General features: G+C 56.7%; 105 protein-coding genes, 1 tRNA gene, 1 other RNA gene and 2 pseudogenes (1 of these 109 running past the window's edge). 39 read left to right on the top strand and 70 right to left on the bottom strand.

Translation table 11 applies throughout. The features are described 5' to 3' along the window. The 9 genes from recC to rppH form a co-directional block, all read right to left on the bottom strand. Positions 1-3,323, bottom strand: partial view of an exodeoxyribonuclease V subunit gamma gene (gene recC, locus NYE85_RS09145; protein WP_259004426.1) — the 5' portion only. Its footprint begins 49 nt before the window's first position; 3,323 of the gene's 3,372 nt are visible here — the first part of the coding sequence; it begins with the start codon at positions 3,321-3,323; the stop codon falls past the left edge of the window. A gap of 132 nt (positions 3,324-3,455) precedes the next feature. After that, positions 3,456-3,812 carry a prepilin-type N-terminal cleavage/methylation domain-containing protein gene (locus NYE85_RS09140; protein ID WP_259004425.1) on the bottom strand — a complete coding sequence of 119 codons (357 nt, stop codon included), beginning with the start codon at positions 3,810-3,812 and terminating at the stop codon, positions 3,456-3,458. Further along, positions 3,802-4,242, bottom strand: a complete 441-nt coding sequence (locus NYE85_RS09135) for a YgdB family protein (protein WP_259004424.1) — start codon at positions 4,240-4,242, stop codon at positions 3,802-3,804. Before NYE85_RS09135 ends, NYE85_RS09140 begins: the two co-directional genes overlap by 11 nt. Further along, positions 4,239-4,814 (bottom strand): prepilin peptidase-dependent protein, encoded by a 576-nt coding sequence (locus NYE85_RS09130; RefSeq protein ID WP_259004423.1) that lies wholly within the window; start codon positions 4,812-4,814, stop codon positions 4,239-4,241. The genes NYE85_RS09135 and NYE85_RS09130 overlap by 4 nt, the downstream gene beginning before the upstream one ends. Further along, positions 4,808-5,308, bottom strand: coding sequence for a prepilin peptidase-dependent protein (locus NYE85_RS09125; RefSeq protein ID WP_259004422.1), 501 nt, complete (start codon positions 5,306-5,308; stop codon positions 4,808-4,810). Before NYE85_RS09125 ends, NYE85_RS09130 begins: the two co-directional genes overlap by 7 nt. Before the next feature lie 199 nt (positions 5,309-5,507). Continuing rightward, positions 5,508-6,302, bottom strand: coding sequence for a thymidylate synthase (thyA, locus tag NYE85_RS09120; protein ID WP_259004421.1), 795 nt, complete (start codon positions 6,300-6,302; stop codon positions 5,508-5,510). Positions 6,303-6,308: 6 nt separating this feature from the next. After that, positions 6,309-7,181, bottom strand: coding sequence for a prolipoprotein diacylglyceryl transferase (gene lgt / locus NYE85_RS09115; RefSeq protein ID WP_259004420.1), 873 nt, complete (start codon positions 7,179-7,181; stop codon positions 6,309-6,311). 185 nt (positions 7,182-7,366) lie between these two features. Next, positions 7,367-9,613, bottom strand: a complete 2,247-nt coding sequence (gene ptsP / locus NYE85_RS09110) for a phosphoenolpyruvate--protein phosphotransferase (RefSeq protein ID WP_259004419.1) — start codon at positions 9,611-9,613, stop codon at positions 7,367-7,369. Positions 9,614-9,625: 12 nt separating this feature from the next. After that, complete coding sequence (rppH, locus tag NYE85_RS09105) at positions 9,626-10,153, bottom strand: RNA pyrophosphohydrolase (protein WP_004959157.1); 528 nt, start codon at positions 10,151-10,153, stop codon at positions 9,626-9,628. Between the two features lie 695 nt (positions 10,154-10,848). Between rppH and mutH the strand changes: the two genes are divergently transcribed. The 4 genes from mutH (at position 10,849) to NYE85_RS09085 (ending at position 13,948) form a co-directional block, all read left to right on the top strand. Next, positions 10,849-11,535 carry a DNA mismatch repair endonuclease MutH gene (gene mutH / locus NYE85_RS09100; protein WP_259004418.1) on the top strand — a complete coding sequence of 229 codons (687 nt, stop codon included), beginning with the start codon at positions 10,849-10,851 and terminating at the stop codon, positions 11,533-11,535. A 91-nt stretch (positions 11,536-11,626) separates the two neighbouring features. Continuing rightward, positions 11,627-12,343: a TerC family protein gene (locus tag NYE85_RS09095; protein ID WP_259004417.1), complete on the top strand. Its 717-nt coding sequence runs from the start codon at positions 11,627-11,629 to the stop codon at positions 12,341-12,343. A gap of 143 nt (positions 12,344-12,486) precedes the next feature. Next, entirely contained in the window at positions 12,487-12,705 is a 219-nt protein-coding gene (locus NYE85_RS09090; RefSeq protein ID WP_259004416.1) for a YgdI/YgdR family lipoprotein, read from the top strand. 202 nt (positions 12,706-12,907) lie between these two features. Next, positions 12,908-13,948: an NADP(H)-dependent aldo-keto reductase gene (locus NYE85_RS09085; protein WP_259004415.1), complete on the top strand. Its 1,041-nt coding sequence runs from the start codon at positions 12,908-12,910 to the stop codon at positions 13,946-13,948. Positions 13,949-13,978: 30 nt separating this feature from the next. Here the strand turns inward: NYE85_RS09085 and lplT are convergent, their stop codons facing one another. The 3 genes from lplT to NYE85_RS09070 all read right to left on the bottom strand — a co-directional run bounded on the left by lplT (position 13,979) and on the right by NYE85_RS09070 (position 20,033). After that, positions 13,979-15,184: a lysophospholipid transporter LplT gene (gene lplT / locus NYE85_RS09080; protein ID WP_259004414.1), complete on the bottom strand. Its 1,206-nt coding sequence runs from the start codon at positions 15,182-15,184 to the stop codon at positions 13,979-13,981. Then, entirely contained in the window at positions 15,184-17,337 is a 2,154-nt protein-coding gene (gene aas, locus NYE85_RS09075; RefSeq protein ID WP_259004413.1) for a bifunctional acyl-ACP--phospholipid O-acyltransferase/long-chain-fatty-acid--ACP ligase, read from the bottom strand. The genes lplT and aas overlap by 1 nt, the downstream gene beginning before the upstream one ends. Positions 17,338-17,756: 419 nt before the next feature. Beyond that, positions 17,757-20,033 (bottom strand): molybdopterin guanine dinucleotide-containing S/N-oxide reductase, encoded by a 2,277-nt coding sequence (locus NYE85_RS09070; RefSeq protein WP_259004412.1) that lies wholly within the window; start codon positions 20,031-20,033, stop codon positions 17,757-17,759. A gap of 246 nt (positions 20,034-20,279) precedes the next feature. On the opposite strand from NYE85_RS09070, the gene galR reads away from it, so the two are divergent. Then, entirely contained in the window at positions 20,280-21,299 is a 1,020-nt protein-coding gene (galR, locus tag NYE85_RS09065; protein WP_259004411.1) for an HTH-type transcriptional regulator GalR, read from the top strand. A 6-nt stretch (positions 21,300-21,305) separates the two neighbouring features. Here the strand turns inward: galR and NYE85_RS09060 are convergent, their stop codons facing one another. The 4 genes from NYE85_RS09060 to NYE85_RS09045 all read right to left on the bottom strand — a co-directional run bounded on the left by NYE85_RS09060 (position 21,306) and on the right by NYE85_RS09045 (position 25,300). Continuing rightward, positions 21,306-22,079, bottom strand: a complete 774-nt coding sequence (locus tag NYE85_RS09060) for an FCD domain-containing protein (RefSeq protein WP_259004410.1) — start codon at positions 22,077-22,079, stop codon at positions 21,306-21,308. A 134-nt stretch (positions 22,080-22,213) separates the two neighbouring features. Continuing rightward, a complete protein-coding gene (locus NYE85_RS09055; RefSeq protein WP_259004409.1) occupies positions 22,214-22,531 on the bottom strand; it encodes a PTS sugar transporter subunit IIB in 318 nt (105 codons plus the stop codon). A 10-nt stretch (positions 22,532-22,541) separates the two neighbouring features. Then, positions 22,542-23,969, bottom strand: a complete 1,428-nt coding sequence (locus tag NYE85_RS09050) for a glycoside hydrolase family 1 protein (protein WP_259004408.1) — start codon at positions 23,967-23,969, stop codon at positions 22,542-22,544. A gap of 8 nt (positions 23,970-23,977) precedes the next feature. Beyond that, entirely contained in the window at positions 23,978-25,300 is a 1,323-nt protein-coding gene (locus tag NYE85_RS09045) for a PTS sugar transporter subunit IIC (RefSeq protein ID WP_259004407.1), read from the bottom strand. Between the two features lie 182 nt (positions 25,301-25,482). On the opposite strand from NYE85_RS09045, the gene NYE85_RS09040 reads away from it, so the two are divergent. Continuing rightward, positions 25,483-25,806 (top strand): PTS lactose/cellobiose transporter subunit IIA, encoded by a 324-nt coding sequence (locus NYE85_RS09040; protein ID WP_259004479.1) that lies wholly within the window; start codon positions 25,483-25,485, stop codon positions 25,804-25,806. An 86-nt stretch (positions 25,807-25,892) separates the two neighbouring features. After that, entirely contained in the window at positions 25,893-26,903 is a 1,011-nt protein-coding gene (locus tag NYE85_RS09035) for a LacI family DNA-binding transcriptional regulator (protein WP_259004406.1), read from the top strand. A 100-nt stretch (positions 26,904-27,003) separates the two neighbouring features. On the opposite strand, the gene lysA is transcribed toward NYE85_RS09035, so the two are convergent. Continuing rightward, positions 27,004-28,260, bottom strand: coding sequence for a diaminopimelate decarboxylase (gene lysA, locus NYE85_RS09030; protein WP_259004405.1), 1,257 nt, complete (start codon positions 28,258-28,260; stop codon positions 27,004-27,006). A gap of 132 nt (positions 28,261-28,392) precedes the next feature. Between lysA and NYE85_RS09025 the strand changes: the two genes are divergently transcribed. Continuing rightward, the gene (locus NYE85_RS09025; protein ID WP_259004404.1) at positions 28,393-29,316 is read left to right on the top strand and encodes a LysR family transcriptional regulator; all 924 of its coding nucleotides are present in this window, start codon (positions 28,393-28,395) and stop codon (positions 29,314-29,316) included. Here the strand turns inward: NYE85_RS09025 and NYE85_RS09020 are convergent. Next, a complete protein-coding gene (locus NYE85_RS09020) occupies positions 29,303-30,460 on the bottom strand; it encodes an MFS transporter (protein ID WP_259004403.1) in 1,158 nt (385 codons plus the stop codon). The genes NYE85_RS09025 and NYE85_RS09020 overlap by 14 nt on opposite strands. A 304-nt stretch (positions 30,461-30,764) precedes the next feature. Further along, positions 30,765-31,676, bottom strand: coding sequence for a LysR family transcriptional regulator (locus NYE85_RS09015; protein WP_259004402.1), 912 nt, complete (start codon positions 31,674-31,676; stop codon positions 30,765-30,767). 109 nt (positions 31,677-31,785) lie between these two features. Between NYE85_RS09015 and NYE85_RS09010 the strand changes: the two genes are divergently transcribed. Both NYE85_RS09010 and NYE85_RS09005 read left to right on the top strand, forming a co-directional pair. Continuing rightward, entirely contained in the window at positions 31,786-32,670 is an 885-nt protein-coding gene (locus NYE85_RS09010) for an MBL fold metallo-hydrolase (RefSeq protein ID WP_259004401.1), read from the top strand. Positions 32,671-32,694: 24 nt separating this feature from the next. Beyond that, the gene (locus tag NYE85_RS09005) at positions 32,695-33,345 is read left to right on the top strand and encodes a DsbA family protein (RefSeq protein ID WP_259004400.1); all 651 of its coding nucleotides are present in this window, start codon (positions 32,695-32,697) and stop codon (positions 33,343-33,345) included. Between the two features lie 39 nt (positions 33,346-33,384). Here NYE85_RS09005 and NYE85_RS09000 read toward each other — a convergent pair whose 3' ends face one another. Then, on the bottom strand, positions 33,385-34,092 hold the full coding sequence (locus NYE85_RS09000; RefSeq protein WP_259004399.1) for a tetratricopeptide repeat protein: 708 nt from the start codon (positions 34,090-34,092) through the stop codon (positions 33,385-33,387). A 199-nt stretch (positions 34,093-34,291) separates the two neighbouring features. Here NYE85_RS09000 and NYE85_RS08995 point away from each other — a divergent pair, with 199 nt between their 5' ends. Both NYE85_RS08995 and NYE85_RS08990 read left to right on the top strand, forming a co-directional pair. Then, positions 34,292-36,025, top strand: coding sequence for an ABC transporter ATP-binding protein/permease (locus NYE85_RS08995; RefSeq protein WP_259004398.1), 1,734 nt, complete (start codon positions 34,292-34,294; stop codon positions 36,023-36,025). Between the two features lie 209 nt (positions 36,026-36,234). Further along, positions 36,235-37,464 (top strand): annotated as a pseudogene (locus NYE85_RS08990) (CynX/NimT family MFS transporter). Here NYE85_RS08990 and NYE85_RS08985 read toward each other — a convergent pair. The 3 genes from NYE85_RS08985 to NYE85_RS08975 all read right to left on the bottom strand — a co-directional run bounded on the left by NYE85_RS08985 (position 37,461) and on the right by NYE85_RS08975 (position 39,782). Further along, positions 37,461-37,631: a hypothetical protein gene (locus tag NYE85_RS08985; protein WP_259004397.1), complete on the bottom strand. Its 171-nt coding sequence runs from the start codon at positions 37,629-37,631 to the stop codon at positions 37,461-37,463. The pseudogene NYE85_RS08990 and the gene NYE85_RS08985 overlap by 4 nt on opposite strands. A 12-nt stretch (positions 37,632-37,643) precedes the next feature. Then, positions 37,644-37,760, bottom strand: a complete 117-nt coding sequence (locus NYE85_RS08980) for a YmiA family putative membrane protein (protein WP_259004396.1) — start codon at positions 37,758-37,760, stop codon at positions 37,644-37,646. 369 nt (positions 37,761-38,129) lie between these two features. Then, the gene (locus NYE85_RS08975) at positions 38,130-39,782 is read right to left on the bottom strand and encodes a multidrug ABC transporter permease/ATP-binding protein (RefSeq protein ID WP_259004395.1); all 1,653 of its coding nucleotides are present in this window, start codon (positions 39,780-39,782) and stop codon (positions 38,130-38,132) included. Positions 39,783-39,989: 207 nt separating this feature from the next. On the opposite strand from NYE85_RS08975, the gene NYE85_RS08970 reads away from it, so the two are divergent. The 3 genes from NYE85_RS08970 (at position 39,990) to lldD (ending at position 44,001) form a co-directional block, all read left to right on the top strand. Next, positions 39,990-40,910, top strand: coding sequence for a LysR family transcriptional regulator (locus NYE85_RS08970; protein WP_259004394.1), 921 nt, complete (start codon positions 39,990-39,992; stop codon positions 40,908-40,910). Between the two features lie 333 nt (positions 40,911-41,243). Then, a complete protein-coding gene (locus NYE85_RS08965) occupies positions 41,244-42,824 on the top strand; it encodes an L-lactate permease (RefSeq protein ID WP_259004393.1) in 1,581 nt (526 codons plus the stop codon). 37 nt (positions 42,825-42,861) lie between these two features. Next, on the top strand, positions 42,862-44,001 hold the full coding sequence (gene lldD, locus NYE85_RS08960) for an FMN-dependent L-lactate dehydrogenase LldD (protein WP_259004392.1): 1,140 nt from the start codon (positions 42,862-42,864) through the stop codon (positions 43,999-44,001). Positions 44,002-44,036: 35 nt separating this feature from the next. Here the strand turns inward: lldD and actS are convergent, their stop codons facing one another. The 3 genes from actS to NYE85_RS08945 form a co-directional block, all read right to left on the bottom strand. Continuing rightward, positions 44,037-44,819: an amidase activator ActS gene (actS, locus tag NYE85_RS08955; protein WP_259004391.1), complete on the bottom strand. Its 783-nt coding sequence runs from the start codon at positions 44,817-44,819 to the stop codon at positions 44,037-44,039. Positions 44,820-44,892: 73 nt separating this feature from the next. Further along, on the bottom strand, positions 44,893-45,237 hold the full coding sequence (locus NYE85_RS08950; protein WP_259004390.1) for a helix-turn-helix domain-containing protein: 345 nt from the start codon (positions 45,235-45,237) through the stop codon (positions 44,893-44,895). Positions 45,238-45,423: 186 nt separating this feature from the next. Further along, entirely contained in the window at positions 45,424-46,914 is a 1,491-nt protein-coding gene (locus tag NYE85_RS08945; protein WP_259004389.1) for a YadA-like family protein, read from the bottom strand. A 620-nt stretch (positions 46,915-47,534) separates the two neighbouring features. Here NYE85_RS08945 and fimA point away from each other — a divergent pair. The 7 genes and pseudogenes from fimA to NYE85_RS08910 all read left to right on the top strand — a co-directional run. Next, positions 47,535-48,092, top strand: coding sequence for a type 1 fimbrial major subunit FimA (gene fimA, locus NYE85_RS08940; protein WP_259004388.1), 558 nt, complete (start codon positions 47,535-47,537; stop codon positions 48,090-48,092). 55 nt (positions 48,093-48,147) lie between these two features. Next, entirely contained in the window at positions 48,148-48,690 is a 543-nt protein-coding gene (locus NYE85_RS08935) for a fimbrial protein (protein ID WP_259004387.1), read from the top strand. Positions 48,691-48,716: 26 nt separating this feature from the next. Further along, positions 48,717-49,421 (top strand): fimbria/pilus periplasmic chaperone, encoded by a 705-nt coding sequence (locus NYE85_RS08930; RefSeq protein WP_405050658.1) that lies wholly within the window; start codon positions 48,717-48,719, stop codon positions 49,419-49,421. A gap of 79 nt (positions 49,422-49,500) precedes the next feature. Next, complete coding sequence (locus NYE85_RS08925; protein ID WP_259004386.1) at positions 49,501-52,140, top strand: fimbrial biogenesis usher protein; 2,640 nt, start codon at positions 49,501-49,503, stop codon at positions 52,138-52,140. Further along, a complete protein-coding gene (locus NYE85_RS08920; RefSeq protein WP_259004385.1) occupies positions 52,140-53,144 on the top strand; it encodes a fimbrial protein in 1,005 nt (334 codons plus the stop codon). Before NYE85_RS08925 ends, NYE85_RS08920 begins: the two co-directional genes overlap by 1 nt. A 10-nt stretch (positions 53,145-53,154) precedes the next feature. Continuing rightward, on the top strand, positions 53,155-53,670 hold the full coding sequence (locus NYE85_RS08915; protein ID WP_259004384.1) for a fimbrial protein: 516 nt from the start codon (positions 53,155-53,157) through the stop codon (positions 53,668-53,670). Positions 53,671-53,767: 97 nt separating this feature from the next. After that, positions 53,768-54,011, top strand: a pseudogene (locus tag NYE85_RS08910) (transposase); the annotation flags it as partial. A gap of 23 nt (positions 54,012-54,034) precedes the next feature. Here NYE85_RS08910 and NYE85_RS08905 read toward each other — a convergent pair. Continuing rightward, positions 54,035-54,469, bottom strand: a complete 435-nt coding sequence (locus NYE85_RS08905; RefSeq protein WP_259004383.1) for a hypothetical protein — start codon at positions 54,467-54,469, stop codon at positions 54,035-54,037. A 4-nt stretch (positions 54,470-54,473) separates the two neighbouring features. Further along, positions 54,474-55,316 carry a hypothetical protein gene (locus tag NYE85_RS08900; RefSeq protein ID WP_259004382.1) on the bottom strand — a complete coding sequence of 281 codons (843 nt, stop codon included), beginning with the start codon at positions 55,314-55,316 and terminating at the stop codon, positions 54,474-54,476. A 355-nt stretch (positions 55,317-55,671) separates the two neighbouring features. Here NYE85_RS08900 and NYE85_RS08895 point away from each other — a divergent pair, with 355 nt between their 5' ends. The 6 genes from NYE85_RS08895 (at position 55,672) to NYE85_RS08870 (ending at position 62,517) form a co-directional block, all read left to right on the top strand. Further along, positions 55,672-56,223, top strand: a complete 552-nt coding sequence (locus tag NYE85_RS08895; protein ID WP_259004381.1) for a hypothetical protein — start codon at positions 55,672-55,674, stop codon at positions 56,221-56,223. Between the two features lie 298 nt (positions 56,224-56,521). Then, entirely contained in the window at positions 56,522-57,079 is a 558-nt protein-coding gene (locus NYE85_RS08890) for a fimbrial protein (protein WP_259004380.1), read from the top strand. An 83-nt stretch (positions 57,080-57,162) separates the two neighbouring features. Beyond that, a complete protein-coding gene (locus tag NYE85_RS08885; RefSeq protein WP_259004379.1) occupies positions 57,163-57,864 on the top strand; it encodes a molecular chaperone in 702 nt (233 codons plus the stop codon). Continuing rightward, positions 57,861-60,443 (top strand): fimbria/pilus outer membrane usher protein, encoded by a 2,583-nt coding sequence (locus NYE85_RS08880; RefSeq protein ID WP_405050657.1) that lies wholly within the window; start codon positions 57,861-57,863, stop codon positions 60,441-60,443. Before NYE85_RS08885 ends, NYE85_RS08880 begins: the two co-directional genes overlap by 4 nt. 5 nt (positions 60,444-60,448) lie before the next feature. Next, on the top strand, positions 60,449-61,798 hold the full coding sequence (locus NYE85_RS08875; RefSeq protein WP_259004378.1) for a fimbrial protein: 1,350 nt from the start codon (positions 60,449-60,451) through the stop codon (positions 61,796-61,798). After that, a complete protein-coding gene (locus NYE85_RS08870) occupies positions 61,795-62,517 on the top strand; it encodes a molecular chaperone (protein ID WP_259004377.1) in 723 nt (240 codons plus the stop codon). Before NYE85_RS08875 ends, NYE85_RS08870 begins: the two co-directional genes overlap by 4 nt. 368 nt (positions 62,518-62,885) lie before the next feature. Here the strand turns inward: NYE85_RS08870 and NYE85_RS08865 are convergent, their stop codons facing one another. The 8 genes from NYE85_RS08865 to xerD all read right to left on the bottom strand — a co-directional run bounded on the left by NYE85_RS08865 (position 62,886) and on the right by xerD (position 71,925). Next, positions 62,886-63,647 (bottom strand): hypothetical protein, encoded by a 762-nt coding sequence (locus NYE85_RS08865; RefSeq protein WP_259004376.1) that lies wholly within the window; start codon positions 63,645-63,647, stop codon positions 62,886-62,888. A gap of 544 nt (positions 63,648-64,191) precedes the next feature. Continuing rightward, a complete protein-coding gene (locus NYE85_RS08860; RefSeq protein ID WP_259004375.1) occupies positions 64,192-65,031 on the bottom strand; it encodes a DUF2971 domain-containing protein in 840 nt (279 codons plus the stop codon). Positions 65,032-65,538: 507 nt separating this feature from the next. Then, a tRNA-Gly gene (locus tag NYE85_RS08855) sits at positions 65,539-65,612 on the bottom strand. A 153-nt stretch (positions 65,613-65,765) separates the two neighbouring features. Beyond that, complete coding sequence (gene lysS / locus NYE85_RS08850; protein ID WP_259004374.1) at positions 65,766-67,283, bottom strand: lysine--tRNA ligase; 1,518 nt, start codon at positions 67,281-67,283, stop codon at positions 65,766-65,768. A 9-nt stretch (positions 67,284-67,292) separates the two neighbouring features. Further along, a protein-coding gene (prfB, locus tag NYE85_RS08845) for a peptide chain release factor 2 (protein ID WP_259004373.1) occupies positions 67,293-68,391 on the bottom strand; the annotation gives its coding sequence in 2 pieces (ribosomal slippage) (positions 67,293-68,315 and positions 68,317-68,391; 1,098 coding nt in all). Between the two features lie 151 nt (positions 68,392-68,542). Then, a complete protein-coding gene (gene recJ, locus NYE85_RS08840) occupies positions 68,543-70,276 on the bottom strand; it encodes a single-stranded-DNA-specific exonuclease RecJ (protein ID WP_259004372.1) in 1,734 nt (577 codons plus the stop codon). Positions 70,277-70,282: 6 nt separating this feature from the next. Then, complete coding sequence (gene dsbC / locus NYE85_RS08835) at positions 70,283-70,999, bottom strand: bifunctional protein-disulfide isomerase/oxidoreductase DsbC (protein WP_259004371.1); 717 nt, start codon at positions 70,997-70,999, stop codon at positions 70,283-70,285. A gap of 26 nt (positions 71,000-71,025) precedes the next feature. Continuing rightward, positions 71,026-71,925: a site-specific tyrosine recombinase XerD gene (xerD, locus tag NYE85_RS08830; RefSeq protein WP_259004370.1), complete on the bottom strand. Its 900-nt coding sequence runs from the start codon at positions 71,923-71,925 to the stop codon at positions 71,026-71,028. A gap of 114 nt (positions 71,926-72,039) precedes the next feature. On the opposite strand from xerD, the gene fldB reads away from it, so the two are divergent. Continuing rightward, positions 72,040-72,558, top strand: coding sequence for a flavodoxin FldB (gene fldB, locus NYE85_RS08825; RefSeq protein WP_259004369.1), 519 nt, complete (start codon positions 72,040-72,042; stop codon positions 72,556-72,558). Between the two features lie 7 nt (positions 72,559-72,565). Here fldB and NYE85_RS08820 read toward each other — a convergent pair whose 3' ends face one another. From NYE85_RS08820 to sdhE, 3 genes are read right to left on the bottom strand one after another with little or no spacing between them, the layout of a single operon-like run. Beyond that, on the bottom strand, positions 72,566-72,700 hold the full coding sequence (locus tag NYE85_RS08820; protein ID WP_259004368.1) for a hypothetical protein: 135 nt from the start codon (positions 72,698-72,700) through the stop codon (positions 72,566-72,568). Further along, complete coding sequence (locus tag NYE85_RS08815) at positions 72,700-73,125, bottom strand: protein YgfX (RefSeq protein WP_259004367.1); 426 nt, start codon at positions 73,123-73,125, stop codon at positions 72,700-72,702. Before NYE85_RS08815 ends, NYE85_RS08820 begins: the two co-directional genes overlap by 1 nt. After that, positions 73,106-73,372: an FAD assembly factor SdhE gene (gene sdhE / locus NYE85_RS08810; RefSeq protein WP_259004366.1), complete on the bottom strand. Its 267-nt coding sequence runs from the start codon at positions 73,370-73,372 to the stop codon at positions 73,106-73,108. The genes NYE85_RS08815 and sdhE overlap by 20 nt, the downstream gene beginning before the upstream one ends. A 323-nt stretch (positions 73,373-73,695) precedes the next feature. Between sdhE and ygfZ the strand changes: the two genes are divergently transcribed. Then, positions 73,696-74,685 carry a tRNA-modifying protein YgfZ gene (ygfZ, locus tag NYE85_RS08805; protein WP_259004365.1) on the top strand — a complete coding sequence of 330 codons (990 nt, stop codon included), beginning with the start codon at positions 73,696-73,698 and terminating at the stop codon, positions 74,683-74,685. Between the two features lie 55 nt (positions 74,686-74,740). Here ygfZ and NYE85_RS08800 read toward each other — a convergent pair whose 3' ends face one another. Together NYE85_RS08800 and NYE85_RS08795 are read right to left on the bottom strand one after the other, a co-directional pair. Continuing rightward, a complete protein-coding gene (locus tag NYE85_RS08800) occupies positions 74,741-75,241 on the bottom strand; it encodes a DUF2165 family protein (RefSeq protein ID WP_259004364.1) in 501 nt (166 codons plus the stop codon). Between the two features lie 155 nt (positions 75,242-75,396). Continuing rightward, entirely contained in the window at positions 75,397-76,071 is a 675-nt protein-coding gene (locus NYE85_RS08795) for a hemolysin III family protein (RefSeq protein ID WP_259004363.1), read from the bottom strand. Positions 76,072-76,265: 194 nt separating this feature from the next. Between NYE85_RS08795 and NYE85_RS08790 the strand changes: the two genes are divergently transcribed. Next, the gene (locus tag NYE85_RS08790) at positions 76,266-76,874 is read left to right on the top strand and encodes an HD family hydrolase (protein ID WP_259004362.1); all 609 of its coding nucleotides are present in this window, start codon (positions 76,266-76,268) and stop codon (positions 76,872-76,874) included. A gap of 37 nt (positions 76,875-76,911) precedes the next feature. On the opposite strand, the gene rbsK is transcribed toward NYE85_RS08790, so the two are convergent. From rbsK to NYE85_RS08730, 12 genes are all read right to left on the bottom strand, one after another. Beyond that, entirely contained in the window at positions 76,912-77,841 is a 930-nt protein-coding gene (rbsK, locus tag NYE85_RS08785; RefSeq protein WP_259004361.1) for a ribokinase, read from the bottom strand. Beyond that, the gene (gene alsK, locus NYE85_RS08780) at positions 77,838-78,746 is read right to left on the bottom strand and encodes an allose kinase (protein ID WP_259004360.1); all 909 of its coding nucleotides are present in this window, start codon (positions 78,744-78,746) and stop codon (positions 77,838-77,840) included. The genes rbsK and alsK overlap by 4 nt, the downstream gene beginning before the upstream one ends. 10 nt (positions 78,747-78,756) lie before the next feature. After that, complete coding sequence (alsE, locus tag NYE85_RS08775) at positions 78,757-79,428, bottom strand: D-allulose 6-phosphate 3-epimerase (RefSeq protein ID WP_259004359.1); 672 nt, start codon at positions 79,426-79,428, stop codon at positions 78,757-78,759. A gap of 26 nt (positions 79,429-79,454) precedes the next feature. Then, positions 79,455-80,489 (bottom strand): ABC transporter permease, encoded by a 1,035-nt coding sequence (locus NYE85_RS08770; protein ID WP_259004358.1) that lies wholly within the window; start codon positions 80,487-80,489, stop codon positions 79,455-79,457. Positions 80,490-80,499: 10 nt separating this feature from the next. Continuing rightward, a complete protein-coding gene (locus NYE85_RS08765; RefSeq protein WP_259004357.1) occupies positions 80,500-81,486 on the bottom strand; it encodes an ABC transporter permease in 987 nt (328 codons plus the stop codon). Next, the gene (locus NYE85_RS08760) at positions 81,479-82,996 is read right to left on the bottom strand and encodes a sugar ABC transporter ATP-binding protein (protein ID WP_259004356.1); all 1,518 of its coding nucleotides are present in this window, start codon (positions 82,994-82,996) and stop codon (positions 81,479-81,481) included. Before NYE85_RS08760 ends, NYE85_RS08765 begins: the two co-directional genes overlap by 8 nt. A 2-nt stretch (positions 82,997-82,998) precedes the next feature. Then, positions 82,999-83,982, bottom strand: coding sequence for a substrate-binding domain-containing protein (locus NYE85_RS08755; protein ID WP_259004355.1), 984 nt, complete (start codon positions 83,980-83,982; stop codon positions 82,999-83,001). 52 nt (positions 83,983-84,034) lie between these two features. After that, the gene (locus NYE85_RS08750; RefSeq protein WP_259004354.1) at positions 84,035-84,853 is read right to left on the bottom strand and encodes a DeoR/GlpR family DNA-binding transcription regulator; all 819 of its coding nucleotides are present in this window, start codon (positions 84,851-84,853) and stop codon (positions 84,035-84,037) included. 311 nt (positions 84,854-85,164) lie between these two features. Continuing rightward, the gene (locus tag NYE85_RS08745) at positions 85,165-86,484 is read right to left on the bottom strand and encodes an MFS transporter (RefSeq protein ID WP_259004353.1); all 1,320 of its coding nucleotides are present in this window, start codon (positions 86,482-86,484) and stop codon (positions 85,165-85,167) included. Then, positions 86,481-87,134 carry a DUF4286 family protein gene (locus NYE85_RS08740; RefSeq protein ID WP_259004352.1) on the bottom strand — a complete coding sequence of 218 codons (654 nt, stop codon included), beginning with the start codon at positions 87,132-87,134 and terminating at the stop codon, positions 86,481-86,483. The genes NYE85_RS08745 and NYE85_RS08740 overlap by 4 nt, the downstream gene beginning before the upstream one ends. Positions 87,135-87,181: 47 nt before the next feature. Continuing rightward, positions 87,182-88,531 (bottom strand): amidase, encoded by a 1,350-nt coding sequence (locus NYE85_RS08735; protein ID WP_259004351.1) that lies wholly within the window; start codon positions 88,529-88,531, stop codon positions 87,182-87,184. Continuing rightward, a complete protein-coding gene (locus tag NYE85_RS08730; protein ID WP_259004350.1) occupies positions 88,531-89,244 on the bottom strand; it encodes a DUF2848 domain-containing protein in 714 nt (237 codons plus the stop codon). The genes NYE85_RS08735 and NYE85_RS08730 overlap by 1 nt, the downstream gene beginning before the upstream one ends. A 90-nt stretch (positions 89,245-89,334) precedes the next feature. On the opposite strand from NYE85_RS08730, the gene NYE85_RS08725 reads away from it, so the two are divergent. Next, complete coding sequence (locus tag NYE85_RS08725) at positions 89,335-90,051, top strand: GntR family transcriptional regulator (RefSeq protein WP_259004349.1); 717 nt, start codon at positions 89,335-89,337, stop codon at positions 90,049-90,051. Between the two features lie 4 nt (positions 90,052-90,055). On the opposite strand, the gene NYE85_RS08720 is transcribed toward NYE85_RS08725, so the two are convergent. After that, positions 90,056-90,802, bottom strand: coding sequence for an SDR family oxidoreductase (locus tag NYE85_RS08720; RefSeq protein WP_259004348.1), 747 nt, complete (start codon positions 90,800-90,802; stop codon positions 90,056-90,058). A gap of 183 nt (positions 90,803-90,985) precedes the next feature. Between NYE85_RS08720 and NYE85_RS08715 the strand changes: the two genes are divergently transcribed. Next, complete coding sequence (locus tag NYE85_RS08715) at positions 90,986-91,522, top strand: GNAT family N-acetyltransferase (protein WP_259004347.1); 537 nt, start codon at positions 90,986-90,988, stop codon at positions 91,520-91,522. 55 nt (positions 91,523-91,577) lie between these two features. Here NYE85_RS08715 and gcvP read toward each other — a convergent pair whose 3' ends face one another. The 7 genes from gcvP to NYE85_RS08680 all read right to left on the bottom strand — a co-directional run bounded on the left by gcvP (position 91,578) and on the right by NYE85_RS08680 (position 100,964). Then, positions 91,578-94,457 (bottom strand): aminomethyl-transferring glycine dehydrogenase, encoded by a 2,880-nt coding sequence (gcvP, locus tag NYE85_RS08710; protein ID WP_259004346.1) that lies wholly within the window; start codon positions 94,455-94,457, stop codon positions 91,578-91,580. 86 nt (positions 94,458-94,543) lie between these two features. Continuing rightward, entirely contained in the window at positions 94,544-94,930 is a 387-nt protein-coding gene (gene gcvH / locus NYE85_RS08705) for a glycine cleavage system protein GcvH (RefSeq protein WP_259004345.1), read from the bottom strand. Between the two features lie 93 nt (positions 94,931-95,023). Beyond that, positions 95,024-96,121, bottom strand: a complete 1,098-nt coding sequence (gcvT, locus tag NYE85_RS08700; protein ID WP_259004344.1) for a glycine cleavage system aminomethyltransferase GcvT — start codon at positions 96,119-96,121, stop codon at positions 95,024-95,026. Positions 96,122-96,601: 480 nt separating this feature from the next. Further along, positions 96,602-97,804, bottom strand: a complete 1,203-nt coding sequence (ubiI, locus tag NYE85_RS08695) for an FAD-dependent 2-octaprenylphenol hydroxylase (RefSeq protein ID WP_259004343.1) — start codon at positions 97,802-97,804, stop codon at positions 96,602-96,604. A 31-nt stretch (positions 97,805-97,835) separates the two neighbouring features. Continuing rightward, positions 97,836-99,014: a 2-octaprenyl-6-methoxyphenyl hydroxylase gene (ubiH, locus tag NYE85_RS08690; RefSeq protein ID WP_259004342.1), complete on the bottom strand. Its 1,179-nt coding sequence runs from the start codon at positions 99,012-99,014 to the stop codon at positions 97,836-97,838. 1 nt (position 99,015) lies between these two features. Continuing rightward, positions 99,016-100,329, bottom strand: a complete 1,314-nt coding sequence (gene pepP / locus NYE85_RS08685; protein WP_259004341.1) for a Xaa-Pro aminopeptidase — start codon at positions 100,327-100,329, stop codon at positions 99,016-99,018. Positions 100,330-100,385: 56 nt separating this feature from the next. After that, the gene (locus NYE85_RS08680) at positions 100,386-100,964 is read right to left on the bottom strand and encodes a YecA family protein (protein ID WP_259004340.1); all 579 of its coding nucleotides are present in this window, start codon (positions 100,962-100,964) and stop codon (positions 100,386-100,388) included. A 308-nt stretch (positions 100,965-101,272) separates the two neighbouring features. On the opposite strand from NYE85_RS08680, the gene zapA reads away from it, so the two are divergent. The 3 genes from zapA to NYE85_RS08665 all read left to right on the top strand — a co-directional run bounded on the left by zapA (position 101,273) and on the right by NYE85_RS08665 (position 102,480). Continuing rightward, entirely contained in the window at positions 101,273-101,602 is a 330-nt protein-coding gene (zapA, locus tag NYE85_RS08675) for a cell division protein ZapA (protein ID WP_004958986.1), read from the top strand. Positions 101,603-101,642: 40 nt separating this feature from the next. Continuing rightward, a non-coding RNA gene (gene ssrS, locus NYE85_RS08670) (6S RNA) lies at positions 101,643-101,824 on the top strand. Positions 101,825-101,871: 47 nt separating this feature from the next. Then, positions 101,872-102,480, top strand: a complete 609-nt coding sequence (locus tag NYE85_RS08665; RefSeq protein ID WP_259004339.1) for a 5-formyltetrahydrofolate cyclo-ligase — start codon at positions 101,872-101,874, stop codon at positions 102,478-102,480. Positions 102,481-102,534: 54 nt separating this feature from the next. Here NYE85_RS08665 and serA read toward each other — a convergent pair whose 3' ends face one another. Together serA and rpiA are read right to left on the bottom strand one after the other, a co-directional pair. Further along, entirely contained in the window at positions 102,535-103,773 is a 1,239-nt protein-coding gene (serA, locus tag NYE85_RS08660; RefSeq protein ID WP_259004338.1) for a phosphoglycerate dehydrogenase, read from the bottom strand. 461 nt (positions 103,774-104,234) lie between these two features. Then, the gene (rpiA, locus tag NYE85_RS08655; protein ID WP_259004337.1) at positions 104,235-104,891 is read right to left on the bottom strand and encodes a ribose-5-phosphate isomerase RpiA; all 657 of its coding nucleotides are present in this window, start codon (positions 104,889-104,891) and stop codon (positions 104,235-104,237) included. A 127-nt stretch (positions 104,892-105,018) separates the two neighbouring features. On the opposite strand from rpiA, the gene NYE85_RS08650 reads away from it, so the two are divergent. Next, entirely contained in the window at positions 105,019-105,912 is an 894-nt protein-coding gene (locus tag NYE85_RS08650) for a LysR family transcriptional regulator ArgP (protein ID WP_004958979.1), read from the top strand. Positions 105,913-105,964: 52 nt separating this feature from the next. Here the strand turns inward: NYE85_RS08650 and NYE85_RS08645 are convergent, their stop codons facing one another. The 6 genes from NYE85_RS08645 to epd form a co-directional block, all read right to left on the bottom strand. After that, complete coding sequence (locus NYE85_RS08645) at positions 105,965-106,696, bottom strand: oxidative stress defense protein (protein ID WP_259004336.1); 732 nt, start codon at positions 106,694-106,696, stop codon at positions 105,965-105,967. Positions 106,697-106,878: 182 nt separating this feature from the next. Next, positions 106,879-107,493, bottom strand: coding sequence for an arginine exporter ArgO (gene argO / locus NYE85_RS08640; protein WP_259004335.1), 615 nt, complete (start codon positions 107,491-107,493; stop codon positions 106,879-106,881). A 183-nt stretch (positions 107,494-107,676) separates the two neighbouring features. After that, a complete protein-coding gene (gene mscS / locus NYE85_RS08635; RefSeq protein ID WP_259004334.1) occupies positions 107,677-108,546 on the bottom strand; it encodes a small-conductance mechanosensitive channel MscS in 870 nt (289 codons plus the stop codon). Positions 108,547-108,770: 224 nt separating this feature from the next. Next, complete coding sequence (gene fbaA, locus NYE85_RS08630; RefSeq protein WP_259004333.1) at positions 108,771-109,850, bottom strand: class II fructose-bisphosphate aldolase; 1,080 nt, start codon at positions 109,848-109,850, stop codon at positions 108,771-108,773. Between the two features lie 241 nt (positions 109,851-110,091). Then, positions 110,092-111,255 (bottom strand): phosphoglycerate kinase, encoded by a 1,164-nt coding sequence (gene pgk / locus NYE85_RS08625; protein ID WP_259004332.1) that lies wholly within the window; start codon positions 111,253-111,255, stop codon positions 110,092-110,094. 74 nt (positions 111,256-111,329) lie between these two features. After that, positions 111,330-112,346: an erythrose-4-phosphate dehydrogenase gene (gene epd, locus NYE85_RS08620; RefSeq protein WP_259004331.1), complete on the bottom strand. Its 1,017-nt coding sequence runs from the start codon at positions 112,344-112,346 to the stop codon at positions 111,330-111,332. Positions 112,347-112,706: 360 nt separating this feature from the next. Here epd and NYE85_RS08615 point away from each other — a divergent pair, with 360 nt between their 5' ends. Next, positions 112,707-113,033: a putative quinol monooxygenase gene (locus NYE85_RS08615; protein WP_259004330.1), complete on the top strand. Its 327-nt coding sequence runs from the start codon at positions 112,707-112,709 to the stop codon at positions 113,031-113,033. A 37-nt stretch (positions 113,034-113,070) separates the two neighbouring features. On the opposite strand, the gene NYE85_RS08610 is transcribed toward NYE85_RS08615, so the two are convergent. Beyond that, entirely contained in the window at positions 113,071-114,012 is a 942-nt protein-coding gene (locus NYE85_RS08610; RefSeq protein ID WP_259004329.1) for a LysR family transcriptional regulator, read from the bottom strand. A 102-nt stretch (positions 114,013-114,114) separates the two neighbouring features. Between NYE85_RS08610 and NYE85_RS08605 the strand changes: the two genes are divergently transcribed. Beyond that, the gene (locus NYE85_RS08605; RefSeq protein ID WP_259004328.1) at positions 114,115-115,197 is read left to right on the top strand and encodes a tartrate dehydrogenase; all 1,083 of its coding nucleotides are present in this window, start codon (positions 114,115-114,117) and stop codon (positions 115,195-115,197) included. Positions 115,198-115,343: the final 146 nt, after the last annotated feature.

Below are 115,343 nucleotides of genomic sequence, written 5' to 3'. Positions count from 1 at the left end.
GCCACAATTTGTGCCAGTGTGGCATTGTCCAACTGACGGAAAACCCGCTGAATATACGGATCCTCGCCTTCACCGGGAATGCGCTGATCGCCCTGCCATGCCAGCAGCAGTTTGGCCCGTGCCCTGGCCTGCGCCTCCTCGCCCCAGTCAATCTGCTGTGAGTCCTGCTGATAGCACTGGCTTAACCACGCCCAGCCGCTTTTGTTCAGTAACATCAGCGGTTCACACAGCCCACGCTGATAACCGGCGATCAGCTCGGCCAACTGGGCACGCGCGGCCTCTGGCGGCAATGCGGCAAAACGCCAGGCGGCGTTCTTGCGCCCGAACATCCGGCTTTCCCCCTCACCGCCGGCAGAGCAATATGCCAGATGCTCCAACCACAGCAAGATACCGTCGACCGCCGACAGCGTCGCTGGCCGCCAACGCAACAGACCGTCGTGCTGCACCTGATGCAGCCAGCCGCCAAGACGCACGCCGGCGATGTCGAGGTCCAGCTCCAGACTACTGCTTTCCCGCCGTTCATCACGTACCTGCGCTGCCAGTTCGCTCATTTCTTCTTGCTGTTTTTGCCAGTAGATCTCGCCAAACGGGCCGTACGGTAAACCTCCGCAAGCGCGTATCCGCTGATACAGCCGCGTCGCGTCCTGATCTTCAATCAACGCGTTCAGCAGTTGATTGTTGAATTGATAGCGGCTGAGGTTGTCCAGCGTGAACGGCTCCTCATCCGCCAGTTCGGTTTCTTCCAGAATGAAGTTGACTCCCAGACGTAATTGGAAGAAGGCGCGGATCGGATGGCGATAGAAACGCAGCAGATCGTCAAGTGATAGCTGCGGTTGCGGCTCTGGCGACAGCGGCTGATTGAACACCGGGTGTGCTTCACCGCGTCGGTCGGCAGCCGGTAGCCATTCGGCAGCGTAGCTCTGCGCTTCGGCCCCCGGCAGAAAGTTCTCTGCGGCGAACGGCATGCGGGCATGCCAGCGCAGCAAATGCTCACCGACCCGCTGCGCACTGCCGTCGGCGTCCAGGTGCTCATCGCCCGGCAAACAGTAGCTTTGTTGCAGATACTCCAGCAACTCGGTCACCAGCACCGAGGGATAACGTTCGCTATTATCCTGGATCGACCGTCCGATAAAGCTGATATACAGCTGCTGCTGCGCCGACAGGATGGCCTCAAGGAACAGGTAGCGGTCATCGTCGCGCCGGCTGCGATCGCCGCGCTTCACCTGCTGAGCCATCAGGTCAAAACCCAGCGGCGGCAGGGTGCGCGGGTAAACGCCGTCGTTCATGCCCAGCAGGCATACCACCTTGAACGGGATGGAACGCATTGGCATCAAGGTGCAGAAATTGATTTGCCCAGCCAGAAAACGCTGGCTGATGCGCTCCTGATCGAGACGTGCCGCCAGTTCGTCTCGCAGCAGCGTCAGGGGCACCGCATCGGGATAACGCGCCCCCTGCCCGAACTCGATTACCTGCTGCCACTGCTGTTCGATCAGCGCCAATATCACTTCCGTGTCGGCGTCGGCGGCAAAGAAACTGTCCAGCAACCGGCGGCATAGCGGCAGCCACTCCGCCAACGTGCGTGGTTCACCTAACCGTTGCCGCCAGTCGGCAAGCTGCGCCAGCAGTTCTGCCAACTGCCCGGCCAGCTCCGCCGCCAACCCGCTGGACTCGTCATACGGCAAGACGCCTTGCCAGTCCCCGATATTGCTGTCCATTGCATACCCGAGCAGCATGCGTGTGATGCCGAACTGCCAGGTGTGCTGGCCGGTAACCGGCAGCGCCAGTTGGCGCACGTTGTCATCATCCAGCCCCCAACGCACGCCGGATTCGCCGACCCAGCGGCGCAACAGACGCAGCCCCTCTTCATCAATGGCGAAACGCGCCGCTAGCGCCGGAACCTCCAGCAATGCCAGCACCTGTTCAGCAGAAAAGCGACTCTGCGGCAAATCCAGCAACGAAATAAACGCCTGCAAGGCCGGATGAGCCTGCCGCGCTTTACGGTCGGAAATGGCGAACGGCAAATAGCGCTCCGGCGGCGCATTACCAAATACCGCCTGAATGTACGGCGTATAGCTGTCAATGTCGGCCACCATCACGATGATGTCACGCGGCGTCAGCTGTGGGTCCTCCGCCAGCATCGCCAACAGCCTGTCGTGCAGCACCTCCACCTCGCGCTGCGGGCTATGACAGGCGTGCAGGCTGATGGAACGGTCGGCAGGATCGAGCATGCGCTTGTTGTCGCTACGTTCCAGCGTTTGCGCCGTGGTGCCGATGATCGCATGATCTTCCAGCTCCAGCATGTCGTGCTGAATGGCATGCAGCAAGTTGTCCGGCGCAATGTCCACAAAGGCATCAACCTCTTGCAACGACTCCATCTGCGCCAGCAGATATAAATGGTCGCGCCCCAACTTGCCCCAGGAGGCCAGCAGCGGATTACTCAAGCGCTGTTCGCCGTCGGTATCGAACAGCTGTGCGGCCTGCTCTGGCTGGCGGAACAGCCCCTGTTCGAGCGCCTGCTGGTGATGACGGCGCTTACGGCTTTGCAGCCGTGCCAGGAACGCATAATCCTGAATATCACCCCAGTAGTAACGGCACGGGTTGGTAAACATCAGATGTATATCGATGTGTTTGCCCAACGCCTGCAGAGCCTCAAGGTAGATCGGCGGCAATGCCGAAATGCCACAGATAAATACCCGTGGTGGCAGGCCCGCCGGGCAGGTTTGCGCCTGTTCCAGGGTGGCGATGAAACGCCGATACAGATTGGCACGGTGCCACTCAGGCTGTCCAAGCTGCCGGGTGTACTCCACCAGGCGCGCCCATAGCGGTGCCTGCCATTGCTGCGCCTCTGGCAGGGCGTCGATACGCTCGCCACGTTGCCAGCTTTCCAGCCACTGCGGTCGATACACCAGATATTGGTCAAACAGATCGGCCACTCGCCCGGCCAGCTGATGAATTTTGCGCTTGTCGCCGTCGTCGGCCAGATAGTGCTGCAACGGCGCAAACTCCGGCTCGGTCAGCATATCCGGCAGCAGCCACATCAGTTTCCAGGTCATGGCATCCTTACTGAAGGCGCTCTCCTGCGGGATGCCGGGCAACACGCGGGTGAACATCTCCCAGATAAACGATGCCGGTAGCGGGAAGGCAATATTGGCGGCAATGCCAAACTGTTCGGCCAGTTGCATCTGCAACCACTGCGCCATGCCGGGGCTCTGAACCAGTATGACCTCCGCTTGAAAAGGGTCGCCCAACGGTTCTCTGGCGATCAACGCACTGGTCAGCGTTTTCAGCAAATCCAACTGATTGGAATGGTAAACCGTGAACATGAGGCTCCTTTAAACGCGTCATACTGCAAAAAATAGCGCGACTCTGGCGCCGCATCACTGTTGCACGCCAGCGTGGCGCAACGGTACAACAGTCGCTGACCACCCTGGCCATCGTCTGCCAATGCCGCCAGGCTAATCGCCGTCGCAATACCAGCGGCCAAGCTGGATCCGTTGTCGTTGCGGGGTTTGTATCGTGACCGTCAGCCGATGGCAAGCATCATCTTCGCGACTGTGCTGTACTTCACGCCGCCAGCCGGGGGGGAGCGTCTCTACGCCCTCAATGCCGGCGGCATGACGCTCCAATTGTTGATGCGCCAATGCCCAGGCCTGGCGAGATTGCCATTGACGCTGGAACCCCTGTAACAATGCCTGATGGTACTGCAACAGGCCGAGTAACGACACCGAGAACAACAGTGCCGCAATTAATACCTCAGGCAGGCTGAAGCCGCGTTGACGCGCAACATTGGCCGGTATCGGGTCAGTCCGCACAGTCGGCCTCGTTCTTTTCCGGGCAAAAATCCAGACGCCCGCCGGTGACCGCGGCCAGTTTCCCCTTGTCGTCCGGCATTGCCAACTGGTAGAGCCACAGCGGCCGATCGCCAGCCAGTGTTCCCTGGCCGCGCAGCACTACGATCCCGGCCCGAACCGACATTTTGCCGCATACCTGCAACTCGGCCAGGTGACGCAGACAATGCCAGCGTTGCACTGTCAGCCGAGCGACGGGCCATGGCTGCACCATCCCCCAATTAAGCGCCGACGCCGCCTGATTATACGCCACCAGATAACGCTGTTGATCGGCTGCCAGCAGCAGGGCGTTATCCAGTTGTCGCTGCTGGGCGGTTAACAGCATCAACCCCATCGCCAGCAGTAACATCACCGCAGCCAACGCACTACCGCCTCGTTGCCCGTGCCGGTTCATCGCATCTCCAGGCTGACAGACACGCTCAACGTACGCTGGATATGCGGCCGCACTGCTGCATGCCCCGTCAGCGACAGACTCACCGCCTGACGGCGATGCCGACCGGACTGCATGTCGATCCTGAAGGTATCGATATGAATTTGCTGATGATCGATCAATCGTTCCCAACCGCTGCCATTACAGTGGCTTACGCCGCGCTGGTGCTCCAGCGCTCCCTGGCGTAGCCGATAGGCAAATTGCTCGGCGTCGCTGCCGCTACTTTCCCAGCGGCCGTTGCGGTTCAGATCGTAACGGACGATCACACAGCTGGAGCTTGCTTCTCCTCGGTGTTGGCTAATGATTAGCGGCTGGCCGTGACAACCACCGGCACAAAACCCGGCGCGGCGAAGATCCTTTTCTATAGCGAATGCCAGTTGGCGTAACGCCAGTTCCAGCCGATAATACTGGCCGAGAGCCACGCTCTGCTGACGCAGAACTGGGTACGTTTGCGCTGCTGCCAACGCAACCAGGCTGCCGAAAGCCATCGCCAGCAGCGCTTCAGGCAGGGTAAAACCTCGCGACGAGGCTAACACCGGCCGATCCCGCCAAGCACCACCTCGACGCTGCATAGCCGCAACCGCCCTTTTGCCGACAGTATCACCCGCAGACTGCCGACACCGTTGCTTAATTGGATATGCCCGGCCTGCGCACCGTTGCGTAGACCATAAAACCCGATCTCCTTGCGGGTATAATCACTCAACTGCACGCCGTCAGACGGCGCAACAAACACCCAGTCTTCGGCCGCGCTACAGGTCAGCGGTTCGCTGCCACTGCCAATGCACCAATGCTCCCCCGGCTTGAACCACAGCAGCGCGGCACGATTGCGCCAGTTGGCATCAGCCTGCAGGCGGGTGAGAAACGCCAGCAATTGCAGCGCGGTATGTTCCAACCGTAACGCCTGGCGATGCTGATGCCAGTGGCTGACACCCCAACTGCTCAGCAACGCGGCCAGAGCGATCACCACCAGCAGTTCTATCAGCGTCATGCCGCGCTGGCTGCGGGCGTGACGCATGCATCTGTTTTTCATGACGGCGAGTGTAACCCGCTGAATAAAGATGAACAGCGGGCGGTGTGAGGGTTGGAAAACGTTACGCAATTTAATGATGCACAGGCTGAAACTACCCATCCAAATGCGAGGCGCTACGCAGAATAACCTACAGCGCCACATCGACAGGCGAAAAAAAGGCGCAAACTGGTTGCGCCCTGGAGAGTAGCCTGGTTGGTGGTCAGATGGCGACCGGTGCCTTGATGGCAGGATGCGGATCGTAACCTTCGATCTCGAAGTCGTCGAAGCGGTAATCAAACAGCGACGCCGGTTTGCGCTTGATTATCAGCTTCGGCAATGGCCGCGGCTCACGGGTCAACTGCAACGCCGTCTGTTCCATATGGTTGCTGTAAAGATGGGTGTCGCCGCCGGTCCAGACAAAATCGCCGACCTGCAGATCGCACTGCTGCGCCATCATATGCACCAGCAGCGCGTAACTGGCAATATTGAACGGCAGACCGAGGAACACGTCGCATGACCGCTGGTACAGCTGGCAAGACAGTTTGCCGTCGGCTACGTAGAACTGGAAGAAGGCGTGGCATGGTGCCAACGCCATCTGGTCCAGTTCGCCGACGTTCCAGGCGGAAACAATGATACGACGGGAGTCCGGATCCTGTTTCAACTGTTGCAACACGTTGCTCAACTGGTCGATCTGACGCCCATCCGCCGCGCCCCAGGCGCGCCACTGCTTGCCATACACCGGGCCAAGATCGCCGTTTTCATCCGCCCATTCATCCCAGATGGTGACCTTGTTGTCACGCAAATAGGCAGTATTGGTATCACCGTTCAGGAACCACAGCAGTTCATGAATAATCGAGCGCAGGTGACATTTTTTGGTGGTCACCAACGGAAAGCCGTCCTGCAAATTGAAACGCATCTGGTGGCCGAAAATGGACAACGTGCCAGTGCCGGTACGATCGGCTTTAGGGGTGCCCTCGGCGAGCACTTTCTTCATCAAATCCAGATACTGTTTCATTTTTCCTCACGAAGTTTGTTGCTGTGGACGACGACGATACGCCCAAATCATCATAATGATACCGGCCAATACCATCGGAATCGACAGGATCTGGCCCATACTGATCACACCGTCGAACAGGCCGAGCTGCGCGTCCGGCTGGCGGAAGGCTTCGACAATGATGCGAAACGCCCCGTAGCCAATCAGGAACAGGCCGGAAACCGCGCCCATCGGACGCGATTTGCGAATAAACAGGTTCAGAATGATAAACAGCACTACGCCTTCAAGCAGCAGTTCATACAGCTGCGAGGGGTGGCGCGGTAGCACGCCGTACTGGTTCAGCAACGGCAGCCATTGCGGATCGGCTGCGGCAATGGCGATATCTTCGTTGCGCGAGCCGGGGAACAGCATCGCCCAAGGCACGTCGGAGGTGACCCGGCCCCACAGTTCGCCGTTGATGAAATTGCCGAGACGCCCGGCTCCCAGACCAAACGGGATCAGCGGCGCGATAAAGTCCGATACCTGGAAGAAAGTGCGCCTGGTGCGGCGTGCAAACCAGAACATCACCAGAATCACGCCCAGCAGACCGCCGTGGAATGACATGCCGCCATCCCAGACTTTGAACAGGTACAGCGGGTTGTCAAGGAACAACGGCAGATTGTAGAACAGCACATAGCCAACGCGGCCACCGACAAACACCCCGAGGAAACCGGCATACAACAGGTTTTCCACTTCGTCTTTGGTCCAGCCGCTGCCCGGTTTATTGGCGCGGCGGATCGCCAGCCACATGGCAAAGACAAAGCCGACCAGGTACATCAAACCGTACCAGTGCAACGATACCGGGCCGATTGAAAAAATCACCGGATCAAATTTAGGAAACGCCAGATAGCTATTGCTCATCTATCACCACAACATGTCAATTATGTCGATTATTCTTCCCCAGTGGGGGCGGCAGGTGCCAAACGCGCTGCCGACCCGCTTTCTGGCGGCAGCGCAATTGAGGAAACGCATCATAACATAGGCTTAGCGCCGTCCGGCCTGGCCTGTTGGGAAAAGTTCTGTAAAAAAATCAGTCAGCGCGCGGCTCAGCGCCCGCCGCGAATCAGCCCGCCCATGCCGCGTCGCTCCATGAATGCCGCCACCTGATGGCGCACTTCGGTGGTCATCTGGGCGTTGAGCACTCGCAGCGTCAGGGCTTGCGCCTCTGCCAGTTCGATATGCCGCAGCAGGTATTTGATCCGCGCCACGCTGCGCCCGTTCATGCTGAGATGGCGATACCCCATGCCAATCAACAGCAGAGCCCCCATCGGATCGCCGGCCAGTTCGCCGCATAGCCCCACCTGTAAACCGGCGGCCTCCCCCTGTTCGACGATCATCTTCAGTACCCGCAGCATCGACGGATGCAGGCTGTCATACAGCGCCGCCACGCGGGTATTGTTACGATCGACCGCCAGCAGATACTGCGTGAGATCGTTGGTGCCAACCGAAATGAAATCAACGCGCCGAGCCAGATAGGGGATCAGAAAGATCATTGACGGCACTTCAAGCATCACGCCGATCTTCGGCTTGGGAATGGCATATCCCAGCACTTCTTCCACCTCGTTGCCGGCACGTTCGATCAGCCGTTTCGCCTCATCGATCTCATCCAGGCTGGTGATCATCGGCAACAGGATGCCCAGATTGCCGGTACCGGCATTGGCGCGCAGCATCGCACGCACCTGGATCAGGAATATTTCCGGCTGATCGAGCGTGACGCGGATACCGCGCCAACCCAGACACGGGTTTTCTTCGCTGATCGGCATGTACGGCAGCTGTTTGTCGGCACCGATATCCAGCGTGCGTAGCGTGACCGGCTTGGTGGGATATAGCTGCAACATACCCTGATACTGCGCCACCTGTTCTTCTTCCGACGGGAAGCCGCTTTGCAGCATGAACGGGATTTCGGTGCGATACAGGCCGACACCGTCGACCCGACTTCCCAGCAGTTGTTCATGTTCCGGGCTTAAACCGGCATTGAGCATCACCTGAATCCGCTCACCGCCTTTCATCTGGGCTGGTTGTTCAACGTCGTCTTCCGCCAGCTTGCTGAGTTCCAGCTCTTCGTTAATCAGGCGTTGGTATTCCTGCACCAGTACCGGTTCCGGATCGACCAGCAGTTCGCCGCGATAGCCGTCGACAATCAGCAGCCGCTGGTTCAGCAACGACGGCTGAATATCGGCCCCCATCACCGTCGGCACGCCCATTGCGCGTACCAGAATTGCGGCATGCGAGTTGGCGGCGCCGTCGCGCACCACCACGCCGGCCAGACGATCCGGCGGCACTTCCGCCAACAGCGTCGCCGTCAGTTCGTCCGCCACCAGCACAAAGCGAGCTGGCCACTGGGTTGCGCCCTCGGTGGTGTCATCAAGATGGAACAGCAGCCGCTGGCCGAGCGCGCGCAGATCGCTGGCGCGTTCGCGCATGTAGGTATCTTGCAGGCTGGCAAACTGGGCGGCAAACGCCTCAATCACCTGCTTGACCGCCCACTCCGCCACCGAACCGGCGTCAATTTCGGCAAACAGTTCGCGTTTCAGGCGCGCGTCGTTCAACAGGTGGGAATAAAGATCGAAGATCGCCGCGCTTTCTTTTTGCGAGCTGGCGGCAAAGCGTTTGCTAAACCGGCGGAATTCCGCGCCGGCTTCTTCCAGCGCCTGGGTCAGCCGATCGCGTTCGCTGACGGTATCCAGCGTCGAGGCTCTGAATACCTGATCGAGCGACGGCTGGCTGCTGTCCTGCCAGCCTTCGGCTACCGCCACGCCCGGCGACGCCGCCAGGGCGCGGATACGCGTCTGGCGATATTGACCAAAGATGGCGTTGAGTTGCGATTGGGAGAGAATACCGGCCATCTGCGTGGCCAGCGTGACCATGAAAGACTCTTCGCTTTCATCAAACTGGCGCAGCTCGCGCTGCTGCACCACCAACACGCCCAACAGCTGGCGGCGGTGGATAATCGGCACGCCCAGGAACGATCGGAAACGATCTTCCTTTACCTGCGGCACGTATTTGAAACTGGGGTGGCTTTGCGCATCCGCCAGGTTGATCGGTTCCGCCCGCCGACCGACCAGGCCAACCACGCCTTCGTCAAACGCCAGGGCAATGGTGCGCCCGCGCGGTTTTTTCAACCCGCGCGTCGCCATCAGGTAATAGCAACGACGATCGTTATCTGCCAGGTAGATGGAACACACTTCCGTATCCATCGCCTGACAGGTTTCATTGACCAAAAGATCCAGCGCATCTGTCAAACTGGCTGCCGCGGCTACCTTCTCAACAATTTCTCGCAAGCGCGTGAGCATAGTCTGCTTAACTTAACCTCTTTTTCGGCGGTAAGCGGGAGCCTGCCGTGGCGCTGTCTGCTCCTGCATCGGCATCACGGTTGCGGCAAATTCTTTCATCACCCGGCGGTACACATCGCGTTTGAACGATACCACCTGACGCACGGGATACCAGAAGCTCACCCAACGCCAGCCGTCAAATTCCGGCGTGCTGCTGCGTTGCATATTGATATCCGCGTCATTGCACATTAGCTGCAACAGAAACCATTTCTGCTTTTGGCCGATACAAACCGGCTTTGTGTCCCAACGCACCAAACGTTTTGGCAATTTATAGCGCAACCAGTTACGGGTTGAAGCCAGGATACGCACATCCTTTTTATTCAACCCCACTTCTTCGAACAGCTCACGATACATGGCCTGTTCCGCGGTTTCGCCAGGGTTAATCCCACCTTGGGGAAACTGCCAGGAGTGCTGACCGTAGCGGCGGGCCCACAGGACCTGCCCCTGACGATTACAGATTACGATACCAACATTCGGGCGGTAGCCATCATCATCGATCACCGGACTACCTCGATAAGCAAAATTCGTATAGATGCTCTGATTGTTTCACACAAGCTACAGGCGGTAAACCACTGCTTTACAGCGCTGCGTCTCGGATAACGTTGGGATAACTCACAGATAATGGCAAAGTTATAAACAACGAGCGCCATTTTCGCGGCGATTTATTCACTTTTTCTGTGGATAGGTGTGTGAAGAACTCAAGGGATAAGCCGGTAAAACTTCTACCAACCTCAAATGCCCGCCCGGTGGATAAATTTATTTATTGTTTTAAAACAAACAAATACATATATAACATCAGTTGTGTACAGGGTAAAAATGTGATCTGTGCAGGCTTGGGATCTTGCGTTGGTGAAAGATCCACCAAAGCTGTTTTTATCCACAGATTATTCGCCTGTGTTACGCACAAATCGGACAAATTCGCAAAAAAACCGCTGAGTCAAGGCTGTAAATCGAACCAGTGATCGGTAAAAATCTGGGTTATCCCATAAAACTGTGGATAAATAGGTGTAAGATCCTGTTCATTGTCGGTGGCTACAGGTGCACAAGCGAAAACAGAAATCGCTTTCTGCTCGCCGGCACCAAAAAAAACCATGTAAAATCATGCTACTATTAACCTTTTCCCCAGGCGAAGGCTCAGGCTGACCACTGTGGGCAAATGCAGTGCGTTTTTTAACCATCAAACACAGGCTTGATTTATGGCGCTTTTATCCCCGCTACTGCCGCCGCCGAAAGATGAACAACAGCTGCTGGCGCGCGCACAACAGCTCGCCGGCTGTAGCTTTGGCGAACTCGCCTCGCAGGCAAACATCGCCATCCCCAGGGACTTGAAGCGAGACAAGGGTTGGGTTGGCATGCTGTTGGAGCTGTATCTGGGGGCGATGGCTGGCAGCAAGCCGGAACAGGATTTCCCCGAGCTGGGTATTGAACTGAAAACCATCCCGATAGACGCCGCCGGCAAACCGCTGGAAACCACCTTCGTGTGCGTCGCCCCGCTCACCGGCAACAGTGGCGTTACCTGGCAAAGCAGCCACGTGCGGCACAAACTGGCGCGGGTATTGTGGATCCCGGTCGAGGGGGAACGGCAGATTCCGTTGGCGCATCGGCGCATCGGCTCACCGCTGCTGTGGAGCCCGAACGCGCAGGAAGAAGAAATGCTGCGCCGCGACTGGGAAGAATTAATGGATCTGATCGTGCTTGGCCATGTAGAGCGCATTACCGCCCGCCACGGCGAAGTGCTGCAACTGCGGCCCAAAGCCGCCAACAGCAAAGCGCTGACCGAAGCCATTGGCGAACAGGGGCAGCCGATCATGACGCTACCGCGCGGTTTTTATTTGAAAAAAAGCTTTACCGGCGCGCTACTGGCAAGACATTTCTTAATTTAAAGCGCCTTTGTTTAGTTCGCGTTTAGCTAATGTTGTTATTTCGATAAGTGCGTATAATTCCCTCTTCGAAATTTTTAAGGTGTGCTGGGCAATGTTTGAGTGGATTGTAGATCCCAATGCGTGGTTGGCGTTAGGTACGCTGACCATCCTGGAGATCATTCTGGGTATCGATAACATCATCTTCCTTTCTCTGGTGGTGGCAAAACTGCCTAAAGCGCAGCAGAACAAGGCGCGTCGGATAGGGTTGGCGGGGGCAATGCTGATGCGCCTGGGGCTGCTGGCTTCCATCGCCTGGGTGATTCGCCTGACCCATCCGCTGTTTACCGTCATGGAACACAGCATTTCAGCCAGAGATCTGATCCTGCTGTTTGGCGGCCTGTTCCTGATCTGGAAGGCCAGCAAGGAGATCCATGAAACCATCGAAGGTTCCGAAGAGCATCACAGCAGCAAGGTGCACGGCTTTTTGGGCGCCATCGTGCAGATCATGCTGCTGGATATCATCTTTAGCCTGGATTCGGTGATTACCGCCGTTGGCCTGTCCGATCACCTGTTTATCATGATGGCGGCGGTAGTGATTGCGGTCGGCGTAATGATGTTTGCCGCGCGGTCGATTGGCGAATTCGTCAATCGTCACCCATCGGTAAAAATGCTGGCGCTGGCGTTCCTGATCCTGGTCGGCTTCACCCTGATGCTGGAAAGCTTCCAGGTTCATGTGCCAAAGGGCTACATTTACTTCGCCATGTTCTTCTCGATATCGGTAGAAGCGCTCAACCTGATGCGCAGCAAGAAAGGCAAGCCAACCGCATAACCTCACCGGAGGCGCATGCCTGTGCGCCTCCGGTCAACGAATCCTTTAACTTGCCAAGATAAAGAGTTATCTGAGATAACCTTTACGCATCATTTGCTAATCTTAAAACAACGTTCTTTTATGCTTAATTGAGGATCCGCAGGATGAAAAAGTGGGTAATGGCAGTTTGCGCCGTGGTGATGGCCGCCGGGCTGGCTGGCTGCTCCAGTGATTACGTGATGGCCACCAAAGACGGCAATATGATCCTGACCCAGGGGAAACCCGAGATCGATGAAGATACCGGACTGATCAGCTACCACGATGAGGCCGGCAACAGCCGCCAAATCAATGGCGATCAGGTATCGCAGGTTATCGAGCGTTAATCGCCTCAACGGCTATCGCTGAGGTCAGCGCGCGGTAGCCACTCTGTTCCCTCCACCGCATTTAATCCGCTTTCCCCTTCCGCGCAGCTTGGTTATAGTCGAGCAAAGCGTCCTGACGCTCTCTAGGCGACGAACCTGACGGCAGACTCCTGTTTCACCGGGCATCGCTGCCCGCAGCGCTATCAAGTAAGGAAGATCGTTAATGCAATATCATCGTATTCCCCACAGTTCTTTAGAAGTGAGCGTGCTGGGACTGGGCACCATGACCTTTGGCGAACAGAACAGCGAAGCCGATGCTCACGCGCAACTGGATTATGCGCTAGCCGCAGGCATCAATCTGATCGATACCGCCGAAATGTATCCTGTCCCTCCTCGCCCGGAAACCCAGGGGTTGACCGAACGTTACATCGGCAGTTGGATCAAGGCGCGCGGCAACCGCGAAAAAATCGTGCTGGCCAGCAAAGTTGCCGGACCGGTGCGCGGCAATGACAGCGGCATCCGCCCGCAGCAAGCGCTCGATCGCAAAAACATTCGCGCCGCGCTGGACGCCAGCCTGCAGCGTCTGAACACCGATTATCTCGATCTCTACCAGCTACACTGGCCGCAGCGCACCACCAATTGTTTCGGCAAGCTGAACTACCAATATACCGATGAAATGGCCAGCGTCACCCTGCTGGAAACGCTGGAAGCGCTGTCCGAACAGGTCCGCGCCGGCAAGATCCGCTATATCGGCGTATCCAATGAAACCCCGTACGGCGTAATGCGTTACCTCAGCCTGGCAGAAAAACACCAGTTGCCGCGCATTGTCACCATTCAGAATCCGTACAGCCTGCTGAACCGCAGTTTTGAAGTGGGGCTGGCGGAAATCAGCCAGTTTGAAGGGGTAGAATTGCTGGCCTATTCCAGCCTCGCCTTTGGCACACTGACCGGCAAATATCTGAACGGCGCCAGGCCGACTGGAGCGCGCAATACCCTGTTTAGCCGTTTCACCCGCTATTCGGCGCCGCAAACCCAGCGGGCGATTGCCGAATACGTGGCGCTGGCGCAGCGACATAATCTGGATCCGGCACAGATGGCGCTGGCATTTGTGCGCCAACAGCCGTTTGTCGCCAGTACGCTGCTGGGCGCAACTACCCTGGCGCAATTGCAGACCAATATCGACAGTTTCAACCTGACGCTGAACGAAGATGTGCTACAAGGGCTGGAGGAAATTCATACCCGCTTCACCATTCCTGCACCATAACTACAACGGGCCGGCAATCCCGGCCCGCTATTATCCCGCCCGACCGTCACGGCGCTGAGACAGCCACAGCGCGGCAATCGCCAGCGCAAACACCACGCCAAACCCGACGCCAACGCCAACCACCGGTACGCCAAGCTTCACTACCAGCGAATACAGACCCAGCATCAACAGCATGGCGGTATTCTCGCCCAGATTCTGCACCGCAATCGCGTTGCCTGCCCCTACCGAGCGCTTACCGCGTTCTTGCAGCAAGGCGTTCAGCGGCACCACGAAGAACCCGCCCAGCACGCCAATCAGCATCAGCAAGGCATAGGCGTTAATCATCGCGGTTTGCAGCGCAAACAGCGCCACTACCACGCCAATCAGAATACCGGCCGGCATGCAGCGCCGTACCGTTTCCAGCGTCACAAACCGTGCGGCAACACCGGCGCCGATCACAATCCCTACTGCGACCATGGCATTGAGCAACGTCGGCGTAGCGTTGTCGACGATGCCGAGCGCCACCGGCACCCACAACACCAGCAGAAAACGTAATGTCACGCCCGCGCCCCAGAACAGGCTGGTGCCAATCAGCGAAAAGCGCGTTTGTCCGTCGCGCCACAGCATGACACTGGCGGCGAAGAAACTGCGCGTCATGGCGCGTGGTCGCCAGGAGGCTCCCGGTCGTGCCGCCGCCAGTCGTGGAATATACAGGTTGGCGACCACCGCCGCCGCGTAGACCAGCGCACACACCGCCAGTGCGGCAATAATGTGCCAATCCGCCAGCACGCCGCCGGCCACCGAACCAATGAGGATCGCAGCAATGGTCGACGCTTCCATCAGGCCATTGGCCTTGACCAGCTTCTCGCCGCTGGTGATTTCGCCCAGAATGCCGTATTTCGCCGGTGAATACGCGGCGGCTCCCACGCCCACCAGACTGTAGCCAAGAAACGGGTTGAGGCCAAAGCAGATCACCAGCGCCCCGGCGAGCTTCAGGCCGTTGGCGAACATCATGACGCGCCCCTTGGCAAAACTGTCGGCAATCTGGCCAACGAACGGCGCCAGAATGATATAGGTAGCGACAAAGGCCATTTGCAGTATCGGCTGGCTCCAGTCCGGGTAAAGCTGCTGTTTGATCAACGCCAGCGTGGCGAACAGCAAGGCATTGTCACCGAAGGCCGAGAGGAACTGCGCGCAAATCACGGCGATCATGCCGCGCGACAGCAGGGGGGCATTATCAGTCAACGGCTGATTCATCAGACACTCTCCGGCTGTTCAGCCATTTTACGCAGGGTGACATAGTCAGGTTTGCCGCTGCCCAGCACCGGCAAGGTTTTTATCAGGCGAATGTCACGCGGAACCGCCAGTTCCGGGCTACCCTGTTCACGCGCCACGCGCAGCAAGGCGTCGCGGGTAATGCCGGCATCGGTGGTATACAGCACCAGCGCTTCGCCTTTGCTGCTGTCGCTTTTCACCGTGGCGGCGTGATGCCCCTGCGGGGCGACACGCAGCGCCAGCTGTTCCACGCTCTCCAGTGAGATCATTTCTCCTGCCAGTTTGGCAAAACGCTTCACCCGACCGCGAATGGTGCAATATCCCTGTTCGTCCAGCGTCACGATGTCACCGGTGTCGTACCAGCCCGGTTGCAGGTTGCCCTGTTGATCCTCGGCGGCGGGCGGCTCCAGTTCGCCGGGGTGCTCAACCCGCAGATAACCTTTCATGATGTTCGGCCCACGCAGTTGCAGGCGTCCCCCGCGATCGATGCCCGGCACCGGCATCAGCCGCGCCTGCATTGCCGGCATGATACGCCCCACGGTGCCGACCCTGGTCGCCAGCGGTACGTTGATCGAGACCACCGGCGCGCACTCGGTCACGCCATAACCTTCCAGAATGCGAATACCGTATTTGTCCTGGTAGATCTGTTTGGTACTGTCCGCCAGTTTTTCCGCCCCGGCCACCACGTAACGCAGGCGGGCGAAATCATACGGATGGGCGAATCTGGCGTAATTATTGAGGAAGGTGGCGGTGCCGAACAGTACGGTGCAGTTACGGTCATACACCAGTTCCGGCACCACTCGGTAATGCAGCGGACTGGGATAGAGAAATATGCGGCTACCGGTCATCAGCGGAGTAATCAGCCCGACCGTCAGGCCAAATGAGTGGAACAGCGGCAACGATGACATAAAGCGATCGCGCGGCGTAAAGTCAGCGATGGTACGAATCTGCTCGACGTTGGCCAGCAGGCTGGCATGAGAATGCACCACCCCTTTCGGGTTGCCTTCCGAACCGGAGGTAAACAGAATCAGCGCCGCATCGTCCGGTCGTTGCGGCAGCATGGCGCGTCGCGGCTGCAGCAAATGCCGCAGGATCCACAGTTTATCGGCCAGGGTGACGGTATCTTTCAGGTCTTCCAGATATACCCAGTTGGCGTCCGGCACCTGCTCGGGCAAATGGGTCAGTTTGCCCTTTTCCAGAAACTGGCGCGAGGTGACGATGGTGCCGATGGTCGCCGCCGTCAGCGCACTGCGCAAGCCGTTGGCGCCGGCGGTATAATTGAGCAACGCCGGGATACGATTACCTAGCGACGCACCGAAAATGGCGGCGGCGGTAATGGTGGCGTTAGGCAGCAGCATGCCGACATGTTCGCCCTGGGCGGTGAAACGTTGCAGGATCCGACTGACGCCCAACGTTTTCTTGAGCAACGTGCGATAGCTGTCTTCCTTGAAGTTGATGTCTTCAATACAGGGTTTCGCCATACCGTAACGTTCGGTTGCCGATAGCAACGCCTCGAACAGGGTCTGCGGTTTGCGGCTCTCCATGCGCGCCATCATCATGATTTGATGCAGGCGGTCACCGGCCAGCATCCGCCGTTCGCGGGCACGCGGCGCCTCCGGCATGGGCACAGTGGTAGGCGGCAGAATGCTGATGGTCACCTGCGGAAAGGCACGGATCCGAAACACCCCCTTCATGCGGCCAAACGGGCTGAATTCCGGGCCGTCGATGCGCACCGGCACCACCGTGGCGCCAGACTTGGCGGCAATAAATCCGGCGCCTTCGTAAATCTTCATCAGCGAGCCGGTCACGGTAATACGCCCTTCCGGGAACACCACGATCGGTCGCCCTTTTTGCACTTCGCGCACCAGATACTTGATCGCCATCGGTTTGGTGGGGTCAAGAAAAACGAAGTCGATATACGGCTTCAGCCAACGCATAAACCAGCGTTCCGAGACGCTGGAATACACCGCGAATACCGGTTTGATGGGTAAAAACAGCGCCAGCAGCACGCCATCGATAAACGAGACGTGGTTGGGGGTGATCAGCAATTTCTGCTGTTCAAAATGGCGGGCATCGCCCTCGACGCGCACGCGATAAAGCAGGCGAAACACCGTGCGCAATACAGACATGATCATACCGCTCTCCCATGGGCTTGCCGGCTATGCAATCAGCGCGGTGGCGGATAACCGCCCCAAAAAACCGGGCGCTAACTGCTTGTAGGGAAAGGATACTATATGGCAGGCAAAAAAAAACCTACGCATCCGCGTAGGTTGGTGCAATTGAAAATGGCTTCAACATACAGAGTATGCTGATTTCTCACCAATCAATACCTCTGGGACTGCCTACTTTAGAGATGCCCGCTGTAAGAAACTACCGTTGAATCGAAAGAGTTTTGCTCTAAATGCAACCAGCTGTAAATTTCCCGCGTTCGCCAGTAATAACTCGATGAAACCTCAACGATCTCGCAACGAAAAGTAGCAAAAAATGCGGATTCGGGCGCGCTGAAAACGCACCCGTTGAGCAACAAAAACCGGCGTAACGGCGCTTTTTGCCGTCAACCCGCACCATTCGGCGACGCCGTACAGACCTCCACCAGGCAACTCATGGCATTAGGTCCCTGGGTCAACGGCGAGGTGCCGATATCCAGCGTCAGTACGTTGGGATTGCCGGCCTGTTCTACGGCATGCCGCTGCGCGCCAAAGCCAGGATCGAACCAGGCGCCGGTGGCCATCAGCACCACGCCGGGCGTCACGCCGTCGGTGATGCTGACGCCGGCCAGACAGCCACCACGCGCATTGCTGACCAGCACCTGCGCACCGTCGTCAATGCCGCGCGCAGCGGCGTCGATCGGGTGCATATACAGCGTCTCACGACCGGCGGTTTTATTGGCCTGTACCTGCGGTGCCGGATCCATCTGGCTGTGCAGCCGATCGGCCGGCTGGATCGAGATCAAATGCAGTGGCCAACGCTGTGCCTGTGGCGCTCCCAGCCATTCCACCGGCGGTTGCCACTGCGGATGCGGTGCAAAATCCTGATAGCCATAGCCGGCGATTTTTTCGCTGAACAGTTCGATCTTCCCGCTCGGCGTTTGCAGCGGGTAGCCGTGCGGATCTTCGCGGAACTGGTCAAAGAAGACGAAGTCCCGTTCCGGTGCCGGCAGTTCGACATAACCTTGCTGCCAGAACGTTTCGAACTCCGGCCATGTCACGCCGGTGCCCGCCTGCGCCAAACCACACTGCCGGTAGATATGCTCAATCCACTGACGTTCGCTGCGGTTTTCGGTGAACTGCTGGCGATACCCGAGCCGTTCGGCCAGATCGGCGAAAATGTCAAAATCGTTACGCGCCTGGTGCTGTGGCGCGATCGCCTGATGCATCGCCAATACGTAACGATCGCGCGACGAACCGCCAATGTCGTTACGCTCCAGCGAACTGGTGACCGGTAGCACGATATCAGCCATTTTCGCCGCCGGTGTCCACCAGATGTCCTGCACGATCACCGTGTCCGGCTTTTGCCAGCCTTCCACCAGACGGTTGAGCTGCTGGTGGTGATGGAACGGATTGCCGCCGGCCCAATGCACCAGATGAATATCCGGATAGTGCCGCGTTTCGCCCTGGAACTGGTACGCTTCGCCAGGCTGCAGCAGCATGTCGCAAATGCGCGCCACCGGGATCGCCAGATTGGCCGGATTACTGCCCACCGGCATGGTCGGCCCGGGCGTATCAACGCGCGGGTTGCCAACGCCGTTCATTGAACCATGGCCGAACGAAAAACCGCCGCCCGGCAGTCCGACCTGACCCAGCATCGCCGACAGGGCAATCATCATCCAGTACGGCTGCTCGCCGCGGTGCGCGCGTTGTACCGAATAGGAGCAGGTGATGAAGCTGCGCACGCCGATCAGCTGCTGCGCCAAACCTGCAATGCGCTCCGCCGGAATGCCGGTGATGGCGCTGGCCCACTGCGGCGTTTTCGCTACGCCATCGGTTACGCCGCGCAGGTAGTCCGCCAGTTGGGGGTACCCCACGCAATGGCTGGAAAGGAAGGCCTCATCCTGCGCGCCATGCCGCTGGATCTCATAGCCCAACGCCAGCATCAGCGCGACGTCGGTATTGGGGCGGATCGGGATCCATTCGGCATTGACGAAGGCCGGACAATCGTCGCGCATTGGGCTGATGTTGATCACCGGCGTACCCTTGCTCACCAGTTTTTCCAGCCACGGTTTCAACGAATGCTCCGCCGCCCCACCGGAGGACACCTGGGCGTTTTTCAGCGCCAGGCCGCCAAACGCCAGGAAGATGTCGCAATGTTCCACCACGCTCGGCCAACTGGTCACTCGCCCGGTCAGCGGCGTAAAGGTGCCGATGACGTACGGCAGGAAGAACTGTGCCGCCCCCCAGCTGTAGTTGCCCAACTGATCGACACCGCCACCGCCGGAAAAGTAGAAGCGGCGTACCAGCGAACGCGCATGATGCAGGCGCCCGGCGGAAGACCAGCCGTAAGATCCGGTGAACAGGCCAGAGGGACCGTAGCGGTCACGCACCCGACGGTTTTCTTGCGCCACCAGATCCAGCGCCAGCTCCCAGTCCACCTCGACGAAATCCTCGCGGCCGCGCAGCGTACGGTCGCTGCCCTCGCGTTTTTGCAACCAGGAACGGCGTACCGCCGGTTTGCGAATGCGTTTGTCCGAATAGGTCATCGGCACAATGGAATCGAGCATCGGCGACGGATCGGGATCGCCGGCAAACGGTTCGCAGCGGATCAGCCGGCCGTCTTCAACCACGGCGGTATACGCCCCCCAGTGTGCAAGCTGCGGATAACGTTTAATAGACATGAGGTTCTCAAACAAAAAATGGAATGGGCAAAAATACCATTGCCAGCGGGGACAGCCAAAGTACAAATCGCTCTATTGCCCTCGCATCACGGCCTAAGCGCAGCGCGGCGCCACGGCCAACGGCAGGATAACCTGCCAATATCTGCCAACGCCGCCACAGTTACGCAGCCGGCGACTTGCAGCCGGACGGTTTTTCCGCAAAACTGGGGAATGTAAGCGATTACCCCAGGATAAGTTGAAGCATATATGGCTACCATAAAGGATGTTGCCAGGCTGGCGGGCGTTTCCGTTGCCACGGTATCTCGCGTGATCAATAACTCGCCGAAGGCCAGCGATGGTTCGCGCAGCGCAGTGCTGGCGGCGATGGAGCAATTACAGTATCACCCTAACGCCAATGCCCGTGCGCTGGCGCAACAATCAACCGAAACCGTCGGGCTGATCGTTTCCGACGTCTCCGATCCGTTCTTTGGTGCCATGGTCAAAGCCGTCGAGCAAGTGGCCTACACTACGCATAACTTTCTGCTGATTGGTAACGGCTACCACGACGCCGAAAAAGAGCGACAGGCGATAGAACAGCTGGTTCGCCACCGCTGTGCGGCACTGGTGGTACACGCCAAAAAGCTGACCGATATGGAGCTGCGCGTCTGGATGCAGCAAATCCCCGGTATGGTACTGATCAACCGCACGCTGCCCGGCTATGAAACCCGCTGCGTCGCATTGGACGATCGTTACGGCGCCTGGCTGGCGACCCGCCATCTGATCCAGCAGGGGCACCAGCGCATTGCCATCATCTGTTCCACCCACCAGATTTCCGACGCCACCGATCGCCTGCAGGGCTATCTGGACGCGTTGCAGGAACATGGCATTGCGGTGGATGAAAAGCTGATTGCCTACGGCGAACCGGACGAGATTGGCGGCGAGCAGGCGATGACCGAGTTACTGGGCCGCGGCAAGAACTTCAGCGCGGTGACCTGCTATAACGATCCGGTGGCCGCCGGGGCGCTGTCGGTGCTGAGCGATAACAGCATCGACGTGCCGGGGCAGATATCGTTGATTGGTTTTGATGACGTACTGATTTCGCGCTATCTGCGGCCGCGCCTGACCACCGTGCGCTACCCGGTGGTGGCGATGGCAACCCAGGCGGCGGAACTGGCGCTGGCGCTGGCCAACGGCCAGCCGCTGCCGGAAATCACCAATATGTTCAGCCCGACGCTGGTGCGGCGCCATTCGGTCGCCAGCATCAACAATGCGCTCGATCAGGGGTAGTTTGCCCTACACCAGTTTGCCCTGGAAGATCGGCACCGACTCAAACAGATAGCCGTCGAATTCCGGGGCATCAACGTCAGATAGCTCCATCAGCGTGCCCTTGATGTTTTCCATGTGCTGCCACATTGCCTGATACGATCCCATCACGTCGCGACGGCGCAGCGCTGCCAGAATGTTCTGGTGATCCGCCAGCCACTTCAATCGATAGCCCTTGGTGGCTATGCGGCTGTGCAACTGCTGCCACAGCGGGCTGGCATCCCGCCGCTGCCAGATGCTTTTTACCGTATCCAGCAGCATCTGGTTCTGGGTCGCACCGGCGATCAGCAGATGGAACATTTTGTCATTGTCGCCGCTTTCGTCATTGGCAATGATGGCGCGTTGTTCCTGTTCCAGCGTACGTCGCAAATTTTCGATGTCGGCCTTGGTGGCCATTTTGGCGGCAAACGCCGCAATATTGCTTTCCAGCAGCTGGCGCGCCTGGAGCATTTCAAACGGTCCGACCTCGCTCTGCAACAGCGGATCGTCATCTTCCGCCGCCTCGTTTGGAATGCGGATCACGTAGACGCCCGAGCTCTGGCGAATATCCACCGTACCTTCCAGTTCAAGCATCAGCAGCGCTTCGCGCACGATAGTACGGCTGACACCGTAGGTTTCGGCGATATTGCGCTCGGGCGGGAGACGCGTGCCGATAGCGAAATGGCCCTGCTGAATTTTTTGCCGAAGGTCCCGTCCAATCTCCTGATACTGCTTTTTTTCCTGCGGAATCACGACTTTGTCCACCGTTTCACCCTGAAAGACGCCTGGCCCATGCCATACCCTGCATACAAGAGGTATCTAGCCCGAAAAGTCCGCTCCCGACGGCGTGCACTGGCGGATGATGGGCACATCCGCCAGCCGTTGGGGCGACAACCGGGTTAGTCTACCAAACCCAGCGCCTGATCGAGTACTTTTGCGCCATTTAACGTGCCGTATGCCACAGAATCGATCACCGCGATCGGGATCTGGTATTGGTCAGTGAGCTTTTTGTTTTCCGTCAGCTTAAAGCGCACCTGCGGCCCCAGCAGCACCGCGAGAATATCGCTGCCATAACTTTGCAGTTCATCACGCAGATTCTGTTCGGGGATGGCGTAGATCTGCAACTCCAGACCGCGCGCCGCCGCCTCTTTTTCCATTTTGGTCACCACCAGCGAGGTGGACATGCCCGCCGAGCAGGCCAGAACGATTCGTTTCATCAGCAATTCCTTATTTGTTTTCATCGTCAAGCGTCAGGGTCAGTCGCCGGCTGTCGCTCAGCGTGCGGAACCAGTGCGCCGACTTTTTTTGCCGCCGGTTACGCTGGTTGTCCAGATCGATTTCAATCAGGCCGTAGCGGTTTTTGAAGGCGTTCATCGGCGATACGTTGTCGGTAAATGCCCACAGCATATAGCCGCGGCAGTTCACCCCGGCCTCCACCGCTTTCAGCGTCCAATAGAGATGTTCGCGGATGAATTCGATGCGGTAGTCGTCCTGAATTTCGCCCTCGGCATTTTTAAACTGCGCTTCGTTCTCAACGCCCATGCCGTTCTCAGCGACAAACCAGGCAATGTTGCCGTACTCGTCGCGCATGCGCAGCCCCATGTCATAAACGATTTTCGGCAGGATTTCCCAGCCGCGCGACCTGTTCATTCGCCGCCCCGGCAGTTCAAAATGCTCGTAGTACATCGCCGGATGGAACGGCGTTGCACTGTGCCATTGGCGGCTCGGCGCCTTGACGCGGTGCGGGTAATACAGGTTGATGCCCACCTCGTCGACGGTGTTGTCGCGGATCAGCGCCATGTCCTCCGGCGTCCAGGCAAAATGCACCTCATGCTGATTGAGCAGCGTCAGCAGTTCCGCCGGGTATTCCCCCTTGATCGCCGGATCGAGAAACACCCGGTTATAGAACAGATCGTAAAGCTCGGCGGCACGCCGGTCGTGCGGCGCGCTGGAGCGCGGATAGGTCACTTCCGGATTGAGGATCACCCCGATGCTGCCGGTACAGCCCATCTGGCGGAACAGCTGCACCACCGAAGCGGTGGCCAGATTTTTATGGTGGTTCCACTGCATCCATTTGCCGGTGTTCTGCTCGTATGGCCAGCGGATGGCGTCAAGGTACACCCGCGTCTGCACCACCACCGGCTCATTGAAGGTGAACCAGCGCGTCACCTTGTCGCCGAAGCGCTCAAATACCCGGCGCGCATACAGCACGAACAGTTCCACTACCCGCCTGGAGTTCCAGCCGTCGTATTTTTCCAGCAGGTAACCCGGCAGCTCATAGTGTTCCAGGCACAGCATCGGCTCAACGCCCTGGCGTTTCATTTCGTCCAGCACGGCGTCAATATAGGAAGCGTACTCTTCATCCACCACCCCCTGCTCATAATCGGTAAGAAAACGCGCCCAGTTGATCGACGTACGGTAATGGCTGATGCCGCTTTGCTTCATCAGCGCCACGTCTTCACGGTAGCGATTGATAAAGTCGGTGGCGACCGACGGGCCGTAACCGTTATGCCAAACGTGGCGATCGTGCCGATACCACAAATCCAGGTAAGAATCCTGCCCCGGCTTTTTGCCGCTCCAGCCCTCGGTCTGCCAGGCGGAAGCCGCCGCGCCGAGCATAAAATCCCTGGGTATGTCGAGTGAAACCTGACTCATTGCTCACCTCATGCATTCTGTATAACGGGTTGTTCAGCCTGCTCGGCGCGCCGCGCCGCCACTTTGACAAACGGCAGGTAAATCAGCGTGGCGACCACGATGCAGATCAACTGGGTGACCACCGCACCCATCGATCCGGCGGTCGACAGCCAGGCGTTGATGATCGGCGGCGTGGTCCACGGCACCATCACCACCGCCTTGCCGGCGAAACCGATGCTGGTGGCGAAATAGCCGATGGTGCCGGTGATCAGCGGCGTGATGATGAACGGGATCGCCAGGATCGGGTTGAGCATGATCGGCATACCGAAGATCACCGGTTCGTTGATGTTGAAGAAGCTTGGCCCAAGCGACAGCTTGCTGATTTCCCGCATCTCCTTGCGCTTGGTGGCGATCATCACCGCAAACAGCAGCCCGAGCGTGATGCCGGATCCGCCGATGCTCATATACACATCCCAGAACGGCATGGTGATGATGTTGGGGATCTCCTTGCCCTGCTCAAAGGCGGTCATGTTGACCATGATCGCCCCCAGCAGCAGCGGCTCGCGGATCGGTTTCACCATCTGGTTACCGTGAATGCCGATCACCCAGAACAGCTGCGCCACGAACATCAGGATCAGGATGCCGGGCAGGCTTTGCACCACCGTTTCCAGCGGCTGCTGCACCACCTGATACACCGCGTCATACAGGTAAATACCGGTGACGCGATGGAAGGCAAAGCCAAAGGTGGCGATCGCCACTACGGTGATGATCGCCGGGATCAGTGCCGAAAACGACGCAGAGACGTTCGGCGGCACGCTTTCCGGCATTTTGATTTTCAGCCGGTCGAGCGTTTCCAGTCTGGAATAGAGTTCCACCGACAAAATGGCGATAAACATGCCGAGGAACAGGCTGCGGGTATCCGAAAACTGCTTCGCCAGCACGTCTTTCACCACCTGCATCTGGTTGTTGACCATCAGTTCAACGGTGGTCGGCGTAACCGCGATAAAACAGATCACCGCCAGCAGGCCGGGAAACAGCGATCGCGATCCGTTAATCTTGCCCAGCTCGATGCCGATCAGGAATACCGCGCCAATGTTGAGAAAGCTCAGCGTGGCGTAGTTGATGCTGCTCATGATCGGCTTGAAATCCGCCAGGAACGAGAACATGGCGAAGCTCGCCAGGCCGTTCTTGGGATCCATCACCATATTGGAGATCAGCACCGAAAACGCGCCGACAATGATCACCGGCATCAGCGTGATGAACGACGCCTTGATGGCCATGATGTATCTGTAACTGTTGAACTTGTTGGCGAAGGCTCCCAGAGAGTCTATTAGCCGGTCCCGAAATGACATGACACCACCTCTTGTTGTGTTGTGCTGGCTCAGATGACCGATTCGCGTACCGCTGTTTCGCGATTTGGCATACCAAAAATAAGCCAACCGGATTATTTTTCTGTGATCTCACTCTCACAAGGTGATATTGGAATTCCAATATGATGAAAAAAGCCAATTTTGGCATACCAATGAGAGAAATCATGGCGATCGATCTGGAACAAACGGTAATGGAACTGTTGATCAACGCCGGCGAAGCGCGATCCCACGCGATGTCGGCCATTCAGGCAGCTCGGCAGCGTCAGTGGTCGCAGGCGCAGGAGGCATTGACGGCGTCGCAGGCCGCCGCGCGCGAAGCGCACAAGGTGCAAACCCAATTGATTGGTGTGGATGAAGGAGTAGGCAAGATCCCGGTAAACCTGATCATGGTACATGCGCAGGATCATCTGATGACCGCCATGCTGTGTCACGATCTGGCACAGGAGATCGTGCTGCTGCGTCAGGAGGTGTTCGCCGGCGACGCCTAGCGATCGCCCGCTGTCCTTGGCCAGCCCCTATGCTAGACTACCACTACTTTCCACAGCGGACGTTTGCACTACGAGGTTAGCCACAGATGATCACCATGTTGGATGTTTCCATTCGCGCAGGGGTGTCGAAAGCGACGGTATCCCGCGTTTTAAATGGCACCGGCCAGGTGAAAAAGAGCACCCGCGACGCGGTGTTCAAGGCGATGGACGAGCTGGGCTATCGACCCAACTTTCTTGCCCAGTCGCTGGCGAACAAAAGCTCCAACAGCATTGGCCTGGTGGTGTCCAATTTCGATGGCCCCTACTTTGGCCGCCTGCTACGCCAGGCCGCCAAACTGATTGAAGCCAGCGGCAAACATCTGATTGTTACCGACGGCCACGACACGCCAGAGGACGAACTGCAGGCGGTACAGCTGCTGGCGGATCGCCGCTGTGACGCCATTATCCTCTACACCCGCTTTATGGATGAAGCAGCCCTGATGGCGCTGCTCGACAGCCTGCCGGTGCCGGTGATGGTGATTAACCGTGATTTGCCGCAGGCGCGAGAACGCTGCGTGTTCTTCGAACAGCAGCAGGCGGCGTTCAAGGCGGTGGATTATCTGATAGGCCAGGGGCATCGTGAAATAGCCTGCATTACCGGCCCGATCGCCACGCCAACCGCCCAGGCGCGGCTGGCCGGCTATCGCCAGGCGCTGGAACAGCATCAGATCGCCTTTGACGACGCCCGCGTAGCCTACGGCGACAGCAGCGTGGCCGGGGGGTATCGCGGCTGTAGCGCTCTGCTGGCAGCTGGCGCCGCCTTTAGCGCGCTGTTCGCCAGCAATGACGATATGGCCATCGGTGCCATGAAGGCGCTTAGCCAGGCCGGTAAACGTCTGCCGCACGATGTGTCACTGTTCGGTTTTGACGACGAACCCAGCGCGGCCTATCTGCAACCGGCGCTGTCCACCGTCTACCTGCCGATAGACGCGATGATAGAAGCCGCCATCGGCCAGGCGCTGCGCCTGATTAACGGCGATCCCCTGCCCGCATTGCAACCGTTCACCGGTGAACTGAAGCTGCGTGAATCGGTGATCGCCGGCCCGTACGCCAAATAATGCCCCTTTGCTGCCACTGGGCGGTTAAACGATAAAAAAACCCCGGCGGCTGCGGCTGCAACCCCGGGGTTTATCCGTCGCAACGCGCTGTGACGGCGTGTTACACCCGTTCCAACGCGATCAGCTCGTCGATGGTCTGACGACGGCGAATCAACCGCGCTTCGCCGTTTTCAAACAACACTTCCGGCAGCAGCGGGCGGCTGTTGTAGTTGGAAGACATTGAGGAGCCATAAGCGCCGGTGTCATGAAACACCAGATAATCCCCGATCTGCGCCGCCGGCAGCGCACGGGTTTCCACCCCGCCGCCGGCCTGTTGGGTAAAGACGTCGCCGGATTCGCACAGCGGGCCGGCAATCACCGTATCGCGCAGCGGTTGGTCCGCGGTATTGCGGCCGTCGGCCGGCAATAATGAAATATGGTGATAGCTGCCATACATCGCCGGGCGCATCAAATCGTTGAAGCCGGCGTCAACCAGCACAAAGTGACGACTCCCCATATTCTTCACCGCGCGCACTTCCGCCACCAGCACGCCAGCTTCCGCCATCAGGAAGCGGCCCGGTTCAATCTCCAGCGCCACCGGGTGGCCCAGGTGCGCGGCAATACGTTGCCGAGCACGGTCCCACAAGCCAAAATAGTGTTCGGTATCAATGGCCTCTTCGCCATACTGATACGGGATAGACAGACCGCCGCCGGCCGAAATGGCACCAATATCCTGCCCCAGATCGATCACCTGCTGCACCATGGCGTCACACACCCGCTCCAGGTGCTGGTAATCCACGCCGGAACCGATATGCATGTGCACGCCCAGCAGCGTCAGGCCGTAGCGCTGGATTTTTTCCACCGCCTTTGGCAAATCGGCATACCAAATGCCGTGTTTGCTGTTTTCGCCGCCGGTATTGGTCTTCTGGCTGTGGCCATGGCCGAAGCCAGGATTGATGCGCAACCACACCGGGTGACCGGCCGAGCGTTGGCCCAGCTGTTCCAGCATATCGATGGAACCGGCGTTGACCGGGATCTTCAGCTCGCTGACGCGCGCCAGCGTGGCGTGGTCCAGCACGTCGGCGGTAAACACAATCTCGTCGCCGCCCGGCTGAAAACCGGCCTGCAACGCGCGTTCGACTTCCCCCAGCGATACCGAATCAACCTTGACGCCCTGCTGGCGCATCAGGCGCAGAATATGAATATTCGAACAGGCCTTCTGGGCAAAGCGAATCACGTCGAAATGGCGCAGCTGGCTGATGCGCTCACTGATAATCGCGGCATCATAGGCCCAGACCGGGCAACCGAAACGCGCCGGCAGCGCCAATAGATTGGCGGCATTCAACGCAGTGGAGGTATCATTCAAGGCGCGTGGCATGGCAAGGTTCTCAAGCTAAACGTTTTTACTATCATGCCGCAGCGATAATCGGCAGGAAAATATCCGTTTCACCGTAGTCTATTCATTTATGATATACATCGTAACTGACTTTACGCGCTGCCGGAGACTCCCATGCACGCCATAACGCTGCGCCAGATTGAAATCTTCCATGCGGTAATGACCACCGGCAACCTCACCGAAGCCGCGATATTGCTGAAAACCTCGCAGCCCACCGTCAGTCGTGAACTGGCGCGTTTTGAGAAGCTGATACGACTGCAGCTGTTTGATCGGGTGCGCGGCCGTTTGTCGCCAACGGTGCAGGGACTGCGGCTGTTTGAAGAGGTTCAGCGTTCGTACTATGGCCTGGAGCGCATCAAAACCGCCGCCGCCGGCATTCGCCAGTTTCAGCAGGCGCAACTGTCTATCGCCTGTCTGCCGGTGTTTTCCCAGTCGCTGCTGCCCGCGGTGTGCCAACCATTTATCGACCAGTACCCGGAAGTGAGTTTCAGCGTGATACCGCAGGAATCCCCCCTGCTGGAAGAATGGCTGTCGGCGCAGCGCCACGATCTGGGATTGACGGAAAATAACCAGACCCCGGCCGGCACCGAGCGCATGACGTTAATGACGTTGAACGAGGTTTGCGTGCTGCCCGCTGGGCACCGGTTGCTGGCAAAAAGCGTGCTGACGCCGCAGGACTTCGCCGGGGAGAATTTTATCAGTCTGTCGAACACCGACAGCTATCGCCAACTGCTCGATGCGCTGTTTAGCGAACAGCGCGTCGATCGGCGTATGGTGATGGAAACGCACAGTGCAGCGTCGGTGTGCGCCATGGTCAGGGCCGGCGTCGGCATCTCGATCGTCAACCCGCTGACCGCGCTGGATTACGCCGACAGCGGCGTGCACCTGCGGCCGTTCAGCCTTGACGTGCCGTTCACCGTCAGCCTGATCCGGCCATTGCATCGCCCGTCGTCGGCGCTGGTCAGCGCCTTCGTTACGCATCTGCAACAGCGGGCGGCGCATTTCCCCGCCCGTCTGGCAGCGGTTATTGCGCGCTAGCCTGGCGGCGGGCGCGGCCAAAGGTCACCAGGCACAGCGCCAGACCAATCAGCGCCAGCAGAGCAGCAGCCAGCGGCACCGCCGTCAACCCCAGCCCTTGCGCGATAGTTACCCCGCCAACCCAGGCTCCCAGCGCATTACCAAGGTTAAATGCGGCAATGTTCAGCGTCGAAATCAGATTTGGTGCTTTCTTGCCGTAGGTCACCACGTTGATCTGCAACGCCGGCACCGCCGCAAATGACGCGGCAGCCCACAGGAACAGCGTAATTTCCGCCGGGATCGGCGCGCTGCTGGTCCAGCTGAACAACGCTGAAAATAGCGCGATCGCCAGGAATACCCCGGACAAAGTCACGCCCAGCCGCCAGTCTGCCAGACGACCGCCGAGAATATTACCCAGCGTCAGGCCAACCCCCATCAGCAGCAGCGTCCAGCTTACGCCATGCGGGGAGACGCCGGTTACGTCGGTCAACAGCGGCGCAATGTAGGTGAACAGGGTAAACATCGACGCTGCAAATGCCACCGTCATCATCAGTGACAGCCAGACGCCGGCACCGCGCAGTGCCGCCAGCTCCTTTTTCAGATCGGTCGGTGCTTCATCCTTCACCACCGGCAGGTTGCGGTACAGTGCCAGCAACGCGGCAACGCCTATCAGTGCCACCGCCCAGAAGGTTGAACGCCAGCCCAGTGCCTGCCCCAGCGCGGTACCCAACGGCACCCCCAGTACGTTGGCCAGCGTCAAGCCGGTGAACATCAGCGCCACCGCCGACGCCCGGCGGTTCGGCGCCACCAGATTGGCCGCCACTACGGCGCCAATGCCGAAGAATGCACCATGGCACAACGCGGTAATAATGCGCGCCAGCATCAGGAAACCGTAGCTGTAGCCCAGTGCGCACATCAGGTTGCCGACGATAAAGATCGCCATTAGCAGCAACAAGGTGTTTTTACGGGGCAGACGTGCGGTCAACAGCGCCATGATGGGCGCACCTATCGCCACGCCGAGCGCATAGCCACTGATCAGCCAGCCGGCCGACGGAATGGAGACCTGCAGATCCTGTGCGACCTCAGGCAGCAACCCCATGATAACAAACTCGGTGGTGCCGATGGCGAATGCACTTAATGCCAGTGCGAGCAGAGAAACAGGCATGACTAACGCTCCCGATTAACTACGACCCCGCGCACGCGCGGCCGATAAAAAACGCAAAAGGCAGGCGAACCACAGGGTCGCCCGTCATCAGATGAATGGGTGTAGGGAACAGGTAGGGCTAAATGATATAACCTTATAATTATTAAGTATAATTTTCTTATTCCACGCCATAGGAATAGCATGCGTCTGCGGCTTGAAACCAGCGGTTAACCATGCGTAACGCATAAAAAAACCACGTTATCCGGCTAAGCGCTTGAATGAGCTAATGATGAAAAATGTGAGGAAATATTACTTCGGGGGGGCGCTAGCGGCGCAAGGTGGCCAACCACTGCTCATCGTGGCTGAACCACTCCACCAGAAAGTCCAGCATGCTACGCAGTGTGGCAGGCATTTGCCGTCGCGACGTATAAATGCCATAAATGCCCATAGATTGCGGTTGGTACTCCGGCATCAATTCCACCAGTTCCCCTTTCGCCAGCAGCGGTGCGGCCGAATAATACGGCTGCAACGAGATCCCGGCGCCTTGCAGCGTGCCGGCCATTAACACCACCGATTCATTGGCGCTCAGGTTGCCGCTCACCGCCACCGCCGATTTCACCCCCTGATGATCAAAATGCCACAGGCTCTTGCCGAAATAGGAATAGGTCAGGCAGTTGTGCAACGCCAGATCCTGCGGTTGGCGCGGCGTGCCGTGCACGGCCAGGTAACCGGGAGCAGCACATACCACCGACGCACAGGTGGACAGCGGCCGGGCTATCAGGTTCGGATCCAGCTCGTTGGTGATACGTAGCGCCAGATCGATGCGCTCCTCCACCAAATTGACCGCTCGATTATTCATTTGCAGATCGACCGCGACCTGCGGATGGCGCTTCAGATACTGGCTAACCGCCCCTACCAGCGCAGTTTGCCCCAGCGACTGCGAACAGGTGATGCGCAGCAGCCCGCGCAGTTCATCACGCGACTCCTCCTGCACCAAATCAATGTCTTGCGCCACCTGGAGCATTTGCCGGCAACGGTGCAGCGTGCGCTCACCGGCATCGGTCAGGCTGAGCTTGCGCGTTGTACGATGCAGCAAGCGCGCGCCGGCCCACTGTTCCATCTGTGCCAGATAACGCGTCACCATGGCGCGCGACATACCCAACGCCTCGGCGGCGGCGATCATGCTGCCCCGTTCGACGATCGAGACAAAGACTTCAGCGGCGGTAATGCGATCCATGATTCATCCGATTTATGCAATCAATAATTGCTCATTATCCGGTTTTTCTATCGATTCATGCAACCTACTATCTTTTCATCAACAAACCACACCGATAGGACACCTGCACATGTTTAAAAAATCATTTATCGCTCTGGCATTCACCGGCGTCGCCGCCGTCAGCACCTACGCCAACGCAGCCGGCTCTCTGACCATGGAAGTGTACAATCCGGGAGAAGACAGCGTGTTCCCGGTGTCTTCCGAAATCATCAGCGGCCCGCATCAGGTCGCGCTGATCGACGCCCAGTTCCAGCGCAACGACGCTGAACGGCTGGTCAAGAAAATCAAGGCTACCGGCAAGCAACTGACCACCGTTTACATCAGCCACTCCGATCCGGATTTCTATTTTGGTCTGGACGTGATTAAAGCGGCGTTCCCGCAGGCCAAGATCGTTGCCACGCCGGCAACCATCAAGGAAATCAACGCGACAAAAGACGGCAAACTGACCTATTGGGGGCCGATCCTGAAGCAAAACGCGCCGAAAAGCATCGTGGTGCCACAGCCGTTGCAGGGCAACAGCTTTACCATCGACGGACAAAAGGTGGAAGTGAAAGGCCTGAATGGCCCAACGCCGGAACGCACCTACGTGTGGATCCCATCGCTACGGGCGGTAGTCGGCGGCGTGGCGGTGGCCGGTGACAACATTCACCCATGGATTGCCGATAACCAGACGGCAACCTCACGCGCCCATTGGCAGCAAACGCTGGCCAGCATTGAAGCGCTGAAACCACAGGTGGTGGTGCCAGGGCATTTCCTGCCAGGCGCGCCGCAAACGCTGGCTTCCGTCAGCTTTACCCAGCGTTACCTGACCACGCTGGAAGCCGAGTTGCCAAAAGCCAGCGATTCAAGCGCGCTGATAGCGGCGATGAAAAAGCACTACCCGAACCTGAAGGATGAATCGAGCCTGGAGCTGAGCGCCAAGGTGTTGAAAGGTGAAATGAAATGGCCGCAATAACCGCTTAACGCATCGAGGTATATGATGAACACTGCCACCCTGCATTATATTTACGATCCGCTGTGCGGCTGGTGTTACGGCGCCGCACCGCTGCTTAAGGCAGCTCAGAGCCTGCCGAAACTGAATATCGAGTTACACGCCGGCGGCATGATGACCGGTGACAACCGCCGCCCGATGGGTGATGAATGGCGCGAGTATGTGATGCCGCACGATCGACGGATTGCCGAGTTGACCGGCCAGAGCTTTGGCGAAGCCTATTTCAATGGGCTGCTGCGTGACAGCACGGCGATGCTGGATTCAACGCCGCCGATCACCGCCATCCTGGCTGCACAACGGCTGGCCGGACGTGGACTGGACATGCTGCACCGCATTCAGCAGGCGCACTATCAGGAAGGCCGACGCATTGCCGACACGCCGGTATTGGAGTCTCTGGCACGCGAGCTGGGATTGCCTTCCGCCGCGTTCATCGCCGAAATGCGCTTCAACAGCGGTGCGCCGACGGCCCAGCACATCGCCGACAGCCGTGCGTTGCTGGCCAGAGTACGCGGCCATGGCTTCCCGACGTTTGTCTTGCAAGATAGCGAAGGACAAATGCGCCTGCTGCCAGCCAGCAACTATCTGAACAACGTTGCCGGCTGGACCGCAGCGCTGAGCGGCGCGGTGACCTGGGCCTGAATCCGCGGGGAGGCGCTGGCGTCTCCCCCTGGCGCCGCTTTATTCTACCCGTACAAAGCGCCCCTGCGCCTGCACGTTATGGCCAAACCCGCAGTCGCCCTGGGTGTGCAGATCGACGGCGTCGGCGCTGAATTGCAGGGTGACATCGCACGCCATACCCGCCTCCTCGACCGACTGATGGTAGACCGCCCGGTTATCGACAATCGTCAGCAGATCGCTGAACTCGCCCATATTCGGCCCATAGTACAATCCCATGCCCGGCATATAGTAGCCGGCATAGCTGACGTGCCAGCGCCTGCCCTGCGGTGCCACGCTGACTTCGCTCCACACGCCACGGCCGGCATACTGCCAATACACGCCGGCCGGGCCGTCAGGCGCCGGCTGCTGCGCCAACCGCGCCTGCAGCAATGCCAGATTATGCTGAGATTTACTGTCATGCGGTGCCAGCGCCAGGTAAGCCCGCGCCTTGAGCAACTGCCCGGCATGGATCCACGCCAATGCCACATTGTTGTAGGCGGTTGCGGTTGCCCGTTCGCTTTTGCCGCAAAACTCGCTCCACGCGGCCTGATCGCGGAAGATCTCGGCGGCTTTGACATAATCGCCACGTTGATAGGCGGCGGTGCCAAGTTCGGCATAACCGGGCACTTTCTGGCAATCTGCCTGAATGTCCGGCTCATCAATTTGAGCCAGCGCCTGCTCGCTGACCAGCGCTCCATAAGCCAGCAACAGGGGATACAACGCCTTCATGCCTTTTCCTTTCCGTCACGCAAACTTCAAACATGCTGATTTTGCGCCAGTATAACCGGATGACCGGCCAGCTTCACCCTTGCCGATTCAGTGATGATATTGCAAAGGATTAGCCTGGTTAAACCTGCTTACAAGCGTTGTTTGCTTGTTACCGGCCAAGCGCACATGCTGGTCGCTGGTTTTTTTTAGCAGGAGCAGTATGAACAGTCCCCTCACGCAAAAGCATGCCGTCTGGCAACTGATAAAACCGTTCTGGATATCCGAAGAAAAGTGGCGCGCCTGGGCGATGCTGCTGGCCATCGTAGCGCTTTCGCTGGGGCTGGTTTACATCAGCGTGCAGATTAACCAGTGGAATCAGGTGTTTTATGACGCGTTACAGAACAAGAACTATCCGGTCTTCAGGCAGCAACTGTGGCGCTTTAGCTATCTGGCGCTGATCTTCATCGTGCTGGCGGTGTACAAGGTGTATCTGACCCAGGGTCTGCAAATGCGCTGGCGGCGCTGGATGACGGAAAAATACATGGCCCGCTGGCTGGCGCACCAGGCCTATTACCATACCGAGCAACAGCAGCTGATTGACAACCCGGACCAGCGTATTGCCGAAGACCTCAACGTACTGACCCAATACACGCTGTCGCTGTCGCTCGGCCTGCTGTCCAGCCTGGTAACGCTATGTTCCTTCGTCACCATTCTGTGGCACGTCAGCGGGCCGCTGACCTTCGCCCTGATCGGTCATAGCATTACCCTGCCGGGCTATATGGTCTGGTTCGCCTTACTGTACGCGGTGCTCGGCTCGCTGCTGATTGGCTGGGTCGGCAAGCCACTGGTGATGCTGGGCTTCAATCAGGAGCACTATGAGGCGAACTTTCGTTTCGGGCTGATCCGCATCCGCGAGAATAACGATGCCATCGCCCTCTACCACGGCGAAGCGCACGAAACCCGACAGCTGAGCGGCCGCTTCGAGGCTATCCGCAGCAACTGGTGGTCGATCATGCGCGTCACCCGCCGGCTCAACATCGCCAGCAATTTTTATGGTCAGTTCGCTATCATCTTTCCCCTGTTGGTGGCGGCGCCGCGCTATTTTTCCGGCGCCATACAGATGGGCGGCATGATGCAGATTGCCTCGGCCTTCGGCCAGGTGCAGGGGGCGCTGTCGTGGTTTATCGACGCCTTTAACGATCTCGCCACCTGGAAAGCCTGCGTCAACCGTCTGGCCGGCTTCAATGCCGCAGTCGATCGGGCACATCACCAGCCGCGCGGCATCGCGTTGCAGCAGCAGGATGCCGAACCGCTGACGCTCACCAACCTCAGCCTGTACCTGCCGAGCGGCCAGCCGCTGATGACCGACGCCAATCTGACGCTGCAACGCGGTGAGCGCGTACTGATCGTCGGTCCTTCCGGCTGCGGAAAATCAACGCTGCTGCGCGCCATTGCCGGTATCTGGCCGTATGGCAACGGTGCCATTCATCGCAATGTCAGCCTCAGTTCGCTGTTTCTGCCGCAGCGCAGTTACATTCCCATCGGTACGTTACGCGCAGCATTAAGCTATCCGCACGCGGAAAATGAACACGACGATAGCGTATTGCTGCAAGCGCTGGAAAAATGCCGGCTGAGCCATCTGCAACGCTGGCTGGATACCTCCGCCAACTGGAGCCACCGCCTGTCACCCGGCGAACAGCAGCGGCTGGCATTTGCTCGCGCCATTCTCACCCGGCCGGATACGCTGTTCCTTGACGAAGCCACCAGCGCGTTGGATGACGAAACCGAACAGTTGATGTATGGCCTATTGCGGGATGAATTGCCCAACGTGACGCTGATAAGCGTGGCCCACCGCAACAGCGTGGCAAAATACCATCAGCACTGCTGGCGTTTCAGCCGCCAGGGCGAGCAGCCGGCGCGGATGACGCCAAGTCCGCTGCCCGGTTCGGCATAAACGCTCCACCGCTACCGGTACCCGGCGAGCCGGGCATCCGCTCGGCCGCCATCGGCTTCATTATCTGTCTGCGCCGCTTGTCAGGGATGGCGTTGTTGCCTACACTGGCGCACAGATATCGGCCACTGGCCGCTACGTAAGCGTTAACGTCAATCAACGCATCACGCCATGCAGAATTGATTGGCTGCATGCCCTGGTGCGAGGATTTTATGCCCCAACCCGTTTCTTCTACCATTTCCACTACCGCAGCCACGCGCCGTCGGTTACACCGCCCTTTGCTGTTGATCGCTGGCATTATGCTGGTGGCGGCGAACCTGCGTGCGGCACTGACCAGCGTCGGCCCGTTGCTGGAACAAATCCAGCAGCAACTGACGCTGTCGTCCACCGCCGCCGGGCTGTTGAACTCATTGCCACTGATACTGTTTGCGCTGCTGTCGCCGGTGACCCCGGCGCTGGCACAGCGCATCGGCATCGAACGCACGCTGGGGCTGGCCTTGCTGCTGCTGGTGCTCGGTATTGCACTGCGTTCGCAACCGCCAACCAGCCTGCTGTGACTTGGCAGCGGTCTGATCGGCGCCGCGATTGCCTTTGCCAACGTGCTGCTGCCAACCCTGATCAAACGGGATTTCCCACAGCGTGCGGCGGCCATGATCAGCGCCTATGCCGCAGTGATGTCGCTGGTCGCGGCCATAGCGTCCGGCATGGCGGTGCCGCTGGCAGCGCTGAACGATAACGGCTGGCGGTTTTCACTGTTGTGCTGGGGGTTACCGGCGCTGTTGGCGCTGTTGATATGGCTACCGCAGTTGCGCAGTCGCGTATTGCCACAATCGATGCACCGCCAGGCGCCATCCAAGGGAACATCGCCATCTCGTTCGCCATGGGGTAGCGCGCTCGGTTGGCATGTTGCGCTGTTTATGGGGCTGCAATCGGTCACGTTTTATACCATCATCGGCTGGTTCAGCGCCTTTGCCGCCAGCCACGGCACTTCACCGCAACAGGCCGGTTTCGAACTGTTCATCTACCAGGTGGTGGCCATCGTGGCGAACTTCGTGATGGTGATCATTCTGCCACGCGCGCGCGACCAGCGGGCCATTGCCCTGGTCAGTTCTTTGCTGATTTTTATCGGCGTCGGAGGATTATTGCTGTTGCCGGCCAGTTCGCTGGTATGGCTGGTATTCGCCGGGCTGGGAGCCGGTAGCTCGCTGGTACTGGCACTGTCGTTCTTTGGCCTGCGCAGCCAGCATCATCAGCAGGCGGCGTTATTGTCCGGCATGGCACAGTCCGTCGGCTATTTGCTGGCAGCCGTTGGCCCGACGCTGTTCGGCTTGCTGCACGATCTGACGCAAAGCTGGAACGTGCCGCTCGGCATTTTATTGGGATTAACGCTGTTGCAGATGCTGTTTGGCATCCTGGCTGGCCGCAGCCGGGTTATCGGTTAATCGGGCGCGCGGGCAGGATCCGGCGTCGGGGTATTGAGGGCGTCATCCTGCCACAGGTCCTCAATAAACGAACGCTGCGCTTCGTTGAGTTGCCACGACGGCGGGATTTTCGCCTTGCCGTTCGCCGGCCAACGTGACTGCTTTTTGGTTTCTGGATTCTTTTTCATCGTCTTGCTTCCCTAAGTGGTCAAAAACCAGTAGACCGTCAGGCCCACCACGCTCCAAAAAACACCGCATCCGATGAAAACGGCCAGCCAGGCTTTTCGCCGCAACTGGGGATCTTCCTTATATGCCATACGTCCCCCGCCAACTAATAGATAATAGTAATTATAAACTCATTATTGATCGTTTTAAACGATCAATAATGAGTTTTTTCTTATGGCGGAAAAGAGGAAATTGTACTAAGAAAAATCCGATTAGGCAGTACATAAGTGGGGATATTCCCTAACTCTTTAAAAAGAAATAATAAAAGTGTCTTCCCTAATATTTCGCGTGAAGGATTCTGCCATTTTTCGGCTAGGCAAAAATCAACCGGACGTTAACGGATCGGCAGGTTTATTAGCGGCAGAATCAGAATTTTCAGGAGGGGTAGGCAGGAGCAGCGCGTTCCCTGCGCTGCCGGCATGCCTCGTCGGGTCAGTTGCCGACCCGGTGCATTGACGCGTTTAGCCGATTTGCGTGACCGAATCCCGGCTGGCGCGTTCGCGTTCGCTGCCGGTCAATTCGCTCAGTTGCCCGGCGCGCATTTCCAGCAGCCGGTCGGCATGTTCGAAATAGTGATCGTCATGGCTGATGGCAAACACCGTTTTACCCAACGCCCGCAACTCAGGCAGCAGTTCCCGGTAAAAAATACGGCGGAACTGTGGATCCTGATCGGCCGCCCATTCGTCCAGCAACAGGATTTCACGTTGTTCGGCAACCGCCAGCAGCAACGCCAACCGCTTGCGTTGCCCTTGCGACAGCTGCGGATTGGTCACTCGATTTCCGTCAAACTCCAGCTTGCTCTTCATGTTCAGCCGTTGTAGCCAGCGTTCGACCAGCAGCGCATCTGGCGCTTCACCGTTTGGCCCTTGCAGATGATGGAATTGGTGGAAGTCGGTGAAAATAGCCGAAAACAGCCGGCGATAGTCGTCACGGTCCTGCGCCTGCTGCACCTTGCCATCCAGCAGGATTTGCCCGCTCACCGGCTGGTACAGCCCGGTCAGTAGCATCGCCAGCGTTGATTTGCCGCTGCCGTTGCCACCAATCAGAAACACCAGTTCCCCGCGCTGCAACGTCAGATTAAGCGGGCCGACGGCGAACCCCTGGCGCTGCTCGGTCGAACCGTAGTGGAATACCACATCGCGCAGCTCCAGGGTTTGCCATGGCTTGGCCACTGCGGCCGGGAACGCTTCACGATAGTCGGCCAGTTTTAGCGACTTGACCTTGTTAAACGCCACCTCCGCACTGAGCAAGGTAGGGAAAGCGCCAACCGCCTGTAACAACGGCGTGCGGAGAAACAGCAGGGTCAATGAATAGGTCGCGGCCACGGTGGTATTGGCCCAGCCGAGACTGTTGGCCATAAAGAACACCAGGCCGATGGCGCCCAGCATCATGATATTCGACCAGTTTACCGCGCTGAGGTGGAAGGTATCCGCCCGGATAATATGGTGACGATAGTCCACGGCGTCCGGCTGATAGGCTTGCTGAAACAGCGCCTTGGCACGGTCGCGGTTTAGCGCCAGCTCTTTGCGTCCTTCAATTGCCGATTGATAATCCTGATATAACCGCTCTTCGGCTTCACGCACCAGAGTCAGATGGCGATAAACCCGCGACACCAGAACCCAGCTGACGAAAATGGTGACGGCGACCCAAATGGCGGTGACCACCAGCATCTGCGCTGACAGCCAGCCGAGATAGGCCGCGCAGCCGAGCGTCAGGATAATGCCCTGCACCAGCTCCGGCAAGCGGACAAACGCCAGGGTGATATTGCGGATGTCGCTCGACAGGCTGGCCAGCAGCGATGCGCTGCCCAACTGTTCTATGCGTTCGATATCGGTGTCCAGAATGCGTTTGATCAATTGGCCACGCAGGCGATAGACAAAATAGTGGCCCAGGGCAGTCAACGCCAGCTGCGATGCCAGCGTCACCACCATCAGCAGCGCCAGCAGCCCGAGGAACTGCGGCAGTATGGTCAGCGGGTTGCCCGCCGCCGCCATCAAATTGAGATTGATAAAAGCAATGATGCCAATGCCTAACGCGGCACTGGCCATGGTTAATGCCATCACCGCCACAAAAGGCCAGCGATACTGGTGATACACCACCCGCAGCAATTCCATGAATAACCCCTGAACAAAAAATGCAATGGCAGGCATTGTAGTCGGCACGAGAGTGATATCAATCAAATATCAACATTCGCCATATCGCCGGGCAAGGTCGGCTAGTGAACCGCAGGCTGCCGCAGCAGTCTGGCGCGTTAACAGTTTGCTTCCGGCCCGGCAGGCTCTACACTGACGCTTCATCATGGCCACGGAAAACAGGGCGCTATGTTACCTACCCACGAATATGCCAACGATTTGATTCTGTTTGCGTTAATTGTTGAATGCGGCTCATTTAGCAAGGCGGCGGAAAGCGCCGGCATTACCAGTTCGGCGATCAGCAAACGCATCGGCCGCCTGGAAAAGTCGCTCGGCGCACGCTTGCTGTACCGCACCACCCGCAGCCTGACGCTGACAGAAAACGGCCAGGAGCTTTACCGCCATGCCAAAACCATCAGCAGCCAGATGCAGGATGCGCTGTATGCGGTAAGCGAAAGGAGCGAAGCGCTGACCGGTACCATCCGCATGTCGGTGCCGACCATTTCCGGCGAATTATTGCTCAGCGAAAGCGTGGCCGAATTTTGCGCCCAGCACCCGGAGCTGAAGGTGGAAATGCGGCTGGAAAACCGTTTTGTCGATTTGGTCAATGAGGGTATCGATCTGGCGATCCGCACCGGTACCATGCCGGACTCCAGCCTGATTGCCCGGCATATCCTCGACTCCCGCTGGGTGATCGTCTGTTCGCCAAGCTACCTGGAACGCCATCCGCAACCCACCACCACCGCCGATCTGCTCAATCACAACTGTCTGACCTATACCTACCAGGAAAGCGGTAGCGCCAACTGGCTGGTCAAACAGCCGACGAGCGACCAGATTGCCGAATTGCAGGTCAACGGCAACCTTTCCGCCAATAATGCGCGGGCGATCCGCAAAGCGGTAATCGGCGGCTACGGCATAGCCATGGTACCGCGTTGCATGGTGTACGAGGATTTACAGGAGGGCAAACTACTGGAAATATTGGCCGGACACTGCGGCAAAGTGCTCGGCGTATATGCAGTTTACCCGTACACGCGCAATTTGCCGCTAAAAACGCGGTTGCTGATCGAACACATCATCTCCAGTTATAAAAATATCAGTCATTATTTTTGAGCTACGGCACATTATTGCCTTCTTTCCATATCGCAGTGTCGGCAGGGATTAGGCGATATTTGGATATAATCTATTGAGAATAAACGCCTAATAAATGTGATCCCGCGCTTTTATCACACAATACATTTTTTTATCCTGCTGATTTTAAAGCTGTTTAATTCCCCCTGCGACGCCGACCGCTGACACCAACGTATCCGTTTTTCTTTACGCAGCAGATGTTATAAAAATGCGTCATAGAACATCATATTATGTTGTGATTAGAATAACGCGCCGTGGAAATTAACGACTTTGTAACACCTCTCCCCTACAAGAATAATGACCTCTGAGGATGATATGTCCCTGTTTTTCAGTATCGCTCCCATCGTCTTATTGATATGGATGATGACGAAACGTCAAGGCGTGCCCTCTTATCTGGCTCTGCCGCTGACCGCAGCGGTGGTATACGTGGTACAGCTACTATGGTTCGACAGCGCACCGCTCCTGCTGCACGCCAACATCATTAGCGCACTGGTGGCGGTGTTCACGCCGATTACCATTATCGCCGGTGCGATCCTGCTCAATAAACTGATGCAGATCAGCGGTGCCGAAAATGTGGTGCGCAACTGGCTGGAAAACATCAGCCCCAATCCGGTCGCGCAGTTGATGATCATCGGCTGGGCCTTCGCCTTTATGATTGAAGGCGCCAGCGGGTTTGGCACACCGGCCGCCATTGCCGCCCCGATACTGGTTGGCCTGGGCTTTAATCCGCTGCGCGTTGCGCTGCTGACGCTGGTAATGAATTCGGTGCCGGTATCATTCGGTGCGGTAGGCACGCCAACCTGGTTTGGCTTCGCCAATCTGGGCCTGAGTGACGGCGACCTGCTGGATATTGGCCGGCTAAGCGCGTTAATTCATTTCGTCGCCGGGTTTATCATTCCGATCCTCGCACTGCGCTTTATCGTTTCCTGGCAACAGATCCGCCATAATCTGGTGTTTATCCTGCTCAGCATCGTTAGCTGTACCGTGCCCTACCTGTTGCTGGCGCAGGTAAATTATGAGTTTCCGGCCTTACTGGGCGGCGCAATTGGCCTGACCCTGTCGGTACTGCTGGCGCGTAGCCGCATTGGCCTCACCAACGACCCGGCCAAAACGCCCGGCACTGCCATTGCCTTTGGTCTGGTGCTGAAGGCAATGACCCCCACGCTGCTGCTGATCGCCATTTTAATCGTGACCCGCGTTCACCAATTGGGGCTGAAGGCACTGCTCAACAGCACGGCACCGTTGTGGCAAGGCAGCCTTGGCTGGCTGGGTGAACTTAGCCTCAGCAAAGCGTTGATCATCAATCTGCAACAGGTACTGGGCACCAGCGTCAGCGCCAGTTATAAAACGCTGTACGTGCCGGCGCTGATCCCGTTCCTGCTGGTGGTGCTGATTTCCATACCGCTGTTTCGGCTGAGTGGCAGTCAGGTGCGTAACATGTTCAGCGACACCGCCGCACGCATCAGCAAACCGTTTATCGCCCTGCTCGGCGCGCTGATCATGGTGAACATGATGATGCAAGGCGGCGACCACGCGCCGGTGATTATCATTGGCCAGGCGCTGGCCGACGCCACCGGCACGGGATGGCTGCTGTTTTCGGCGTTTCTCGGCGCACTCGGTTCGTTCTTCTCCGGTTCCAACACCGTCTCCAACCTGACGTTCGGCGGCATTCAGCATTCCATCGCCGTCAGCAGCGGTTTGAACCTCAACCTGACGCTGGCGCTGCAATCGGTCGGTGGTGCCATGGGCAACATGGTGTGTATCAATAACATCATCGCCGTCTGCTCGATTCTCGGCATTAGCAACGCCGAAGGGAAAATCATCAGAAAGACCGTACTACCGATGCTGGCCTACGGCGTGATTGCCGCGGCGGTCGGATGGGTACTGGCTTCCTGAAGGGACGTAAGTTAACGACAAAAGTAAGGTAGGCATTATGATCATCTCCGCTTCAACCGATTACCGGGCCGCAGCACAGGCTAAGCTTCCGCCTTTTCTGTTCCATTACATTGACGGCGGAGCCTACGCGGAACACACCCTGCGGCGTAACACCGCCGATCTGGCCGATATCGCGCTGCGCCAACGCATATTGAAAAACATGTCCGAGCTAAGCCTGGAAACCACCCTGTTCGGCGAAAAACTGGCGATGCCGGTGATCCTGGCCCCGGTCGGGCTGACCGGTATGTACGCCCGCCGCGGTGAAGTGCAGGCTGCGCGCGCAGCCGCCGCCAAAGGTATCCCGTTTACCCTGTCGACCGTTTCAGTGTGCCCGATCGAAGAAGTGGCGCCGGCCATCGATCGGCCCATGTGGTTCCAGCTGTATGTGCTGAAAGATCGCGGTTTTATGCGCAACGCGCTGGAACGTGCGCAGGCCGCCGGGGTAAAGACGCTGGTATTCACCGTTGATATGCCGGTGCCTGGCGCCCGTTACCGCGATGCGCATTCCGGCATGAGCGGCCCGAATGCAGCCATGCGTCGCGTATGGCAGGCCATGACCCATCCACAGTGGGCCTGGGATGTCGGCATCCACGGCAAACCCCACGATCTTGGCAACGTGTCGGCCTATCGCGGTACACCGACCAGTCTGGAAGATTACATCGGCTGGCTGGGCGCCAACTTCGATCCGTCGATTTCCTGGCAGGATTTGGAGTGGATCCGCGAATTTTGGCAGGGGCCGATGATTATCAAAGGTATTCTTGACCCGGAAGATGCCAGAGACGCGGTGCGCTTTGGCGCCGACGGCATTGTGGTGTCCAACCATGGCGGCCGTCAGTTGGACGGCGTATTGTCCACTGCCCGCGCCCTGCCGGCCATTGCCGATGCGGTCAAGGGCGACATCGCCATTCTGACCGACTCCGGCATCCGCAACGGGCTGGACGTGGTGCGCATGATCGCGCTGGGTGCCGATAGCGTGATGCTGGGGCGGGCGTTTGTCTATGCGCTGGCCGCAGCCGGTGAGGCCGGAGTGGCCAACCTGTTAAGCTTGATCGACAAGGAAATGCGCGTAGCGATGACGCTGACCGGAGCCAAAAGCATCGGCGACATCACCCGCGAGTTATTGGTTAAATCGGCCTAAAACGCAATAGGGCCGCTATTAACCGGCCCTATTGTCTAACACGATGGCGAACTGCCCTGCGGCGGGAGATAACGCAACGGATCCAGCGCCGTCGCGCGATAGCGGATCTGGAAGTGCAGACGCACCGAATCGGCACCGCTGCTGCCCATGGTGGCGATTTTCTGCCCGGCCTTTACCTGCTGGCCATTGCGCACCAGGGTGCTGTCGTTATGGGCATAGGCGGTAATAAAGTCCTCGCCGTGCTTGATCATGATCAGGTTGCCATAACCGCGCAGCTGATTACCCACATAGACCACTTTGCCCGTCGCCGACGCGTACACCGGCTGGCCTCGACTGCCGCCGATATCGATCCCCTTGTTGCCGCCGTCAGCGGTAGAGAACTTGACGAGGATTTTACCGCTGGTCGGCCATCGCCAGCAGCGTGAGGCTCCCGGTGGTGGCGTACTTTTTACCAGAACCGTGCCTGACGAACGGCCGCTCGAACGGCTGCCCGAGGAGGACTTCGACGCCGCGCCCGAGGTAACTTTGAGTTTTTGCCCGACCGCCAGGCTATAGGGTGGGCGGATCTTGTTGATGCGCGCCAGATCGCCGACTTCGTTATCCGTTATCCAGGCAATGTAATACAGCGTGTCGCCGCGTTTTACGGTATAGGTTTTACCGCTATAGCTGCCTTTTGGCAGCTTATCGTAATCGCGGTTATAGCTATTTTTGCCGGAACATCCCGCCAGCAGCAGAGCCAGTACCAGACACACCGCGACGCGACGCCACCCTACCGTTATGCTTCCTCTGCCCAAAGCCATCCCCAATCTGTTCGACATGCTGATACGCCAACAACGCATAAAGACCGCATATCTTAACACCTGTGGCAAGGCAGTCAAAAAGCAGGGGGATTCATACGCCATGCCTTTTGGTTTTTTTTAACCAGTCCAAAAGCCCGCGCTCTTTTTCTGCCGGTACCCGCGTATAGAGCGCCCCCTTGATCTCATTGACCGCAAGAATCAACATCGTGATGTCCTGCTGCATCAACAGCAGTTTTTCCAGCAGAATTGCCATACAGTTCGGTGTTAGCTGCTGTGCCGGCAGTTGATAAACACGCAACAGTTCGCCGGTGTCTATTTTGATGTTGTCGCCCTGACCTTCCGCAACCAGCAGCTTGTTGCTGGCAATATGGCGATAGATGGTACGCCGGGTCACGCCGACCAACTTTGCCGCTTCCGTGACGCTATGTAGAGCCACGCTCGTCTCCTTATCATCCCATGCCCAACGACGGCAGACTTCGCCCCGGCGGTTAACCGTTAACCGGGCGATACTGCCGCCAGGCGCCACCCCATGTCGCCGGGCCAACGCTCTGGCGGTTAACCGCCGACGGGTCGATGCGGGTGCCGCAGCCAACCAACGGCCATCGGCGCTGTCGCTCAGCCGTTAGAACTGCCAGCCAACGCCGGCACCCAGACCATAGTCACCCTGCGTATTGGCGGTACCGCTGAACTTGACCACCATCCCCCCCTGGGTGGCGGTAGATAACCCCATGGCGACGGCGCTTGAATCATGGAAGGTACCACCGCCAATGCCGAACATAGACGCGCCAGACGTCATCACCTGCGGGATCTGCGACATGGCGAAGGCAGAGGCCACGCCGGCATTCAGCCGTTTGCTCAGGTGATTGATTTTGGCGTCCTGCTGCCCCAGACGCGTATCAAACTGGTCCATACGGTTGCTGAGCTGACCAATCGAACGGGTGTTGCTTTGCGTTTGCGTATCGACGCGATTCAATTGTCCGGCCTGCTGCGTCAATTTGCCGTCAAGTTCGCTGGTGATGTTGGCCGTCGCCTCGGTAAATTGATTGAATTTACTGGTGGTATCGGCAATTTGCTGCGCATTGCTGCCGATATCGCTGCTGTTTTTGGCAATTTTCTGCGCGTTATCATCGACGCCGGCCTGCGCCTTGTCCGCCGTTAGCTGCGCGGTTGCGGCAGCCGTGGTCGCCGTATTCGCCGTGGTTTGCGCCATATCTGCCGATTTTTGCGCACCTTCGGTCAGCGTTTTATTGGCCGCGATATCGCTGGCATTTTGCAGCCCTTGCTGCTGCGCTTTTTCTGTTGCCAACTGGTTGGTAGCAATGTCAGAGGTATTCTTGTCGACCCCCGCCTGCGCGGTCGCCGCCGCCACACTGGCCGCGTCTGCGCCTGCCTGGGCCTTGACCGCTGCGGCATCTGCCTTGTCTGCTGTCGATTGTGCCTTGTCGATCGCCAACTTATGTTCGGCAATGGCGCCGGCGTTAACGCCAATGGCGGTTTTGTTGGCATCGACGCCATCCTGCAAGGTTTTGGCGGCGGTGTTAAGCTGGCCGACGGTGGCGCCGTCGGTGACTGCCACGCCATCGGTCATGTTGGTCATTTTACGGGTAGCGTCCGGCGCGCCGATCGATACCGCGTTATCTTCTGTTGCCACCGAACCTACGCCGAGCGCTACGGAATTGACGCCGGAGGCCTTGGATTTGCTGCCGAACGCGCTGGCATTGTCCGCGCTGGCACTGGCCTCTTCGCCAATCGCCGTCGCCTGCACGCCGCTGGCCTGGGCGTAATAACCGGCCGCGGTGGAAAAGTCGCCGCTGGCTTTGGCTTCGTTACCCAACGCTGCGGATTCGGTGCCGATTGCCCCGGCGTTCATGCCTACCGCCGTCGATCCCCGGCCCTGCGTGGTGGCGTTAACGCCGATAGCGGTCTGCCGGTCGGTCAGCGCGCCCGTCGCCGCACCGGCACCCACCGCCACCGAATCCGCGCCCGGCGCCAGGCCGCCGCCGGCCTCATAAGAGCCGGCACCGGGAGCGGCCAACGCCACTTCGCCAAATAGCGAGCCGGAAATAGCCAGCGCCACCAGGGCCAGTTTGAACTTCGTCGTTTGCTTCGTCATTAATATATTCCTTGTGATGGTCGACAATAGAAAAAACAGCGGAATCCATTGCAAGAAATATAAGTTTTATTTCGCAACCAAAGAATGAATTTAATTTTATTTAACCATCACAACCTAAACCAGCGCCAGAGAAATAAGCTAAAATTCATTTGGCAATAATAAATCAAAAAAACGTTAAAATAAAAAATAACGCCCACAACAAAACCCCACCAACAGCAAATGACAGACCAAAAAACGGAAAGTGGCAACCAACCACAAACACGAATTCAGTAAATTTAAAACGCCTGTCACAAGACACATATCAACGCCAATCCCGCATTACGCCAGCCCATTACGCAAATGCCCCAATCAAGTTGTGACACAATGTCACAATAATGACACAGGATAACCACCATTTATATTATTGAGAATTAACTGAGAATAAAACCGGTCAGAAATGGTATTGGTTGATATTTATTTTTAGCAAAGCGACGTTTTATGACGTTATTTAAATCACACCAGGGCGTTTAATCACCGTTTAACTTTCCGCCATCATTATTCTTTCGCCGGCCAAACGGCTATTGCCCGCATCTGGATATTTGGCTGCGCAATTCCCATTAAATAATTTAAAAGGAAATTTCATGTACAAGAATTTATCACGCATATTGATCGGGACTGCACTGCTGACTACCGCTGCCTCCGCACTGGCCGCCACGACAACAACCTATGGCGGTAATATTCATTTCACCGGCCGTATTGTTAATGCCGCCTGTGCGGTTAGCGCCGACTCCACCGATCAGACCGTCAACCTCGGTCAATATCGCACCGCCAAGTTTACCGCCGCGGGTGATTACTCCGGCAAAGTACCGTTTACCATCAAGCTTGAGGATTGCGATACCGCCGTGTCGACCAAGGCTTCCGTGGCCTTCAACGGACCGGCCGACAAAACCGATAACACCGTGCTGGGCGTCAGCAACGTTGCCGGCGGTGCTGCCGGCGTCGCTTCCGGCGTTGGCATCGAGCTGCGCGATCACCTGGATAACGTCCTCATCCCTAACGGTGCCACCTATTCGGCTCCGTTCACCCTGGCCGACGGTAAAAACGTTTTGCACTTTACCGCCCGCTACAAAGCCACCGCAAAAACGGTGACCCCGGGTGAAGCCGACGCCGACGCCACCTTCACCATGCAATACCAGTAAACATTCCGCTCAGGGATGAACTGCGCACTTAGCCATGCCTAGCAAGGAGCCTACATTGCGACATTCAACGATTATCACCGCTGCGTTGCTGCTGTTTTCCACGGTTGCCCTGGCCGGCAATCGTCATCACGTGATCATTAATGGCGGGCAGGTGAAACTCCGCGGCGCAATTACGGCGCCCGCGTGTTCGGTCAACACGCGCAGCGGCAATCAGATCGTCGAAATGGGCGAAGTGCGCAGTAACCAATTTAAAGGGCTTGGCAGTTATTCCCCCCCGGTTGCATTCAGTATCGATCTGACTGGCTGTAGCCGGGCTACCTACCACACCGTGGACGTCAGTTTCTGGGGCGTGACCGACGGCAAGGATCCGCTGGTACTGAAAGCCGGGACCGGAACGCATGAGGGTCCCGGCATCGGCCTGGCGCTATTTGATGCTGATGACGATCTGCTGGTACCCAACGCTCCTCCGAGCCATCTGACGCTGATTAGGGATAGGGAAACAACGCTCAGATTTTCGGCCCGCTATCGGGCTACCTCGCGTCAGGTCACTGGCGGCGAGGCCGATGCCTGGGCCTGGTTCGCCCTTACCTATCAATAAGACAATCAATAACTAACGAGGTCAGCGTGTTCAAGAACAAATCAATCCGTCATTTGGGGTTAACGTTGCTGTTTGGTGCCCTTGCCGTCAGCGCCTCTGGCGTCCAGGCCGGGGGCATCGCGCTCGGAGCCACCCGGGTGGTTTACCCGGCCGATGCCAAACAGACTTCATTAGCCGTGACAAACAGCGATAAGCATCTGCGCTTTTTGATCCAATCATGGATTGAGACGACAAACGGAGAAAAAACCACTGATTTCATCATGACCCCGCCGCTGTTCGTCAGCAAGCCGCAGGGGGAAAACACCTTGCGTATCATGTACGTGGGCAAAAAACTGCCGCAAGACCGTGAAAGCGTATTCTGGATCAACGTCAAGGCGATCCCGGCGGTCGAGCGTGAGGCGGTTCAGGGTAAAAACGTGCTGCAACTGGCGGTGCTGTCGCGGATCAAGCTGTTTGTTCGCCCGGCGGGGTTGCCCACGTCGCCAGCAGACGCTCCGGCCAAACTGACCTTCAATAAAACAGGCGGTCAGTTAATTATCGATAACCCAACGCCTTACTACATTACGCTGGTTAATTTCACTATCGGCACCCATAACCTGCCCAACACCATGGTAGCGCCCCAGAGCAATAGCGGTATCGCCATCCCGACCGGCGCTGCCGGGCCGATAAAATACCAAACCATTAATGACTATGGCGCCAATACCCCCAGCATCACCGGCGTAGTGAAATAATAAAAAATTTTCCGTAGGCAGGTGTGACGAAGCGTCATTGGCTCTCAGGAAATCAGTTGCCTAAAATAAAGGAGTATTTATGCGGTTATTTGCTCTTACCAAGAGCGCACTGCTATTAAGACAATGCGGAATGTCCTGTGCGTCTTATTTTGGCTCCGCGCTGTTTATCGTTGCAATGCTGCCGCCGGCCTCTGTAAGAGCGGAAATGTTCTTTAACCCGTCTTTTTTATCGGGCGATCCCTCGGCTATCGCCGACCTGTCGCGTTTTGAAAAAGACGAGGGGCAGGCCGCCGGGCAATATCACGTCGAGCTTTACCTGAATGATGATTATATTGCCAACCGCAATATAAACTTTGTTGCTAATGAAAAATCTGCGGTAGCGCATGACGACAGCGGGCTAACCCCCTGCCTTTCGTATAATCAGCTGAAGGCGCTCAACGTCAATATGACAATGCAGAGCAAACTGACGCTATTAAAACCCGATGAATGCTTGCCATTACCAGACGTTATCGACGGCGCGCAGTCCGACTTCGATTTTGAAAAGCAGCGCTTGAAGATCAGCATTCCGCAGGTGATGCTGGTGAATAACGTGCGCGGGTATATTCCTCCCGACCAGTGGGATAATGGCATCACCGCTGCGCTGCTTAACTATAACTTTAACGGCGGCAACAGCTGGGGCACCACGCCAAGCAACAACTACTTCCTGAACCTGAACAGCGGGCTTAACTGGGGCCCATGGCGCCTGCGTGACAACTCCAGCTGGTCGTATAGCAGCGGTAACGGCAGTCATTCCAATCGCTGGCAGCACATCAGCAGTTTCCTGCAACGGGCGATTATTCCGCTCAAGGGCGAACTGACGCTGGGCGATCACGTCACCCCCAGCGACGTGTTTGACAGCGTCAACTTCCGCGGCGCCCAGCTGGCGTCGGACGACAATATGCTGCCGGACAGTCTGCGCGGGTTTGCCCCCACCGTGCACGGCGTGGCGAAAAGCCATGCCAAGGTGACCATCAACCAGAACGGCTACGTGATTTATCAAACCTACGTTGCCCCCGGCGCCTTTGCCATCAGCGATCTTTACCCCACCTCGTCCAGCGGCGATCTCAAGGTTGAGGTGCAGGAAAGCGACGGCAGCGTTAACCGCTTTACCGTGCCGTATTCCGCCGTGCCGGTGCTGCAACGCGAAGGCCGGGTGAAGTACGCCGTCACCGCCGGGCAGTTCCGCAGCGGCGACAGCAATAAAGGCAAGCCGGGGTTCGGTCAGGGCACGCTTATCTGGGGTCTGCCAGCCGGCGTCACGGTGTATGGCGGTAGCCAGCTGTCGAACGACTATGCCGCCGTGGCCCTCGGTGCCGGCAAAAACCTGGGAGAATGGGGGGCGATGTCGGCAGACATCACCCAGGCCAATAGCCACCTAGCCGACGATAGCCGTCATCAGGGGCAGTCATTGCGCTTCCTGTACGCCAAATCATTGAACGAGGCGGGGACCAACTTCCAACTGCTGGGCTACCGCTACTCGACCGAGGGCTTCTATACGCTGGATGAAACCAGCTATAACCGCACGGCCGGTTATACCCTCAATACCCAGGACGGGCCGGTCGACGTCAGGCCGGGGGCAAACCAGTATTACAACCTCAAATACTCCAAAAAAGGCCGCGTGCAGGTCAACATTACCCAGCAGGTCTGGGACTATGGTTCGTTATTCCTCACCGGCAGCCAGCAAACCTATTGGCATACCGGCGAGAAAAACGATCTGCTACAGACCGGCTACAGCGCCTACTGGAACGATATTAGCTACAGCCTCTCCTACAGCTACAACAAAAGCCCGGGGCTGGCGAATGCCGACAACCGCTTTGCGGTGAACGTCTCCCTGCCGCTGGGCAAATGGCTGTCGGGCGGCGGCAGAGCGGGCGATATCACCCGCTCGTCCAATTCGACTTATGCCACCTATTCGGCCAACACCGACGCACACGGGCAGCTTACCCAGCAGGCCGGCATCGGCGGCACCCTGCTGGCCGGCAATAACCTTTCCTACGGCGTGATGCAGGGGTACAGCAACCATGGCATCGGCGGCAACGGCAGCGCCAATCTGGCCTATCAGGGCACCTACGGCAACAGCAACGCCAGCTACAGCTACAGCAACGGCTACCGACAGGTTAACTACGGGCTGAGCGGCGGTGTGGTTGCCCACGCCAACGGCGTCACCTTCAGCCAGCCGCTGGGCGATACCAACGTGCTGATCGCCGCCGCCGGTGCCAAAGACGTGCAGGTTGAAAATGCCACCGGCGTCAGCACCGACTGGCGCGGCTATGCGGTGGTGCCCTACGCCACCACCTATCGCCTGAACCGCGTGGCGCTTGACCCGACTACCTTGCGGGACAATGCCGATCTGGACGATGCGGTAGCAAACGTGGTGCCAACCAAAGGCGCACTGGTGCGCGCGCAGTTTATGGCACGGATTGGTGCCAGGGCATTGATGACGCTAGTGCAGGGCAACGGCAAGTCGGTGCCGTTTGGCGCGACGGTAGCGCAGGAAAACGGCAGCGGTGCCAGCATCGTCGGCGAAAACGGCCAGGTATACCTGGCCGGCCTGCCGCTCAGCGGCAAGCTGCAGGTGGTGTGGGGGCGTGGCGCAGCGCAGCGCTGCGAAGTTTCTTATCGGCTGCCACAGGGCAGCGAAAACAAGGCGATAAATTACGCCAAGGCGGGGTGCCAGTGATGTCCGTATTAAAATCTACCTTGTTATTTGCGCTGCTTGGCGCAGCGTGCCTGCTGAACCAGGCGCTGGCCGCCTGTTCCGGCTGTAACCAGACGATTAATCTCAGTATCAATAAAACGTTGGGATTAACCGATAACGTGGTGGGCCATACCGAGGTCAGTACTTCTTTTACCATTTCCGGCGTAAATACCGGTTTCTTTGGTATTTTTGGTGCCGGTTATGTAAGCAACTCCTTCAGTAAGATAGACGGCACACTACCTCCTTTTGGTACTTCGCCAACCGATTGGGTGTATCAACCGATAGATGACTATTTCGCCGTTGCGGTCCGTACTAGGGGTGCGTGTAAAACTCTGTATCCCCCATTTAACCAAAGTGCTGTACGTCCTGATACATGTCAACCCGGCCCTACCTCTGGTGTATATGCCCCTACAACCTGGGATTCCTCGCTAAAAATAATCCGGCCGCTGATCAACGGCACCTATGCCAACAATGTCTTCCTCGGCCGCTGGGGGGCCTGCCTTGGCATATCGTGTAGCAAACAAACTATAGTCATTGCCAACATCTACCTTAACTACAGCATCACCGTACCGCAGACCTGCGTGATCAACGCCGGGCAGATCGTTACCGTCGACTTCGGCAACGTTTCCACCGGGGCGTTTAAAACCGCCGGCGCCAAGGCCAGCGGCGTTACACCGATAGCGCGCAACCTGGGCATCAAGTGCAATAACATCGACGCCTACGCCAATCTAAGCCTGCGCGTGCAGGCCGACAACACCGCCGGCAACGCTCTGGTTTCCACTAACAAGGACGTCGGCTTTGTCATCACCGACGGGAGCGACAGGCCGCTGACGCCGAACGACTTTTCCAGCGTGCTGCCGTTCAAGCTCGACGGTACCACCAGCGCCAACGTCACCATCAAGGTTTATCCCGTCAGCGTGACCGGCGTTAAACCGGCAGAAGGCCCGGTGACCTCGCAGGGTTACCTGCGCATTGACTTCGCCTGAGGAACCCGACATGAAGAAACAGCTTATCGCCCTGCTTGCTCTGCTCGCGGCCTACCAGTGCCGGGCCGATCTTGGGGTGATCAACATCTCGATAACCGCCAATCTGGTTGCCAACACCTGCAGCGTCAGCCTGGCCTCGCAGAACCAGACGGTACAGATGGGGGACTGGGCAGACAAGCAGTTCGCCGTCAACCAGCAGACGCCGGCCAAACCCTTTATCCTGACGCTGGAAAACTGCGACGCCGGAGCAAGAGGCGTCAAAATAACCTTCAACGGCGCCGCTAACGGCACCGATGCAACCCTGCTGGCGTTAGCCGGCGCCGGCTCGGCACAAAACGTCGGGCTGGCTATTCTGGATAAAGACAAAAACCGCATCCCGCTGGGTAAGCCCACCGGCCTCTACCCGCTAAAAGCCGGGCCGGGTAACCAGAATCTGCAATTCTACGGTCAGTACGTCGCCACCGCGCTGCCGGTCAAGGCAGGGCTGGCCAATGCCGACGCCACCTTTGCCCTTGAGTATCAATAAGGTTGCAATCGCATACAGCGGAGCAAGGTTGGGGAATCAGGTAGAGTAGCCAGAACGGTTTAAACGCAGCGTTTGGAGCGGGGGCTGTGGTGCGTTGCGGGAATTTATTAAGCCGGGTAAGCCGTTACAGAATGCCTTTATTGAACGCTTTAACCAGACGCACCGGACAGAGATAGCGGATTTTTATCTGTTCATGACGCTGAATGAAACATGGAAGATCGCAGAACGCTGGCTGGCGGAATACCACAGCGAGCGACCTCACGCCCCCTGAATAGCCTGACGCCGGGAGTATACCGGCTGATGGCGGATAAACCGGAGCTCTCAAAACTGCGTGGAACTAAAACAGGCGTACCAACAAAAGCAGTTAACTATTATTACAATAAAACAGAGGCGTGCTAACGAAACTAATCACATAACCTTTCTTTTCTTTATAAAAGTTAAAGGTTATATTCTTCTCTGCCTCTGAAAAAAAAGCAGGATAATGCGCGGTAAAAACCTGTTCAGGAACATTATCCAGCGGTTTCTTTTGTATGGCTTTATTTTTGAACAAATAGCCATTCCCCCCCTGTCTCCTGTAGGTAAAGTAAACATCTCTACTCAGGGGGTATATCTTATTATCCGACTCAATGCTGCCATTCAGCATAAAAACGCCAGAACCATCAGCCATTATCAAATGATAGTTGGCTTTTATTCTCACACTATCGTGATAAAGGGAGTGATAGACTTCACAATCAATGTCTTCCGCCATGGCTGAGGACATTGCTACCGATAAAAGCATCGTGCCCATGATGTAATTCAATATATTATTTCTTTTGAGCAAGAACATAAGTCACCGAATCGCAATTGAGAGGATTTGCCTTCCCGCAGATAAACACAGTCAACCGGGGAGATGCGGAAAAATAGGATATGAAATATTTTTCATCTGTTGTACAGCGGTACCTCTTCTTAACCAAATAATCCACGGCAAAGACATTATCTTTATTTTTTACATTAAAATAAAAGCAACTAGGGGTATCGGCTACTCTTACATATCCTGAAAGGCGCAACGGCTTTTGATATTGCAGAAAGAACCAAAGGCATACTGACAAAACCACAATAGCTGCAAAAATCACAATAAATTTCCATTGTTTTTTTCCGGCGTCTGTTTCCAGCATAGCTGTTTCAGTATCAGCGCCACTCTGCTCCGGTAAAGCTAAATAATCGTCCCGTTCAGGAGTCAATAAACGTTTATCATTTTCATGAGGCAATAATTCCTGACTATCAGTATCTAGAGGATTGTCTGTAGTAACTGCAATTTTGTTATCATTGTTGCTTTTTTTAACATTAATATACGTATTAATCCTGAGCCCCCGCCCTCTGCGGGTTGCAAACAGCTCTTTTTCATAGCCAAGTCTCTTCAGTGCCTTACGTAAATTGACAAAACACTGATAATATGCCGGGATCGAAAGGGTACTAAGGGCATCTTTCCCCCAACCGGCAATCATTAACTCGGTCTGAGGAACCACCTCGCCCTGCCTTTCAAGGAGCAGTTTAAGGCACCGAGCACCCGCACTCTGTATTGGCAACTTTGTTCCTGTCTTTAAGGATTCAATAATTTTTTCTTCCGGAACAAAAACTATTAGATTATCAATAATATATACTTCCATACAAATCACCGATTCGATTATTGTGCCGACAACCTTCTTATACATATATTATAAACACTAACTCAAAGAGCAAGTAACTTTGCTTGCAATTAATATCCATTTATTTGCAACATGCAATTAACAAAAAATATACCTCCTATAAAAACTTATTTCCAATACATTATTATCTTCGGTTTGTTTTTCTATGCAACTCTTTGATTTTAATGTTGTTTTTGTTTTTGTTTTATGAAAGTCCTTCCTCGATTAAGAGTTTTACCATAAATTTATTAACCAGAGAAATATGATTTAAATCAGTATTTATTTTAACTGGACTTTTAGTGCTTTTATCTCAATGCGCGGGGTTTAAAGGATATTCATGTTAGCCAGCCATTTTATATCAGATAACAGATTCTTTCTGTATGGCTTACAGAAAACCATTGCTCATATCAGGCCCAATGCTAACTTCATTATGGTAAGTGATACTGATGGAGCACACAATTTTAATCCAGCACATGGGGATATCGTGGTACTCGCAATCAGTTCTCCGTTGCTTCGCCGTGAGTTTATGAAAAAAAGAACAATCAGCAAAACGCGACTGATTATTATGCTAGATCAGTATATCACAATCTCCAAGCGCAACCATTTTCCACGATTGCTGGCAAAGAAAACAACGCTGGAAGAACTTAACAAAACCATTGAACATGCGTTGCACTCTGAAATAAACCTTACTGTTTTGCCAGGGAAACGCAGGGATGTAATCAGACAACTGAGTAAGGGACAAGCCCCGGAAAGCATTGCAAAGACTTACGGGGTTTCCGAGAAAAGCATTTATTTTGTTAAGCGGGATGTGCTTTTTAAATATGGAATAGAAAGAAGAAATGCCGTTACCACCATCCTGTGTCAGGACATATTGGAGTGGATTAGATAACGGTAAAAAACGAATCTTAGCATGAGTTTTTCTTCTTATTTCTCAAAACCAGGATACAGCTTATAAGCGTTTATTTAAAACTCGTTTTACAAAAATGGTAAATCGAATTTTAAGAGACCATCACTAGGAACTTAAAGCCACTTCCAGCATGGAGGGAATTATATAAATAAATTTCATGGAGGTTTGCAAAGATAAAAATTCCTGTTACGTAACGTCATTCAATAACTATGGGCAACAAGTCATTTCCGTATACTGACAAAATAATCAGAGCGGGAATAAACTATAAAGGGTAGTAATTATGTTTAGATCAAGCAAAATCCTGACCATTCTGGCAGTTTCTTCATTACCTTTAGCCGCTATCGCAACGCCGACCGTGACGTTCGAAGGTGAGGTTACCGACCAGACGTGTGTAGTCAGCGTCAACGGGCAGACTAATTCCGTCGTCATGCTGCCAACCGTTGCCATGACGGAATTTGGTGCAACACTGACAAACGGCCAATCTGCGGGTCAGACACCTTTCACCGTCTCTATTAGTGGTTGCAAGGTTGATGCGACTAACGCTCAGCCCGTCAAAGTTAAATTTTTAGGCTACGATGTGGATGCCCCGACCGGCGTACTGGGGAATCGAGCAACCACCAACGGGGCTGTTGGTTTTGGAATTCAGTTAATGGATGAAGGTACCGGTGGCAACCCAATTGTGTTGAATGGTCCTACATCGGTTTCAGGCCTGTCCTTGGCCGCTAATGCGACCTCTGCCAGCCATGACTTTGGTGCACGATATTTTGTAACTAATGCCGCGATAGCCAAGCCTGGCAAGATCACGGCAGTCGCCGAATACACGCTGTCTTATTTCTAAATTGCTCTACATTCTGGCTGTATTCACAGCCAGAATATCCCCATGAAAATGGGAAAGTATTGTATTGAGTCAGAGGTTTACCGATGCGCATTTTTTTATTCTCACTTCTTGTTGTTGTATCACTTATTGGCCAACTTGCTCATGCCAGTGTCGTTCTGACCGGAACCCGGATAATATATCAAGCGCAGTTAAAGGAAAAAACCCTGCACTTCACTAACAAAGGATCCAATCCCTATATTGTTCAACTTAATATTGAAGAAAACTTATCAGATAATAAAAACAGCGATATGTTTGTTGTCACACCTAATGTATTCCGTATTGAACCTGGCAAGGCTCAGACAGTACGTCTGATTTATACTGGCAATAAAACACAAGACGGTAAAGAGCAGATTTCCTTACTGAGTTTCAGCCAACTCCCCGCGGTCAACACCGATAAAAGTGGCGCAAACAGCCTGGTACTTGCCATTACCAGCAAGGTGAAAATATTTTACCGCCCACAGGCATCCTCCCGTGGAGCAGCGGACATTGCGGAGCAACTCACTTTCCGTCAGCAGGGTAAATATATGATTGTGAGTAACCCGAGCAGTTATTTTGCCGTGATCCGTTCAGCCTCATTATCACTGAACAATAAAACATTTCCTTTGGCAAACTCGCTGATGATTCCGCCAGGTGAAACGGAAAAATGGCCAATCCCTGCCGCATTGTCTCATCTTCAGGGCAGCACATTAATATTGTCGCTGGTCAATGATTACGGTGTGGATGTCAGAACAGAACGTCGTTTATGAGCCTGTACCCAACTATTAAAGATATATGGTTAACACCGGGACAAAAAGTAATGGCAAAGTTGGCTGCGTTTATTTTTACAATAACCATTGCCCCCGTCACTATTGCTGGGAGCAATACAACCTTGCCTATTACACAGGCGGACAATGATGAGCACGGATTTGACCCGGCACTCTTCCGGGGAAGCCGCTTCAGCCAGTCCGCTATCGCACGGCTGTCCAAACCTGGTGCCATTATTCCTGGTAGCTATAAAACCGATGTCTACCTGAACGGCCAATATATTGAGCGTCACGATATTCTTTTTAAGGAAACCCCCGAAGGAGATATTCAGCCCTGTCTGACCCCTGAGGTTCTAAAAACCACAAAAATCAAAATCAGGGAGGATAAAAAAGCCCTTATAAAACAGGATAAGGAGTGTCAGTTATTTACGCAGCTTGTCAGCAACGGGAGCAGCGAAATGGATACTGCAAGATTGCGTCTTGATCTGTCTGTCCCTCAGGATCAGATATTGAAGCTCCCCCGTGGCTACGTTTCGCCCGATGCACTGGATTCCGGTAGCACTCTGGGTTTCCTGAACTACATCGGAAACTATTATCATGTTTCCTATTCCGACAATAATATCAGCGAGCGGGATTCTGTCTGGATCGCGCTGAACGGCGGGATTAATCTCGGCAAATGGCAGTTCCGGCAACTGACTAATTACAGCTATGACAGCCATGCCGGCGGTGACTGGAATATTATCCGCAGCTATATTCAACGTCCCCTTCCCGCGTTCGGCAGCCAGCTACAGTTGGGAGAGCTCGTGACCAGCGGTCAGTTTTTCTCCGGCCTTTCTTTCAACGGCCTCAGCCTTGCAACTGACGAGCGTATGAAACCGGATTCCCTACGCGGCTATGCACCGGTAGTCCGGGGTATTGCCGCCACAAATGCCAGAATATCCATCAGCCAGAACGGACAGGAAATTTATCAGACCACCGTCTCTCCCGGAGCATTTGAAATTAACGATCTTTACCCGACCAGCTACAGTGGCGATCTCGATGTGACCGTCACCGAAGCGAACGGGGAAGTCACGCGATTCAGCGTTCCCTTTGCCGCCGTTCCGGAATCGATGCGTACCGGAACCCACCGGTATAACCTTGCCATGGGAAAAACACGTGACGGTGGCAAAGATTCCCCCTTCACCGATTTCGTCTGGCAGCAGGGACTGAGTAATACCATCACGGCAAACGGCGGCATACGCATTGCCGACGGCTATCAGGCGGCAATGTTTGGCGGAGTGTATGGCGGATTTCCCGGCGCTTTGGGATTTGATTTGACCTGGTCACAGGCAAATCTTCCTAACGATGAGAAATCACGCGGCTGGATGACGCATTTGTCATGGAGTAAAACCTTCCAGACAACCGGCACCACCCTTTCTCTGGCAGGATATCGATATTCGACGGCCGGCTACCGGGATCTCAGTGACGTCCTCGGCGTCCGCGATGCGGCAAGGCGCGGGTATAACTGGCAATCCGGCACCTATCAGCAGCAATCACGGTTTGAGCTTTCACTCAGCCAGAGTATGGCCGAGTACGGAAACATTTTCCTGTCCGGCTCTTCACAGGATTATCGCAACGGGCGCAGCCGGGATACCCAGTTGCAACTCGGCTACAGCAACAGCTTCAGTTCAGGGGTCAGTATGAATGCCACCCTTTCCCGACAGAAAACCGGCGGCTATCACAATGCTGAAGGGAGCATGCAGACGATGGCTTCACTCTCTTTATCTATCCCTCTGGGTAGCCCGCGAGCACGCAGATCGATAATGACGTCATCCTGGACCCACTCTTCTGGTGAAGGTAATCAGTATCAGAGTTCGGTTTCCGGAATGGCAGATGAAAAACTGACCACCAGTTACAGTCTAAATGCCAGTTATGACCAGCATAACCGACAGACGGTCATCGGCGGGAACCTGCAAAAGCGTATGCCTGTCACCACCCTGGGACTGAATGCCTCCAAGGGAGACGATTACTGGCAAACTTCTGGCAGTATTCAGGGGGGACTGGCCATTCATTCGGGCGGTATTACCGCTGGTCCTTATTTAAGCGACACCTTTGCACTGATTGAAGCCAAAGGTGCAGCAGGTGCCGGACTGTTCAGCTCGCAACAAATCACTATCAATAACCAGGGATACGCACTGTTGCCATCCATGACACCGTACCGGTTTAACCGTATTACCCTCGATCCCGCCGGCATGAATGAAGATAGCGAACTTATCGACAGTGAGCACAACGTGGCTCCCGTGGCCGGTGCCGGGGTAAAGGTAACGTTCCGCACCCGGTCAGGGAAAGCGCTGTTGATAAAATCAACGCTACAGAACGGATTACCGGTTCCGGCCGGCGCCGACGTGCTGGAAGAAAATGGTGGTATTGTCGGAATGGTCGGCCAGGGCGGGCAGATTTATGTCCGCAGTGAGCAGAGCAGCGGGAAATTAATCATACGGTGGGGAGAAGGCTTGGGAGACCGCTGCCTGTTGCCTTTTGATATTACAAAACTCCCCACCGATCGGCATTTAATCAGGCTGACCTCGACCTGCACGGGATAAAGAAAATGCTCCGTATAAAATTGTTATCACAGATCTTAAAATCCTGCATGATTCTGATCTTAACCGTCTTATCACTGTCAGCTTACGCTGCCTGTACAAAAACAAGCGTTCCACAGACTGAGGACGGTTATACCGCTATTATTCCCTTCGGTAAAATCAACCTCACAGATGCATATTTTTTACCTCCAGGCTCACATATTTCCACTGTTATTGTTCCACCAACAAACTATACCACCGGTGGCGCAAGTGGCTCCTCTGTGCTGTGGGAATGTGACGCCGCTGACTTGCCTGGGATCTATTTCCTGGTAGCCACTAATGGTGACGATCGCGTAGGTGGATTTTATGATATCGGCGCGCCTGACGGATTAACCGACGTGTACGCCACCTGGTTTGCTTATGTTGGTCTGAAACAGACAATGGCCGGCGTCACCTTGACACGCTACTGGAAAAAAATTCCTGTATCATCTTATGCGACGACAGGAAACGGAAAAATACAGATTCGTCTCCAGGATATTCCACCACTACAAGCGGAACTTTACCGGATAAGTACATTACCAGCGACCGGTGCAAGGTCGGCTTATTGCGGTAATAATAATAGTGATGGCGCAGGGATTGGCTATGCCAGTTCAACGGGCCGTATTTATAGCTGTATACAACCCAACGCCTATATTCAGCTCGCCGGTGACGCATCTGTCTCCATTCTTTTTGCTCATGATAAACCCGGGGAGGACAGTGCAACTCGATTTCTGTTCTGGGGAGCTGATAACGGCTTCGGATATGGGATGCGGGTGGCAAATAAACTCTACGCCAATCCAACCTGCGTCGCCCGCAATGCCAGACCGGTGGTCATGCTGCCCACCGTGACAGTGGCGGAGCTGGAAGCTGGCAACAGCAGTAACGCAAACTTTACCGTCAGGGTGGAATGCAATAATTCGGCAACATCAGGCGTGGCAGATACTCAGACAGCGTTGGGGTTTCAGGTATCAGAGGGCGCCTACAGCGCTGCGCTGTCTATGGGGCTAGTGAATGCTAATGGCGGCGTCAGAGCCCTATTGTCTGATAACTATTTTTCGCCTGGAATAGCCAAAGGCGTGGGTATATTCCTGTCCTACAGCGGTGATTCCGGTATTCCAATGACTCTTATTGGTCAGCCTGGGATCGCAACACTCACGCCTGGTGGCAACGCGGCGGGCTGGTATCCGGTGAAAAAAGGAGCCACGCCTGAAGGAACGTCTATCAGCGGTTATACTTATTACACCTATAATTTTATTGCCACTTTAAAGAAACTGGATGGCCAGACAGTCACGCCAGGCAAAGTCCATGCCACAGCTTCGGTACTGGTAAAAATGCAATGAAGTTTATTTTAATCAACCTACTGTCACTGATAGTGGCCCTGTCAGCAGAAGCCGGCATTATGCCGGCCTCCACGCGGGTTGTTTATGAAGCACATCAGCGTGAAAAAACCCTGATGCTGGTCAACACTAACAGGTATCCGATTATCGTTCAGAGCTGGGTGGACAAGGGCGCCGGGGATCCTGATACCACGGAAGCTCCCTTTGTGGTACTGCCGGCTGTTTTTCGTCTGCAACCTGAAAGAACGCAGGGGATAAAAATTGTATATAACAGGGATCCGATGCCTGCCGATCGAGAAACGTTATTCTGGTTAAATTTGTATGAAATTCCACCAACCACTCACATACCAAATGACAACACCAAAGTCACGCTGACCATGAACACACAGTTAAAACTCTTCTTCCGGCCTGCGGGTATCAGGGCGACCCTCAGTGAAGTGGCTGATAAACTGATTTTTCGGATTCGGGTTGAGCCAGACGGTAGTTATATCGAATGCCAGAACCCCGGGCCGCTTCATGTTTCCTTGACTTCGGTTGCCCTGGTGGCAGCTGGCAACCAGTACGCGGTGGAAAAACAACCCGATATGATGATTGGCCCATTCAGTTCACGTCGGTATCGCTTCAGTGCCGCGCCGCCGAGCAATACATCCAGCCAAGTCAAATTTCAGTATCTTAATGATGCAGGTGGCGTTCAGGAAAAAACAGTGCCGATTACCCGCTGATCCAGAAACAGTTTTTAGCCGGTGCAGGGGGCATTGAACAATAATTCAATCGATTTGCTTTAACAGCACATACACCAATCCCAGTGTAGAGCGACCGCCAACGGTTTGAAATACCCCCAGATCGACCACACAGCAAACAGTGACAGCGGCGAGTGTAGTTCAATGGGGTAGAAAGCAGTCGATGGGAATCATTTTGCTGAAGGCGATTATAAATCAAATGGTTGATTTATAGGTAGAAATTGGAGCGGGTGAAGGGAAATCACCCCCGCTCCAATGATCTCGTAATCCTATGGATTTATTAACAAAAACTCGACGCATTGTAGGAGGGTTTTGTAGGAAGGACTACAATTTCCTTACAATGCCTCCCCTTAAAGCGGACAGTTTTCGAGACTTCGGCAAAAGTAATAGTTCTTTGAAGATGCAACTGAAATACGATTCAACTCACGCACTTTGTGAACATTGATCTTAGTATCGGGAGCATTAGCAAAGAACACATGCTGAGGAGACACCGGAATAAAAGGCGTTAAACCATCACTATCTTCAGGATAGTAATCAGCAACTAAAAACTCTCCCCTAGCAGCCGTCCATAATCCCCATCTTATTGGTTTCATGAAATGGCTAGCCTTATCGATCATCATTTGTACCTCAATACCTTTAGCGAAGTGATACGGAAGTCCTCCTCCTTCTGCAATAAATATTGCATGCTTGCTTTCCACAATCTCTTGTTCATCAATAGTTAACTCCCCTCCTATAACACCATTAAGTAGCAAATCTTTTTTCTCTTCATCTCTTGCAGAGCCTCTAAGACGCCACAAATGGAAATAACGAGTTATAGCGTCATGATTTCTATTTATGATGGTGGTATCAATACTATCGATCACCTCAAAAAATGCGGTTTCTATACTGGTCATATAACCTTTTTCAGCGCGTTGATCCCAAGCTCTTTTTGCACAAAAAATCGCGGCATCTGGCTTTCTCTGCACCCATTGAGAGATTGATTTATCAAAAACGTTCAACAAACCTTTTTCACCGGCAAACTTTTTTAGGCAATGCGCTGCGTGGATATGTTGATCAACGACTAATTGATAAGGATTTCTTTTTTGAACCCTTCTAAAAGTTGGCTGTGTCATAATGATTTCCCAGGTACCCATAATCGAAACATCGAAGCGGACTCACCGCTAGTTGAAATATTAAGGTCGCTCCTCATCTTGATAAGCAGCAACGACAGTAACTCATCATGACGTTCAAGGGTTCGGCTCGGGTTGCTTGACTTTGTTTCGTCCTGAAATGCTTGCAGAGTTTTGATCATTGATGCTGGCACAACGAGATTAAGGTTATTGCAAGCTACCGCAAACCACTTTTGCCCTTGAAAATTATTATCGCCTTCGAGAAGGTCACTCCAATACTCAAATGATACCGACTTACCCTCTCCCTGCAAGCTATAAGGCACGCAGCGGCGTTAAAAATGCTCGGCAATGAATGGATAAGAGGTCGCAGGAATCGGCACAGGACGTTATAGGTATGAGGAATGGGTTAGCCTACCCCTCCCTGCGTTCGGCACGCGTATAACAGAGGGGTACGGGGGACTGGTGGGCGTGAGTCGGTGGAGGGACACCCTCGCATGGGTATAATAAAATCTCTATGCTCATAGAATATACGAAAGAGAATAAACTCTCACTCTGAATTATATTTTTGATATCGTCCCAACTCAACAGCGTAAGCTTTACCATGTGTTCTTACATTAAAGACATCCACATCCGGCAGGTTAACCGAACATATATCAAGTAATATTTTTTGGTGCGGAGCAGGCATTTTACTGCCGATGTAAATACACTCAATAGCGTCATGTGAGTATTTATAAAGCCCGGGGTTATTAACGAGCAACCGACATTCATACTCATACTCCCAGCCCGTATGTTTTGTTTGAATGGCTCTAATTGTCGCGTGTTTTGATGTGTCTACTAAATCGTAATAGTCCACGGTGTGTTTGTCATCTTGGTATTCAATCTTTGCCCAGTAAAACTTTTCGTCGTTACTTTCATTTAACGATGCTATAAGTTTGTTTGGATTGTATTTTATACAAAACCCTTTCATACCATCAGCATAGTGCGACCACATCATAACATTACTAACATGTGATGCATCAACCCCAGGTATATCACTTGCTAGACAATATGCCCCTATATTTAAATAGCTTTCATAGAATTTATGATGGGTTTCAATTACTAATTTATTCACAAAACTTTCGAATTCATCTGGCGAATCAAAGTACCTTTTCCGTACAACCTCAGCTGGCGATATTGTTAAGGGGTAGCTTGGTATATTCTTAGTCATGTGCTCAAAAAATTTTTCACGCTCTCTCTTTAAGTCCGGTGGAGTTACAATAAATTGTCCTTCAAAAGGATCATTAAAATCAGAGAGTTTAGAGAACCATGCTTTCCCCTCAGATAAAGCTGACAAAGAGTTTATATTTAACGCTGAAAACTTGTAAACAAATGGGAAAGGAATATCCATAGTGCCCTCAGAAGTTAACTGTCGTCTAATCGATTTTTTAATGTAACATATCAGCATTATTTTTCGGAGGGGCAATACTAGCCATAAAGCCCCGGTTAGTGATACCTAAGCAGCGGAGCGTCAGCGACATCATCGGGTTTTCATAGCGCACAGGTCGCCCGTGCATCCTCTAAAGGAACCGTGGGCCGGCCGGAGATAGAGCCGGATCTTTCGCTACCGGTGCGTATCACTTTAGCCTGTTTATCCCTGTAAAGGGCATCGGGGCTGAATGCTGCGATGTACTATGTTTTGGGAGAGTTTAAAGCCGTTGGTGTGGCATCGCCGTTCAAGTTCATCTGTCGCAGTTTGAGGCGTAGAACTACTGCCAGCGGTTTGATATGCTCCCAGAACCACACACCAAGCCACAACAGCGATGGGTAATTCCTTGGGATACCTTTGTAGGTACCTGAACATTCAACCACTTCTTAACTTGCTGATTTTTACCGAGAAGGTACTAACAGAAAGGATTGGAGCGGGTGAAGGGAATCGAACCCTCGTATGCAGCTTGGGAAGCTGCCGTTCTACCATTGAACTACACCCGCAACGGTGTGCGACTGGCATTATAACCGGTTATCGCCAGCGGGCAAGCGGAGTTCGCATATAACTGCTGATGTTTTAAGCAGTTAGTTCGCCGCAGACGCTGGTGATAAAAAACCGGCACAGTAGCCTGCACCGGTTTTTAAGTGGCGTGGATCTTATTTGGTCGGGCGCATTGCCGGGAACAGGATCACGTCACGGATGGTATGGCTGTTGGTAAACAGCATCACCATGCGGTCGATACCGATGCCAAGGCCAGCGGTTGGCGGCAGGCCGTGCTCCAGCGACGTCACGTAGTCCTCATCGTAGAACATGGCTTCGTCGTCACCTGCGTCCTTCGCCGCAACCTGGTCGGCAAAGCGCTGAGCCTGGTCTTCCGCATCGTTCAGCTCGGAGAAGCCGTTACCGATTTCACGGCCACCAATGAAGAATTCAAAGCGATCGGTGATTTCCGGGTTCTGGTCGTTACGACGCGCCAGCGGGGAAACCTCGGCCGGATATTCGGTAATGAAGGTCGGCTGGATCAGGTGGCTTTCGGCAGTTTCCTCGAAAATTTCGGTCACTACGCGGCCCAGACCCCAGCTCTTCTCAACCTTGATGCCAATGGCTTCGGCAATCGCTTTTGCCTTGTCAAAGTCATCCAGATCGGCCAGATCGGTTTGCGGGCGATATTTTTTGATCGCTTCGCGCATGGTCAGCTTTTCAAATGGCTTGCCGAAGTCGAACACTTCATCGCCATACTGCACCGCGGTTTTACCCAGCACGTCTTGCGCCAGAGTACGGAACAGCGATTCGGTCAGTTCGATCAGATCTTTGTAATCCGCGTACGCCATGTAGAGTTCCATCATGGTGAACTCTGGGTTGTGACGCGGTGAAACGCCCTCATTGCGGAAGTTACGGTTGATTTCGAACACCCGTTCAAAGCCGCCGACCACCAGGCGCTTGAGGTACAGCTCTGGCGCAATACGCAGATACATGTCGATATCGAGCGCATTATGGTGCGTGATGAACGGACGGGCAGATGCACCACCCGGGATCACCTGCATCATTGGCGTTTCGACTTCCATAAAGCCGCGGCCAACCATAAAGTTACGAATGCCAGACATGATCTGCGAACGCACTTTAAAGGTATTGCGCGACTCTTCGTTGGCGATCAGATCAAGATAGCGCTGGCGATAGCGGGTTTCCTGATCGGCCAGGCCGTGGAACTTGTCCGGCAACGGACGCAGGGCTTTGGTCAACAGACGCAGTTCGGTGCAGTGGATCGACAGTTCGCCGGTCTTGGTTTTGAACAGCTTGCCGCGTGCGCCCAGGATATCGCCCAGATCCCACTTTTTGAACTGCTCGTTGTAAACGCCTTCCGCCAGATCGTCGCGCGCGACGTACAGCTGAATGCGACCGCCAACGTCCTGCAGCGTAACGAACGACGCCTTGCCCATGATACGACGGGTCATCATGCGGCCAGCGACGGTCACTTCTACGCCCAGCGCTTCCAGCTCGTCATTTTCCTTGCTGTCGTACTCGGCGTGCAGCTTGTCGGACGTGGTGTCACGACGGAAATCATTCGGGAACGCAATGCCGTTCTCGCGCAGCGCAGCCAGCTTCTCGCGACGTGACTGCAGCTCGTTGTTGAGATCCAACGCCTGATCGGCGCCCTGTGATTGTTGCTCAGACATTTCTGTTCCTCATAACCCGGCTTTCAAACTTGCCTCAATGAATTTATCCAGGTCGCCATCCAGTACGGCCTGCGTGTTACGCGTTTCAACGTTGGTGCGCAAATCCTTGATACGGGAATCATCCAGTACGTAAGAACGGATCTGGCTACCCCAGCCGATATCGGACTTGTTGTCTTCCAACGCCTGTTTGTCAGCATTTTTCTTTTGCATCTCGTATTCATACAGCTTGGCTCGCAGCTGTTTGAATGCCTGATCCTTGTTCTTATGCTGTGAACGGTCGTTCTGGCACTGCACGACGATGTTGGTCGGCAAGTGGGTAATACGCACCGCGGACTCTGTTTTGTTGACGTGCTGACCACCCGCACCTGAAGCGCGGTAAACGTCGATACGCAGATCCGCCGGGTTGATGTCGATATCGATATCTTCGTCGACTTCCGGGTAGACAAACACCGAACTGAACGAGGTGTGACGGCGACCGCCGGAGTCGAACGGGCTCTTGCGCACCAGGCGATGAACGCCGGTTTCAGTACGCAACCAGCCGAACGCGTAGTCACCGATAATCTTGATGGTGGCTGATTTCAGGCCCGCGACGTCGCCGTCGGACTCTTCAATCACTTCGGTCTTGAAGCCTTTGGCCTCTGCCCAGCGCAAGTACATGCGCAGCAGCATGCTGGCCCAGTCCTGCGCTTCGGTACCGCCGGAGCCGGCCTGGATGTCCAGGTAGCAATCCGCGCTGTCGTATTCACCAGAGAACATACGACGGAATTCTAGCTGTTCCAGTTTGGCGATCAGTTGATCAAGCTCAACCACCGCCTCGTTAAAGGTTTCTTCGTCGTCGGCTTCCACCGCCAGCTCAAGCAGACCGGAGACGTCTTCTTCACCCTGCGTCAGGTTGTCGATGGTTTCAACGATGGCTTCGAGCGCGGAACGTTCCTTACCCAGCGCCTGCGCACGTTCGGGTTCGTTCCAGACGTCCGGCTGTTCCAGCTCGGCGTTAACTTCTTCTAAGCGTTCTTTCTTGGCATCATAGTCAAAGATACCCCCTAAGAACGGCAGTCCGCTCGGACAGGTCCTGAATTCGGTTTTTTACCGGGTTTATTTCAAACATGGTTTTAGCGTTCTTACGTTAGATGTCGTCAATGGCGGGATGCCATGGAACCGATAATTCTAGCGGATCTGGGTAACAGATTATAGCGAGTTAGGCAGTTTTTCTGGCAAGTTGCCGGGGCGCCGCGGTAGCCACGCCCCGGTCAAATGGCTCAGTAGGGCCAGATATGCTGGATCAGCAGCTGGACGCTGCGGTTGCCGCGAAACTCGTTGACGTCGAGCTTGTAGGCCAGTTCCACTTCGCGCACGCTGCTGTCGGGCCACAGCGTGGTATCGACGTTGAAGGCAATACCATCCAGCAGCGGTCCGCCGCCAAGCGGCTCCACCATCAGCTTCAGGTGTTTTTCACCCACCAGACGCTGTTGCAGAATACGGAACCGCCCGTCGAAGGTCGGCTCCGGGAACGCCTGCCCCCACGGGCCGCCTTCACGCAATAGCTCCGCCGTTTCCAGCGTCAGCTCCTGCATCGCCAGTTCGCCATCGGACCAGATAACCCCCTCCAGCATCGCGGGATCGAGCCATTCGCCCACCAGGTCGCCAAAACGCTGGCGGAACTCGTCAAACCGCGCTTCCTCCAGCGACAGCCCGGCTGCCATCGCATGGCCGCCGAACTTGAGCATCAGGCCGGGGTTGAGGGTATCCAGCCGCTCCAGCGCGTCACGCATGTGCAGACCGGCTATCGACCGGCCGGAGCCTTTCAGAATACCCTCCCCCGCCGGGGCAAAGGCAATCACCGGCCGGTGAAAACGCTCTTTGATGCGTGATGCCAATATGCCGACCACCCCCTGATGCCATTCGGGATGATACATTGCCAAACCGTACGGCAGCGTGGTGCTGGTACGCTCAAGCTGGTCGCACAGCTGCAGCGCTTCCACCTGCATGCCCTGCTCGATCTCGCGACGCGTCTGGTTGAGCGCGTCCAGATCGTTGGCCAACATGCGCGCCTGCGCAATGTCGTCGCTCAACAGCAGTGCAACGCCTATCGACATATCATCCAGCCGACCGGCGGCATTCAGCCGCGGGCCGAGGGCAAAGCCCAGGTCGTTGGCCGCCAGCTGGCGCGCATCGCGATTGGCCACCTCCAGCAGCGCACGCACCCCGGGCCGGCACTTGCCGGCACGGATACGGTTCAGGCCCTGATACACCAGAATGCGGTTATTGGCATCAAGCGGTACCACGTCGGCCACCGTACCCAGCGCCACCAGATCCAGCAGCTCGGCCAGATTCGGCACCGCTATCATGCGCTGTTCAAACCAGCCACTGTCGCGCAGCCGCGCACGCAACGCCAGCATCAGATAAAACGCCACGCCGACGCCGGCCAGCGACTTCGACGGGAACGCGCATTCGCGCAGGTTCGGGTTGACGATGGCTTCGGCTGCCGGCAGCGTCTCTCCCGGCAGGTGGTGATCGGTAACCAGCACCTGCATGCCCTTGGCGTGTGCTAACTCGACGCCGGCGTGAGAGGAGATGCCGTTGTCCACGGTGACGATCAGTTGCGCGCCACGGGCCGCCGCCTGCTCAACCACTTCCGGGCTCAGGCCGTAGCCGTCCTCAAAGCGGTTCGGTACCAGATACTGGACGTTGTGGCCGCCCATGCTGCGCAGCGCCAGCACCGTCAATGCGGTACTGGTCGCGCCGTCGGCGTCAAAATCGCCAACGATCATGATGCGACGGCCGTCGGCCAGCGCCTGTTGCAGAATCTCGACCGCAGCGTCGATGCCACCCAGCTGTTGCCAGGGCAGCATGCCTTTTACGCTGCGTTCCAGCTCCTGTTCGCCCTGAACGCCGCGCTGCGCGTAAAGTCGGCGCAGCAACGGGTGCAAATTGGCCGGAAGATGGCTGTCATTCGCCGTCTCGCGACGGCGTAATTGGGTTTTGATACTCACCGGCGATTAACCACCGGCTTTGGTTGCGGCCTGATGCGCGTCCAGCATGGCGGCCATTTCTTTCGGCCCCTGATAGCCCGGGATCATCATGCCATTTTCCAGGATGATGGCCGGCGTCCCCTGAATGCCGAACTGCACGCCGAGCGCATAATGCTGGCTGATATCGGTCTTGCAGGTGGCCGGTGAAACCGCGTCGCCCTTCATCGCTGCATCAAATGCCTTGGCCTTGTCGGCGGTGCACCAGATCGACTGCATGTCTTTTTCTGCCTGGGAATTCAGTCCCTGGCGCGGGAACGCCAGATAGCGCACGGTAATGCCCAGATCGTTGTACTCTTTCATCTGCTGGTGCAGTTTGTGGCAGTAGCCGCAGGTGATGTCGGTAAACACGGTGATCACGTGTTTTTCCTTCGGCGCTTTATACACGATCATCTGATCCTTCAATGCCGCCAACTGGGTGCCCAACAGCTGGTTGGTGACGTTGACCGGCTCTTTGCCACTGACGTCGTACAGCGGGCCTTGCAGGATATGCTTGCCGTCTTCGGACACGTACAGCACACCGCTTTCGGTCAGTACGGTTTTCAAACCGGCAACCGGGGAAGGCTGTACGTCCGACTGCTGAATGCCCAGGCTGGCCAGCGCTTTCTTGATTGCCGCGTCATCGGCGTGGGCCGTGCCGGCCACCGAGGCCACCAGCAGCGAAACCAGCATTAAACCTTTTTTCATTGTTCCAATCCTTTCGAAGCCGAGCGTCAGGCGCGCGGGTGATGCTGTTGATGTAGCTGTTTCAGTCGTTCGGTTGCTACATGAGTATAAATTTGAGTGGTAGAGAGATCGCTATGCCCCAGTAACATCTGTACGACACGAAGATCGGCCCCATGGTTCAGCAAATGGGTAGCGAATGCGTGCCGCAACACGTGCGGAGATAAGCGTTCGCTATCGATGCCGGCTAGGATCGCATAGTGTTTGATACGATGCCAGAACGTCTGTCGCGTCATTTGCTGACAACGCTGGCTGGGGAACAGCACGTCGATCGTCTGCCCATTGACCAGCCATGGCCGGCCATGCTCCAGATAATTTTCGATCCAGTACACGGCTTCCTCGCCCAGCGGCACCAGCCGTTCCTTGTTGCCTTTACCGATCACTCGCACCACGCCCTGGCGCAGGCTGACGTCGCTAATGCAAAGCCCCACCAGTTCGGAAACGCGCAGCCCGGTAGCGTACAGCACCTCCAGCATCGCCTTGTCACGCAGCTCCAGCGGCTGATCGACGCACGGCGCCTGCAATAGCGCCTCGATTTGCGCCTCGCTGAGATCCTTCGGCAGCCGCTGCGGCAGTTTGGGCGAGGCCAGCAGCGCACTGGGATCGTCGGCGCGCATTTTTTCGCGGTACAGGTATTGGAACAGGCGACGCATGGCGCTCAACAGGCGGGCGGAACTGCTGGCCTTGTAACCCCCCTCGACCCGCTCGGCAAGGAACGCCTGCAAATCCAGCGCCTCGGCCTGCAGCAAGTCGCGATTGTGCTGCGCCAGCCAGTTGACCAACGCCTGTAAATCCAGCCGATAAGAGGCCAGCGTATTTTCCGCCAGATTGCGTTCAAGCCACAGTGCATCCAAAAATTGCTCTATCAGCGCATTCGCCTGTTGTTGCACCCGGTCCTCTCTTTGTTACGGTTTACACCGTTGGCATTATGCCTTAAGCCAGCGTAAATCTGGTACACTCGTTGCCATTCCACGCACTACCAACGGCAACATAACGGTTAACACATGAAGATTGGTCTGTTTTACGGCTCCAGCACCTGCTACACCGAAATGGCGGCAGAAAAAATCCGTGAGATTCTGGGTGAAGACCTGGTCGACCTGCACAACCTGAAAGACGTCTCGCCCAAACTGATGGAAGACTATTCCGTGCTGATCCTCGGCATCCCCACCTGGGATTTCGGCGAGTTGCAGGAGGACTGGGAAGCCATCTGGCCACAGCTGGCTGAACTGGATCTGCAAGGCAAGATTGTCGCCATGTACGGCATGGGCGATCAACTCGGTTATGGCGAATGGTTCCTCGATGCGCTAGGCATGCTGCACGACCAGCTCAAACCGCTCGGCGTGCAGTTTATCGGTTTCTGGCCCATCGACGGCTTTGAATTTACCAGCCCGAAACCGCTGGCGGCCGACGGCAAACACTTTGTTGGCCTGGCATTGGACGAAGTAAATCAATACGATATGAGCGAAGACCGCCTGCAGCAGTGGTGCGAACAGATCCTGCTGGAAATGGAGCCATTGCTGTAACCGGCAATCAACCAGGGCGCGGCACGCCGCGCCCAAACGATCGGTCCGCTTCCTTGCGACAATATCCATCGGTTGCTGGCGTGTAAACCAGCGTGTCGGCAATGCTGGGCCGATCTTCTACCAGCCAGATCGGCGGTTTCATCACGGCGCCTCGCTATCATCCCCCGGCGGGAACGACAACCGCTGGCGCAGTTGCCGCCAGTCCGTTTTGCTCATGCAGTCAGACGCCAGCCACAGCCGGCGTCGTTTTTGCCCGTCAAGCGGTTCCAGCGTAAACAGAATTCCGAAGCGCAGCATCCAGGGCCGGCCGATAACCCGCCATTCCTGGTCGTCCCACACTACATGCCGCGGTGCACTCAGCACTCGCAGCTCCCCCTGGCGCGTGGCTATGCGCTTTTGGCTGCGGATGCATTCAAACACCACCAGCGTCAGCAGCACCAGCCACAGCGGGCCGTAGCCTTCTGGCCACGGTGAAATCAGGATCAGCAGTATCAGCGCGCCATGCGCCAACAGCGAAACGATCTGGGTGCGCCAGGAGATACGGACATTACATCGCCACTGGGCCACGGTCTTTATTTCGCGTCTGGATCAAGGTCACCATTCTCTGCAATTCGTGGTCCTGCGGAGCGCCATGATTCATCAGCCAGTTAAATAAATCGGGATCGTCACATTCCAGCAGGCGGATAAACAGCGCCTTGTCTTCATCGCTCAACGAATCGTACTCATATTCGAAAAACGGCATGATCGAGATATCCAGTTCGCGCATGCCGCGGCGGCAAGCCCAGTGAATACGTGCTTTATTATTGATATCCATGTTGTTATGACTAACCTCTGTTCTGCGTGGCTTCGGCGTGGCAATGCCAGTATAGGGTTCACCTGTTACACTGTATGGCAACGCATGCTCGATATAATTCCGTCGGTTAACAATTAGTTTGTCAGGGTAATGTCAGCCGTAAGCGTATAGAGTAACAATTTGACATACTCGCCGGGAAGAACGTTTGCTGCGGAAAGCGCAATTAAGCGCTAAATGTCAAAAAAAGCGCTGCCAAGCAATAACTGTTTGCAAAGCCGGTCACCTCTTTTACCATGGTGGGCATACTCCTTTCGGTAAGCTTAACGTTAATCAGGATCTTACTCATGGCGTTCAATATTCCTTTTCCACCCCGTCAACCCTCCGCTTCGTCTCACCTGCCGCTTACGCTGATATCGCTGGAAGACTGGGCGCTGGTGACGCTGAACGGCCCGGACACGGTGAAGTATCTCCAGGGGCAGGTCACCGCCGACATCGACCAGTTGGCGGCTGACCAGCACGTGCTGTGCGGCCATTGCGATGCCAAAGGTAAAATGTGGAGCAACCTGCGTCTGTTCCGGCGTGGCGAAGGCTTCGCCTATCTGGAGCGCCGTAGCCTGGCAGACAACCAACTGGCAGAAATCAAAAAGTACGCGGTATTTTCCAAAGTGACCTTTAGCGCGGACAACGACGCGGTGCTGCTGGGCGTCGCCGGTTTCCAGGCGCGTGCGGCGCTGGCGGGGGTATTCAGCCAATTGCCGGACGCGGCGCATCCCGTGGCGCAGGACGGCGATACCACGCTGTTGCACTTCAGCCTGCCGGCGGAACGCTTTTTGCTGGTCACCACTGCCGCAGTCGCCGAACAGCTTTGCGCGAAGCTGCAAGAGCAGACGCAATTGAACGACAGCCAGCAGTGGCTGACGCTGGACATTGAAGCTGGCTACCCGATTATCGACGCGCCAAACAGCGCGCAACTGATTCCGCAGGCCACCAACCTGCAGGCGCTGGATGGCATCAGTTTTAGCAAAGGCTGTTATACCGGCCAGGAAATGGTGGCGCGCGCCAAGTTCCGTGGCGCCAACAAGCGCGCCATGTATTGGCTGGCAGGGAAAGGCAGTCGGGTGCCTGCCGCGTCGGACGATTTGGAACTGCAACTGGGGGAAAACTGGCGCCGTACCGGCACCGTGCTGGCCGCCAGCCAATTGGCCGACGGTACGCTATGGGTGCAGGCGGTGTTGAATAACGATCTGGCAGCGGACAGCAAACTGCGGTTGCGCGAGGACGTCGGCGGTGAGCTCGGTATCATGCCGCTGCCGTACTCGCTAACGGAAGAGTGATTCGGCACCAAAGGCGCAACGGGTTGCGCCTTTTTTACCCCCAGCCCCAGGTGATTTACTGCTGCTGAAGCTCGTCGTCACGCTGCACCAGATAAATCAGCACCAACAGGATGGTCACAAAGAAACGGAAGGCGTCAGGCACACCATTCCACTGTTTTGACATCCACATGCCGAACCATTCGCCGCCGATCGACATAAACGCCACCTGCCAGGTCAAAAAACCCAACGTAAGGCCTGCTACCGCCCACGCCTTACGATGATTAAAGGTCGCCGCCGGCAGTCTGAGAGCACGCAGTAAACGCACCCCGCCAATCCAGCACAGCAGCGCCGTTAAGGTTTCCAGCGCAATGATGCCGATATAGCCGGCATGGTGCATCCACGGGGTATCAATGGCGCGATAGGTAATGGTGGCGTCAGGGAAGATGGTATCCATCATAAATACGTGGTGTACGAAGGCAAAATTAGAGCCGTAATCGGTGATATTACCAAAGGCGACTAATGACGCGAACAGAGCAATGGCGCAGACAAGCAGCGCTTTGGATAAGCGAATAATCATAATGATAGGTCCTGAAAGAAAACAAAAAAACATCCGAAGATGCATATTGCGGGCTCAGGAATGAAGAAAGGAACTTGTTGGATACCCGAAAGAAACAAGCGCTTCTTTCTAACGTAAAAGAAACGCTTATTCAATATGGAATTAACGTCCAGTGATTAGACGTACAGATAAATCGCCATAAAGTGGCACACGCTGCCGCCCAACACAAATGCGTGCCAGATGGCATGGCCGAAGCGCCAGCGCTTGGAGGCATAAAAAATCACCCCCAGGCTATACACCACTCCACCGACGGCCAGCAGCGTAACGCCGCCGATATCCAGCCGCGTAGCCAGCTGATAGATCACGATCAGCGACAGCCAGCCCATGGTCAGATAGGTCACCAACGACAGCGCCTCGAAGCGGTGGGCAAACGCCAGCTTGAAGATCACGCCAAATAGCGCCATGCCCCAGATTACCGCCATCAGGCCACGCGCCAGCGGCGAATCCAGCCCGACCAGTAAAAACGGCGTATAGGTGCCGGCGATCAACAGATAGATTGCACAATGGTCAAACTTTTTCAGCCAGTATTTGGCCTTTTGATGTGGTATGGCATGATAAAGCGTAGAAGCCAGATACAGCAGAATCATGCTGCCGCCGTACAGGCTGTAACTGGCGATGGCGGTTGCCCCGGCGCCGGTATCTACCGCCTGCACCAGCAGCAGCACCAAACCGACAATGCCGAAAATCAACCCAATCCCATGACTGATACTGTTGGCGATCTCTTCCGCCCACGGATAAGCCGCATTGGCCAACTTGTCGGCCCCGACTTTAACTCCACCCGCTTTTCCCATAACAACCAAACCCTCAATACCGGCACTATTGCTCGAAATTTCCACAACGCAGCTTAGCTGAGAATAATTCCAGTGTACAAGTGTACGCCAAAATAAAACTGTGTGGGCGTGTAACAAGGCACAAACGTCGAAATCTGTCGTTGAGTGATCTACAATCATCCGGCTTTAAACCCACCGACTACCGAGGCTGTATCATGTCATCTGCCGTACCCGCGTTAGAATTTGGCGCCATGACTCAGGTCATCCAGTTCCTGATGGAAATCGATAAACTCAAGAGCGTTCAGCGCCGCACCAAAGTGCTGGGCACCCAACGTCAGGAAAACTCCGCCGAGCACAGCTGGCACTTCGCCATCGCCGCCATGAGCCTGGCGCCTTATGCCGCTGAAGGCGTTGATATCCAACGCGTGATCCAGATGGCCCTGCTGCATGACATCGTCGAAATCGATGCCGGCGACGTGCTGGTCTACGATCTGGCCGCGCGTGCCGCGATTCACGATCAGGAAGTCGCCGCAGCGCGTCGTCTGTTTGGTCTGCTGCCGGAACCACAACGTGAGTATTTCAGCGCGTTATGGCAGGAATATGAAGATGGCGAAAGCGCCGATGCACGCTTTGCACTGGTGCTGGATCGCACCATGCCAATGCTGATGAATCTGCATAACCAGGGGCAGAGCTGGGTTGAAAACGGCATCAGCCTCGATCAGGTGCTGTCGCGCAATGCCATGATCGCCGAGGTCTACCCGGAACTGTGGCAGCATTTGTCCCACCATCTGCATGAAGCACAGCGCAAAGGCTGGCTGAAGTAAGCATCAGGCTGCAGCACCACTACTGCAGCCTCCTTGCTTACGACAACGGTTTTCTCTGGCGTGCCAGCGCCTCCTCATAGCTAGGCATAGATGCCGCCGCACCGGCTCGCTCTACACATACCGCCGCATAAGCCGCAGCAAATCGTATCGCCTCGCTCAATGGCCTATTGCCCGCCAGCTGCGCCGCCAGCGCACCGTTAAACGCATCGCCCGCGCCGGTGGTATCTTTAGGCTGCGCCGGGAATGCCGGGATCAGCTCGCTGTTTTCACCGTTGGAGAATAGCGCCCCTTGCGTGCCCAGCGTAATGATCAACCGCCGGATCCCCTTGGCATGCAATACCTGGGCCGCCACATGCGCCGAGGCCAGATCCCGTACCTGTACCCCGGTCAGCAACGAGCATTCGGTGGCGTTGGGCGTCAACAGGTCGACCTGCGCCAACAGGCTGTCCGGCACGGGTTGAAACGGCGCCGGGTTGAGGATGATGAAGGTTTGCGCCTCGCGGGCGATGGCGATCACCTGCTCGATAGCCGACAGGTTGTTCTCCAACTGGGTCAACAAAATATCGGCGGCGGCGATCGCCGGGCGACATTGGCGCACCTCTTCGTCGCTGACCGTCAGGTTGGCGCCAGGATCGACCGCAATCATGTTTTCCGCGTCCTCGCCGGCGACATAAATCAGCGCATTGCCGGTCGGACATTTGCCGGTGGCAAACAGCGTCACCGCGTCAAAACCGGCGCCGTCGAGATGGCGCCGGGCAAAGCTGCCGAAATCATCGCGCCCCACTTTGCCGATATAATGCACCCGCGCGCCAGCGCGCAGCGCGGCGGTTGCCTGGTTGGCACCTTTACCGCCCGCCCCCATCATGCTGTTACGGGCGATCAGCGATTCCCCGGGCCGCGGGAAACGCGCCATCCCGGCGACGATATCCAGGTTGAACGAACCGAATACGCATACCTTGCCTTTCATTGTTGGTGCTCTCCGGTGAGTTGAAAATAACGTCGTGCGGCCAGGCAGGCGCCTTTGCTACCGGTTTCGTCGGTAACGCGGCTGATGGAGATCGCCAGCCCTTGCGCCGGTTGCGGTCCACGCAGATGGCGACGGATTTCCCGCACCAGCCACGCCAACGGAAAACCGCTCATGGCGATCACCCCGCCGCCGAGGATCAGCCGCTGCGGATCGAGAATATTCATCTCGATGGCGATGGTTTGCGCCAAACATTCGATAAATTGCTGCAGTTCGGGATGTTCAGCATGGCGTTCAAACAGCTGGGCAAACGGCGTTTGCGGCACATTTCTCTGTGCCCAGCCGGTCAGCCAATGGCCGGATATCAGACTTTCAACGCAGCCCCGCTTGCCGCACGGGCAATCGCCCTGATGGCCGGGCCAGGGAATATGTCCCAGCTCTCCGGCGGCGCCGTGTGCACCGTGGTAGAAATCATCGTTCAGCCACAGGCTGTTGCCCATGCCGGTCCCTAAATACAGTCCTGCCGCCACCTGCGGCAGCACCGGAAACTGCTGCAGGTCCCACCAGAGCAGATGGTTAACGTCCTTGTCCATCTGCACCGGTAGCCCCAACCGTTCGGTCAACAACTCAGCCACCGGCCGCTGGTCCAGCGCCGGAATAAACGGCAGCGACAGCACCCTGCGGCGATCGCGGCTGAGGATACCCGGTAGCCCAAGCATCACCTGCGCCACCGAGCCCCCCTGCCGGCATTCGGCAATCAGCGCCGCCAGCGCCGCCAGTGGATCTGACCGCTGTGCCCAGCTGGCAGTCGCCACTTTGCGGTAACCGCTAAAGCTGCCTGCGTCATCCATCAACTGCAGACGGGTATTGGTGCCCCCCACATCAACGCCAATAAAATGCTGCATCATGTTCTCCCGCTCAGGCTGCCTGCCGCATTTGATCCAGCATTTTGTCCCATGCCGCATCCAGATCCGCATCGAGGTTGAACAGCCCAGAGCTGCCGACGATCAATACCTCGGCGCCGGCGTTCATCAGATCACGATAGGTGCGCTGATTGCAGGATCCGTCAATCTCGATCAGATAACTGAAATTGTGCTGCCGCTTCAGTTCGCTGAGTTGACGGATCTTCTCCAGCATTTCCGGAATAAACGGCTGGCCGGCATAGCCGGGATCGACGGTCATCACGGTGATCTTGTCCAACAGATGAATGTAATGGCGGATAAACTCCACCGGGGTGGCCGGATTCAACACTACCCCGACCTTTTTACCCAGCGAACGGATCTGGTTGATTACCCGGAAGGCGTCGCGATTAATAGTCTCGGCATGCGGGCAGATAAAGTCTGCGCCTGCGCGGGCGATGGGTTCGATAAAATCGGTCGGGCTCTCCACCATCAGATGCACGTCCAGCACCAGCGGAGTGTGCGGGCGGATCTGTTCGATAAAGAACGGCGACAGCGTGATATTTTTAACATAGTGCCCATCCATAATATCGATATGCAGCATGTCGGCACGGCGGTTCAGCACCGCCAGTTGCTGTTTGATATCCATCAGGTTCATGCACATCAATGAAGGTGAAATCTGGTATTTCATTCGCGTTATCCTGCACAAGAGGTAAATTAACTGCCCACCGCCGCCCTGGCTTTCGCCGCGCTGCGGCGCACCGCCCGCCGCTGCCGGTAGTGGTTACGGAAAAACTTAATCGCCAACACAATGAGCAATACCGCGCCCCACATCGCCAGGCTGAAATGGGGGCTGATGTTCATCAGGTTCAGACCGGTAGAGATCACCTGCAGCACGATCAACGCCAGCACCACACCGCTGACCCGCCCGAACCCGCCGAACGGATCGGTGCCGCCCAGAATGATCGCCAACACCGTCAACAGCAGGTAGGAATCGCCATAGCCCATACGCGCCGAATTGAAGCGCGCCATCATGATCAATCCAGCGATTACGCATAACAGGCTGGAAATCATATAGATGGCGATCAGTACTCGATGGGTATTCACCCCGCTGAAATGGGTGGCGTTGATATTGCTGCCGCTCATGTAAATGTATTTGCCGAGCCGGGTTTTCTGCAGGAACAGCGCCAGTAAAACGGCGGCCAGCAGAAAGATCAGCAGTGGCACAGGCACTCCCAGAACGCTTTCCGCCCCGATAAAACGCACGATTTCCGGCATGCCGCTCAGCGCCGCGCCGCGCGTCAGATAGATGCCGATACCGTTAACGATGGTCATGGTTGCCAGCGTCACCAAAATCGGGTGCGCGCCGATGTAGGCCACCAGTGCGCCAGTTGCCGCGCCGAGCAATACGGCCAACAGCATCGCCGCCGCCAGCGCCAACACCAGCCACAGCGCCTGCAGTGCCAGCCCGGCATCAGGCGGCAAGTAACTGATAAACAGCCAGGCCATCAGCAGGCTGGTCAGATTAGCCGTGGCGATAATGCACAGATTCAGACCCCCACTGAGGATGGGGATGAACATGGCCAACGTCAGCAGGCCCAGCTCGGGCAGTTGGAAAGCGACGCTGGTGAAGGTAGCGCCACTGAAGAAGCGGCCCGGCAACAGCAAGCTGAATGCCAGCACTACCGCCAACAGCAGCACAAACAGGCCGACGGTGGTAGCATCCGCGCGGAATTTCAGGTTATTGACCATCAGGGACTCCTCAGGCGAAACCAACGTCGGTTTCTTTGCGTTTCTTGTGATGGGTAACGGTAATGGCAACGACGATCACCAGACCGATCGCGATATTCATGAAGTAGTTGGAGACGCCGATCAAGTTGAGACCGTTTTTCAGCACGCCAATCAGGAACACGCCCATCAGAGTGCCGACCACGCTGCCCTTGCCGCCGTTCAGGCTGGCGCCGCCCAGCACCGCAGCCGCCAGTACGTCCAGTTCGCCGCCTACCAGCGCGTTGGGCACCACTTCCCCCATACGGTAGACCTGCACCAGACCGCCGATCGCCGCCATCGCCCCCAGATAGCCGTAAGCGAACAGGTGCAGCAGCCCCACCCGAATGCCGATGCGCCGTGCCGATTCCTGATCGCCGCCGACGGCGTACAGCTGGCGTCCGAGATGCGTTTTGTTCAACAGCAGCCAGGTCAGCAGCGCTGCCGCCAGCATCACCAGCGTCGGCAAACCGATCTGGTAGCCTTGCTCCGCCAATTGGAACGGCAGTACGCTGCGCGGCAGCGTCCACCATTCCGGCAGCGCATACAGGCTGCGACCGTTGGTCAACCACATCAACATGCCAAACAACAACGCCTGCATGCTGATGGTGACGATAATCGAGACGATGCGCAGGCAATAGATCAACAGCGCATTGACCATGCCCAGCAGAGTGCCAATCGCCAGCGCCAGCAGAATGCTGCCGACAGGGCTGACCAGCCCGTAGTGGGTCGTCAGGCTAGCGATCAGGTACTGCACCACCGAAGCCACGGCAGCGAAGGAAATGTCGATACCGCCGGTCACCAGCACCACGAACAGGCCAAGCGCGAAAATACCGCTGACCGCATAACTTTCGCTCAAATCAAGCAGGTTCTGTACCGTCATGAACTGGTCGCTGAGCAGTGAAAAGACCGTGACCGTTAGCAGCAGCACACAGGCCAGATAGCCTTCGTTACCGCGCGGCCGCAGGCTGAATTTACGCATTTATCGCCTCCGCAAGCTGTTGTTGGCTAACCTGCCCCGGCAGGTATTCGCCGACCACGCCGCCACCGCTGAAGTGCAGCACTCGATCGCAGTTGTAATACACCTCCGGCACCTCGTCGGAAATCAGCAAGATCGCAATCCCTTCCTGCGCCAACAGATGGATCAGCCGATAAATGCTGGCCTTGGCGCCAACATCGACACCGACGGTGGGAGAGTCAAGGATTAGGATCCTCGGTTGGGTCAGCACCCACTTGGCCAGTACAATTTTCTGTTGATTGCCGCCCGACAGCGTCGAGATCGCCTGCGCCGGATCCGCCACGCGCACGCCGAGCTTGTCGATCCACTCGGCCACTATCCGGTTCTTGCGGTATTCGTCGATCAGATGAAAACGCCCGCGCAGCTGGTCGAGAATGGCCAATACGGCGTTGTCCGCGACTGACTGCTGCAGCACTAACCCCAGCGTAAGGCGATCCTCCGAGACATAGCCGATGCCGGATTTGATCGCATCTTCATGGCTGCGGAAACGCACCGGCTTGCTGTCGAGATAAACTTTGCCGCTGTCCGGCCGGGTCATGCCGAACAGGCTAAGCGCCAGTTCGGTACGGCCAGAACCGAGCAGCCCGCACAGGCCAAGCACTTCCCCCTGATGCAGACGAAAACTGACGTCGCGATATTGCCCGCTGCGGCTAAGACGCTCCACCTCCAGCATGACCCGATCGGGGTTCAAACTCGGTGCCTTGAGCTGGTAATCCAGCTTCAGGCCGGTCATCAGTTCGGCCAGTTGCGCGCCGGTGATCTCCGCCGCAGGCCATGTGCCGATCTTGTTGCCGTCGCGGATCACCGTGACGCGATCCGAAATCTCCAATACCTCATCCAACCGGTGGCTGACGAACACCACGCAGATCCCTTTTTCTTTCAGGTAATTTACCGTCCGCAGCAGCTGATTCACTTCGGTGCGCGTCAGCGAGGCGGTGGGTTCATCCATGAAAACCACCCGCGCGTCCGCTACCAACGCGCGACAAATCGCCACCTGCTGACGCTGGGCGATCGGCAGTTCCGCCACCCGGCTATCCAGATCCAGATTAAAATTCAGTTCATTCAGCAGGCGCTCGGCGGTTTTTCGCAGCCGCCCCGGGCGGTACCAGCCCAGCAGCCCGCGCAGGTTGTGCTCGAAGGCGATGTTTTCCGCCACCGTCAGGTTAGGAAACAGCGACAGATCCTGGTAGATCACCTGAATGCCGAATCCGCGCGCCTGTTCAGGCGACAGTCGGCTGAAGGTCTGAGCACCGATGATGATACGGCTGCCATCGTCAGGCTGATAGACGCCGGCGATCGCCTTAATCAGGGTGCTCTTGCCGCAGCCGTTGGTGCCGGCCAGACAGTGCACTTCGCCCGGCATCAACGTCAGATCAATATCGTTCAACGCGCGCTGACCGCCAAAGGTCATCGACAGTCGCTGCAGCGCTATCAGCGGAGTATTCTGCGCCGTCGTCATCCCGGAGGTCATCATTATCACAGCCCCATCTTCACCAGCGTCGGCAGGTTTTGCTTGTCCAGGCTCTCGGTTGCGTTGCCGAGAATGGTGTGTTGTTGCTCATCCACCCGTACCTTGCCCATCCCCTCAATGGTCATGCCGTCGGCGATCTTCTCGCCTTTGCTCATCATCTCGGCGATGCGCACGAACACCTCGCCGGCCACCAGTGGATTCCAGATATAACCACCCTTGATGGCGCCGCGATTTACCAGCGAAGCGCCCTGGCCCGGGCTGAACGGTCCGAACACGCAGATGTCGTTGGTTTTCCCACGGCTGAGCACCGCGCGCCCGGCGCCGATCGGCCCCTGCGAACCAAACGCCAACACCCCTTTAAGATCCGGGTATTTGGCCATCAGATCGTTGGTGGTCCGCACGCTGTCATCCAGCGACTCACCCACGCCGAACTTGTCACCCACCAGTTGCATGTTTGGATAATGCTGCTTTTGATAATTAATGGCCGAATCAGACCAGGTAATGTGCAGCGGCACCGTCAGGCTGCCGACGTACACCGCATACTTGCCCTGTTCCTTCATGCAGGCGGCCAGCCCTTTCATATGATTGACCCCGTGCTGAGCGGCATCGACCAGCTCAAAGTCCCAGTCGGCGTATTTTTGGCCGGGTGACTCGTGCACGATCACCTTGATGCCTGCCTCCCGGGCGCGTTTAAGCACCGGTTCCAGCACCCGGGCGTCGTTCGGCACCACGCCGATGATGTCCACCTTCTGGGCGATCAAATCTTCGATAGCCCGCACCTGCAGCGCCGGATCCGCCGCCGTCGGGCCAATCATCCAGGCGTCGATGCCGCGTTTGGCACCCTCGCTCTTGATGCCAGACTCCATGGCGTTGAACCACGGAATGCCGCCAATCTTCACCACCACGCCCATTTTTATTTTGTCTGCCGCATGCGCGGACAGCGACAACAGCAGCGAGGCAAACAAACCGGCCAGTACAGATTTTTTCATTGTTCCATCTCCACGAGTTTTGGCTGTAATTAACTGTTTTGATCGTTTTTAGTTATCTCGACGTTTTTTTTGCGGCGGGTGAAACCTCGATCACGTCCACATTGTTCCAGGCCAATTCCTGACGAAATTCGTCATCGCTGAGCCGATCGGTGATCAACGTGTCGATTTCCCGATAGTGGCAAATGCGTGCAAAAGAACGGCGCCCAAACTTGCTGCTGTCCACCAGTAGAAACTTGCGTTCGGACGCCAACAACATCTGCTGCTTTAGTCGCGCATGGTGCTCGTTGCTCTCGCGGATGCCGCCGTCCTGGCAGATGCCATGGCAAGAGAAGAACAACTTGTTGATCACGAATTCTTTCAGCATCTGCTCCGCCAGAACGCCGATAAAGTCCTCATATTTAGCGGAATATTCGCCGCCCAACCCGATGGTGCGCACGTTAGCCTTGCAGGCTAACGTCTGGATGATATGCAGCGAGTTGGTCAACACCACCAGCGAGATATCCGGTAACTGCCGCGCCAGAAACCAACTGCTGGAACTGCTGTCCAGCAACAGACAATCACCGGGAGAAATAAACTCCAGGGCACGCTTGGCGATACGCGTCTTCTGCTCCGGCGCATCGTTGCTGCGCTGGCGAAAAGACTCGCCCTGATCGATCTCGGTGGGCACATAGATCTTTTCCACCGGGGGCGATTCGACGAACACCGCGCCGCCGTGGCTGCGCAACAGCAGGCCGCGCCGTTCAAGCAGGGCCAGGTCACGCCGAGCCGTTTCGATCGAGATATGGCACAGTTGTGCCACCTCCTGCACCATCACGCGGCCGCGCTGGCTCAAGACTTCGGCAATAAAACGATGACGTTCTACAGGCAGCATGTTTCTTCTCCCCTCCTCTACGGTGATTACGATATCGGTTCGTCACGTCGCGTTTTGCGCCCTGACGCAAAGCAAACCACGCCGCGATCGGTCAACGATCGCGGTGTGATAGTTGTCAAAAAATTGGATGAAAAATGAAATGGACAATTACGAAACTGTGGTCAGTCGTGCAGTTCTGCAAGGATTACGCTGCAAACGTACAGGAGGGAAATAGCAAACGGTCACAATTCCACGCGCGGCAAAATGACCGTTAGTGACCGTTTATGTGGATTTGACCGAACGCCGGGTGCGCATATCGCCCGGCGTAGGCTTTACAACGGTTTATGCGCGGTTTCCCTGGCGGCCAGCACCGCCCACAGCGTTATCAGCAGCGCAAAGACCACGTACAGCGACACCGCCATCGTACTGCCATAGCTTTTGAACAACGACGCGATGATCAGCGGCGCAAAGCCACCGCCGACGATACCGGCCAGGGTATAGGCCAGTGACGAGCCGGCGTAACGCACGCGGGTCGGGAACTGTTCGGTAACGAACGCCGCCTGTGGGCCATACATCGCGGCATGGATCAGTAACCCCACCACCACCGCCAGGCAAATCAGGACTGGCTGCGTGCTGTCCAGCAGTACAAAGAACACGAACGCCCACACCATCGCCGCCAGCGCGCCGCCAATATACACCGGACGCCGACCAAGCCGATCGGAAAGCGCACCAAACAGCGGTACCGTAAGCGCGTTACCCACCGCCCCAAGCATGGTAGCGGCCAACGCCAAGGGCCGCGGCAGGTTCAATACCGTGGTGACATAGGTCAGGGTAAACACCACCACCAGCGCATACAGCACGTCAGAGCCGATGCGTGAACCGCCGGCGATCAACAACGCGCGCTTATGCTGTGCGAACACTTCGCGCAGCGGCGCATGGGTCACGTCGCGGTTGGCCTCCAACTTGAGAAACGCCGGCGTCTCTCCCACGCCACGGCGTAGCCAGAGGCCAAATACCACCAGCACCAGACTCAGCAGGAACGGAATGCGCCAGCCCCATTGCTGGAAGTCGTCCGCCGTCATCGCCACGGTGACCAGCATGATAAAACCGGTACCGATCAACGATCCGCAGGACGGGCCGACCTGAGCGAACGACGCATTGCGCCCACGCTGGTGCGGTTTGCCATGCTCCATTGACAACAGTACCGCGCCGGCCCATTCGCCGCCCAGCGCAATGCCCTGAATAAAGCGCAGCGTCACCAGCAGCAGCGGACTCCAGATGCCCCAACTGGCATAGCCGGGCAGCAATCCCATCAACGCAGTGGTAATGCCCATCATCAGCAGCGTGGTAACCAACACGAAACGACGGCCAAGCACGTCGCCCAGGTGGCCAAAAACGATGCCACCAATCGGCCGCGAGACATAGCCGACCGCATAGGTGGAAAACGCCAGGATGGTGCCTACCAGCGGATCAAACGACGGGAAGAAGACATGATTGAAGATCAGCGCCGCCATGATGTTGTAAACGGTAAAGTCGTACCATTCCAGCGCGGTACCAATAGAGCTTGCCGCCGCCAGCTTGCCGGTATTGGGCACATCGGCGCTGCGGGCCGCCTCTGCGCCGATCGGGGTTTCCGTAGTAGAAGTGCTCATGATGCCAACTCCTGTGCAGTGAGTCGCCAGCTGAGCGCGTATTGCAGCGCAGCGTCCGGCGTAATATTCAGGGCAGCGCAAGCCTGGTCGGCAAGGCGTTGACCGGCCTGTACGCTGCTGCTTTCGATCAGCAGCATCGGCAGTAACCGGCGGTTTTCCGTGGTTTCTTTTGGCAGCGGCGTACTGAGTACCGCGTCGGGCAGCAACAGGCTGCTGCAGACAAATCCGGCGGCGCTGGCCAGTTCCTCGCCCAGTTGACGGGCTCGTTGCGTGAGCGCATCGCCTGTGCCGGGCTCCAGGGTGAGAATGCTCAGGTGGCTACCGCAGCCGATGCCGCTCAGCGCCGTCAGCGAACAGACGCGTCGCATCGGGTTGACCATCTTGTCCAGACAGGCCACTGACCATGGCGTCTGGCGCGTGAAGGCGGCGTGATACGCCGTTGAAGTAAAACTGTCGAGCGACACGGTTTTATACAAGCCGAGGTATTTACGCCCGCCCTGTAACGCCTGATAACGCGTACCGCTCAAAAAGCCGTCAATACGTACCCGTTCTTCTACGTGTTCCCGGTCGTACCATTGGTTGAAATCCGCCTCATCCTGCGCGGCGACGTCTGTGGCGACAAACAGCATTCCGTTAGGGGTTCCGGTCATGGAGATCTCCTGTTAGCTCAAAATGAGGCGAGCATGCCCGCCGTAATTCACGCGCCGGCAAGGCAACGCTCAATTGACAGCGCCCAACCCAGCAGCGCCTGGTCCTGCTGCGACAATCCCGCCACCATCAAACCGACCGGTGCGCTGCCGGGCTGTTGCATGGGTAGCGACACGGCGCAGCCATCAAGAAAATTGATTACCGACGGGTTACGCAACGCGGCACCGTTGACGCGGAAGTACAGCGCCTCATCCGCTTCCAGCTCGGCGATGGCCGGTGCGATAAACGGTACGGTGGGCATCAGCAGCGCGTCATAGCCTGCCAGCGTTGCCGTCACCCGCCGTTGCCAGTCGCCACGCTGTTGTTGCAGTCGCTGACGATCGCCCTCGCCCAGAGCCGCACCGCGACGAATGCGCGACAGCACCCGAGGATCGTAATCAGCCGCGTGCGAGGCGATCAGCGCCTGGTGCCATTGCCACGACTCCAGCGCGGTGAAACCGCCGCTGGCATTGATCGCCGACAGTTCGGCGAACTCGCTGCATGGCAGGGCGTCGATGCGGGCTCCCGCCTGCGTCAGACGCTGTAACGCGCGGTCAAATGCCGTCGCTACCGCGTCATCCAGATCATCAAGCACCAGCGTTTGCGGCACGGCGAACCGTGCCTGCGCCAGCGGCTGCGCTTGCGGTTGCAGCGCCCGTTCGGCGATCGCCGCATCCAGCGCGACACAGTCCGCCACGCCGTGAGCGATCACGCCAACGGAGTCCAGCGACGGTGACAGCGGCTGTACGCCAGCCATGTCGATGCGGCATGCGCTGGGCTTGTAGCCGGTCAAACCGCAAAATGCAGCTGGAATGCGCACCGAACCACCGGTATCGCTGCCAATCGCACCGAACCCCATACCATCGGCGACCGCCACCGCCGCGCCGGAAGAAGATCCGCCGGGGATCCGTTGCGCCGCTCGCTGCCATGGATTGGCCGGCGTGGCGTAGTGCGGGTTGATGCCCAGCCCCGAATAGGCAAATTCGGTCATATTGGTTTTACCGACGATCACCACACCGGCCAGCAGCAAACGCTCTACCACCGCCGCATGGCGTTGCGCCGGCACGGCATCGGCCAAGACGCGAGAGCCGCCGGTGGTCGCTTCATCGGCCACGTCGAACAGGTCCTTGATCGACACAGGCACGCCGTCCAACGGCGAAAGAGCATGCCCGGCCGCCCGCCGCCGATCGGATTCGGCCGCCAGCTGCTGCGCCCAGGCGTGGTAAACACGGATAAATGCGCGTGCACCCTCTCCTTGAGGATCATCGATACACGCCAGCGCCTCTGCCGTCAGCCGTCGAGAGGTGTATTCACCGCACGCCAGGCCGGCAGCGGCCTGTGACAAGGTCAGCTTTTTCATCACGCCACCACCGGTAATTCAATGCTTCGATAGGAGTGGCAGATACGGCGCCCCAGAATCTCGTCTACCAATTCCATGCGGAATTCCGCCGCCGGGCGAATACCACCAATCGCCGCCAGCGTGCCACAGGTCATCGCCAGTCCGTCACGCGGTAGCTGTGGTTGCGCCTGGTATTCCGGCAGTTGCTGGCCGGCCAGATAACGCTCCAGCAAGTCGCCCGGCGTGCGCAAGCTGGCCAGCGTTCCTTGCTGATACAAGCGGAACTCCCCCTGCTCTTTAATCCACGAGCGCAGAATCAACTGGTCCCAGTGCGGTGCTACCTCCTGCAATCGCCAGGCCGCCGTGGCAACTGGTTTGACGCAGAGCTGTTTCGACAGCGCCACGCTGTGCGCCTCCAACTCACGATCGGTATGATCGGAGGCCAGCGATACATACAGTTCGCCATGGTGGGTAAACACCAGCGGTTCGGCTTCGCCGGAACTGGCCGCGCCAATCACTTCGACGCTGTCGCACTGGCTAAGCTGGTTGGCCGCCACGCGATAAAACAGCGGCACTGCACTCGGTTGGGGCACCCCCAGCTCGGCCAACTCCCGAATATGGTGCAAAATGGCCTGCCGATCGCGTCCGGTCCAACCGGCAATTACCAGATGGTCAATCTCGACGTTCAGGGCGTCAGCCCCGCTAGAATCAGGTAAAGCGAAGGTCAGTTTCATGGCAGTCGTTCCTTTTGTTAAAATACTGTGAAATTTCACTATATCTTTAGTTACTCAATAAGCGATTTCCATGCCATATTTTTGTGTACTATGTCTAAAAACTTTTTTTGGTTGCAGGAGCAAAACGTGAAGACCGTGGATGCAGAAGACCGGGAGCGCCCGCCGATAGAGGAAGCAGGCCTGTCCCTGAACGAACTGGCCTATCGGCGCTTCAAGCAGGCGTTAGTGACCTTGAGCTATAAACCGGGTGAGTATTTGAATACCGCTCAGGTAATGAATGACTTGCAGATGGGCAGAACGCCGATCAATCAGGCGATCCACCGTCTGGCCAATGAAGGGTTATTGCAGGTGATCCCACGCAAGGGGGTGATGGTCGCACCTTTGTCGATTGATGATGCATTGGAACTGATCGAAGTCCGACTGGCCAACGAATTGCTGTGCATGCGCCTGGCCAGCAAGCGCGCTACCGCGGCACAAGTGGCCGGGCTCAGCGCGCTCAATCAGCAAATTGCCGCCGCCTGTCAGGCCCGCGATCGGGTGCGCATGATGATGTTGGACAATGAATTCCATCAGGCGCTGGCACAGATAGCCGGCAATGCCATGCTGGCCGACATCCTGAGCGTGCTGCACGCGCGCGCGCAACGCTTCTGGGCAACCTCGCTGTCAAAGGAAGGTCATATGCAGGAGGTGATTGAAGAGCACCGCGCTATCATCGACGCACTGGCCCAACAGGATACCCAGGCGGCGGAATCGGCGGCGCAGGCGCACATTCTGTCCTTCCGCAGCGCGCTGTTGCACGATGCCTGATGGCTCAGCGACCGCCGCCGGCGTCGATAAAACTGCCGGTGACGTAGGAAGCGGCATCTGAAAGCAGCCAGGCGATGGCCTGCGCTATTTCTTCCGGTTGGCCGCCACGCTGCATCGGCAACAGGCTTTTTACCCGCTCGACGCGCGCTGGCTCTCCACCGCTGGCATGCATGTCGGTATAAATGGCGCCTGGCCGCACGCTATTGACGCGGATCCCCTGCGCCGCCACCTCGATCGCCAGCCCGGTAGTCAAGGTATCCTGCGCCCCTTTCGAGGCGGCGTAATCGACATATTCCCCCGGAGCTCCCAACCGCGCCGCGCCAGAGGAAACGTTGACAATCGCCCCGCCCTGCCCGCCGTGGCGTAATGCCATGCGTTTTACCGCTTCGCGACAACACAGAAAACTGCCGGTGACGTTGGTGGCCAGCACGCGGTTGATGCGCTCTGCGCTCAGGTGTTCGATGCTGGTCTGCTGAAACAGAATGCCGGCGTTGTTCACCAGCGCACTGAGGGTACCAAGCTCGGCGTCCAGCCGGGAGAACATCGCCACGACCTCGCTCTCCTGCGCAATATCCGCCTGTAACGCCAGCGCTCGGCCGCCAGCGGCAAGCACCTGGTTCACCACCTGCTGCGCCGCTGCCTCATTGGTCAGATAGTTAACCCCTACCGCATAGCCCTGGCGGGCCAGCAATAACGCCGTCGCGCGGCCAATACCCCGGCTGGCGCCGGTAATCAATGCAACTTTTGTCATATCACTTCCCGTTACGGACGAGGTAAAAAACTTGCCGCGGTGTTTGGCAAAACGGTCAGCGCCGCTCACCCGGCGGGGGATTCTGACGCCACACGATGGTGCTCAAGGGATTTATCGTCTGGAAAATCAACAAATTAAATGCTACTTTTGCCGATTATCCACCCCTTGCGCGAGCTAACCAACATGGCCACGTTGACTATGCTATCACGGCATCAGCTCGATCTGCTGTGGCAGATCGACCGCAGTGAAGTAATCACCACTCTGTATCGGCTACAGGACGGTGAACTCCAGCCTTATGCTGCCTATTACGACGTACGCGGCTGGGATCCTCACGATCTTGAGATCTATACGCCAATTCATCAGCAGAGTTTTGAGCGCGGCGGTGCGTTTTTCGCCCTGTTCGAACACGACACCATCGTGGCGGCAGCAGCGCTTGATACCGTGCCTCGCGGGCCACAGCAGGATCTGCGCCAGCTGCTGTTCTTTTACGTCAGCGCACAGCGGCGCGGTCAGGGATTGGGTAAGATTCTGTTCCAGCAGTGCCTGGCGCAGGTACAGCAGGCCGGCGCTGCCGGTTTGTATATTTCGTCGATTGCCAATAAAAATACCGTCGACTTTTATCTGGCACAGGGATGCCGGTTGCTGACCTCTCCCGACGCCGAGCTGTTTGCCCGCGAGCCCGAGGATATTCATCTGGCCTGTTATTGCCGCCCACAATAAAAAAAGGGACGCCGTAAATGCGGCGTCCCCGTTTAATCGATGTTAATCGAATCGGTTATTGATAATCGCCGATCGGCACACAGGAACAGAACAGATTACGGTCGCCATAAACGTCATCAAGGCGCTTCACGGTCGGCCAATACTTGTTCTCGCGCACCGCGGTCGACGGGAATACCGCCAGTTCGCGGCTATAGGCATGTTGCCATTCGCCAACCAGCTCCGCCTGCACGTGTGGCGCATTGACCAGCGGGTTGTCGTCCAGCGGCCATTCGCCCTGCTTCACACGTTCGATTTCTGCACGGATCGCCAGCATCGCGTCGATAAAACGATCCAGTTCGACTTTGCTTTCTGACTCAGTCGGCTCCACCATCAGCGTGCCGGCGACCGGGAACGACATGGTCGGCGCGTGGAAGCCATAGTCGATCAGGCGCTTGGCGATGTCCATTTCGCTGATGCCGGTTTCGTCCTTCAGTGGACGAATGTCGAGAATACATTCGTGCGCTACGCGGTGGTCGCGGCCGGTATACAGCACCGGATAGGCATCCTTCAGGCGGGTAGCGATATAGTTGGCGTTGAGGATCGCCACCTGGCTCGCCTGTTTCAGCCCTTCTGCCCCCATCATGCGAATGTACATCCAGCTGATTGGCAAAATCGATGCGCTGCCGAACGGCGCCGCAGAAACCGCCCCCTGCTGGGTGGTTACGCCGTCGATTTGCACCACACTGTGCCCCGGAACAAACGGTGCCAGATGCGCCTTGACGCCGATTGGCCCCATGCCCGGGCCGCCGCCACCATGAGGAATGCAGAAGGTTTTATGCAGATTGAGGTGCGATACATCCGCGCCGATGTAGCCCGGCGTGGTGATACCCACCTGCGCATTCATGTTGGCGCCGTCAAGATAGACCTGGCCACCGAACTGATGCACGATTTGGCACACTTCGCGGATGGTTTCTTCGTACACGCCGTGGGTCGACGGATAGGTCACCATAATACAGGACAATGCTTCGCCCGCCTGCTCCGCCTTGACGTGCAGGTCATGCAGATCGATGTTGCCGTTCTTGTCGCAGGCTACCACTACCACGCTCATGCCGGCCATTTGCGCCGACGCCGGGTTGGTGCCGTGCGCCGAGCTTGGGATCAGACACACGTGGCGGCCGGCTTCGTTACGGCTTTCATGATAGCGGCGTATTGCCAGCAGGCCGGCGTATTCGCCCTGGGCGCCAGAGTTCGGCTGCATGCAGATGGCGTCATAGCCGGTCAGTTGCACCAGCCACTGGGACAGTTGGCCAATCATCTGCTGATAGCCCGCCGCCTGTTCTGCCGGGCAGAAAGGGTGCATGTCGGAAAACTCGGGCCAGGTGATCGGGATCATTTCCGCCGCGGCGTTCAGCTTCATGGTGCAGGAGCCCAGCGGGATCATCGCCTGGTTCAGCGCCAGATCCTTGCGCTCCAGACGATGCATATAACGCATCATCTCGGTTTCGCTGTGGTAGCTGTTGAACACCGGATGGCTGAGGATCGGATCCTGACGCAGCATCGCCGCCGGAATCGATGCGCTCGCGCTGCTAACCGCCGCGTCCAGCGCGTCAATGTCCAGGCCATGGTCGTCGCCGGCCAATACGGCAAACAGCGTTTGCACGTCTTCGCGCGAGGTTGATTCGTCAAGGGTAATGCCCACCGCACCGTGAATGTCGGTACGCAGGTTGAGGCCAAAGCCTAACGCGCGATCCAGCACCGCCGCCTTGTCCTTGACGTCAACGGTCAGGGTGTCGAACCAGGTGGCATGGCGCAGCGTCAGGCCGGCCTGCTGCAACCCGGCAGCCAGAATGTCGGTCAGACGATGAATGCGCTCGGCGATGCGCTGCAGGCCTTGCGGACCATGGTACACCGCATACAGGCTGGCGATGTTGGCCAGCAGCACCTGCGAGGTACAGATGTTCGAGTTGGCCTTTTCACGGCGGATATGTTGCTCACGGGTCTGCATCGCCATGCGCAGCGCGGTATTACCGGCGGCATCGCGTGAAACGCCGATGATACGGCCCGGCATCGAGCGTTTGAACTCATCGCGGCAGGCAAAGAACGCTGCATGTGGACCGCCGTAGCCCATTGGCACGCCAAAGCGCTGCGCAGAACCGAATACCACGTCGGCGCCCTGTTTGCCCGGAGCGGTCAGCAGCACCAGCGCCATGATGTCGGCTGCAACGCTGGTGATGATTTTGCGCGACTTCAGTTCAGCCAGCAGCGCGCTGTAGTCGTGCAGTTCGCCGGTGGTGCCGACCTGCTGCAACAGCACGCCGAACACGCCCTCCAGTTCGAGCACTTTTTCGGCTTTGTCGACGACCACTTCAAAATTGAAGGTTTCGGCACGGGTACGCACCACGTCCAGCGTCTGCGGATGCACGTCGTCCGCCACAAAGAAGCGGTTGGCATCCTTCAGTTTGCTGGCGCGCTTGGCCAACGCCATCGCTTCGGCGGCAGCGGTCGCTTCGTCCAGCAGCGAGGCGGACGCCAGGTCGAGGCCGGTCAGGTCCAGCGTCACCGTCTGGAAGTTCAGCAGCGCTTCAAGCCGCCCCTGCGACACTTCCGGCTGATACGGGGTGTAGGCGGTGTACCAGCCCGGGTTTTCCAGCATATTGCGCAGGATCACCGGCGGCGTCAGTACCGAACTGTAGCCCATGCCGATATAGGATTTGTAGCGCTGATTCTGACCGGCAATAGCCTTCAGCTCGGCCAGCGCCTGATGTTCAGTGACCGCGTCGCCAACCGGCGGCGGCCCCGGCAGTTGAATGTCTGCCGGCACAATCTGTTGGATCAGCGCGCTGAGCGAGCGTGCGCCCACCGCTGCCAGCATCTCCTGCTGTTGTTGCGCAGAAGAGCCGATGTGGCGTTCGATGAACGCTTCGCTGTGTTCAAGTTGGCTGAGTGTCTGAGTCATTGCTACAAATTCCTGAATGCTTGCGTGGTACGGGATATAGCGCGAACTAAAACGCCCCGGTCGGCAGACCTGGGGCGTGGTGGTGATTATTCGTCGATCGACGCCTGGTAACCGGCGGCGTCCAGCAACTCACCCAGCTCGCCGGTATTGGAGGCTTTGATGCGGAACAGCCAGCCGCTATCATAGGGCTCGCTGTTGACCAGCTCCGGCGAACCATCCAGCGCGTCGTTGACCGCGATGATTTCACCGCTGATTGGCGCATAGATGTCGGACGCAGCCTTCACCGATTCCGCTACCGCGCAGTCGTCGCCTGCCGCAACGGTTGTGCCGACTTCAGGCAGATCGACGAATACCATATCGCCCAACAGTTCCTGTGCGTGTTCGGTGATGCCCACCACGTACTCGCCGTTGCCTGCGTCGCGCACCCACTCGTGAGAGGTTGCGTATTTCAATTCTGTTGGTACATTGCTCATCGCCCGAACTCCTTCAAAATAAATAATGTCTCCGCGTGTCCCACACCACGTTATCACCGACGGCGTAAATTCAGCGGAATAACCAATAATAATTTAGTTTATCAATGATTTGCCGGCACGAACAAAACCAGGCTTGGTCACTTTGACCGGCATCTCACGGTTGCGGATCTGCACGATGGCCTGCTCGCCGATGCCGGCCGGCACGCGCGCCAGCGCAATGCTGAAACCAAGCGTGGGCGAAAACGAACCGCTGGTGATAATCCCTTCGTGGATCTGACCGCCCGCGTCGCTGAAACGCACCGGCAGCTCATTACGTAATACGCCTTTTTCCGTCATGATCAAGCCGACCAGTTGCTCGGTGCCCTGCTCACGCTGCTGTTCCAGTGCGTCGCGCCCGATGAACTGGCGATCCTGCGGCTCCCAGGAGATGGTCCAGCCCATGTTGGCCGCCAGCGGAGAAACGCCTTCGTCCATTTCCTGCCCATACAGATTCATACCGGCTTCCAGGCGCAGCGTATCGCGCGCGCCCAACCCGGCCGGCTTGACGCCCGCGGTCAGCAGCTGCTGCCAGAACTCGGCGGCCTGCGCCTTGGGCAACGCAATCTCGTAACCGGCTTCGCCGGTATAACCGGTGGTGGCAATAAACAGATCGTCGGCCTGAACGCCGAAGAACGGCTTCATGCCCTCAACGGCCTGCTTTTGCTGCGTGCTGAACAGGGTGGCGGCACGTTCTTTGGCCTGCGGCCCCTGCACGGCGATCAGCGCCAGATCGTCACGCACCGTCAGCGCAACGCCGTACGGCGCCGCATGTTGTTCGATCCAGGCCAGGTCTTTGTCGCGGGTAGCGGAGTTCACCACCAGGCGGAAATAGTCTTCGGTGAGGAAATAAACGATCAGATCGTCGATCACGCCGCCGGAAGCGTTAAGCATCCCGGTGTACAGCGCCTTGCCAGGCTGGGTCAGCTTGGCAACGTCGTTGGCCAGCAGATAACGCAGAAATTCGCGGGTACGCGCGCCGCGCAAATCGACAATGGTCATGTGGGAGACGTCAAACATACCGGCATCCTGCCGCACGGCGTGGTGTTCATCAATCTGGGAGCCGTAGTGCAACGGCATCATCCAGCCGTGAAAATCGACCATACGCGCACCGCACGCCAGGTGCTGGTCGTACAGTGGGGTTTGCTTTGCCATCTTATCCCTCTCCACAATGATTAACCGGGCATCAAATGCCGCGCAGAACGTTGCCAAAAAGCCGGTAAACCGCCGCGACGCAAACGATACCTTTTACCCGAACTTATCACCGAACGACCACATTAACCATAAGTTAAAATAGGCTCAGGCCGTTCGACGAGCGTTAAAATGCCGCGCTAGTGTGCAGAGTTTTTCACTGGAAAAATGCGCCTCATGGCACAAAACCAACAATTAAAGTGGCAAAAAGACGATGTTATATAACAAATGCGCCATAGCTGGCGGAATTTTGACTTTTGACAATCGAGCGTTGAATTAGAAAAAGTAATGCAAAAATTTGGGTGAAATTAGTTTATTTCAAATGAAGGGGATAATAAGCAAAGTTTATGACGCCACGGTATTTTGCCGATGAAAACAGCGTGGCAGTCGAGAAAAGAACAGCGCGGATTTTGCCGGCAGCCGCCGGCCAGCACAGCCGGACGGCTAGGCCAGCCACTCTGGCAGGTCATTGAGACCCATCGCCTGACGCACCAGTTTCGGCTTCACGCCCGGCAGGCTGTCTGCCAGGCGCAACCCCAGATCGCGCAGCAGTTTCTTGGCCGGGTTGTTGCCGTCAAACAGTTCACGGAAGCCCTGCATGCTGGCCAGCATCACCGCCGCACCATGCTTGCGGCGGCGCTCATAGCGGCGCAGATACAGGTGCTGACCAAGATCCTTGCCCTGGCGTTGCAGACGCTTCAGCTCGGAGATCAACTCCGCCGCGTCCATAAAGCCCAGGTTGACCCCCTGCCCGGCCAACGGGTGCACGGTATGCGCCGCATCGCCCACCAGCGCCAATCGGTGGCCGGCAAAATTACGCGCATAGCGGCCGATCAGCGGGAAGGTCAGCCGTTCACTTTCCACTGAGCATGCCCCGAGACGCATGTCAAAGGTGATGCCCAGCTCGCGGTTGAACCGTTCCGGCGGCAACTGTTGCAAGCGCTCGGCTTCTTCCGGCGCCACCGACCAGACGATCGAACACAGATGCGGATCGCTGAACGGCAGAAACGCCAGAATACCGTCGCCGTGGAACACTTGCCGCGCGGTCGCCTGGTGCGGCTCGGCGGTGCGGATGGTGGCGACCAGCGCGCTGTGGCGATAGTCCCAGAAGGTCAACGGGATATCGGCATGCTGACGTAGCCACGAATGGGCACCGTCGGCCCCCACCACCAGCCGGGCGCTCAGCATGCGGCCGTCGTCCAGCGTGATGAACGCGTCGTTTTCGCCCCACGCTACCTGTTTCAACGCCGCCGGGGTAATCATGGTCAGATCCGATGATGCCTGTGCCTTACGCCATAACACCTGCTGGATCACGTCGTTTTCAATAATGTGGCCAAGATGACTGAATCCGCACTCATCGCCGCTGAAGGCAATTTTGCCAAAGCTGTCGCGATCCCACACTTCCATCGCGTTATACGCGCTGGCGCGCAGTTGCATAATCTCATCCCATACGCCTATCTGTTGCAGCAGGCGTTCGCTGGCGGCGTTAATGGCGGAAACGCGCAGTGCCGGCCGTTGCGGCGGCGGTGACATGTCCGGCTGATGGTGCTCCAGCACCGCAACCCGCAGGCCACTCCCCTGCAAGCCGCAGGCCAATGCCAGCCCGACCATACCGCCACCGGCGATAACCACATCAAATGATTGCATGCTGCTTGATTCCTTAAAAACGCATTAAATATTAGCGATCGACCCAGCCCAGAGTACGCTTGGCAAACGCATCGCGCACCGGCGGCAGGTGTTCCATCGCCATCAACCCCAGATTGCGACCCACCACCAACGGCGCATAACGATTAGCGAACAGGGAGATCAGGCCATCGGTGACGCCAACCGTCGCCTGCTGGTCTTGCTGCCGCCGCTGCTGGTAGTGGCTCAGCAGCGTAAAGGCACCTAGATCTTCGCCGCACTCTGCCGCTGCGGCCAGAGTTTCCGCCAGCGTCATTACGTCACGCAGGCCCAGATTGAATCCCTGCCCGGCAATCGGATGCAGCGTTTGCGCGGCGTTGCCCACCAGCGCCAGGCGATGGGTGACGTGCTGGTTGGCGGTGAGCAAGCTGAGCGGGTAGCTGTGGCGTTTACCAACCTTCAGCATACGCCCCAGACGCCAGCCAAACGCCTGTTGCAGCTCGGCTAGAAACTGCGCGTCGTTCCAGCCGTCGACCCGCTCACGATCGCTACGCGCATGACACCATACCAACGAACTGCGGCCGTGACTCATCGGCAACAGCGCCAGCGGCCCATGGCGGGTAAAGCGCTCGAAGGCTCGCCCTTGCGGATCCTGTTCGGTGGTGAGGTTGGCGATGGTGGCGAACTGCGGATAATCCCGCCGCTGCCAGTGCATATTGCACGCCTGCGCCAGTGCAGAACGCGAACCGTCCGCGGCGACCAGCAATTGGCCACTCAAGCGCTGGCCATTATCCAACTGAACCTCGGCATGATCGACGCTGCGCTGCACCTCCAGCACCCTGGCCGGACAGTGCAACGTCACGCCTGGTGCCTTGGCCAGTAGCGCAAACAGCCGCTGACCGGCGTCGTACAGTTCAATCACCTGGCCAAGCGCTGCTACCTGATAATCCTGCGCGCGCAGATTGACGAAGCCGGCGTGGCCGCGATCGCTAACGTGCACATGAGTAATCGCAGTAGCGCAATCGCGCAACGCCGGCCAGACGCCGATACGGTCCAGCTGTTGGCAGGTTCCCTGCGCCAGGGCAATCGCCCGTGCGTCAAATCCCGGATGGGAACGATCGTCCGGCGGCGTCGCCTCGATCAGATCGATCTTCACCTGTCCCTGCGTAAGCGACGACAGGGCCAGTGCCAGCGTCGCGCCGGCCATGCCGCCGCCAACTATGATTACGCTCATGTTATCTTGCCGCCGCCATCAGCGCTTCAATGGCATCGGCGTCTTTTACTACCTGTGCGGTCAGATTTTCATTACCGTCGGCAGTGATCAGAATATCATCTTCGATACGAATGCCGATGCCGCGATACTCCTCTGGCACCTCGGCGTTCGGAGCGATGTACAGGCCCGGTTCAACCGTCAGCACCATGCCCGGTTCCAGCAGCCGATCGCGGCTTGGCGTACCGTAGTGGCCCACATCGTGGACGTCCAGCCCCAGCCAGTGACTCAGGCCATGCATAAAGAACTGGCGATGTGCCTGCTCGGCGATCAACTGCTCCACGTCGCCTTTCATCACCCCCAGACCAACCAGGCCCTTGACCATGATGCGCACCACCTCGTCATTCACTTGGCGGATGCTTGTGCCTGGTTTGAAGGCCCCAAGCGCATAATGCAGTGACGCCAGCACGATGTCATATACCGCACGCTGCGGCTGGCTGAACCTGCCGTTAACCGGGAAGGTGCGGGTAATGTCACCCGCATAGCCTTGATACTCGCAACCGGCGTCAATCAGCACCAGATCGCCGTCACGCATTTCGCTTTCGTTTTCGGTGTAATGCAGGATGCAGCCGTTTTCGCCGCTGCCGACGATGGTGTTATAAGCCGGGTAACGCGCCCCCAGGCGAGTAAATTCGTGGTGTATTTCCGCTTCCAGCTGATATTCAAACATCCCCGGGCGGCATTTTTCCATCGCCCGGGTGTGCGCCTGCGCGCTGATTTCGCCGGCGCGGCGCATCACGGCAAGCTCTTCCGCCGACTTGAACAGCCGCATGTCATGCAGCCACGGCCGCCAGTCGGTTACGCTGGCCGGCGCCTGCAGGTTCTGGCGGAACCCGTTGCGCAACCGCCCCAGTGCGGCAAACAGAATGGCATCCGCATAGTCATATTCGCCCTGGGCGTGATACACCACGTCCAGACCGTTGAGCAGCAGATGCAGTTGATCATTGATCTCATCAAACGGCAACGCGCGGTCCACGCCGAGTTTGGCCGGTGCTGCGTCCTGCCCCAGGCGGCGACCGAACCAGATTTCTGCCGTCAGATCGCGAACCCGGTTGAACAATACGCTGTGATTATGCGTCTCGTCACTTTTCACCAGGATCAATACCGCTTCCGGCTCGTTAAAACCGGTGAGGTAGTAAAAATCGCTGTTCTGGCGGTAAGGATATTCTGAATCTGCACTGCGCGTTGCTTCCGGCGCCGAGAAAATCACCGCCGCACTGGCCGGCGCCATTTTAGCCAATAGCGCCTGCCGGCGATTCTGGTATTCCTGCTGAGTCATGTCCCTCTCCTGAAATCTGTCTGCTGCTGGTGAGCGATACGCAAGTAACCTGCGGTTTAGTGTAGCGTGGGTTTGACGTTTTCCGGCGCGGTTGGCTTGCGGCGGCTGAATTCGGTATGGCAAAGGATCGCCGCGACGCGCACGTACTCCACCACTTCTTCCAGCGACTGCTCCAGCTCTTCCTGGTCTTCGTCTTCGTCGTAACCCAGTTGCGCGATGTTGCGCAAATCGTCAATCGCCTCGCCCACTTCGTCCTTCACCTGCGCCAGCTTCGGCTGCATCATCCCCAGGCCAAGCAGGAAGTGGTTCACCCAGCCTGCCAGCGCATCGGCGCGTTCAAATACCGTCACCGCCTCACCGTCCGGCATCATCAACTGAAACATGAACTCATCGTCTTCCAGCGTTTCACGAGTAATTTCATACAGTTGTTGCAACGGCAGGCTCAACGCCTGCGGAAAGGCCACGCCGTCGTTGGTCAGATCGTGCATCAGCGTTTGCCAGCTGGCGTCACGACTGCCGCCGCACAGCATACCGCTGAGCAAGCCGTGCATTTCGGCTGCGGTCAATGCCACCGACTGCCCCTTGAGGGCAACGGTCAAAGATTGGTAACTTGGAAATGTATTCTGTATAGACATGCGTATTCGTCATCGTTGGCAGGATAAGTTCGTGTTATGCTACCACCAAGGTCCGTGGTTATACCAGATAAGCACGCCCCCACAGTGGCTAGTTATAATCGGTATGTGCTAGGGTTCACTCGGTACCGTCCGGGATAAAAATGGCGTTATGTCCGCATTTTGACACCGTTTTTTGACTGGCGCCGCGCCGCACAGTAGATTACAACCAGGTACTGGTAAAAAGGGGTTGTATCTCGGTACTAGGGTATATATAGTGTCGCCCGCTTCGGCAGACCGAGGCTGGCGCGAAATTTAGGCAGGAAGGTGGCATGTCTGCACAACCGGTAGATATTCAAATTTTTGGCCGCTCGTTAAGAGTCAATTGCCCGCCAGAACAACAAGATGCGTTGAACATGGCGGCGGACGATCTTAACCAACGGTTGCAAGATCTTAAAGTTCGCACTAGAGTCACAAATACTGAGCAGTTGGTTTTCATCGCAGCTTTGAATGTTTGTCACGAACTTGCACAAGAACGCTTGAAAACGCGCGATTATGCGGCCAATATGGAACAACGCATCCGCATGCTGCAACAGACCATTGAACAGGCGCTGCTTGAACAAGGTCGCATCGCTGACCGTCAGGATGCACAATTCGAATAACTTAAGTTGTTGAAGCGACAGCCTCGACAATGAGTAAAAAATTTCTCTGAGATGTTCGCCAGCGGGCCAGTCCCCTGAGCCGATATTTAGTACCAACAGAATGTGATGCTCCGCGATCGGTGTGCATGCTCGCCCGTCGAGAAGCCTTAAGATTGCGACAGCACGTTCACCTTGAACCATGGGTTCAAGGGTTACAGCCTGCGACGGCATCTCGGAGATTCCCTTCATGCGGTTTATGGGGCCACCCATCACAACGCGCCATGCAAACTATGCCTTTTCAGCCTCAGTTCGCCATACAACGTCAGGCCATCCGTAACCATATCCGTCAGCAACGCCGAGCGTTATCGCCTGCATCACAAAAGCTGTTTGCCGAACAGATCGCCGAGCGCATCGCCGCTCATCCGCGCATTGCCGCAGCACGACGCATCGCGGCATTCCTGTCGTTTGACGGGGAGCTCGACACCCGCCCGCTGATCGAACGCCTGTGGCAGATGAACAAACAGCTGTATCTGCCGGTGCTGCATCCGTTCAGCGCCGGACACTTGCTGTTCTTGCGCTATACCGCCGAAACGCCGATGACTCACAACCGTTTCAATATTGTTGAACCGCAGCTCGACGTCCGCAACGTGTTGCCAACCCGGCAGTTGGACATCATATTGGCACCACTGGTTGCCTTCGACCATACTGGACAACGGCTGGGGATGGGCGGCGGATTTTACGATCGCACACTGCAGCACTGGCAGCATGGAGGTCCTTACCCGATCGGTTTGGCGCACGATTGCCAGCAGGTCGACGCCTTGCCGGCAGAGCATTGGGATGTTCCGCTGCCGGAGATTATCACCCCGTCAACGGTCTGGGCGTGGCAGATCGTCGAATAACAAAAAGGCCGGGCTAAGCCGGCCTTGGGAATGGTCGCGTTAGCGCAATTCTGGTTACAACAGCAGACGGGCACGGATGGTGCCCTGAATGGCTTTCATGCGCTGCAGTGCCGCATCGGCACGCTCGGTTTCCGCTTCGACATCAATCACCACATAGCCGATTTCCGGGCCGGTTTGCAGATACTGCGCCGCAATGTTGACGCCCTCTTCCGCAAAGATCTGGTTAATCTGCGTCAGCACGCCAGGGCGGTTTTGGTGAATGTGCAGCAGACGGCTGGCGTTCGGGCCATGCGCCGGCAGCGACACTTCCGGGAAGTTGACTGCTGACAGCGTAGAGCCATTGTCGGAGTACTTCGCCAGTTTGCCGGCCACTTCATCACCGATGTTTTCCTGCGCTTCCTGAGTGGAGCCGCCAATATGTGGCGTCAGGATCACGTTATCAAACTCACACAACGGCGAGTTGAACGGATCGCTGTTGGTTGCCGGTTCTTCCGGGAACACATCGATCGCCGCCCCCGCCAGATGGTTGCTGGCCAATGCATCGCACAACGCAGGAATATCCACTACCGTACCGCGTGAGGCGTTAATCAGGATCGCGCCCGGCTTCATCAGTGCCAGCTCTTCCTGGCCCATCATGTTCCTGGTAGATAGCGTTTCCGGCACGTGCAGCGTCACCACGTCGCTCATGTTCAGCAGGTCCGACAGATGACGCACCTGTTGCGCATTGCCCAGTGGCAGCTTGTTTTCGATGTCGTAGAAGAACACTTTCATTCCTAGCCCTTCAGCCAGAATGCCCAATTGGGTACCGATATGGCCATAGCCAATGATGCCGAGCTTTTTGCCGCGCGCTTCAAACGACCCGACGGCCAGCTTGTTCCACACGCCACGGTGTGCTTTGGCATTGGCAGCCGGAATGCCGCGCAACATCAGCAGCAGCTCACCCAGCACCATTTCAGCCACGGATCGGGTATTGGAGAATGGCGCGTTAAACACCGGAATACCGCGTTTGGTCGCCGCTTTCAAATCAACCTGGTTGGTGCCGATGCAAAAACAGCCCACCGCGACCAGTTTCTCGGCGGCGGCAAAAACTTCCTCGGTCAGATGCGTACGCGATCGAATGCCGATGAAGTGAGCATCGCGGATCGATGCCTTAAGCGATTCGGTGTCTAATGCACCTTTATGGTATTCGATGTTGGTATAACCGGCTGCGCGCAGGTTATCTACCGTACTCTGATGAACCCCTTCCACTAACAGGAACTTAATCCTGTCTTTCTCCAATGATACTTTTGCCATTTACCCGACCCTATGTTCAGACTTCAGAAGCGGCTGCGTTATCCAGATCCAGCCGGTTTTCACGTTGGCTTGCCATGGCTGCGCGTCAGCGCCCCACCTGCCCGGCATGGCTCGTTCGCTGCCGTGTTGCCACGTAAAAATTTCGCTACAAATGGAACAGCACAGCACCAACATAACAAAAATAACGCCAGCGGCAATACAAACGATTGCCTGCCCGTCAGCACAAGGCCAAAGGCAGCCGGACGATTCTGGTGGAAAATGCTATAGGGAAAGAAATTGGCGGAAGCTTAACGGAAATTATTACCAAGATGTGACATATGTCACCAAATTTACCGTGATAAATAAAACATGTTTTCTGCCATAAATTATGCCGAACGCGGCCCCAGCGGTTTGCCAATGCTCAATGCGACGATACACGCCGCGCAGCGGCGGCGATTGCCCGGACCACGGCGGCTAACGGCTTATTTGACCACCTTGACCCCGTTAGGGGTACCGATCAGCGCAATGTCGGCACCACGATTGGCAAACAGCCCAACGGTCACCACGCCGGCGATGCCGTTGATCTTATTTTCCAGCGCGATAGCATCAAGGATGTTCAGATTATGCACGTCGAGGATCACGTTGCCGTTATCGGTCACCACGTTCTGACGGTATTCCGGCAGCCCGCCGAGCTTCACCAGTTCGCGCGCGACATAGGAACGCGCCATCGGGATCACTTCCACCGGCAGCGGGAATTTTCCCAATACTTCAACCTGTTTGGAGGCGTCAGCAATGCAAATGAACTGACGTGCAATGGCAGCGATGATTTTCTCGCGCGTCAGCGCCGCGCCGCCGCCCTTGATCATCTGCATATGGCCATTGATCTCGTCGGCACCGTCGACGTAAATATCCAGCTCGTCAACTTCATTGCTGTCGAACACCGGGATCCCCAGACTTTTCAGCTTGGCGGTCGAGGCGTCGGAACTGGAGACTGCGCCCTTGATCTGATGTTTGATCGATCCCAGCGCGTCGATAAAGTGCGCCGCGGTAGAGCCGGTCCCCACCCCGACGATGGTATCCGGTTTGACATATTCCAGCGCCGCCCAGCCTACCGCTTTTTTCAGTTCATCCTGCGTCATGGTATTTACATTGCCTATGTACGAAAACGTGTGCGTATTATAAGGTAATTCGCTGTTTTGCACTCCGGCAGGATCACAAATTGTGGCATAGTGCCTAAATCAAACGACTTTAAGGGATATCTCTCCGATGAAACGCCCAGACTATAGAACGCTACAGGCGCTGGACGCGGTGATCCGTGAGCGTGGCTTTGAGCGCGCGGCACAAAAACTCTGCATCACTCAATCGGCGGTATCTCAACGCATTAAACAGTTGGAAAACCTGTTCGGTCAGCCGTTACTGGTTCGCACCGTGCCGCCGCGCCCCACCGAACAGGGGCAGAAACTGCTGGCCCTGCTGCATCAGGTAGAGCTGCTGGAAGAAGAGTGGCTGGGCAACGATACCGGCGTTGATACGCCGCTGCTGCTGTCGCTGGCGGTCAACGCCGACAGTCTGGCCACCTGGTTGCTGCCGGCGCTCAAACCGGTTCTGGCGGATTCGCCAATTCGCCTGAATCTGCAGGTGGAAGATGAAACCCGCACCCAGGAACGCCTGCGCCGCGGCGAAGTGGTAGGCGCGGTCAGTATCCAGCCGCAGCCGCTACCGAGCTGCCTGGTGGATCAGCTGGGCGCGCTGGATTATCTGTTCGTCGCCTCGCCGGGCTTTGCCGAGCGCTATTTCCCTAACGGCGTGACCCGCTCCGCGCTGCTGAAAGCACCGGCGGTGGCCTTCGATCACCTCGACGACATGCATCAGGCTTTTTTACAGCAAAACTTCGACCTGTCGCCGGGCAGCGTGCCGTGCCACATCGTCAACTCGTCCGAAGCCTTTGTTCAACTGGCGCGGCAAGGCACCACCTGCTGTATGATCCCGCACCTGCAAATAGAAAAAGAGCTGGCGTCCGGCGAACTGATCGATCTGACTCCGGGCCTGTTTCAGCGCCGCATGCTGTTCTGGCACCGCTTTGCACCGGAAAGCCGCATGATGCGCAAAGTGACCGATGCGTTGCTGGCGCACGGGCACCAGGTGTTGCGTCAGGACTAAAAAGAAAAGGTTCGCCGTGGCGAACCTTTCATTTGCTTGCTGCTGTGGCGCTCTACTGCGCTGCGTTACGCTGCAGTTCGAACACCACGTCCACCTGATCGTCAAAGTGAATACTTTGCTGCTCGTAGGTTTGCGCAGCGCTGTTTTCCGGCGCGTCGCTGGCGGCTTTGTACATGCGCGCCACCGGCATTGGCTGGTAGTTGGCAACGTGATAGCGAATGCTGTAAACCGGGCCCAGTTTGGCTTTGAAGCCCTGTGCCAGTGAGGCAGCCTGCTGGGTGGCGTTTTCAATCGCCTTCGCGCGTGCCTGCTGGCGGTAAACGTCCGGGTTGGCGACCCCCAGTTCAACGGCGCGGATCTCGTTCAGGCCAGATTTCAGCGCCCCGTCCAGCAGTTCGTTCAACTTGTCCAGTTTACGCAGCGTCACCTGTACCTGACGCACCGCACGGTAACCTTTCAACACCGATTCGCCGGTTTTCAGGTAATCGTATTCCGGTTGCGTGCGTAGATTGGCGGCGCTGATGTCTTTCTTCTCGATGCCGTTTTTTTGCAGGAAGTCGAAATATTGCGCCACGCGCTCATCAACCTGTTTCTTCGCCTGTGCCGCATCCTTGGAGGACACGCTGACTTCAATTGCCAACGTTGCAATATCTGGGGTGGCGTCGACGCTGGCGGTACCAGACGTGACCACATGTGGCCCTTCCGGTACTTCCGCCGCATGCAGCGCCAAAGGCAGCGTCCCTAATCCAACCATTGCGGCCATAGCCAATGCTTTAAGCTTCACAGTGTCTCCTTAATGACAGGCTGTTCTGATTACTCGCCGATCATCCTCAACCGACAGCCAATCGAAAGCAAATTTGCAGAAATTTACTCAAGCAACTGAAGATGGGGACAACAACGGGTTCCTTGTCATCAAACGTAGCATATCGCCCGGTGTTTTAAATTCAGATTAGTGACAAATTCTTGTTAATGGGCGCCTTGCCACGCCAACTGCGCGGCAATCAACCACATCACCACCCCTACCAGAACGTTGACGGTCCGTTGCGCCAACGGGGTCTTCAGCCACGGCGCCAGCCAGGCGGCCAGCAGTGCCAGTGCAAAGAACCAGGTGATCGACGCGCTGACTGCGCCAAAGGCAAACCAGGAACGCACCTCCGGCGCCAACTGCCCCCCCAGGCTACCAAGCACGACAAAGGTGTCCAGATAGACATGCGGATTCAACCAGGTGACCGCCAGCATGGTGGCCAGCAGGCGCCAACGGCTTTGTTTCATCTCCTGTGCGCTGGCTACGGCAAGGTGTTGGCTGAAAGCGCTGCGAAACGCCCCCCAGCCGTACCACAACAGGAACGCCACTCCCCCCCAGGTCACCAGCGTTAACAGCAACGGCGACCGCCCCAGCAGCGCGCTACCGCCGAAAATGCCGGCGCAGATCAGTGCGATGTCACTCAGCGCGCACAGCGAGGCGATCATCAGATGATATTGTCGACGGATCCCCTGATTCATCACAAAAACGTTTTGCGGCCCGAGCGGCAGGATCATCGCGGCGCTCAGGGCAAAACCCTGTAAAAAGACGGTTAACATGGTGTTCCTCTGAAAGGTCAACAGGCGCCTGACGAGGGCGCGTACGGGTCAATACGCGCATCATACGAGGGGATGATTATTAGGGGAAATGGATAGTTCTAATCATTCATTAGCCAAACTGATTGGGCCGATCGGGCAATAAAAAAGGGAGCCGAAGCTCCCTATGTCGTGCTATCTGACGGATTACTCCGGCTGCTGCGCCGGCGCCTTTTCGATATGGCGCACGTGCACATCCATCTGCGGGTACGGGATGCCGATGCTGTTGGCATCCAGCGCACGCTTGAAGTTTTCCATCAGGTCGAAGTATACGTCCCAATATTGGGCGTTGGTGGTCCATGAGCGAGTGACGAAGTTCAGCGAAGAGGCAGCCATCTCGTTCAGGCGTACGGTAACACCCTTCTCATGCATAATGCGTTTGTCGTTGGCAATCACCTCGTTCAGCACTTTCTTCACCAGATCGATGTCGGCGTCGTAGGCTACGCCGACCACGATATCCACCCGACGGTTAGGTTCACGCGAATAGTTGATGATATTGCCGGCGATGATTTTACCGTTTGGCACCACAATAGTTTTGTTATCCGGGGTGCGCATGGTAGTGGAAAAAATCTGCACCTGATCGACGGTGCCGGCAATGCCGCCCAGATCGACGTACTCACCGGCACGGATCGGGCGGAAGGCCACCAGCAGCACGCCGGCGGAAAAGTTGGACAACGAGTCCTTCAGTGCCAGGCCAACCGCCAGACCGGCGGCACCGAGTACCGCGATAACCGAGGTCGTCTGCACGCCCACCCGGCCCAATACGGCAATAAAGGTGAACGCCAGGATGCTGTAGCGCGCCATCGCGGACAGGAAGTCGGCGACCGTGGCATCAATACCACGCAGTTTCAATACCCGGTTCAGCGCGTTGCCAATCATGCGGGCAAGGATCGACCCCACGATCAAGATGGCAATTGCCGCGATCACGTTTACCGCATACTGAATCAATAAATCCTGGTTTTTCACCAGCCAGTTACCGGCACTGTTAATGCCGTTTACTACGTTGAGATCTTCCATTCTAACGTCCTACTTTAAAGCTCCCCGAGGGAGAAATAGCAAAAGCACCGGTATGCCCGGTGCACAAACCACCCAGGTAAGGGTAACCAACAATGTAGCGTGATGCCAATTTTGGCAAAAAAACGTCGCCGACGAAATCCGTAGCGCGCCAAAAAACAAAGGCTCCCAGCGGGAGCCTTTGCAGGTCGAGCGAACGGTGCGGCATAGCACACCGGGCAGCAAGATTACAGAACGTCGATAGCGTTCAGATCTTTGAATGCCTGCTCCAGACGAGTCACCATGCTGGTTTGCGCAGCGCGCAGCCAGACGCGGGGATCGTAGTATTTCTTGTTCGGCTGATCTGCACCTTTCGGATTGCCCAGCTGGCTTTGCAGATAACCTTCGTTTTGTTTGTAATATTGCAGGATGCCGTCCCAGGTCGCCCATTGGGTATCGGTATCGATGTTCATTTTGATCACGCCGTAGCTGACGGACTCTTTGATCTCGGCATCGCTTGAACCGGAACCGCCGTGGAACACGAAGTTCAGGCTGTTGTGCGGCAGGTTGTACTTCTTGGAAACGTAGTCCTGAGAATCACGCAGAATGGTTGGCGTCAGTTTTACGTTGCCTGGCTTGTACACGCCGTGCACGTTGCCGAAGGAGGCAGCGATGGTGAAACGCGGGCTGATGGCGTTCAGTTTTTCGTACGCATAAGCCACGTCTTCCGGTTGGGTATACAGCGCAGAAGCATCCATGTGGCTGTTGTCCACGCCGTCTTCTTCACCGCCGGTGCAACCCAGTTCGATTTCCAGCGTCATGCCCAGCTTCGCCATACGTGCCAGGTACTTGCCGCAGATTTCGATGTTTTCTTCCAGTGATTCTTCAGACAGATCGATCATGTGGGAAGAGAACAGCGGTTTGCCGGTAGCGGCAAAGTGCTTCTCGCCGGCATCCAGCAGGCCGTCGATCCATGGCAGCAGTTTCTTCGCACAGTGGTCGGTATGCAGGATAACCGGCACGCCGTAGTGTTCAGCCATCTGATGAACGTGATGCGCGCCGGAGATTGCGCCCAGAATCGCAGCGCCCTGTGGCACGTCAGTTTTCACGCCTTTGCCTGCGATGAACGCGGCACCGCCGTTGGAGAACTGAACGATGACAGGTGAACGCACTTTCGCCGCAGCTTCAAGCACCGCGTTGATGGAGTCGGTCCCCACACAGTTGACTGCTGGCAACGCAAAGTTGTTCTCTTTGGCTACTGCGAATACTTTCTGAACGTCATCACCCGTGATGACACCCGGTTTTACGAAATCAAAAATTTTAGACATGTTACTTTGTCCTGTTTCGTTGGCCGTTATACCCTTCGTCTTTCAAGACGCGGCGACATTGGCATCCCTTACTTGCCGTGCCTGCCCGGCTGTGCCGGCTGGCGAGAGGTCAGTTCGATCGCCGCCTGCCACACCTCGAAATCCGTTGGGTAGAGATGGAGGTAAATCGATTTTTCATGCCGCGCCGCCGTAGCAGAGCGGTATAAAACAAACGGGCGGCTTTCGCCTCCCGTTGTCTGAATTACTGCTTAGCGCGTTGTTCCAGCATCACCACTGCCGGCAGCTGTTTCCCTTCAACGAATTCCAGGAATGCGCCACCGCCGGTGGAAATGTAGGAGATCTTGTCAGCAATACCGAACATGTCGATCGCTGCCAGGGTGTCGCCGCCGCCCGCGATCGAGAAAGCGTCGCTTTCTGCAATGGCGCGTGCAACGATTTCGGTACCCTTACGGAAGTTAGGGAACTCGAATACGCCAACCGGACCATTCCACAGAATGGTTTTGGCGTTCTTCAGGATAACGGCCAAACGCTCGGCTGAGACGTCGCCCATATCCAGAATCTGCTCGCTGTCTTGGATTTCGTTCGCCTGTTTTACCGTTGCTGCGGCAGTTTCGGAAAACTCGGTGGCTACGCGCACATCGGTTGGTACCGGAATGTCGCAGGTTTCCAGCAGTTTTTTGGCGTTCGGGATCAGATCGGGTTCGTACAGCGACTGGCCGACATTGTTGCCTTGCGCGGCAACGAAGGTGTTGGCAATACCGCCGCCAACGATCAGCTGATCGGCAATTTTGGACAGGGAGTCCAGCACGGTCAGTTTGGTCGATACTTTAGAACCGCCAACGATGGCAACCATTGGGCGCGCAGGTTCTTTCAGCGCTTTGCCCAGGGCTTCCAGTTCGCCAGACAGCAATGGGCCGGCACAGGCTACCGGTGCGAACTTGCCCACGCCATGGGTGGAGGCCTGCGCACGGTGTGCGGTGCCAAACGCATCCATCACATACACGTCGCACAGCGCCGCATACTTCTTGGAGAGGGTTTCGTCGTCTTTTTTCTCGCCCTTGTTGAAGCGCACGTTTTCCAGCACCACCAGCTCGCCTTCGGCCACGTCAACACCGTCCAGGTAGTCTTTCGCCAGACGTACCGGGTTTTGCAGATGATCTTTCAGGTAGTTTACCACCGGCAGCAGCGAGAACTCTTCGTTGTACTCGCCTTCGGTCGGACGGCCCAGGTGGGAGGTCACCATAACGCGGGCGCCTTGCTTCAGCGCAGCTTCGATAGTCGGCAGGGAGGCGCGGATACGCGCATCGGAAGTCACTTTACCGTCTTTTACCGGTACGTTCAGATCGGAACGAATCAGAACGCGTTTTCCCGCCAGATCCAGATCGGACATCTTGATTACAGACATGGTGAACCCTCTTGGTTGATTCTCTATAAACTATAAAGTTGCCTGAGCGGCGCATCATCGCGGATGCCGCCGTACTAGAAACCGCTTGCGGCCATTGCCCGTGTTGTATCCAACATCCGGTTGGCAAAGCCCCATTCATTGTCGCACCAGACCAAGGTCTTGATCAGGTGCTGCCCGCTAACCCGCGTCTGGGTGCCGTCGACGATGGCACTGTGCGGGTCGTGGTTAAAATCAATCGAGACTAATGGTAGTTCCGTATAGTCAACTATACCACGAAATGATCCCTGTGCGGCCTTTTGCAACAACTGGTTGACCTCTGCCACCTTCACCGCCGCGCTAACGCTGACGCTGAGATCGATGGCGGTAACATTGATGGTCGGCACGCGCACCGAGATCGCTTCAAAACGATCGCAAAACTGCGGAAATATGCGGGTAATCCCTGCGGCCAGCTTGGTATCGACCGGAATAATCGACTGGCTTGCCGCACGGGTACGGCGCAAATCCGCGTGATAGGCGTCTATTACTGGCTGATCGTTCATCGAGGAGTGAATGGTGGTCACGGTACCGGATTCAATGCTGTAGGCATCGTCCAGCAGTTTAATGACCGGAATAATGCAATTGGTGGTACAGGAGGCGTTGGACACGATGCGGTGCTCCGCCTGCAGCGTCTGGTGATTTACCCCGAATACCACGGTGGCGTCCAGATCGTTGCCGCCCGGGTGCGCGAACAGGACTTTCTTCGCCCCGGCGGCCAGATGCGCCTCGCCATCCGCCCGACTGCCGTAAACCCCGCTGCAGTCGAGCACCACGTCAACCCCCAGTTCCCCCCACGGCAAACGCTCCACCGCCGGCTGGTGCAGCAGACGAATGCTATCATCGCCCACGCTCAGCACATCGCACTCCTGGCGAACGTCCCAGGCGAAGCGCCCATGGCTGGAGTCGTATTTCAACAGGTGAGCCATGCCTTCGGCATTTGCCAGCTCGTTGATCGCCACCACGGTGATTTCTGCTCGTCGACCCGATTCATACAGTGCGCGTAAAACGCTGCGGCCAATACGGCCAAAGCCGTTTATCGCTATGCGGATGGTCATGCTGCTCCCTGAAGAAGGCCATTCCCGTCGGTGCTGACGCCGGATGGGGTGGCGCTGACTGGTTATCATGCTAACCTGCATAGAGTACTTTAGCGCACTGCCTGCTGTGAATCGCTGCGTTGCATTATTCGTAAACCCTGTTACCGCAATAACCGCTCTCTCTAGCCTTTCAGCCAGTTATTCGCCTCAACTGAAACGCTTCAGCCGAGCATAAACCAAAGTTTTTCGAAAAGGAACAGCCCGGACAGTCCGGCTGTTAACTGGACGGTATTTTGCGAAAATAAAATGATCTAGCGCACATTTTCAGTCACCCTGAATCCCTATCTTGGGGATGACTATAATCCACTACAAGGAGTTAAAATGAGTGAAGTCAAAATTGTTGCCACGCTGACCCCGTTTCCCGAACACGTCGACGCAGTGAGAAAAGCGGCGCGCGCCATGGTCGCCCCAACCCATCTGGAGCCAGGTTGCCTGCAGTACGATTTCCACGAATCCCAGGAAACCAACGTCAAAGAGTTGGAAAAGCCCGGCAAGGTGTCGTTTGTGTTTATTGAACGCTGGACGTCGGTAGACGATCTGAAAAAGCACGTCGCCATGGACTATCACGATCGTTTCCTTGAAGAACTGGACGGCAAGCTGGAAAGTCTGAACGTGCAACGATTGACCCAGTTGGAAAAGTCGAAATAAAGCGAACGCTTGAACAAGGGCGCGATGCGCCCTTGTGTTACTCGCGGCTGAACAAGTATTCCGCCTGCGGCGCGGCACCGCCGTAATGCCGTTCGAAATACTGCCGTAAAAACTCCACCGTCACCCGCACCTTGGCCGAAGTCGCCAAGCGTGAAACATATACCGCCCAAATATTCGCAGGCTGATAATAATCGGACAGAATATGCACCAGCTTGCCGCTGACGATATTTTCCTGCACGTCCCAATAGGAGCGCAGCGCCACCCCCTGCCCGTCAAGACACCACTGGTGTACGATTTCACCATGGTTGGAGGCCAGCGCACCGGTAACCTTGATGGTCTCCTCGCCGCCCGGCCCTTGCAGACGCCAGATGCCGAACGGCATATCGCGCTCCTTGATCACCAGGCAGGCGCGGCCCGACAGCTCGTTCAGCGTTTTCGGCATGCCGTGTCGGGCCAGATACGCCGGCGAAGCGCACAGAATACGCCGGTTATCCGCCAGCTTGCGCGCAATCAGGTTCGGCGCGATGTCGTCGCCGACGCGAATATCCAGATCGAATCCCTCGCTCACCAGATCCACCAGCCGGTCGGACACGTCCAGCCGCAGCTCCAGTCGTGGATACTGCATCGCCAGCACCGACAGTGCCGGGGCGATAAAACGCCGGCTGAAGCCATGGCTGCTGACAATCCGCAGCGTGCCTTGCGGTTCCTGACGAATGGTGGAAACTTCATCCATCATGTGATCGACATCGTTGAGGATGCGTTGCGCCCATTCATAAATGCGCTCGCCATCTTCGGTAATCGCCACCCGCCGCGTGGTACGGTGCAGCAACGAAACGCTCAACGCCTTTTCCAGCAAGGCGATGCGTTTGCTGATAAACGCCGGCGATACCCCCATCTCCTCTGCGGCGGCGGCAAAACCGGCCCGACGCGCCACCAGCACAAACACCCGTAAATCACTCAGCAGCGGCATATTATTCATGATACGTGTTTTATGTTTTACCATTTAGCGGATTGATTAACGGTTAGTCAATTATAGGATGGTAACGGTGTCAATCCTCCCGACCTATAAGTGAGACCTCTGATGAACAAAACCTACAAAATCGCGGCGATACCGGGCGATGGCATTGGCCAGGAAGTATTGCCGGAAGGCCTGCGTGTCATGCAGGCGGCATCAGCCAAATGGGATCTTTCGCTGGAGTTTGTCACCTTTGACTGGGCCAGCTGCGATTATTATCTGCAACATGGTCAGATGCTACCGAATGACTGGTTCGAACGATTACAGGGCTTCGACGCCATTTATTTCGGCGCCGTCGGCTGGCCGGACAAAGTGCCCGATCACGTCTCGCTGTGGGGGTCCTTGCTGAAGTTTCGCCGCGACTTCGACCAATACGTCAACCTGCGTCCGGTGCGTCTGTTCCCCGGCGTCGCCTGCCCGCTGGCCAATAAAAAGCCCGGTGACATTGACTTCTACGTGGTGCGGGAAAACACCGAAGGCGAGTACTCGTCACTGGGCGGGCGCATGTTCGAAGGCACCGAGCGTGAAATGGTGGTGCAGGAATCGGTGTTTACCCGTCAAGGGGTGGATCGCATCCTAAAATACGCCTTTGAACTGGCGCAGCAGCGGCCGCGCAAATCCCTTACCGCCGCCACCAAGTCCAACGGCATGGCCATCAGCATGCCGTACTGGGATGAGCGCGTCGCGGCGATGGCCCAGCATTACCCGGATATTCGCTGGGACAAGCAGCATATCGACATTCTCTGCGCCCGCTTCGTGCTGAACCCGGAGCGCTTCGACGTGGTAGTGGCCTCTAACCTGTTCGGCGATATCCTGTCGGATCTCGGCCCGGCCTGCACCGGTACCATCGGCATTGCCCCCTCCGCCAACCTCAACCCGCAACGCGACTTCCCGTCGCTGTTCGAGCCGGTACACGGTTCTGCGCCAGATATTTATGGCCGGAACATTGCCAATCCAATCGCCATGATTTGGGCCGGTGCGATGATGCTCGACTTTCTCGGCGACGGCGATCGTCGCTACCGTCAGGCGCACGACGACATTCTTGCCGCCATTGAACGCACCATTGCCAGCGGGCCGCGAACGCCGGATATGCAGGGTGATGCCTCGACCCAGCAGGTCGGTGCGGCGATCGCCGATTTACTGCAATAAAAAAGCCCGGCTGAAAGCCGGGCTCAGACTGATGACAAACCTCATTCCTGCACAGAGCGAGTAGAGGTCAATCAATTTATTGATTTTCGGCCGATCGCCACAAAGCAGGGAAAACCACGTTTTTTCCTGCTTTGTCAGCAACCTAA

This window comes from Serratia sp. AKBS12 (genome assembly GCF_024793895.1).
In the GTDB taxonomy this organism is placed as follows: domain Bacteria; phylum Pseudomonadota; class Gammaproteobacteria; order Enterobacterales; family Enterobacteriaceae; genus Serratia_F.
This window is presented reverse-complemented; position numbering and strand designations above follow the sequence as displayed.

Excerpts from the sequence above, each read along its gene's own strand:
- NYE85_RS09135 (WP_259004424.1), bottom strand. The coding sequence starts at position 4,242 with ATGAACCGGCACGGGCAACGAGGCGGTAGTGCGTTGGCTGCGGTGATG.
- NYE85_RS09125 (WP_259004422.1), bottom strand. The coding sequence starts at position 5,308 with ATGAAAAACAGATGCATGCGTCACGCCCGCAGCCAGCGCGGCATGACG.
- thyA (WP_259004421.1), bottom strand. The coding sequence starts at position 6,302 with ATGAAACAGTATCTGGATTTGATGAAGAAAGTGCTCGCCGAGGGCACC.
- lgt (WP_259004420.1), bottom strand. The coding sequence starts at position 7,181 with ATGAGCAATAGCTATCTGGCGTTTCCTAAATTTGATCCGGTGATTTTT.
- ptsP (WP_259004419.1), bottom strand. The coding sequence starts at position 9,613 with ATGCTCACGCGCTTGCGAGAAATTGTTGAGAAGGTAGCCGCGGCAGCC.
- mutH (WP_259004418.1), top strand. The coding sequence starts at position 10,849 with ATGGCGCTTTTATCCCCGCTACTGCCGCCGCCGAAAGATGAACAACAG.
- NYE85_RS09095 (WP_259004417.1), top strand. The coding sequence starts at position 11,627 with ATGTTTGAGTGGATTGTAGATCCCAATGCGTGGTTGGCGTTAGGTACG.
- NYE85_RS09090 (WP_259004416.1), top strand. The coding sequence starts at position 12,487 with ATGAAAAAGTGGGTAATGGCAGTTTGCGCCGTGGTGATGGCCGCCGGG.
- NYE85_RS09085 (WP_259004415.1), top strand. The coding sequence starts at position 12,908 with ATGCAATATCATCGTATTCCCCACAGTTCTTTAGAAGTGAGCGTGCTG.
- lplT (WP_259004414.1), bottom strand. The coding sequence starts at position 15,184 with ATGAATCAGCCGTTGACTGATAATGCCCCCCTGCTGTCGCGCGGCATG.
- aas (WP_259004413.1), bottom strand. The coding sequence starts at position 17,337 with ATGATCATGTCTGTATTGCGCACGGTGTTTCGCCTGCTTTATCGCGTG.
- NYE85_RS09070 (WP_259004412.1), bottom strand. The coding sequence starts at position 20,033 with ATGTCTATTAAACGTTATCCGCAGCTTGCACACTGGGGGGCGTATACC.
- galR (WP_259004411.1), top strand. The coding sequence starts at position 20,280 with ATGGCTACCATAAAGGATGTTGCCAGGCTGGCGGGCGTTTCCGTTGCC.
- NYE85_RS09055 (WP_259004409.1), bottom strand. The coding sequence starts at position 22,531 with ATGAAACGAATCGTTCTGGCCTGCTCGGCGGGCATGTCCACCTCGCTG.
- NYE85_RS09050 (WP_259004408.1), bottom strand. The coding sequence starts at position 23,969 with ATGAGTCAGGTTTCACTCGACATACCCAGGGATTTTATGCTCGGCGCG.
- NYE85_RS09045 (WP_259004407.1), bottom strand. The coding sequence starts at position 25,300 with ATGTCATTTCGGGACCGGCTAATAGACTCTCTGGGAGCCTTCGCCAAC.
- NYE85_RS09040 (WP_259004479.1), top strand. The coding sequence starts at position 25,483 with ATGGCGATCGATCTGGAACAAACGGTAATGGAACTGTTGATCAACGCC.
- NYE85_RS09035 (WP_259004406.1), top strand. The coding sequence starts at position 25,893 with ATGATCACCATGTTGGATGTTTCCATTCGCGCAGGGGTGTCGAAAGCG.
- lysA (WP_259004405.1), bottom strand. The coding sequence starts at position 28,260 with ATGCCACGCGCCTTGAATGATACCTCCACTGCGTTGAATGCCGCCAAT.
- NYE85_RS09025 (WP_259004404.1), top strand. The coding sequence starts at position 28,393 with ATGCACGCCATAACGCTGCGCCAGATTGAAATCTTCCATGCGGTAATG.
- NYE85_RS09020 (WP_259004403.1), bottom strand. The coding sequence starts at position 30,460 with ATGCCTGTTTCTCTGCTCGCACTGGCATTAAGTGCATTCGCCATCGGC.
- NYE85_RS09015 (WP_259004402.1), bottom strand. The coding sequence starts at position 31,676 with ATGGATCGCATTACCGCCGCTGAAGTCTTTGTCTCGATCGTCGAACGG.
- NYE85_RS09010 (WP_259004401.1), top strand. The coding sequence starts at position 31,786 with ATGTTTAAAAAATCATTTATCGCTCTGGCATTCACCGGCGTCGCCGCC.
- NYE85_RS09005 (WP_259004400.1), top strand. The coding sequence starts at position 32,695 with ATGAACACTGCCACCCTGCATTATATTTACGATCCGCTGTGCGGCTGG.
- NYE85_RS09000 (WP_259004399.1), bottom strand. The coding sequence starts at position 34,092 with ATGAAGGCGTTGTATCCCCTGTTGCTGGCTTATGGAGCGCTGGTCAGC.
- NYE85_RS08995 (WP_259004398.1), top strand. The coding sequence starts at position 34,292 with ATGAACAGTCCCCTCACGCAAAAGCATGCCGTCTGGCAACTGATAAAA.
- NYE85_RS08985 (WP_259004397.1), bottom strand. The coding sequence starts at position 37,631 with ATGAAAAAGAATCCAGAAACCAAAAAGCAGTCACGTTGGCCGGCGAAC.
- NYE85_RS08980 (WP_259004396.1), bottom strand. The coding sequence starts at position 37,760 with ATGGCATATAAGGAAGATCCCCAGTTGCGGCGAAAAGCCTGGCTGGCC.
- NYE85_RS08975 (WP_259004395.1), bottom strand. The coding sequence starts at position 39,782 with ATGGAATTGCTGCGGGTGGTGTATCACCAGTATCGCTGGCCTTTTGTG.
- NYE85_RS08970 (WP_259004394.1), top strand. The coding sequence starts at position 39,990 with ATGTTACCTACCCACGAATATGCCAACGATTTGATTCTGTTTGCGTTA.
- NYE85_RS08965 (WP_259004393.1), top strand. The coding sequence starts at position 41,244 with ATGTCCCTGTTTTTCAGTATCGCTCCCATCGTCTTATTGATATGGATG.
- lldD (WP_259004392.1), top strand. The coding sequence starts at position 42,862 with ATGATCATCTCCGCTTCAACCGATTACCGGGCCGCAGCACAGGCTAAG.
- actS (WP_259004391.1), bottom strand. The coding sequence starts at position 44,819 with ATGTCGAACAGATTGGGGATGGCTTTGGGCAGAGGAAGCATAACGGTA.
- NYE85_RS08945 (WP_259004389.1), bottom strand. The coding sequence starts at position 46,914 with ATGACGAAGCAAACGACGAAGTTCAAACTGGCCCTGGTGGCGCTGGCT.
- fimA (WP_259004388.1), top strand. The coding sequence starts at position 47,535 with ATGTACAAGAATTTATCACGCATATTGATCGGGACTGCACTGCTGACT.
- NYE85_RS08925 (WP_259004386.1), top strand. The coding sequence starts at position 49,501 with ATGCGGTTATTTGCTCTTACCAAGAGCGCACTGCTATTAAGACAATGC.
- NYE85_RS08920 (WP_259004385.1), top strand. The coding sequence starts at position 52,140 with ATGTCCGTATTAAAATCTACCTTGTTATTTGCGCTGCTTGGCGCAGCG.
- NYE85_RS08915 (WP_259004384.1), top strand. The coding sequence starts at position 53,155 with ATGAAGAAACAGCTTATCGCCCTGCTTGCTCTGCTCGCGGCCTACCAG.
- NYE85_RS08900 (WP_259004382.1), bottom strand. The coding sequence starts at position 55,316 with ATGGAAGTATATATTATTGATAATCTAATAGTTTTTGTTCCGGAAGAA.
- NYE85_RS08895 (WP_259004381.1), top strand. The coding sequence starts at position 55,672 with ATGTTAGCCAGCCATTTTATATCAGATAACAGATTCTTTCTGTATGGC.
- NYE85_RS08890 (WP_259004380.1), top strand. The coding sequence starts at position 56,522 with ATGTTTAGATCAAGCAAAATCCTGACCATTCTGGCAGTTTCTTCATTA.
- NYE85_RS08885 (WP_259004379.1), top strand. The coding sequence starts at position 57,163 with ATGCGCATTTTTTTATTCTCACTTCTTGTTGTTGTATCACTTATTGGC.
- NYE85_RS08880 (WP_405050657.1), top strand. The coding sequence starts at position 57,861 with ATGAGCCTGTACCCAACTATTAAAGATATATGGTTAACACCGGGACAA.
- NYE85_RS08875 (WP_259004378.1), top strand. The coding sequence starts at position 60,449 with ATGCTCCGTATAAAATTGTTATCACAGATCTTAAAATCCTGCATGATT.
- NYE85_RS08870 (WP_259004377.1), top strand. The coding sequence starts at position 61,795 with ATGAAGTTTATTTTAATCAACCTACTGTCACTGATAGTGGCCCTGTCA.
- NYE85_RS08865 (WP_259004376.1), bottom strand. The coding sequence starts at position 63,647 with ATGACACAGCCAACTTTTAGAAGGGTTCAAAAAAGAAATCCTTATCAA.
- NYE85_RS08860 (WP_259004375.1), bottom strand. The coding sequence starts at position 65,031 with ATGGATATTCCTTTCCCATTTGTTTACAAGTTTTCAGCGTTAAATATA.
- lysS (WP_259004374.1), bottom strand. The coding sequence starts at position 67,283 with ATGTCTGAGCAACAATCACAGGGCGCCGATCAGGCGTTGGATCTCAAC.
- dsbC (WP_259004371.1), bottom strand. The coding sequence starts at position 70,999 with ATGAAAAAAGGTTTAATGCTGGTTTCGCTGCTGGTGGCCTCGGTGGCC.
- fldB (WP_259004369.1), top strand. The coding sequence starts at position 72,040 with ATGAAGATTGGTCTGTTTTACGGCTCCAGCACCTGCTACACCGAAATG.
- NYE85_RS08820 (WP_259004368.1), bottom strand. The coding sequence starts at position 72,700 with ATGAAACCGCCGATCTGGCTGGTAGAAGATCGGCCCAGCATTGCCGAC.
- sdhE (WP_259004366.1), bottom strand. The coding sequence starts at position 73,372 with ATGGATATCAATAATAAAGCACGTATTCACTGGGCTTGCCGCCGCGGC.
- ygfZ (WP_259004365.1), top strand. The coding sequence starts at position 73,696 with ATGGCGTTCAATATTCCTTTTCCACCCCGTCAACCCTCCGCTTCGTCT.
- NYE85_RS08800 (WP_259004364.1), bottom strand. The coding sequence starts at position 75,241 with ATGATTATTCGCTTATCCAAAGCGCTGCTTGTCTGCGCCATTGCTCTG.
- NYE85_RS08795 (WP_259004363.1), bottom strand. The coding sequence starts at position 76,071 with ATGGGAAAAGCGGGTGGAGTTAAAGTCGGGGCCGACAAGTTGGCCAAT.
- NYE85_RS08790 (WP_259004362.1), top strand. The coding sequence starts at position 76,266 with ATGTCATCTGCCGTACCCGCGTTAGAATTTGGCGCCATGACTCAGGTC.
- rbsK (WP_259004361.1), bottom strand. The coding sequence starts at position 77,841 with ATGAAAGGCAAGGTATGCGTATTCGGTTCGTTCAACCTGGATATCGTC.
- alsK (WP_259004360.1), bottom strand. The coding sequence starts at position 78,746 with ATGATGCAGCATTTTATTGGCGTTGATGTGGGGGGCACCAATACCCGT.
- alsE (WP_259004359.1), bottom strand. The coding sequence starts at position 79,428 with ATGAAATACCAGATTTCACCTTCATTGATGTGCATGAACCTGATGGAT.
- NYE85_RS08770 (WP_259004358.1), bottom strand. The coding sequence starts at position 80,489 with ATGGTCAATAACCTGAAATTCCGCGCGGATGCTACCACCGTCGGCCTG.
- NYE85_RS08765 (WP_259004357.1), bottom strand. The coding sequence starts at position 81,486 with ATGCGTAAATTCAGCCTGCGGCCGCGCGGTAACGAAGGCTATCTGGCC.
- NYE85_RS08760 (WP_259004356.1), bottom strand. The coding sequence starts at position 82,996 with ATGATGACCTCCGGGATGACGACGGCGCAGAATACTCCGCTGATAGCG.
- NYE85_RS08755 (WP_259004355.1), bottom strand. The coding sequence starts at position 83,982 with ATGAAAAAATCTGTACTGGCCGGTTTGTTTGCCTCGCTGCTGTTGTCG.
- NYE85_RS08750 (WP_259004354.1), bottom strand. The coding sequence starts at position 84,853 with ATGCTGCCTGTAGAACGTCATCGTTTTATTGCCGAAGTCTTGAGCCAG.
- NYE85_RS08745 (WP_259004353.1), bottom strand. The coding sequence starts at position 86,484 with ATGAGCACTTCTACTACGGAAACCCCGATCGGCGCAGAGGCGGCCCGC.
- NYE85_RS08740 (WP_259004352.1), bottom strand. The coding sequence starts at position 87,134 with ATGACCGGAACCCCTAACGGAATGCTGTTTGTCGCCACAGACGTCGCC.
- NYE85_RS08735 (WP_259004351.1), bottom strand. The coding sequence starts at position 88,531 with ATGAAAAAGCTGACCTTGTCACAGGCCGCTGCCGGCCTGGCGTGCGGT.
- NYE85_RS08730 (WP_259004350.1), bottom strand. The coding sequence starts at position 89,244 with ATGAAACTGACCTTCGCTTTACCTGATTCTAGCGGGGCTGACGCCCTG.
- NYE85_RS08725 (WP_259004349.1), top strand. The coding sequence starts at position 89,335 with ATGTCTAAAAACTTTTTTTGGTTGCAGGAGCAAAACGTGAAGACCGTG.
- NYE85_RS08720 (WP_259004348.1), bottom strand. The coding sequence starts at position 90,802 with ATGACAAAAGTTGCATTGATTACCGGCGCCAGCCGGGGTATTGGCCGC.
- NYE85_RS08715 (WP_259004347.1), top strand. The coding sequence starts at position 90,986 with ATGGCCACGTTGACTATGCTATCACGGCATCAGCTCGATCTGCTGTGG.
- gcvP (WP_259004346.1), bottom strand. The coding sequence starts at position 94,457 with ATGACTCAGACACTCAGCCAACTTGAACACAGCGAAGCGTTCATCGAA.
- gcvH (WP_259004345.1), bottom strand. The coding sequence starts at position 94,930 with ATGAGCAATGTACCAACAGAATTGAAATACGCAACCTCTCACGAGTGG.
- gcvT (WP_259004344.1), bottom strand. The coding sequence starts at position 96,121 with ATGGCAAAGCAAACCCCACTGTACGACCAGCACCTGGCGTGCGGTGCG.
- ubiI (WP_259004343.1), bottom strand. The coding sequence starts at position 97,804 with ATGCAATCATTTGATGTGGTTATCGCCGGTGGCGGTATGGTCGGGCTG.
- ubiH (WP_259004342.1), bottom strand. The coding sequence starts at position 99,014 with ATGAGCGTAATCATAGTTGGCGGCGGCATGGCCGGCGCGACGCTGGCA.
- pepP (WP_259004341.1), bottom strand. The coding sequence starts at position 100,329 with ATGACTCAGCAGGAATACCAGAATCGCCGGCAGGCGCTATTGGCTAAA.
- NYE85_RS08680 (WP_259004340.1), bottom strand. The coding sequence starts at position 100,964 with ATGTCTATACAGAATACATTTCCAAGTTACCAATCTTTGACCGTTGCC.
- zapA (WP_004958986.1), top strand. The coding sequence starts at position 101,273 with ATGTCTGCACAACCGGTAGATATTCAAATTTTTGGCCGCTCGTTAAGA.
- NYE85_RS08665 (WP_259004339.1), top strand. The coding sequence starts at position 101,872 with ATGCCTTTTCAGCCTCAGTTCGCCATACAACGTCAGGCCATCCGTAAC.
- serA (WP_259004338.1), bottom strand. The coding sequence starts at position 103,773 with ATGGCAAAAGTATCATTGGAGAAAGACAGGATTAAGTTCCTGTTAGTG.
- rpiA (WP_259004337.1), bottom strand. The coding sequence starts at position 104,891 with ATGACGCAGGATGAACTGAAAAAAGCGGTAGGCTGGGCGGCGCTGGAA.
- NYE85_RS08650 (WP_004958979.1), top strand. The coding sequence starts at position 105,019 with ATGAAACGCCCAGACTATAGAACGCTACAGGCGCTGGACGCGGTGATC.
- argO (WP_259004335.1), bottom strand. The coding sequence starts at position 107,493 with ATGTTAACCGTCTTTTTACAGGGTTTTGCCCTGAGCGCCGCGATGATC.
- mscS (WP_259004334.1), bottom strand. The coding sequence starts at position 108,546 with ATGGAAGATCTCAACGTAGTAAACGGCATTAACAGTGCCGGTAACTGG.
- fbaA (WP_259004333.1), bottom strand. The coding sequence starts at position 109,850 with ATGTCTAAAATTTTTGATTTCGTAAAACCGGGTGTCATCACGGGTGAT.
- pgk (WP_259004332.1), bottom strand. The coding sequence starts at position 111,255 with ATGTCTGTAATCAAGATGTCCGATCTGGATCTGGCGGGAAAACGCGTT.
- epd (WP_259004331.1), bottom strand. The coding sequence starts at position 112,346 with ATGACCATCCGCATAGCGATAAACGGCTTTGGCCGTATTGGCCGCAGC.
- NYE85_RS08615 (WP_259004330.1), top strand. The coding sequence starts at position 112,707 with ATGAGTGAAGTCAAAATTGTTGCCACGCTGACCCCGTTTCCCGAACAC.
- NYE85_RS08610 (WP_259004329.1), bottom strand. The coding sequence starts at position 114,012 with ATGAATAATATGCCGCTGCTGAGTGATTTACGGGTGTTTGTGCTGGTG.
- NYE85_RS08605 (WP_259004328.1), top strand. The coding sequence starts at position 114,115 with ATGAACAAAACCTACAAAATCGCGGCGATACCGGGCGATGGCATTGGC.